This is a genomic window from Acidobacteriota bacterium, assembly GCA_038040445.1.
GTDB lineage: Bacteria > Acidobacteriota > Blastocatellia > UBA7656 > UBA7656 > Onstottus_A > Onstottus_A frigus.
This window is the reverse complement of sequence record JBBPIG010000003.1, coordinates 115343-230685: the sequence shown is the minus strand read 5'-3', so window position 1 is coordinate 230685 and position 115343 is coordinate 115343. Positions and strand designations below refer to the sequence as shown.

Sequence of the window (115343 nt, the reverse complement as noted above, 5' to 3'; positions counted from 1 at the left end):
TGATGCTCACATCATAGTTTCAATATCCGCTCGTAGTCCTCGGGCAAGTCGCAGTCTTCCAGCACCCCGCGGTCAGAAGCTTCGACGCGCGCGATCTCGCGCGGATGCGCGCCAACCACCTGGCGAAGACCGCGCGCCGGATCCATTTTAAGAATCTCTTCTTTGAGGCTGATGTCCAGAAGGATCGGGTGACCGTTTTTTCCTTCGTATGCCGGAATCACTATTAGTGTCTGTGCCTTTTCGTAGGTTTCGATGATCCGGTTGATCACACTGGCGTCGATCCAGGGCTGGTCAACGAGCGCGAGCACGAAAGCTCGCGCTGTCAGAGAGACCGCCTCGACACCGCGGATGATTGACGAAGCCATTCCCGACTGATACTCGGGGTTGTGCGCGAATTTCACTCGACGATCACCGATCGCGCGCCGGACTTCGGATTCGCGATGACCGGTCACAACGATCACTTCGCCGACGCGAGATGCCAGAAGGTTGTCCACGCAATGCTCGACGAAGCTCTTATTGCGCAACTCCAGCAACTGTTTGAACTCCCCCATCCGCCGCGACTCACCCGCTGCCAGAAGCACTGCTGAAATCATGTTAAGCTCCCATCGCTTGCCGGACCTGGTTTCAGGGCCAGATTATAAGGGCTTTGAGGCCATCCAGCGAGATACGAACAAGTGAACGCGTCTTGTAAACCTACGATCGCCTGTTTGAAATCTCCGTTGAGCAGCTACGAACGAGTGCCAGTTTGCCGGTGGTTCGTTCTAACTGCTAGACTTCAAACTCAAACAAGCGCAGCAGAAATACCGGCGAGGGATGTGAAACTTTGCCGGCTCGCGCAGCATCCAAGATCGGTAAGAGAAGAGATAGGAGCAAGCTTAGGAGAAAGCCATGTTTACCCGATCGAGAGCAATAACCGCTGCCATCGCCATCATATTTTGCGCGGCAGTCACGGCGAGCGCGCAGCAGGACTTCGGTTTTTCGACATCCGATGGACAGTCCGTCACTCTTTCGAGCATGCGCGGCAACGTTGCCGTGCTCCTGTTTAGCGGCGTACAGGATCCGCAGCGCCGCGAAGGACTCAAGGCGCTCGAGGCGCTGGCCGACCGATTCCAAGGCAAAGAAGTAAAGTTCTTCTGGGTGAGCATCAACCCGGCCACCGAACTGACTAATGATCAGCTCAAGAGTATGGCAGGCGCTTCAGGCTCGGTCCGCGTGTTGCGCGACACGAATCAAGCTGCGTTCAAGCGCTTCAGCGGTAAAATCGCACAGCTTCCTACCATCGTGGTTCTGGACCCTCAGGGTAATCCGTTTGGGCAGCCGCGCGGCGGATTCAATCCGAATTCTGACTTCATCAACGACCTCGCTTCGATAATCGACCGCCTGCTCCAGCGTAAGTAGAACAAACGGGTCACGCCGGTGAACCGCTAACCAACCCCTTGGAGAGAGGTTCGCCGGCTGGCGTGCTCGGCTTCCCTCTGATAAAACTTGGTGTGATGAAAGCGAACAGGCCCGGCCCAGCGGTTCTGTCTTACTTCGAAGCCCATCGCTCGGAGATGCTCGAGTTCAGCCGCTGGCTCGTAGAACAAGAATCAATGTCTCGCGAAGCCAGCGCTACGCGACGGATAGCGGAGAACCTCGGCGAAAGTCTGGCTTCGAAGGGAGCGGCAGTCGAGTTGCTCAATGATCCCGCCTACGGTTCCACGCTCCGCGCGCGGTTCGATTGCGCGCCTGACGCATCGCCAAACGAGAAGCAGCTTCTGATCGTCGGACATCTCGATACCGTGTGGCCCATCGGAACGCTCGCCGCGCGGCCTTTCAGAGTTGAAGAAGACCGCGCATTCGGGCCGGGCATATTCGATATGAAATCCGGAGTTATGCTTGCTGTTTTCGCGATGCGGGCAATCAAAGAGTTGAGCATTGCCACCAGACGATGCGTGACTATGCTGATGACTTGCGATGAAGAAACCGGTAGTCATTTTTCGCGCGACGTGATTGAAGAAGAAGCGCGCCGCACACACGCCGCGCTTGTGCTGGAGCCGCCCATACCGGGCGGGACGATCAAGACCGGACGCAAAGGGGTCGGCGAGTTCGAACTGATTATTCGCGGAAGGCCGGCTCACGCGGGCAACGATCCTCGGGCAGGTATCAGCGCGATAACAGAACTCGCGCATCAAATCCTCGCTATCAACAAGCTGAACGATTACGAGCGGGGCACGACGCTCAACGTAGGCGTGGCGCGCGGCGGCGTCCTTTCAAACGTGATCGCAGCCGAGGCTCACGCTTCCATCGATATGCGATTTCAAACCGTCACAGAGGGTGAACGCATAACCGAAGCGATGTCCCGTCTCCAGCCGGTGATCGACGGCGCTCGCATCGAAGTGCGCGGCGGGATAAATCGTCCGCCGCTTGTTCGGACACCTGAGACAGCGGAGCTGTTCGAACACGCCCGGCGGTTGGCTTCCGAGATTGGCTACGATCTGAAAGAGGGCTCGGTCGGCGGCGGATCGGACGGAAACTTTATCGCAGCGTTGGGCGTGCCGGTGCTGGATGGGCTCGGAGTCGATGGGGCAGGCGCGCACGCCGAGCACGAGCACATAATCATCAGCGACATTCCCCGCCGCGCATCGCTGCTCACTCGGTTGATTGAAACGATTTGAGTGCGCCGAAGTTGAGCGCGTCTACTAGCTACTCTGCTTAAAGCGATGATGGACGGCAACGCAGTAACGAACGGATAAGGGGATGGGATGTGGGAGCCAGACGGCGGCTTTTTTCACAACGCTATCTCTTAAGTGGATGTACTGGCGCCGCATACCCAACCGCTCGCGTCGCGGCAGCAGCAAAATCTTTTGTTAGGTGTACAGAAACAGTTACGGAGGATTATCGGTGCCTGCGGAATAAGTCCTTCGCCGCTTCGCAGATTGCTCGAATCCTCTGTCATATTGTAGTGACTACTCGTTTGTAGAGCGACGCTTCCGCAGTAAATCCTGGCATGTTCATTTTCAAAACCCTCCGTCCCATAATCCAACGGTCGCCTGAGATACCTGCCGCCACAACTGGGCACCGTTGCCTCAGATCATAGCCGCGCGATAAGTGTAGATCCGCTACATGAGCTCTGGCAGCTATTCATGCAGTGGTCAAAAAACGAACCCTTGCCTAACCCCGAGCTCATGCAAACGTGCCAACATGCCCCCGCACAATCTTGACCGGGAAATCCGAAAGGTCCAAACGGGCCAGTCGCTCGCCTCGCTTGCGGGTACAGTGTGGTGCTTAACTCCATAGCTTCGAGAGTTGCGGCAATACCGTAGTGCTTGCTTGTCTTGTTGAGCGAAGCTTCTGCAGTAAATCCAGGTAAATTCATATTACTATTCTCCTTCCATTGTTTGAGTTTGTCTGTCCTCAGGCGACAATTGGTCATCAGGAACCGAGCCCTGAGTCACATCGGCGCGCACAGAGAACTTCCCAATAAGACTGCTCCGGCTTGGTTTCCTTCCCACGTGGTAAGACATACATGTTCCGCCTTCGTGGGTTGGAATTCCTCTATGGGATTACGCCGAATGAGCAACTGCCCCTGCTACGATTATACATTTGGCGGGCTACATCTCGCGCCTCCTGTTGCTCGCTGGAACTATTGTTTGGGTTAACGCTATCTTGATAAAACTCATTAACTATGGCACCTATCTGTGCGCAGATACTCTTGAGTTCGCCGCTTTTGCCTGGTGCGCCGGCCACGATCCTTAGTTGGGGAATGATATTCGTTTCTACCCCAACGAGATTGCTGGCATTCATGCGGTAGTCCGCGCGGGCCTTGTAAAGCGACGCTTCAGCGGTAAATCCAGGTACAGTATTCTTGGTGTTCATCTCACATCTCCTTTTGGTTAGTTAAGTTCATCAGTTATGGTACGGCGACAATTTGGTCACCAGGAACGGGAACTCCTCAGTCGCATCACGCGCACAAAACACTTCTCCGTGGAATCAGTCTCAACGGTCAAAGTAAGGCGACATCTTGGTGACCAGGAACGGAAACTCCTCTGTCACGTCGACTCGCGTGAAGAACTTCTCGACGACATCGGTGTTGCGGTTGGTGAATGAGAAGATCACATCCACAACTTTGCGTGTGACGCTCAGCGGCGAGGGCAGAACATCAACCGCAGTCAACGACGAATCGCGTCCAAAGGCATCGGCCACCGTGTTGTAGACGGCCGGATAGCGGACTACCAGATAATTAAGCGCCCGATGCTCATCTGTAGACCCGGCGTTATCCGCCAGAAGCATGATCCGGTCAAGCAGTTCTGCTGCCGCGGTAGCATACTCCTTGGCCTTTGCTCCCTTGGGCGTCGGCAGCGCTTTGATGAGCGCGTCGCGATCGAAGGAATAGATCTGGTCGAAGGCGACGATCGGCACCATCAATCCATTGCACATGTCCGGCGGGGCGATTGGCCCTCGCATGCCGACGACAAGATCAACGTCGAGAGGGCTCGGGTCAGAGCGCACCGCTTCCAGCAACTGGGCATAGTCGGCAGGATCGCGGGGAACAAGAATGTACGTCTCCATACCCTCGATCGTAAACACCCAACACAGCTGACGCACAATGTAGCGATTCGAGCGGTCAGAAAGAACAGCCTGGGTTGCCGCGCGGTCAGTGAGTCCCTTTGTGTTTGCGCGCCCGGTGGCCTGCGCAAATTCCTTTTCCACGGCGAGGGTCGGAAAACGCATCTCGACTCTGCCAATGGCAAAGACATAGGAAGGGGCGGTCGCTCCATTGCCGTTTGAATCCGCCGCGGCTCCGCAGCTAGCACAGGTCGCGGGACTTACTTGGGATTGGATCCCCCTTTGGGTAACACCATTGGCCGGCAGCGCATTTGCTTGTGCCCCGTTCACGCCATGCGGTTGGTTTGTAGATTGTTCATTCAATTCGGTTTGTTCCATGACCCTTTTCTCCTTTCGGGATAGACCAGGTTCTAGCGCTTGCCGGAGAAAACCATCCAGCGGTTAAGTGCGGCTGCACGACGCGCGCAGCCGCCACAGGGCTTGATTCCAACTGCATAAGTAGCGCGCTCGATGACATCGCCGAGGCCAATGTCTCCATCGGTAATGAATCCCGGCAAGCGCACTCGATGAGGCTGCCGTTCATTCTTAGGTGCTGCGCCGCCGCTCCTTTCCTCTATCTTTTTCATGACACTCGCCTGCGAGCGTAATGGGTTGTCGCGATGATTTGGTATGCCGACCAGGCATCCAGCAGAGGCGGGACAACGGTGGTGCGCCGCGATACGTAGGGTCGTGTCACGGCGATCTTCACCTCCCCCGCGGTCGCTCCTGGAAACTCTGACCACAACAATGCTATGGCGCCAGTCACAAATGGCGCCGCTGCGCTCGTTCCTCCGAAACTGCGTTGTTTACCATCGGCTGCGAGGCTGATGATGCCGTCACCGGGCGCGCTCAGACCCCGTCTCCCGATGGAACTCCCCAGGTTCGAGTAACTGATCGGTCTACCGTGAAGGTCACAAGCAACAACCGGAATGACCCACGGATGGCGCGTGACCGCGGAACTGCCGACGGCTCCCTGATTCCCGGCTGCCGCAACAACGATAACGCCGCGCTTTGCTGCATGATCAAGAGCCTCATCTAGACGGCGCCCACCTTTAGAGGATGGTTGCGCGAGGGCGGCGCTCAAGTTGATGACGCGAGCGCCCGCTTCGATGCAATCAATGATCGCTGTTGCGAGTTCTTCCGGAGTCGCGCTGGGCATCGGTCCGTTTGTTGATTGGATCTCTGCAAAAATGGGTCGCACTAGCAGGGTGCAGCCTGGGCAGATTGCCGGGGCCGCGGCACCCCTCTTCGCGCTCAGGATGCCCGCCACGAATGTTCCATGCATACAGGCGGCGCTGTTAGCTAAAGCGCACGCAGCGTTGAGTTTTCCAGGCAGCGCACGGATGTTTTCACTCGCCAAATCAGGATGGTCCATAGCCACTGGTCCATCAATCAAAGCAACCGTGGTTTCAGCTCGGCCGCTGGTCAATTCCATCACAGCCGAAAGCTTGACGAGATCCAAAGGAGGCATGGCGATTCAGCTCCCAGAGATAACCAGTTGCTGCAAACTCCGTTGTAGATCGCTAATCGAAATGAACCGAGGGGTTTCAAAGCCGCTAGGTGAGTTGGCACCAAAACCTCTCGAAAGAGCACCCCACTAGACAAGGAAGACGAGTGCGATGTTACTGCAAAGCATTTCCTTATTCAAGCGAAAAGCAATCAAGCGAATGTCTGGATTACCTGAAACTCGCGCGGGATGGTAATCCCTGGCAATGGCACAGCAGCGTTTCGGTAGCCCGTCACGATGGTAGGAGTCGATTGGGCTGCCGCGCACGCCGAGCACGAGCACATAATCATCAGCGACATTCCCCGCCGCGCGTCGCTGCTCACTCGGTTGATTGAAACGATCTAGCAGTCACCGGTGTTAATTCGAACAGTAATATTCCGGCCTGCTCATAGACGAGCTTAAACCTGCTTTGAAAGAACGCATCGTGTGGAAGGGTAACTCTTGCGAGATCGTTTCTGACTAGAAAGTAGTCAGCCTTCAGACTTCTCAGTTCATCGTAGAGTCGTTGGCTGTCATCCATGTGGTCCAGGATGCGAGTGTACTTTGCCGGCCCGAAATAGTCGCCCATAAACACTCCATCGGCAAAGTACGCCATGCGCTCATCACGTAGTGCATAGAGCCTATAATCGCGCCCCTTCAGACAGTTGAGCAATTTGTACGCGGGATACGAGGGCAGCTCTCGGGTCAAATAAGCGTCTCGCTGCTGCGCCGAGACGGGCAGCAGGCCCCGCGCGGGTAGCCTCAGCAGCGTCCACCCCCAACCCGGCGCAAACAACAATAGCGCTCCAAGAATCGTTGCGAGCTTATGGCTGGTCCATCGTTGAGAAGACGGCCATCGCAGCAATAAAGAGTCAAAGCTTGCCGCTGTCGCCAGGCTGAGCAACGGCAGGGCAGGCATGAGGTGCCGGGGATCCTGGACGGCAAAAAACCAGTAGAGCGTGAAACCGACTCCGATAGTCAGTAGCCCTCTGGTTCTCTTCCGGGCAATCCCGAAAATGAATAGCAGGTGAGGCGCAAACAAACAGAGCGGAGAAATCAATGCGCCGAAGCTTCTCCAATGAGCCAGAAGATTCCAGGGAAGCAGAATCAGCGGCTTCATGTCTTTTCCAACGCCAAGCCGCGAATATATAGCTCGATGCATCTCTCGAAAATCTTCAGGCTCCCACAGCTCGTACCCAAAGGCACGGCCAAACACATCGTAGAAGAAAGGAAATAAAGGGTTCTTGGTATAGTAGAAATTGCGCACAACCCAGGGCGCAAATATCACAATGGCCAGCACAAGAGGCCGCAGTGACTGCCGAAGATTGCGCCGCTTCCAGCCAGCAAACAAAGCGACCACCGTCAGAACAAGCAGGAAAAACAACCCCGTGTATTTCGTGCCCATGGCAAGCCCGCAGAAAGCTCCTGCCAGAATCAACCAATGCTGCTGCCGTGACTCAAGAAAATTCCATAGAGCATAAACTGTCATCATCACGAACAGCATCAACCCCAGTTCAACATAGGCGACCGTTCCCAACCACATCACGAGAGGGCTCTGGAGCAGTATTGCCCCCGCCCACAATCCGGCGCGCCGCGAAAAGAAACGCCAACCGAAAGCAATCATCGCCGCGACTAGCACCGCCATCATCAAGAATTCAACTAGCTGCGCCAAGACGTCGTCCTGCACCAGCAGCGCGAGCGTGAATAGCATCTCGTTGTTTTGAGGAGAGACCGGAAAACGCAAGTAGGGCGTAAGCACAAGCTGATGGTTTTGAACGTAAATTTTTGCGTAAGCGAGGTGATACATAGTAGCGTCCCAGGCCGTCGGCGGGTAGAGCGGAAGGATCACAAGTGGCAGAAACAGGATAAGCAGGATAAAAAGGACAAGGGCAACAGAAAGCGCTTGCCGTTTGTTCGTTCTATCGACGCCACTCTGAACGTCGCGCAACCGGCTGAGCCAGCCCCACCAGACGCGACGGCAGATCAATAAACCGATCAGGAGCAGACTTATCAGCATCGCGGGATTCAATAATCCGCAGAGGCCAAGAGTGAAGACCACATACGCAAGCACTCCTAAGCCCAGCGCTATGGAAAAGCTCATCTGTTCAAGAGGAGAGTGGTAGCGAACACCGAGCGTCAGCCGACGCCCGAAAACGTACGCGCAAAAGGCAAGCAGAACGACGGCAAAATAGTGTGAGAGCGCAAAGAATAGTTCTCGCATTGCAGCAGCGTCTTCTCAAACGAGCGTTAACCGTGATCGGCGGGGCTGGTTTTTCAACGGCAGTCTTCGAAGCTCATTTCAAAGCGCGCTGCTGCTGGATAGCGGGTTTGCGCCGCAAGACTATCCCGCAAGCCCCATGCGCTGTAGAAGATCCGTGAATCTTTTATCTAACCGAAGATTGTTGAGCACCGGGTCAACCTTGAGATTCATCAACCAGATGTCCCTATCGTCAAATGCTTTCTCCAGCCATTTGAACGCCTTATCCTTCTCGCCAAGTCCCGCATAGATGGCCGCAATGGTGTATGGGGAAACGTAACGTTGCTTCTGCTGATCCAACTCCGCCAATATCCGCCGCGCTTCCGGCTTTCTGCCTGACACGGCATAAGCGTGTCCCAGCAGCGAGATCATCAGCGGACTGCCGGACAACTTCACGCCTTGCTCAAACTGAGCGATAGCTTGCGCGTTCATACCCTTTTGCTCGTAAGCCAGTCCAAGGTATCGCCGCGCCGGGAAAAAATTCGGATCAACATCGAGCAATCTCTTGCAATGCCCGATTGCCTCGTCGTAGCGGCCCGCGAGATAAAGAATCCAACCCAGATGCGAGTTGCTGATGAATGAGAGCGGCTCGAGTTCCTCCGCCCGCCTGGCCTCAGCGATCGCTTCATCAAAACGCCCCATCGCGACCAGGTACGAGCTGTACCATTGATGAGCCGGCGCGTAAGTAGGTTTGGACTTGATCGCAAGCTGGAACTCTGCTTCGGCATCCGCACCCGCCCAGTCCCAGCGGTGTTTGATGAAAGCAAGCGAAGTGCGAGCCTCTGCAAGCGTGCCATCGATACTCAATGCTCTTGTCGCTGCTTCTTTTGCTTTAGGGAATGCTTCTTTAGGCTGGTTGATCCCGTACACCACCAGCATGTTGTAGCAGTCCGCGAGCCCCGCATAGGCAGGCGCATAATTCTGGTCGACCTCGATCGCTTTTCGGAAGTATTCAATGCCTTGCAGCAGACCGTCTTCAGTTCGCTTGTTCCAATAATTGCGGCCTTTCAAATAAAGGCTGAATGCCTCCAGTTGTTTCTGCTCTTCGACGCTGAGCTTGAGTCGGAGATTTTCGAAGATGTCCCGCGAAATGTCTTCCTGCACGAGAAGGATGTCTGACACCCTGCGGTCATAATGCTGGCCCCACATCTGCGACACATTCGCAACGTCAATCAAGTCCACCTGGATGCTTAACGTGTCTCCGCGCCGATGGACTCTGCCGGTGAGCACCGCGCGAACGTTCAGCTCACGGGCGATCTTTCGAGGATCAGTTTCACGGCCCCGGTAATTGAGCACAACACTGCGCGGCACGACTCGCAGCTTGGGCAGTTGCGAGAGATTGTTTATGAGACTCTCAGTGATTTCGTCGCTGAAGTATTCAGCATCGGTATCGGCAGCTTCGTTGACGAAGGGTAGAACCGCTATTGATTCTATTATGCTGCTGGCGCCGTCGACCGCCTTGCCGCCTCGCGTGGAGTAGACGATTCCGGCCGCGGCCGCGGCCAGCGCCAGCAGGGACACCAGCGCAAGCGCACGGTGACGCTTTAGGCTGCCGATCACATTCTGAACGGCCGCGTTACGGGACACGCTGGCAGTCCCGGTTTCAGAGGTCACCACCGCTTCAGCTTCGACAACTGCCATACCCGCGCTTGCCATGTCGCGAGAATCAAATTCGCTGTCCCGTGACTGGCGGACAGGCGAAACAAATCTGTAGCCTCGCCGCGCGACCGTTTCGATGTATTGATGCCCGTTTTGGCCTTCGCCCAGGGCCTTCCTCAAAAGCGATATGTTCTGGGTGAGATTTCCTTCCTCCACGAAGCTATCAGGCCACACCTTCTTCATGAGGCCGTCCTTTGAAATCACCTGGCCGCTGCTTTCAACGAGCGCGAGCAGTATGTCGAAGACCTTTGGCGTGAGCGGGACGATCTCCTGGTCGCGGAGCAGAACCCGGTCGCCGGTCCTGATTCGGAAGCGGCCAAACTCATAGAAGTATTGCGAATGCTCGCCCATAGACGGCTTTGAGAAACATCTTTGAGAAAGAATTGAGCCCGTTCTGAGGACTTACCAGCCGCTTCGACAGTATCGTCTGCCTCGATCGAAGTGGCGAATCAGATTCAACGGTCTCGGCCGCGCCCATTCTAGCTCAGGGCGTCATGGCTCGCAAAAGAAAAGCCGTTCCAGCGGGGTGTCGGAATGAACAATCTTTACTTCGCCTGCACAGACTGCAAGACCTACGTTGACGCCGGGTACCGATGGGCCTCCTGGTGGCTGGAAGAGCCGGGCATCGTGAAACGAGGCAAGCTCGCCTCGGTGGAGGCGGTGCTTTCAGCAAGAGAGTACTGGACTCCGGGCAAAACAGATGGCGCACAGTGGCTCTACAGCGAAGTGCTCCCATCGGTTCGTCGTTTCCTGGAGGAGCACCGATGTCATCCAATCGTCTTTGGCGACACCGGCGATTTTCTCTCGCCTGACAGCAATGGCCTTCTCGACTGGATGCAGGTTGGCTTCTTGCCGCTGCTTTTGCCGCGATACTTCGTCGAGCGGCTTGGATTCCAAACTTGGGACCAGGTTTCCAACTTCATAGCACGTCAAGACAGCACGCCCTGGTGGTGGATGCTGGAGTGGGATGATCTGCACACCAAAGCGAGGAAGAAATTTCAGGAATTGGTAGAATCAGGAACCGGCTGCAAGAAGCCTCTCCACTGCAAGCCGGCTTCCCACTGAAATGGAGTTCTCCCGTCGACTCTCCAGGGAGATTTGATTATGACGAAGACACGCCTGGGGTCACTTGCGATTCTGGCTCTGCTTGCGACGCTCGTAAGCAGCTTGCAAGCTGGCAGATCATTCTCGGCGCAGGCCAATGAGGATCAAAATGGATCTGCAATTCCACAGCAATCGGCTCCAGACCCACGAACTGCAATCTGGGAGTATCGAATCCTCAAATCGTAGTACTTCTAAAGCGAGCGAGGAAATGAGTGCACGCCGCTGGGAGTTACATAGCCGCCGCTATTTGGTTGCGCTCTCTCGGTAAGAGAAGAAGTTCGCAACCTGTTCTGCGATTCGCCCGATCGCGTCTTCCATATTTGGTCCAATGCCGTTGTGACGAGCCGTGAACACCGAGATCACAATGTGCCGATTAGGGCTTTCCAGCATCCCGACGTCGTTGCCGATGTAAGGCATGAAGTCTCCCGTCTTGTGAGGCACGCGAAACCCTGCCACATACTTTGGCAGGCGAGAGCTGTAAACTTGACCGCGCATGATTTGAAGCATCTGCTCACTTGCCTGCTTGCTCACGGCCTCGCCCTTGTAGATCTTCTCGAGCAGCTTGCCCATGTCGCGAGAAGACGACAGCCCGAATGGCGTCTTGCCTTCTGTGTGAAACTTCCACCTGTCCGGCTCAGCGGCGATGGCCTTGAACCAGACGTCTGTCGGACCGGTGGCTTTGATTGTGTTCAGCCCGTAGCTCTGCATAAGCTTGTTCACGGGCTCGACGCCGCCCACTTTTTCAAACAGCATATCCGTAGCCGTGTTATCACTGACGATGATCATCAACGTGATCAAATCCTTGATGGTCAGGCTGGCGCCGGCATCGAGCGAGCGTATGACACCGGTACCCGGGCGCTTCTCTGTTTCTTTGAGCGTCATCCGGTCGGTTAGCGCGAACTTCCCGGCTTCAATCTGACGGAAGACTTCGGCCATCAACGGGATCTTGATGACGCTCATCGTATCCATCGTTTCGTCGGCGTTGATTGCGATCTCTTCGCCGGTCTCGATGCACTTGATATAGATTCCCCACTTCGCATTCACCGAGCGCGTGATCCGTTCGATGTTCGCTTGCAAGCGGGCCAAGGGCGTGACCAGCTGAGGTTGTTGAAACGCGAGGTTCGAGTGGCCGGAAAGAAGGGCCGCGATCACGGCGCCAATGAAACGGGCAGGTATTTTGGACATAGCAAAGCGTCTCCTATGAAAGAGTTCGTAGTACGGCCTTTAGGCGGAAGTTTGTACCTAGGTCACAAGTCCGGTCATTGTGCTACAGACTTCCGCCTAAAGGCCGTACTACGAACTTTCAAACTGAGTCTCCGGAGTCCGCGGCGACCGTTGAACGCGCAGCAGCTCCTCGTAGACTTCGACAACGCGTTGTCGAGTGTTCTCAAATGTTCCGGAGCTGTCTATCGTGTAGTCGGCGTAGCGCAGCTTTTCCTCCGACGACATCTGCGCAGCGACCCTGCGCTCGGCGTCCTCGCGAGTGATCTGATTTCGCTGCATCAAACGCTCGATCTGGGTCTCGCGGGCGCAGTGGATGACGATCAGCTTGTCGAAGCGCTTGTAGCCGCCCGACTCGATCATCAGCGCTGCGTCGATAATGGCGATGCCCTCCGGGTTTTTCGCTTCGGCTTCTTGCAGCAACCGGTTCTGTTCTTCGATCACCCGCGGGTGAACTATTTCATTTAGCCGTAGCCGGCGCGCTTCGTCCGCGAACACTACCGCCCCTAGCTTTTGGCGATCGATCGAGCCGCCCGGAGCAAGAATGCCTTCTCCGAACTCGAGCGCGATGTCTTCGTAAGCTGGACGGCCAGGGTCCATAACCGAGTGAGCTACTTTGTCGGCGTCAAACGTCACGCAGCCAAGCTCGGCCAGCACCGAAACCACGTGGGTCTTGCCGACGGCAATGCTGCCTGTGAGTCCAACTTTGAGCATAAAACACTATCTTCAGGGGACTGAACAACGTTGAAAATTGAAAAGTCCAAATTGCATTCAATCTTCCATTTTCAATTTTTCAATGTCCTTCTGCGTCGGGGCGATTGCACTCAGCCGCACGACAGTCGTTCAAGTCCGTTCTACACATTATTCAGAATCGACAGAGCCGTCCCGCTGAAAATCTTCTCCTTCTCGTATTCTGGAATCGCCAGGTCTTGAATCGAGCTGACCGAACGTTCGATAGAGCCCAGCAGGTGCGGATAGTCGCTGCCCATAACCATATGATTCACGCCAACCATGTCACGCACCATTCGCAAGTTGTATGAGCTGAACGTCACCGTGTCGTAATAGAGTCTCTTGAGATACGTGCTCGGCAGTTGATCGATCTTCACTCGGCATTCGGCAAAGTCGCGGTAGCCGCTGTCGAGTCGCTCCATCAAAAAAGGTATCGCGCCTCCGAGATGACCGACGATCCAACGTATGTTCGGCAGCTCGCGAAGCATTCCATCAAAACACATGCGGGCCACTGCAAGCGTAGTGTCGAGCGGGAAGCCGACCAGAGGCCCCAGCACGTATTCGGTGTACAACTCCGGGTTCGCCGGAAGCATAGGGTGCAAGAAAATGCACAGGTTCATCCGATTCGCTTCCTCGAAGAACGGCCGGTAGCTGGGAGAAGTCAGCGCGCGTCCTTTGATGTTGCTGAGAAGCACGACGCCGTTCAGCTTCAACTGATCGATCGCGCGGTGAAGCTCCTCGAGCGCGTGATCCGGGGCATCCATGGGAATCGAGGCAAATCCCTTGAATCGATCGGGGTGTTCTGCGATGAGTTCCGCGTAAGCGTCGTTGAGGATTCTGGCTACCTCAGGTTGGCGGCTCTTGTCGGCGAAGAAGATGTTTGGGGTAGACAGCGAAATGACTTCCACGTCTATGCCGACCCGGTCCATGTCTTCAATTCGTTTAGCGGGGTCGCTCATAGGCGGGGTGACTCCGAAGAATCGAGCGCCTCGATGGGTGATGATTGTTCGCCCGGTCGGGTCCTTGGCGAACGAGAACTCAGAAGGAATATCTCGAAGCATCTGAAAAAAGATTTCGGGGTAATAGTGCGTGTGCAGGTCGAGTTTCATGGTTACTCCGAGTTGATTGGTGAACGTTCAGAAGTGGACGAGTCAGTAGCCTACCACGAGGGGGATTGCTGCCAAAACCGCCCGACTAACCTTAGCGCTCTTTGCGAGTCTTTGCGTCCTTGCGCGAAAGAGTTGTCGATCAGTTAATGACCTTACGAATTGGACAAAGACCGAGCGGAAGCTCCTTTAACTCGGTACTTTCTTGACTGGGCCCCATCGCTTTGTATAGGCTCCGTCGCGAGTTCTCGGGATTTCAAATGCCATCTCTCTGAAATCTGAGAATCTGAGAATCTGAAATTCGCAAATTCAAACTACCGCAAGAAACGGAGACTCAACGTGACTTGTGATCTGGCGTCGAAGGCGAAGCCGCGCATCGTCGAACGCTCTGCTCGCCTCGCCGCGCGTATTGTATTGTTGGCTTGCTTTCCAGCCTTATATCCGAGCAGCGCCGCGCTAGTCCTTCCACCAGTCAAATCACGCGTGATCGTTGGAGCCCTCGTCGTCGACGGCAGTGGCCGCAAGGCGTTTCCCGCCAACGTGCGAATCGTTGGAAACCGAATCGCAACGGTTGGCAGGTTTGTCACCAGATCAGACGAAGAAGTTATCCACGCGCCCGGAATGGTAATCGCCCCCGGATTCATCGACGTTCACAACCACTCTGAAAACGCGCTCTCATCCGAGCCCACCCTCGTGAGCCAGGTCTCGCAAGGTATCACCACTCTCGCTGTAGGGCCCGACGGCAGCTCACCGTGGCCCATCGCCGATTTTCTGGCCAGGCGCGAGTCTGCACCCTCCGCTGTAAACGTGATCGCGTTTGTCGGCCACGCAACCGTTCGCCAGCGCGTGATGGGCAAGGACTATAACCGCGCGGCTACCGAAAAAGAGATCGCTGATATGGCCAAGCTCGTCGAGCAAGGCATGCGCGAAGGCGCGGTCGGGCTTTCAACCGGGCTCGAGTATGACGTCGGCCATCCGAGCACTACCGAAGAGGTGATCGAGCTGGCTCGAGTGGCCGTGCGGTACGGCGGAATCTACATGAGCCACGTGCGCGATGAAGCCGACGACGTAATGACCGCGTTCAAGGAAGCCATTCGCATCGGCCGCGAAGCGCACATTCCGGTTCAGATTTCTCATATCAAGCTTGGAACGGTCGGCGTGTGGGGGCAAGCAGCGCAGGCCGTCGAACTGATCTACGCGGCGCGGCACAGCGGGGTTGATATCACGGCGGACTGCTATCCTTACGATGCGTGGCAATCAACCATCACCGTGCTAGTACCGAGCCGGCGTCACGAGGACCCTGTCGCGGTAAAGAAAGGTCTGGACGACGTCGGCGGCGCCGGGAATGTGTTGGTCACAAGCTGCCCCGCACATCGCGAGTATGAAGGAAAAACGCTTGAAGAAATTTCGCGCGAGCGCAAGGTATCGTCGGTTGACGCCTACATTCAAATAGTCAAAGACGGCGGCGCCGGCGTCGTATGCCGCTCGATGAAAGACTCGGATATTAAGATTTTCTACCGCCAGCCCTGGGTGATGGTCGCAAGCGACGGTCAGGCGGGCGGGCGGCATCCACGAGGCTCCGGCACCTTCCCGCGAGTGCTGGGGCGCTTCGTGCGCGAGCGGGTGTGGCTCACGCTTGAAGACGCGGTGCGCAAGATGACCTCGGCCCCGGCATCGCGCTTAGGCTTGTACGATCGCGGACTGATTCGCCAGGGGATGAAGGCCGATCTGGTCATCTTCGATCCCAAGCGAGTCATCGATCGTTCCACCTTCAAAGAGCCGCAGCTTTTGTCGGAAGGCATCGAGCGAGTGTTTGTGAACGGCGAGCCGGTGTTTGAAAACGGCAAGACCACTGGACGACTGCCTGGCGTCGTGATACGTAAAGGCAGTTCGTAGTCCCCGGAGCTTTCCGTCTTTGCGTCTTTGCGCCTTTGCGTTAAGTTCGGTTCGCGCAAAGCCGCCGAGTCGCAAAGACCGCAAAGAACACCATCGGAGGATCAAAGCAATGAGGCGGACATTTATCGTCGCGATCATTCTTCTGTTGGCCGTCCCATTTTTAGCGCAGGCCTTTCAGGAAGAGGCCCAGCCTTCGCAGCGCCTAGACCCGAAAATTCAAAGGATCGTCTCGGAGATTTCCGCAGACCGGATCGCCGAGATCGAGAAGAAGCTCGAAAGCTTCGAAACGCGCAACACCTTCTCGGATCCGACCCAGCCCAATCGTGGAATCGGCGCGGCCCGGCAGTGGATCTTCGAGCAATTCAAGAGCTACAGCCCGCGATTGCAAGTAAGCTTCGACACGCACACGATCCCGAAAGCCGGGCGAGTCTGGAAAGAGATTGAGCTGAGAAACGTCGTCGCGGTATTGCCGGGCAAGACGCAACAGGCGTCGGGCCGCTGGATCATGATCACCGGGCACTACGACTCGTTGAACCTGAGAGTGCCGCCGGAGCTGCGAAACGATCAGACCAAGGCGGTCGAGATGATTGCTCCTGGCGTGACCGACGACGGCAGCGGCACGGCTTGCGCGATGGAATGCGCGCGCGTGATGAGCCAATACGAATTCGATGCAACTCTGGTCTTCGTCGCTTTCGCGGGCGAGGAGCAAGGCCTCCTCGGTGCGAGAGCGATGGCTAAGCGGCTCAAGGCGAGCTCCCAGACTATTCAAGCGGTCTTGAACAACGACATCATCGGCAGCGAGGTGAGTGGCAACGGGGTGATCGACAACCGCCGCGTGCTGGTGTTTTCAGAAGACCCGAACGATTCGCCTTCTCGGCAGATCGCGCGGTTCGCCAAGCGAATCGGCGAGCGCTACCTTCCCGAGATGACCGTTGATTTGATCTTTCGCTACGATCGCTTCGGTCGAGGTGGCGATCACACGGCTTTCAACCAGGAAGGCTTTGCTGGAGTGCGTTTCACCACGCCGAACGAACACTTTGCGAACCAGCACTCACTCACCGACACGTTTGCCAACACATCGCCGACATATGCCGCGAAGGTGACGCGAATCAACGCGGCGACGGCGGCAGCTATGGCGCTCGCGCCGCGATCTCCGGTGGTGTCTCGGCCGGCACCGGCGGCTTCGGCGACAACAGGGACGGTAGCCACGTCCCCGGCAGCTACGGCTACGCCTCCGGCCTTAGCACCTACTGCTACACCTCCGACCTCAGCCGCCGCGGCCGACCCCGATGAAGCCGCAACGCCTCGCGCTCGTCCGGCTGGCCCAGGCCTGAGCCGAGGCGGGGGATACGACGCGGTGCTGAGATGGGATCATTCCGACGCCGAACCCGATCTTGCAGGCTTCATCGTTGTTGTGCGATCTACGACGGCGCCGGATTGGGAGCGGGAGATCTGGGCGGGCAATGTAAAAGAGTTCACGTTGAAGAACACTTCGATCGACCAGCTTGTGTTCGGGGTAAAGTCAGTTGATAAGGAAGGCCACGAGAGCCCGGTGTCAGCTTACGTGCTTGCCCCGCGCGCCCGTTGAGGGCCGCGAGCGCGCTGAGCGCCACAGGAGGACCCGCATACCAGGCGGCACGTTGATACCGATACTAAAGGTGATAGCCTCAAGAATCACCCCTCAGTTGTGTTAATCAACAAGCGGTGGCGCCTGGCGTACATGCGAATCCACTGGTCGAGAGCCACACCATCCTTCAAGTATAAACGAAGGACGTTATTGTGATCCCGTTTTTCGCGATAAACACCCGCGCTGAACCTGCCCGATGTAACGAAGAGTAGAGCGGGGAATTCCCTGTTTGCCCAAAGTGCCGCCCTTAATTCTGATATGGGGACTACTGGCATGTGTTTCGCTTCTATGGCTAGAACACTTGGCTCACCGGGGAAGAGCTCCCCTTTAGCGATAATATCCCGACCTCCATCCCAGGATCGCTTGGTTATTTCGACCTCAAGGCCAGAATCGTAAAGAAGTTCCGCGACAAGCTCTTCGAGCGTTCTCCAATGTAACTCTGGGAGAGAAAGCTGTTCGTTAGCGATAGAAGTCAGAATACCCTGAATGGTATTTTGCAGTTGAATATCAGGGTAATTGGAGATTGGAGTACGTAGCGCGGGCATATAGATTGCCATGTTTTCACGGCCTGTTTGCTTTGCTATTTCTGAAACCCACCCCTTTCGAAATCGCGATAGCCATTCTTCTGTTTCGTACTGCTCCTCTTGTATAGGTTCTTGTTCAGGGGGGAGAATTCTGTCCAATACAAATTCACAATGATGCCAAGAGCCATTTGGGGTTCTAAATTGCGGAGCTAACAAAAGCAGGGTATATACATCACTTAGAACAGATTTCTCTTTGGCCGTAAGTCTTCCTTGTAATGCACCTTCATTCACGTTGTCGTCAATTATCCCGCGCGTATCATCTGATACCATCGAGTCATGCAGTTTCTCAGGGTTAAACCGCATCTGGTCGAACCCTAACGGTAAAATCCACTCGGGATGAGACCAATAAAATACCTGAGAGATTTGTGCCACGATCCACAGCCGATGAACAGGGTCTAACGTGCCAAAGTTGTCCGGCATGAAATTGTTGAGCAGATCCACTATCAACTTAGTTGCCTCATTGAGGCCGTGCCCGGGAGGAAATCGCGTCGCAAAGTCCCCAACTAATGCGGCGGCTATTTTGAGTTCCTCCCAATACTCCTCCTCCGAGGCATCGCCTAAGAGTAATTGATCTAGTAACTGGGAATTTGGAGTGAATGTATCTTTCACAACGTACCTTGGCTTTATCGGCTGCCATCGGAATAAGTCGCCAAGTTATTGCTCAACCGATTCAACCTTCGGACCCGCGGATGACGAATTGAAAAAAAAGCGATGCGGGAAGAGCGCTTCTATGCTACTCCAAATCAAATTGGTAATCAAATTGACAATCAGCGCGGTAACGACCAATTGGCGTCTTGCGACTCCTGTGTAGTACTCGCTTCGCGCGCTCGGCCGCGTGCGTTAGTGCGTCAAAGGTTTCTCTTCCAGAACTCCAGCATAGTGCGGTACAGGTGGATAGTGGCGTCGCGGTCACCGATGTCATGCTTGCGCATCGGGTAGATCATCAAATCGAACAGCTTCCCCGCCTTGATGAGCGCGTCGATAAACGCTTGAGTGTTCTGCGGGTGCACGTTGTCATCGTATGTGCCATGCACGAGCAATAGCCGCCCGTGCAACTCGCCGGCGCGCTTGACCAGCGAGGTCCGCGCGTATCCATCGGGATTCTCTGCAGGCGTTTTCAGGAACGCCTCGGCCCACTTGGTGAGCAAGCCGGCGTGCGCTCGTCAGCCTTTCGCGCATCGCACACGCGACCGCGGGAGATTGTATGAAAACCCCAACCGGGAGGTTGGGATCATTCACTCCAGCCTACAAGCAGACACCCGACGCGCCTCCCGCAATCCCCCAACCGGGAGGTTGGGGATCTTTCACTCTAGCCTGCTCTGAGATTCTTCACCCACTGCCGAGAAACGCCTTCACCATCGCCGTAGTCACTTTGCCGCATGTCCCGGCATAAGCCGATGATTGCCATACACTATCGATCTCGGCGTGCATTAGCGCTCTTTTGTGGTGTTTTTCCATCCAGTGTTGGCTGTTGTTCATCAACGAAAGCGCGCATTCTTCTATGCTCGTCTTTGGCGCAAGCCTGACCAGTAGATGCACGTGATCCGGAAGCACGCTTGCCTCATCCAAGGCAAAGCCTCGTTTGCCTGCGACCTTCAGCCAGTAGTCCACCAGCTCACCCCCAAGCGTCGACCCAAAAACGCTGCGGCGATAGCGCGTAGCGAAGACCAGGTGGTAGCTCAGATCAAACACCGCATGCGCGGCCCGGAGCGCAGCCGGCTGATCGCTGCGATAACGAAAGACGGGCGGACTCACCCGTCCGCTATAGCCGTGATGCTCCCCCTGATGAGCCAAGTATTGCTTCACCGCCTGAATGCGCACGCGTCCGACGCTGCGAGCCAGGTAACCGGTAGCCACAACGGCGGCTCAAGATCGAATTCCGAACAGAATTCGCGCGAGACGTTTGACTTGAGCTTGTTAATTACAACCGAGATCGACTGATCCGGCTTGAGGCTGAGAAGGCAACGGAGGTGCTCCGGGTAGACCTTGTGTTGTAAGAGATGATAGTCGTGGTTGCCGCAGACCTCCGCCAACAGGCGGGAGAGCGAGGCCTGCCGGTTGGCTTCGCCGAACTCCTCGCGGCGCCAGCGCGTGCGAAAGCAGATGTAGTAGTGGAGTTGGTAAGCCCATTGGAGTTCTGTGAACGGTTCCAGCAACACCGAGCAAAGATAGCTGCGTGAAGTATGCGAAGCAAGTGTAGGCGGGAGTGACGACCCCGCAGTCTTTCCAGAAGGCAGGAGTGAAAGATCCCCAACCTGGAAGTTGGGGGATTGCGGGAGACGCGCCGGCTGCCGTGCTTGTAGGCGAGAGTGAAAGCACCCCAACCTTCCGGTTGGGGGTACCCCAACCTTCCGGTTGGGGGATTGCGGGAGACAGGCCGGCTGCCGTGCTGTAGGCAGGAGTGAAAGATCCCCAACCTTCCGGTTGGGGGATTGCGAGAGACAGGCCGGCTGCCATGCTTGTAGGCGGGAGTGAAAAATCCCCAACCTTCCGGTTGGGGGATTGCAGGAAGCCCCTTGCCCGTTTCCAGTAGGCCGACGTGAAAGGACCCCAACCTTCCGGTTGGGGGATTCTCTCGTGCCGGTTACGGTAACCATCCCGCCACTACGTGGTTGTATCAACCGCAACAGAGGCTGCTCTGTTGACCGACTAAGGCGTCGTCACCAGCGGCAGTTCAATGAAACTCGCCTGGCCAGGAGCGTGGTAAACCCGCTGCACCGCCTTCTTGTAATCCCCGGGTTTCGCCCAAAAGATGTTCGGCACGAAGGTCTGCGGATTGCGATCGTACAGAGGGAACCAGCTCGACTGGATCTGCACCATCATACGGTGGCCCTTCAGAAAGACATGGTTCGCCGTCGGCAGTGCGAACCGGTATAGCAGCGGTTGATTCGACGCGATGGGCTTGGCCGTCTCGAAACTCTCGCGATAGCGGCCTCGGAAAATATCGGCTGAGACCATCAACTGATACCCTCCCATGTTCGGCTGACCGGCCACCTCGTCGGGATAGAGATCGATCACCTTGACCACCCAGTCGGAATCCGTGCCGCTGGTGGAGGCTAGCAGATTCACAATCGGCTCTCCGCTGATCTTCACAGGCGCTGTCAATACATCGGAGACGAATGCGACGACATCCGGCCGGCCCGAAGCCTCACGCTGATCATCCACAAGCCACCGCGACCATGACGTATTGTCGATGGGACGTGCTCGGTAGGGGACGGGCTTGGCGGGATCAGAAACGTACTCTTCGTAAACCGCGCCTCCCGATGGGGGCGCATTGAAACTCAGTTTGAGCCCGGCGTTGAAATACAGAGGAGTCGCTCGAACAGTGCACCCGCTCGCGCAGCCGGCGGGCCAGGCAGGCAAGCGCCGCCACGTGTTCGTTCCGGTTTCAAAAGTCACGACGGGCGCGATGTCCGCCCCGTTGGCTTTGTCCGCGCCGTCTTTTAGATACCTATCCAGGAACGGCCGCAGAATCTCTCGACGAAAATAGAGCGCCGTGTCGCTGTCGAATTTGATCGCACCGAGCGAGCTGCCGTCCTTGATCTGCTGGCCGTGGTGCCAAGGGCCCATCACCAGGAATACCTTGTCATTGTTAGTGTCCTTTGGCTTGATCGCTTTGTAGACGGCCATGTCGCCGTAGATGTCCTCCTGGTCCCAGAGGCTGTGCACCAGCATCACCGGCACTTTCAGCGGTTGGGCTGCGAGGATCTTGTCCACCGCCTGGTCGCGCCAGTATGCATCGTAGCTCGGATGCTCGAGAATCTTTCGCCAGAAGCCGACTTGTTCGAGCCCGCGCCGGCGGCCAAGCTCGCCTGCCGAGCCGGCCTGCATGAACATGTCATAGTCATCGAAATGACTCGTCCACCACTTGATCACATTCGCACGGGTCGCCTGCTGGTCGTAGATGTAGCTCATTCCGGCCTGTCGGAACGCACCGTTGTGAAACCAGTCATCGCCGATCCACCCATCAACCATGGGGTTCATCGGCACGGAAACCTTGAGCGCAGGGTGTGGATTGACTAGCGCCATCAAGGGCAGGAATCCGTCGTAGGAGATGCCCAAGATGCCGACCCTGCCGTTGCTCTCAGGCGTATTTTTGACCAGCCACTCGATGGTGTCGTAGGTATCGGTGGCGTGATCGACCGGCGTCGGATTTTGCGGACCCTGCAGAGGGCGATTCATCACATAGTCGCCCTCCGACCCGTACTTGCCACGTATGTCCTGAACCACCCGGATGTAGCCGCCCTCGACGATCACATCGGTGGCATTATCGTAGCCGAAGAGAATCGAGCCGAGGTGAGCGCTCTGGGCGTGGCTCGTGAGTTCCGTGGCGTTGTAGGGCGTGCGCGTCAGAAGTATCGGCGCGCGATTGGCGTCCTTCGGCACGAGGACGACGGTGTGCAGCTTTACGCCGTCGCGCATGGGGATCATCACATCTCGCCTGATGTGATCGAAGCCGTCGTTGGTGGGTACGATTTTGTCCGGCGTTTCGCTAGGCAGAGCGGGATACTGTTTCTTCTGATCGGCCGTTTGAGTTTGGGGTCCTTCTTCCTTCGTTTGATCGGATTTCTTTTGATCGGAGCTTGAGGTTTGAGAGAAGGCTGTGCCAATCCCCAAGAAACAACACGCGACGAAGACAACAACGATTATTCGATCACGCTTCATATAGTTTCCTCCAAGAGATTCCGGGCCATCTGAGTTTCATAAGCTTGCGCCGTTATTGCATGGCCGGTGAGTGATTGTAGCGCGAACTTGAAAAACTGTGCTAGAACGCGCCGAAGGCGCGCAATTGAATAGCCTGGGGCGGCGCGCGAGGGTTGTATCGTGCGAAACGACGAAGCCCTGAAAGTGCGGCACTGCAGCTATTACCAAAATTCGCTTCCGAGTTGGGCATCAACAAAATCAATAAACTGCTCGATACGAAAAAGGGAGATGTCCGCCAATCGCTTGGCATTATCGGCCTCCAGCGCTTGAAGGATGATCTCGCGCCATTCTTCCGGCAGGTGTTTGATCGCCCACCTGGCAGCGCGTGGCTTCGAGACAATCGTGCCCTTCCTGAACGAATACAGAATCCTGCATAGCGTCAGGACCGCATAAGCACGATACGATGGAACGTTCCTCCATTCGCTCTCGGGCTTCTCGCCTATCTCCTCTCGCAAGTACCCGACTTCGCGTTTCAATGCATGGAATAGAATCTCGGGAGTTATCTCCGGAACGAACAATTCAGGTCGTGGACCGTAGAGGACCACTCCGCTCTTCAGAACATTCATCCAGATAATCGGGTTGCCATCCGAGCCGCTGCGCTTGAGGCGGCCGAATTGATACAGGCATGCTTTGGAATTCAGGGTGAGGATTTCATTCTTGATCAGAAACAGGATTTGCAAGCGCGCCGTCCACGGATTCAACTCAGCGGATCGGGCCAGCCACCCGTCGAGTCTCCTGAACTGCGCGTCGCTCAGGTCCCGTTGCGTAACTACAATGCAGTCGATGTCGCTGCGTTTGGGGTTAAACGCCCGCTGGGTGAGTGAGCCGTAGACGTAGAAGCCGACGAGGTTCCCGCCAAGGAGGACCGGGAGCTGAGCGGCGAGTTCTTGGAGCAGAGCGGATACTCGATTAGGGATATCTGCCATAGGCTGCCTAGCGAATGGAAGCGAGAGTCCGCTTTACACTTGGGTCAGGCTGCGCTGATCTTAGCAGTCCAGGGAAGTGACTTGAGAGGAGCCCCTAGTTTCACGGCCGCCTCCTCAAGAACCTTCCGGGCACGAGGAACGGACCGCATAGCAGTGCACTCCATTCGCCGTGACCATGAGCGCCAGGACTCAAGCGCCATTTCGTGACGACCCGACGCCGTATGGACCTCCTGCGTCGTGACAAGGAGACGCGCTTCAAGTTCTTTGACGGGCGCCCCGACTGCACGGACGACACCGTCTCCCTTGTCGAGACGCTCGAGAAGACTCTTCGCGTCGCCCGAAAGCCCCTGTACTTGCCACTGCTCGCGGGCTTTACCCACAGTGAATACCGCGGGCCACAGGGACTTGTGGACGAAAGTGTCTTTACGGTAAAGGAGCTTCGTGACCAGGACGTCCGGGTGCTCGGCGAGTTCCGACAAGACGGCGAAGATGAGGTGAGCCTTAGGATGACTCCACCACGAGGTCCGAAGAGACTCACCCGTGAGGATGCCGACCACGTTTGGGAGTGCCTTGTCCTGCTTCAGGAGAAGGCCGTTGTGGGCGAGAGCTGCGAGAACAAGATTAACGGGCCGCATGGGATAACATTCAACGTCCGCCGCCTAGCGAAATGTTCATGAGTTAAAGTACCAAAAGACACAACGCCCAAGCGGCGCTCTTCGTTAGGCGTATCGATGGTAACGCCGTTCTACCCTATCGCAATGAGACTCCCCGAAGTTCGAAAGTAAAGCACACCCTGCGAAATCGCGGGCGTTGCCAGACATGGCTCGCCCAGATCATTCCTCGCCAGCACCTCCAGTACAGGCCCGGCTTTGACGACGTGAACGACACCCTGTTCATCCGGGCAATAGATCTTGCCATCGGCCGCGACCAATGAGGCCGAGCAGGAAGAATCCGGGCCCAGCCGCTCCTCGTACATCTTGCTGCCACTCTTGAAATCAAAGCAGCGCAGCACGCCGTTGTGATTGGCGAGGTAAATATAACCGCCGTATACAACAGGCGTGGAAATGTAGGAGCCGCCATTCGGAACGCTCCAAACAATCGAATCATTGCTGGTGGCGCCTTCCGCTAGCGAAATGTCGCCCTGCGCCGAGGGGCGAATCGCAAACAATGGCGCTTTCCCACCGTGCGCATTGGACACGACAATCAGTCCGTCCGCGACGAACGGAGTAGGAATTGGAATATCGCCGCCCCCACGCAACCGCCAGAGTTCCTTGCCGGTCTCAAGATCGTAGGAAACAACGTACGGCCATCCGTTGGTGACAACCTGCGTCCGTGCGCCATCATTGAAAATCAATGGCGATCCCCAGCTCCCTTCAGAAGCGCCTTTGCGTGATGTTCTCCACAACTCTTTCCCATTGGAGAGATGGAACGCCGCCACGAACGGGTTCTTAGGATCATCGCAAAGCAGAACAATGCGATCCCGGTATAACGCCGGCGAGCTGCTATAACCCCACCCAATGCCGTGCCAACTGTTGTTGATGACGCCCAGGTCTTTGGTCCAAAGCACCTTGCCGTCGAGATCGAAGCAATACAGCCCTTCTGAGCCGAAGAAAGCCACCAACCTTTGACCGTCCGTTATGAGCGTGGTATTCGCGTGCGTTGATTTCTCGTGTCTCTCCGTCGCGGGCTTGCTGGTCCGAACGATTCGTTCCCAACGTTTCTTTCCGGATTTCTTATCAAAGCAGAGGATCATCCAGTTCTGTTCATCGTTGTCCTGCGCGGGTTTGACATCGCCGTAGTAGCCGATGCGCAGCGGCGCTTTGCCTGAGATTCGAACGGCAGTGCCGACGTAAATCCGGCCGCCCCAGATGATCGGGCTGGAATGTGCCAGGCCTGGAATCTCAGCGCGCCATAATACGCCGGAAATCTTGCCGGCGGTCGCATCTGCATTCCACGCAGCCCGCGTTGGATAGCCGTCCGCTATGCCCTGCGCGCCCGCGCCACGAAACCCCGGCCAGTTCTGTTCGGATTTGGAATTGGAAGCGAACGTTACAGCGGGCAGAGCCATTAACGAACTCGCCAGAAATGAACGTCGTGATAATTCCATTGAGTTGCCTCGGAGCTTTTCATTCATAAGATTCACCTTACGACGAGGGATTTGAGCATACGACCGTTGCATGGTCAACTCCGGTTCATCACCAGATCAATGAGTCAATCGCCGCGAACCGTGAACTCCAGGCCGCCCTCGAAGGGCAACGTCATCGTGCGCAGGCGGTTCACCGGATCGTTGATGAACTCAAAATAGTCGCGATACGCGTCGGGGAATTGGGAAGTGTTGTCGCAAATGACGACAGCGCCCTCCCGCAAGAACGGCGCGACTAGTTCAAGCGCCGGCCGAGCCATCGGCGTCCAGATGTCGACCAGCATGAAATCAATCGGCGAGCCGACGCCCACTAGCGTCTCGCGCAAATCGCCTTCGCGCAAATCGATGAGATCGGACAAGCCGGCTTCGGCGAAATTGGCGCGGGCTGCCTTGGCTTTCTCCGGTTCATATTCCGTGCCGATCACGATGCCTTCTCCGGGATCCGCGCGCAGATTGTCGCGGGTATTGTCTCTCACTGCGGCTGCGAGAAACAGAGTCGAAACCCCGAACGAGGTTCCCGCTTCGACGACACGCCTGGCGCGCAGGGCACGGCAAATGTGATAGCAGAACTCAGCCTTATCGCGATCAAGCGCGACGAGCTTGTCGCTAAGGAACTGATTCGCTAGCGCGTCGAACGAGCTCCAATCGAAGGAGGGCTCCGCGGCGCGGGCGGAGAAATAAGATCCAAGCGCTTCGTTTTGGCTAGCGCTTTGGGCGTAGAGCCGATCGAGCATCGCGTCGATTCGCGAACCCAGAACCAGGTGTTTGTTCACAATTTCAGTTTTACACACGAGCTGCCAAACGCGAAGACGGCTTTCGGTGCGCGTCTGATTTACGTCGTCGTCAGAATTCTTTCAAGGAACTCGCGGTTGGCAGCGGCGTAGCCTGTGGTCTCCTCCGCGGTCCTGCCCACCTTACTGCATTCCACCATCACCGGCCCGTTGAAGCCCGCGGACTTCAGCTTCTTGAAGACGGCAGCAAAGTCAACTTTGCCTGCGCCGAACTGGATCATCACATCCCCCTTGAGCTCGCCGCAGTCCTTCGCGCAGAAGCCGGTGATGTGTTGCGCAAGCGGGTCGATCTCAGCTACCGGGTCTTTGCCGGTGTAGTAGATGATGTTCCCGGCGTCATACCAGATTGAGAAGTTGCGGTGATTGACTTCCCTGATGACCCTCAGTATTTCATCTGACGCCCCGCTGATGCCGCCGTGCGGCTTCATCGCCAGCCGAATGGTTTTGTCTTGAGCGTAGGCTGCCGCGTCGCTCATGACTTTTGCGTAATGCGCAAACTCTTCGGGCTTGTCCGCGCCGAACGACAACACGTACTTGAGCGAGAGGAAGCGGGCGTTATCAATCTGCTTGCGGACTTCGCGGATGGAATCTTCGAGCGGTATGTCGTGACGCGATCGCAACGCACCCATGTTTGAGGTGAGCCCACTCGCCCCAATTCGCTTCTTCAGTCCTTCGAGGTATTCCGCGGTCGCGTCTACGCCAATGAACGGCTCTTCTTTTGTGCGGGTGAGCAGGCCCATCGTTTTGAAGCCTGCCGCTTTGATCTCTTTGAGCGTTTGATCGAAAGGCCATTTTGTCCACGGGCGGTTGAAACACCCGATTGGCCATTTGACGCCTTTGGCTAGAGCATCGTTAGAACGAAGAATGGTGGTTGCAGTGCTTAAGACAAGGGCTTGCTGGATGAATTCTCTTCGGTTCATATGATTGTCAAACCCAGAGGGTACACTCAATCGGCGTCGGCGCCGGCTGCCTTAGGCTCTAGCGATTTCAGGGTTAGCTGGTGAGCTTCGCATCGGAGGAGCGATATCGAACTGCCGCCCTGGTGCGGGCCTTTGAAGCTTCTACTTCGCGATCGCGAGGCGGAGCGTTCGTAATCAGAGAGTCGAGCAGGTTACGTGCAGCTTTCTCGACCTGTTCCGCGGCGCGCGTGAAAGCGAGTTCGTTTGCTTTGGAGGGTCTTGTGAAGCCGCTCAACTTTCGGACGAATTGGAGGGAAGACGCGCGGATCTCTTCGTCAGTAGCAGGCGGTTTGAAGTTGTGCAGAGTCTTGATATTTCGACACATAGTGAATCTTCCTCGCCACCTAACGCAGCTTGCCAGCGGCGCGCACCGAATCTGAGAGGCAGCGACCAGACTGTCTCGGGCGTTGCGGGCAGGCGGCGCCAGTCGAACAGGGGCCGCCTGCTCACTGATGGGTCACTTGGCAAACAGCATTTGACAAATCTCGTCCAGAGACATCGTCACTGACTGGTCCGACTGTCCCGAAAACGCAACTGCGTTGCCGGTCTTATTGGGCGTGATCTTGTAGACATAGCGCGCGCCCTTCTTTTCCACGGTATTCACAACCGTCCCCTTCGGGTCATACATGACCATGCCGAAGCTGACGCGGTTATCGATGTAACTCAGTGGCCAAAGCGTGAAGGCGCCGACGCCGAGCGCCGGGCAAGCCGGCGCAGCTTGGAGGGTGTTTGGTCCGGCAAGAGCGGTCACCTTCATTCCATCCGGGATCTTCCCGTTTGGTGCTTTCTTCGCAATTACGGTAAACATGTCCATTGAACAAGCCATCTTCTTTCTCCTTTCGGACTGAACTGGATTTTTGGGGATGAAGATAACGGTTTCGGTTTCAAAAAGCCATTACTTTTTTGTAGTGACTTAGGCTTCGCTATCCACCGCCTCACCAAAGCCGAGCACGTGACCATCCCGATCGCGAATAGCGAATTCCTTCATCCGATACGATTCTTGAATAAGAGGACCGTAGACGATGTCCGCGCCTTCCGCCTTAAGCTCCGTGTGCAAAGCCTCTGAATCGCTGACCCAGAAGAACGCGTCCCATGTCCCTCCCTGTTTTTCGATTGGCACAATGAGTTCAGGGTCTGCCACTCTGCGCAGCATGATGGCGAAGCCATCGCGACTGCAAATGGCAAACTGGAGAGGAGCTCCCGCCGAGTATTCACATCGAAAGCCTAATACCTGTTCATAGAAGGCCATCGATTCCTCCACGTTTGCTACAGGAAAGTACGGCGCGTGGCGGAGCAGTTGCCCGGTTTGATTTGAAGACATACACACCTCCGCAAACATAATGTTGAAGAGTAGCTGGTACCCAGACTACCCAAAGGTTCGACGAGAACCGCCGCGGCTTGCCGCAGCTTCGCGAAGCCATGCCGCTGAAGCGCTTTGCGTTCATCCTTCGGATTGCTGAAGGTGGAACTCACAAAGATGCGAAACGTTTTGCCGGCTTGCGTCATTTCTGCCCTCTAGTCACTCCTGCCCTTCGCTGCCCGAATAGCTTTGTGCCAAGTCGATGAGGAGCCGAGATGCTCGGTCACTCAGAAGGGGATTGAATCGTCGTCGGCCAGGAAGTCAGCATCAACCGGAATTGATTCATCATCGAACAGGAAGTCAAGATCAGCCGGGATTGAATCGTCATCGAATAGGAAATCAGGCTCAGTTGGGATTGCTTCCGATAACCGCGATGCTGACTCCGACGGCGCAGGCGAAGGGTTGTGTACCTTTGAAGGTTTGCGGGCGCCGATCTTCCTCTGCTGCTTCTCGTAGAGGTCCCGAACCCAGTACTTGACTGGAGCCTTCCACTGCTGACTCTTGCTGGGTATGTTCTTGATCAGCTTGCGCGGATTCAGCCCGAGTTCCTTGGCTTTCCTGATGTCATCTTGATTGAGCTGGCATCGGCGCTTCGCCTCTACCCAAGCTTGGTCTCGCTTTATCTTGTTTGCCATACGTAAGTCTGAATCTAAGGCTGAATCTGGTGACTTGTACCGGGCATTTCGCTAGCCATCAAATAGGCAAGAAATCCGTGCAAATCCGTCGAATCCGTTTCATCGGTGGTCTATGCGTTGGGAGGAATCGCTTTCGTGGTACAGCATAGACCACCGATGACACTGATCCGACAGATTTGCGCGGATATCAAATCTTCACTGTCGGCGTGCCGGTTATACGTCACTAGCGAAACCCAAAGCCCGACCTAGCGGTTGGCTCCGGGTTTCTGCGCGGGCATCGGCGACTCGGAGTTCAGAAACTTCAGTAGAGCCTTGTAAAACAAATCCGGGGCCTCGAAGTGCGGGACGTGGCCGATGTTCGGAATCAACACAAGCTCGCCGCCAGGAATCGTGTCGGCAATGTGCTTCGCTCGTTCGGGAAAATTCGCGCCGTCTTTGTCGCCGCCCAGCACGAGAGTCTTCACTTTGATATGAGCCCAATCGTAAACGACGGGGTCCACGTACACCATCTGCTGGACCAGCGTTCGAACCATCGCGAATCTCGGCCAGTCGCCGCTGAGCGTCCACGCGTAATGAATGCGCACGTATTTTTCATACTCCGGCTTCCATCCTGTCACGAAGTAGCGGGCGATGCCCTGGTACGCCTGCTGATAGGTCAAGCCCAGCGTTTGCTTGTACGCCTCCTCCGTGCTTCGCCACGGCCGATCCCAACGCGGGTCCGTCAATCCGATCGGGTTGTAGATCACAGCACGCTCAGTCATGTCCGGATACGACGCAGCGAATCGCGCTGTCAACATCCCGCCCATCGAGTGCCCTACAATCGCCGCCTTTGAAATGCCAAGATGCTGAAGCAGCTTGCGGGTGTTCAACGCCATGTCATGAAAGTTATAGGGGATGATGGGCTTCGAGGACCGCCCGAAGCCGATCTGGTCGGGCACGACTACGCGGAAGCCCTGCTTGCGGAGGACGCCAATCGTCCCGGTCCAGTACTCGCCGAAGAAATTCATCCCGTGGAAAAGGACCACAGTCCGTCCGTTCGGCTGACCTTCGGGTGCAACGTCCATGTAAGCCATCCGCACGTCTTGCCCGTACATCGTCATCGGCAGGTACGCGACCGTGTGTGGGTACGGCACGTCATCGAGCGTGATGCTCCCCGGCTTGACGTCCTTGGGAGTCGGAGGCGCTTGAGCTGCGGCTCTCTCCTGTGCCTGGGCCGGCGCGGCCAGCAGCGCTACTGAAGACAAAAAGAGGCACGCGACGACCCACCGGACAACCCACCGCAGGGGCCGGCGAGATTGTCTCGTTTGATTCGATCGGATCTCGTCTACGACCAGAGTTACCGAAGCCACCTCGTTTAACATATCGCTTACCTCCTATGAATCGACGGGCGCAGCCGCCGGCTGTGCCGGAGGCGATCAATCAATCTCTCGTACCGGTGTGGCCTGTTCGGATCTTCTCTCTCCATCCTCTTTACAGGTCTCACGTCATTGACGTTAGTAGTACGGGCTTTAGCTGGGGTTCAGAGTTCAAGCTTCAACTCGCTTCCAGGGCCTTACCCGATCGAATCACGCAAGCTGAAGCTTGAACTCTGAACCCCGCCTGAAGGCCGTACTACAAACTCAGTTGGAGTTTGCCTTAGGCTTTGTTGCTTCGATTCGAATCTGCTTGAGCAACTCGGCCTTTGGATCGAGTTCTGTCTTGCCGGCCGGAAAGCTGTTGAAACTTAGCATGTAGCTCAGGATATCGGTGATCTGCTGCCGGCTCAGCTTGCCCAGATTGTTTGGCGGCATCGTGACGCGAACTCTCTCCGTCAAGTCACCTACACTCAGCCCATCCCAGTTCGCGAGAAAAGCCGAGCCGGTGAGCGGGGCCGCTTCATCGTTGCCCGCCAGATCAGGCCCGTGGCAGGACGAACAGTGTTGAGCGTAGAGCGCTTCGCCGCGGGTCGCTTGCTCTTTTGTGAACACGCCGTCCCACACCGAACGCGACCCCTTGTCCGGTTGTTGCGCGCTAAGCTGGAGGTTTAGTGCTGCAATCGCAGCCAGCGAGGTGATTACAAGAACCGCGATTTTGACCTTGATCTTGATCTTCATCTGTTTTGCAAGGTGTCCGACAAACTTCCAGTTTGTCGATGGCTTCTCTCAATAAGCGCTCGATAAACTAAAGTCTGTCGGACATGTGTCGGTCACTCGGTAGCCGGCAGCGCGAACGCGATGTACTCGCCCGAATAAGCACCGCCGCTAACGGCGACGACGATGTACTGTTTGCCGTTCACCCTGTAGGTCATAGGCGATCCGCTCTGCTGCGCCGGGAGGTAAACCGCGCCAACCTGCTTGCCGGTCGCCTTGTCATAAGCGCGGAGCATCGCGCCCCGGGGATGGTCCGGCGTTGTGGTGACCTGAGGGTCACCCATGATAACCAGCGTCTTGGTGACCACTAACCCGACCGCTCCGCTCTGACCGGTCTTGGGGATATTCATTCCCTTTAGCAACGCGTGATTGCGGACCACATCGGGCGTGTCGCCGTGCGGGACCTGCCATACGAGCTCACCTCGGTCCAGATTGATGGCCGAGAGTATCCCATAAGGCGGTTTCACAATTGACAGACCCTGAACCTGTAAGCCGCCTCCGCCACCTCCCGCCGGAGGCGTTGCGGCAGGCGCGGCTGGCGTCGCTGCTGGGGCTGCCGGAGCAGGGCGGCGTCTGGGCTCCTGCGGGAAATCAGCGGCGCTGCCGAAACCGGGTCCCTCGGCGATCCGGAAAGGCTGACCAGCCCTACCCGACACGTACTTAAGGTCCGACGGGAACGATGCCGGAGGCTCGACGAGTCCGAGTGGGGCAACAGCGGCATTTGACGCCGGCAAATATGCGGTGTGTGTTTCTGGATCGTATCCCGCGCCCGGCCAGTTCGTTCCTCCATTGAGCGTTCCGATAGTAAGCCCCGCCAGCGGGCCCCCGACCTTGCTGACCACCGGGGGATTGAACATCGGGCCGTTTTTGAACTGCTCGAGATTCTTAATCGCCTGCGCCTTCAGCTCTGGCGTGAAGTCGATCAAGTCGTCTTGAGTCACGGCCTGTCGAGCGTAGGCCGGCGGCCTGGTCGGGAACGGCTGAGTCGGCGAATACCACTCACCCGGAACATCGCCCTCCGGTACCGGCCTTTCCTCGATTGGCCAGACAGGCTTACCGGTCACGCGGTCGAAGACGTAAAGGAAAGCCTCCTTGCTCGGCAACGCGACGGCCTTGATCGTTTGGCCGTTTACGTTGATGTCGGCAAGAAGCGGCGCCGACGAAAGGTCGTAGTCCCAAATCGGGTGATGCACTATCTGGAAGTGCCATTTCCTTTTACCGGTCTTGAGATCGACGCAAACCAGGCTCTCACCAAACAGGTTGTTGCCCGGCCGGTGCCCGCCGTAGAAGTCCGACGTCGGCGACTCGACGGGCAGGTACACAAGCCCCAGTTCCTCATCGACACTGATCTGGGTCCAGACGCCGGTGTTGCCGTTCGTCGCCCACGAGTTGTCGTGCCACGTGTCGTTGCCAAACTCACCAGGCCTGGGGATTGTGTTGAACGTCCAGAGCACCTTGCCCGTTCGCACGTCGAATGCTCGCACCAGCCCCTTGGCGTTGTTGTGAGTCTTAACCGTCATGCTCTCCTTGTGAGCGGCGCCGACGATGACGACGTCCTTTACCACGGCTGGCGTCGAGTGCAGGCCGATGTCGCCGGTCTCCAAGTCGATCTGCTGACCGCTGCCGTGCACTACACCTGCCTTCAGGTCGACGACGCCATCTTTGCCAAAGCTGGATATTCGGGCGCCCGTCCTGGCATCCAGCGAGACGAGTCGATAGCCGGTAGTCACGTAGATGATGCGCTCGTCACCCTTACCGTCGCTCCAGTAAGACAGCCCGCGGCCCGACAACTGCCGGGGCGCGTGGATGGGGCGCTTCCCTTCGAACTCGGAGTGCACCCAAACGAGCTCGCCGGTGTCCGCCTTGAGCGCGACGACCGCCCTTCGCGTACCGGCTGTCGCGTAAAGCATGCCGTTGACCATGAGCGGCGTGCCTTCGAGCTTGTACTCGGGCCGCGTGCCCAGATTGTCGGTCTTGAAGCGCCACGCGACTTCGAGCTTGTTGAAGTTGTCGGCGTTGATCTGATCAAGCGGCGAATACCTGGCGCCAGTAAGATCACCAGTGTAGTGCGGCCATTCGCCGTTCTTGGTTGAACGGACTGCCGTCCCGTTCGCGGCTGACTTGACCGGAGTCCCTTTCCTGGTTGAAGGCGCCTTTATGCTGCTCTTGGCCGCAGACTGGCCAAGCACTCCCATCGGCGCCCAGACTAGTCCAAGAACAAACAGCAACACTGCAACAGATCGACATACTCTTCGTGACATCGTCCACCTCCGTTTTGTTAGGACAGCAGCGGCATTAACCGGTTCAGCCAAACTGTCAACAGGCCAGAGCCTCGAGTGACTAGCGCATCAACAAAAACAATTGCGAATCAACCGCGCATCTCTTCACCTCGTGAGCCGAAAAGCCGTACAATTGGCGTCGGCTAAACATCACCAACCGGAGTTCAAGATGCAAGAAGCGTCCATTATCAACTCAAGCGAGGCAGCCCTGTGGGGACGCCTTTTCGATCCGACCAGCGTGCTTTCTACAGACTTGGCTCGTTACATCCTAACCCTAACGTTCCCGCAGCCGGACATTGACCGTATGAACGAATTAGCCACGAAGGCCCGCGCGGGCACCCTGACTCTTGAAGAGCACATCGAGCTGGATAACTACGAGCGCGTAGGTCATGTGTTATCCCTCATGAAGTCGAAAGCGCGCAAGGCTCTCAAAAAGGTCCGCAGTGCCAACTGAGCATTGCAATGAACATGGTCACGCGCCTGCTTCCTTCGCTTCTTTCTTAGCCTTCTTGATTCCGCCCGCCGGGAACAACTCCTTGAACGCCGTCATGAACCTGGCCATCTCGGGATCGGTCCCCACCGACACGCGCAGCCAGTTGTTCATCGGCGGAAACTTTCGTCCAACGAGCACCTTGCGCTTCTTGAAGTCTTCGGCGACCGCGGTGACATCCTTCCCCACGTCGATCATAAAGAAGTTCGTCTCCGACGGGATCACCTCGTAGCCCCAACCGCGCAGATCCTTGATCGTCTTCTCGCGAAGCTCGATCGTCATGTGCTTGATCTTCTTCTCGTAAGCCGTGTCCTTTAGCGCGGCAACGCCGCCGTACTTCACCACGGCGCTGATGCTGCCTCCGCCGAACGTGCGCATTCTTTCGATCAGCTCTTTCGGCGCGAGCCCGTAACCGAGACGCATCCCGGCGAGCGCGGCGATCTTCGAGAACGTGCGGGTAACGATCACCGGACGCCCTTCCAGAACGTAAGGCACCGACGTCGCGTAGTCCGAAGTCGCTACGAAATGATGGTAGGCTTCGTCGATCAGCACCGGAACATCGCCGGGAATGCTGTCGAGCAGCAGCTTGATTTCATGTTTGGGAATGATGTTGCCGGTCGGGTTGTTCGGGTTGCAGATGTACACAAAGCCGACGTCGCGATAGTTCATCTTCGTCGCGCGAATCACGCCCGGCACGTCCATCCGGTAGTCCTTCAGCAGCGGAACTTTGATCGTATCGGCCTTGATGTTGGTTACGAAGCGATACACCGAATCGTAGCTCGGGTCTACGCCGACAACCCTCTTGTGATCGAGCGTGAAGGCTTCGCCGATGATCTTGAGGATTTCGCCCGATCCTGCGCCGAGTATCACGTTCTCCTTTTTCAGTCCGTGGTGCTTGGCGATGGCCTCAACGATGCCGCCGTCGGGATACTGATAACGGTTGGCGTACTTGAACGCATCCTTCATGGCTTTCACTACTTCGTCAGAAGGTCCCCAGCAATTCTCGTTGCTGGCGAGCTTCGCCATTTCGTCGTAGTTTTCTTCGGGATGTTCTTCTCCCGGCTCACCCTGTCGAGCCTGTCTCCCTTGCGCGAACAAATCGAGCGAAGGAGCCAACCCGGCAAGACCCAGGGCGGTTGCCATAGTGCCGATGAATGTCCGGCGTGTCGCTGAATTCTGAATCATGTGCGCCTCCTTTGGTTGAAACCGGCAAGAACCATCAATTTGCCATTTTCGATTTTCTATTCGTCATTTTTATCGTTCCCTCGCAGCGTCTATCGGAGCGCGGTCGAGAAAATGGCAAATGACAAATGGAAAATGGAAAATCAAATGTGGTTTCCCCTCCTGACTACTTTGCGCCTCCCCCCGGCCACACCGTTCCCTGGTCCATCTTCGTCACCGGCGCTAGCCCCTTGTAAACGAACTTCTGCAAGCGCCTTCCCTCGTAGGTTTCTGTGGTGTAGATGTTCCCCTTCGAATCGGTTGCGATGCTGTGTACTCCGTAGAACTGGCCGGGCTGGCGACCGCCGTCGCCGAAGCTCGTCAAGACTTCAAGGGTATCGCGCTGGACGATGTACACCTTCTGGTTGCGGCCATCGGCGACGTAGATGTATTTCTGCTGAGGATCCTTCGAGAACGCTATGTCCCACACCGACCCGTCAGCCAGCGACCTCTTCGCGATGAACTGTTCCTTCACGAACGTCCCGTCCGGCTTGAACACCTGAATCCGGTTGTTCGGGCGGTCGCACACGTATAAGAACCCATCGTTAGAGAGCTCGGCACAATGCACCGGATTGCGGAACTGCTGAGCAGGCGGCGCGTCCGGATCGAAGCGGCCGAGGTTCTTATCGTCAGGTTTGTTGCCGTACGCGCCCCAATAGCGCTTGAACTTTCCGGTGTCCGCATCGATCACCGCCACGCGTTTGTTGAGGTAGCCATCGGAGATGTAGGCTTCGTTGGCCTTGGGATCGACAAAGATCTTGGCAACTCTCCCGAAGTTCTCGGTGTTGTTGCTGCCGGCGGTTTTGCCTGCGTGACCGTACTGCGCCAGGAACTTGCCGTCCTGCGTGAACTTCAGGATGTGAGCGTCGTTAGTGCCGTTGCCGCCGATCCAGACATTCCCCTTGTGGTCGATGGTGATTCCGTGATTCGACTCCGGCCATTCGTAACCCTGTCCCGCGCCACCCCAGTGCCCTATCAAATTGCCGGCCCGATCGAACTCGAGAACGGGCGGCGCCTTGGAGCAGCACGCGCCGGTCTTCTGGTCCGCGGCGGCTTCGTTGGCGGAGACAGTGTCGGGCCGATGAACGATCCACACGTGGTCCTGGGCGTCGACCGCTATGCCGATCGACATACCGATGTACCAGTGGTTGGGCAGAGGCTTCGGCCAGAGCGGGTCTACTTCGAACCTGGGCGCCATCACCACGGACCCTTCAGCGACTGTCGTTTTGTCCAGCAGGCTCTGACCGATGAACAGCGCGACCAGAAGCACCACCAAGATCGCCCCGATATAGAAATTACGTTTCGAATCTCTCATCGATTTCTCTCCTCTTTACCAAAGGAAAGCCTTTTCCTATTTTCCATTTTCTATTTTCTAGTTGTCATTTGTCATTGCGGAAATGCCGTAGTCAATCTCTCGCGGTATTAAATGACAAATTGCAAATGACCAATCACAAATAAAAAATCTCTTGATCTACCGACTCGCAGCCATGCCCTTGTAAACAAACTTCTGCACGCGCTTCCCTTCGTAGGTCTCGCCGGTGTAGACGTTGCCCTTCGAATCCACGGCGATGCAGCCGACGCCATAGAACTGGCCCGGCTGGCGCCCTCCGTCGCCGAAGCTCGTCACAACATCAAGCGTATCGCGGCGCAGCACAAACACTTTCTTGTCGTGACCATCGGCGACGTAGACGAACCGTTGTTGCGGATCGCTGGAAAACGCGATGTCCCACACCGACCCGTCCCCGAGAGTGCTCTTAGATACGAACGCTTCCTTGACGAACTTGCCGTCCTTTTGAAACACCTGGATCCGGTCATTCTGGCGGTCGCAGACGTACACCAGGCCGTCCTTCGATATCGCGGCGCAGCTCACGGTGCGAAACTGTTTCGCCGGGGGTGCATTCGGATCGTACGGGCCGAGACTGCCGTCTTCCGGCTTCTCGCCATAAGCGCCCCAGTGCCGTTTATAGGCGCCGGTGTCGGCGTCAAACACCGCGACGCGGTGATTGCCGATTCCATCGGCGACATAGACTTCATTCGTTGCGGCATCGACGCGGAGGCCAGCAGGCCGGTTCAGCCCGGTCGTGCTGTCGCTGCCTTCGACTTTGCCTGCGTGTCCGATCTGCAACAGGAATTTGCCCGTTCGCGAGAACTTGAGTACGTGAGCGTCTTGAGGTTTGGGCGCCGCAGGTCTCGCGCCCGCAGCCCCGGCAGGTCTCGCCGCGCCCTCAGGCTGGCCGGCCGCTGCGATCCAAACGTTCCCCTTATGATCGACGGTGATCCCGCCAGTGGACTGCGGCCAGTCGAACCCCTGAGCCGGGCCGCCCCAATGACTGATGAGTTTCCCAGCCTGATCGAATTCGAGAACTTGCGGAGCAGGGACGCAGCATCCGGTAGGTGGGTTTAGTATCGCGCCCTTTTCGTTGTTGCCGAGTGAATCCGCACCTCGATGCGTGATCCAGATATGATCCTGAGAATCAACCGCAACTCCGGTAACCGAACCGAGGACCCAGTGGTTAGGCAGCGGCTTGGGCCAGAGCGGGTCCACCACGAACCCTGGCGCCTGGGCGCGTTTTTCTTGAGCGGCCACCGTTTCCTGGATCACGAACTGACCGGCTTCGAGCCCGACGAGGAGCGCGGCAAAGATCACACCAACATAAAGCCCATGCCTTCGCTTCATACTGTTCATCTCTTCCTCGCTTTTTCGGATGCAAGCTGCGTCGTGACGGGCGGCGCCGAGTTCTCGCGTTCCACTGATCCTGAGAACCAGCGCTCAGGATTTTGCCGGAGACCTTCGGTGCGCGCCAGTATACCTTCGTTCCGGGTTCGACTCAAGTTTGTCTGAGGCCAGATGGTGGTGTGTCATGGGTATGCGCAAGGTATCCGCAAGACTTTGACGCGCACCCTGCTAACGAGGCGGATTGTTCAGTGAATCTCCGACCTCGAGTGCCGCGATGTTGACTCGGTCGCGCAAGTAGAGAGTTGTGCCAATGAGTGTCGGCACGGTCCACGATGTCGCGGTGGCCACTGGTGCTCTCGCGAGAATCTTCAGACCCTCTGCCGACATCGTTACCAGCCCAAGATTCCCGTCCTCATCCAGCAGGATCACCTTTCCATCGGCGGCGACAAAACTGACCTTCGCAAAGCTCCGATCCTGCCACGCGACTTGCCCGGTGCGGGCATTGATGGCCGTCAGAAACGAAGGCCCGAAATCACCGCTGCTTCCAAAGAAGAAGTCGCCGATCCGCAGCACGTTTCCGAAGTGCACGCGCATTTTGTTGCTGAACCAGAGCTCCTTCGCCTCCGTGCGGCCGGCCGACCTTGCGAGTTGGATGACCCTGGAGCCCCCGTCGTATGCGCACGAAACAAACAGGAGCCGATCGTCGGGGCACCAAACCGGGCTGCTGATGTTGACGCCGCTTCTGGTCGGAAAGAGATATTCCCAAATCGGCTTCCCGGTGTTCGGATCGTAAGCATGCACGCCGTCACCGGAAGTGATGACGAGCTGTTCTTCCCCTTCGAGCGTGATGATCAGCGGCGAGGCCGGGACTATGTCGGAGAAGTTACCGGCCCGCCAGACGATTCGGCCGTCGTCCTGACGAAACGCCATTACGCCGTGCTCGCGGGCGCCAACCGCAGCTATGACCATGTCCTTGTAGGCTATCGGGCTCGTGGAATATCCCGGTTTTACGGCCCAGCGCATCTGGTTCGGCAGCGCGTTGTACTCCTTGACGAAGTTATGCGACCACAGAAGCTTGCCGGTGAGCTTGTCGAGCGCGAAGAACTGCTTGTCGGTCGAAGCGGCAAACAACCGATTGCCGGCGATCAGAGGCGTCGAGTGTGGACCGGCGCCCCGGCTGAAGTTCATGGTGTCCAGCGACGCTGGGTACCGGTACTCCCAGATTGTTTTTCCCGACGCGGCATCGAGAGCGATCACGACCTCCTCGGATTTCCAGGTGTTTCGGATACCGGTTGTTGGCCGGTACATCGTGTACAGCCGCCCGCCTTCGCCCCCTTCACCCCCTTCACCCCCTTCACCCCCTTCACCAATGATGCTCGAGTGGCCTTCGCCAAGCGGCCGGCGCCAAAGCCGCTTTGGACCCTCGGGTGGCCAGGTGTTAGCGAGCCCTTTGGTATCGCTTGTGAAGTTGTGCCGCGCTCCGCCCCAACCAAGCCAGCTTGGTGGATGCGGCGAGGGCTTACTGGTCTTCTGCGTCACCGGAACGCCGGACAGCAAGCCAGACAACAGCAGTACCACCACCGCCGCGCTTAGTGCATGCATAGAGTCTCCTCATTCAACAGCGTGAAGGATGATCGGCCTCCCTGCTTTTGCCAGATTCCCGGAAAGAGCGCAAGGATGATTGTCCGACAAACTTCAGTTTGTCGCACAACAGCAAGCTGCGGCTGAGTTATAATCGCCCGCACAGGAGGTTTCGGATGACTTCGCAAAAGGGGCTGCGTGTTTTGATGTTGATGTTTGCATTGGGTTTGGTTGGTGTCGCGGCATTATCGTCTTGCAGTCAGTCGCGGTCACACCAGAAGGTCGTGCTGGACATCCCGGCGCGAACAATGTGGGTTGACACCGGTCTGGATGTAACGAACAAAACCATCCAGATCAAGTATGAGTCGGGAACATGGAGCGACGATGGCGCGGAGTCACACTTCTGTGATGGCGAAGGGTTCATACCGGAGGGCAAGGACTTTCGAGATGTAATACCAAAACTGTTGGTTACGAATGCTCCCCTTGGAGCGTTGGTCGGGCGGACTAACGGCGAGCCGTTCTTTGTCGGCAATACGTATGAAGACCGTCCGGGAGAAGGCCGTCTGTATCTCAGCATCAACGAGAAGCCCGGTTCCTTTGATGACAATGCCGGCTCGGTGCGAATCGTCGTGAGCGTTTTGGATTAGGAAGCAAGTCACAACAGCCGTGATAATTAACATTCTTCCGCTTAGCTTGTCACGCGCCGCGCTTCCAATTAGTATGCGCTGGCGAAAAGACGCACAACGCGCCGCGTGATTGGCGCCTTCATCGAAAGACGCGGGTGAGCGCTTCTCGGCGATACCCAGAGTTTCCAAATCGGCTTTGAAGCTCCGTCAAATCGCCAGGAGATGAGATCGCGATGAGCAGCGGTCGCAGAATCATTAGACTCCCCGTGATCGCCCTGCTTGTGGCGGCGATGACCGTCGCCCTTTCATATCGCACTTCGGCTCACGACATCCCGAATGACGTAACTGTTCACGCGTTTCTCAAGCCCGAAGGGCAGCGGCTCAGCCTGCTGGTTCGTGTGCCGCTCCGGGCTTGTCGCGATATCGCTTTTCCTACACGCGAGCCCGGTTATCTCGACCTCGCGCAAGCCGACGCCTCGCTTCGCGACGCGGCTACGCTGTGGATATCTGACAACGTCGAGTTGCACGAAGGCGATACCCGTCTTGGTGATCCGCGCATTGTCGCCGCGCGTGTGTCGCTTGAGTCCGAGAGGTTCTTCGAATCCTACGACGAGGCACTGGCACACGTAACGAGCCCGCGCCTGCCCATCGAAACGGAACTCTACTGGAACCAGGGGCTGCTCGACGTGTTGTTCGAGTACCCGATTCAATCCGATCGAGCAAACTTTTCAATTCGCCCGGCGCTCGCGGGGTTGGGTATTCGCGTAGTTACGGTCCTCAGGTTTCTGCCGCCGGGTGGCGCCGTCCGCGCGTTCGAGTTCGAGGGCGATCCGGGCCTGGTCAGGCTTGATCCGCGGTGGCATCAGGCCGCGCTGCGATTCGTCGAAGCAGGGTTCTTGCACATCCTCGACGGAACCGACCATCTTCTGTTCCTGTTTTGCCTTGTGATTCCATTCCGGCGCTTCCGTCCGCTCCTCATGGTCATCACCGCGTTCACCGTGGCCCACTCGATTACGCTGATCGCGTCCGCCTACAACCTCGGGCCGGACGCGCTGTGGTTTCCGCCGCTCATCGAAACGCTGATCGCCGTTTCAATCATCTATATGGCGCTTGAGAACATCGTCGGGAGCAAGGTGCAGCGCCGGTGGATGATCGCTCTCGGGTTTGGTCTGGTTCACGGGTTCGGCTTCTCGTTCGCGCTGAGGCAGATGCTACAGTTCTCGGGATCTCACCTGCTGACTTCGTTGCTGTCGTTCAACGTCGGCGTCGAGCTCGGACAACTTCTGGTGCTCGCGCTACTGATCCCGGCACTAGAGCTTCTGTTCCGATTCGTTGTCGCTGAACGCATCGGGACGATCATCCTGTCGGCGCTCGTAGCCCACACTGGCTGGCATTGGATGATCGAGCGTGGCGAGCGGTTGAGGCAGTTCGCGTGGCCGGCTATGAACGCAGCTCTGCTTGCTACCGCCATGCGGTGGCTGATAGTGATTCTGATTTTTGCGGGCTTCATATGGCTAATCGGACTACTCAAGCGCCGGAAGGCCCGGATCGCTGAACCCAGGATCGGCGAGCCCGAAGGTTCGGATATGGCAAACGACCCCGAGTTGGTGATACAGTCCACCGCCAAACCGAAGTCGCACTAATCCGAAGTGGGGAAGAGGGAGTCATTAATCATTTATCATTTTCCATTTTTGATTTGTCATTTCATCGCGGCCGCACAAGATTCGAGCAATAGCCAATGAAAAATAGAAAATGACAAATGGAAAATGAAGATTAGAATCTAGAAAACCATGTGTTCTCTTAGGGAGGAACTGCCATGTCGCATTCAGGTCGAGTGAGATTCACACTTGCAGTAGTCATCGTCGCATCGCTCGCAATGTCCGCCGGGAGTGCATATACCCAGAGCAACGCGCAACCCGTCAATGACCTGCCCAATCCGTATCAAACCATCGAAGGCTGGGCGAAGATGCCCGAAGGCAGGACGTGGGGAGCGACGAGCGCCGTAGAGATCGACCCCGACGGCAAGTCGGTATGGGTCGCCGAGAGATGTGGCGCGAACAGCTGCGCCGGGTCGAACCTGCCGGTGGTTCTCAAGTTCGACGAGACGGGCAAACTTGTGAAGAGCTTCGGCGTGGGAATGTTCGTCTTCCCCCACGGCATCCACGTCGACAAACAGGGAAACGTATGGGTGACCGACGGCATTCCGCCGGGCGCTGCCAACCAGCAAGCGGCAGCGGGCAAGGGGCACATCGTCGTCAAGTTCAGTCCAGAGGGCAAGGTCTTGCTGACGCTTGGAAAACTCGGAATTGCCGGGGACGCTCCGGACACTTTCAATCAGCCCTCCGATGTTATCACCGCTCCCAAAGGCGACATTTTCGTTGCGGACGGGCACGGCGGAAACACGAACGCGCGCATCGTGAAGTTCGACAAGAACGGAAAGTTCATCAAGACTTGGGGCAAGAAAGGAACCGCGCCCGGCGAGTTCGACACTCCTCACAGTCTTGCAATGGATTCACGTGGCCGGCTCTTTGTTGCTGATCGAAATAACAACCGCATTCAGATCTTCGATCAGGATGGAAAGTTCCTCGATGAGTGGAAGCAATTCAGCAGGCTGAGCGGGATTTATATCCGCAATGACATCCTATATGCCGCCGACTCGGAGTCGAACAAAAACCGACACGCTGGGTGGAAGCGCGGCATCAGGATTGGGAGCGCCAAGGACGGCAGAGTGACGGCGTTCATTCCCGACCCTGAGCCGAACCCGGATGGAGCCGGTACGAGTGCAGCCGAAGGCGTCGCGACGGATGCAAAAGGCAACATCTACGGCGCGGAAGTGGGCCCGCGCGCGTTGAAGAGATACGTCAAGAAGTAACGCTCTTCCCACTCAGGAGGACACCGTGAGACGCTGGCTATTCGTCCTTTTCCTCGTGCTGACACCAACCGCAGTGTTTGCTCAAACACCCGTGCCTGAAATCAAGGTCGATTCGAACGTCGACTTCCTCAAGCTGCCGCCGGATCTGCACTTCGGGGAGGTGTCCGGCGTCGCGGTCAACTCGAAAGGCCACGTGTTCGTCTTCTCACGCGGCACTACGACGGGCCCGGCTTATGGAGCGACGGCAGCTCAGTTGTTAGAGTTCGCGCCGAACGGGAAATTCATCCGGGAAGTCGGCAAGAACCTCTACGCGTGGTCATACGCGCACACCGTGCGGATCGACAAAGACGACAACATCTGGGCTGTGGATAAGGGCTCGGACATGATCGTCAAGTTCAACCCGGCGGGCCGAGTGGTGATGGTCTTCGGGCGCAAGAAGGAAGCATCCGATGAAGCCGTGCCGTGGACGCGCGTCACTCCGCCGCGGCCCGCGGTGGACGGTCAGTTCCGGCAGCCGACCGACGTCACCTGGGACACCGAGGGCAACATCTTTATCAGCGACGGGTACATCAACTCTCGGGTAGCCAAGTTCGACAAAAACGGCGCCTGGGTGAAGCAATGGGGCGATCGCGGAAACAAGCCGGGCGAATTCAACACGCCGCACAGCATCGCTTCGGACGCCAAGGGGAACATCTACGTCGCGGATCGCGGGAACCGGCGCATTCAGGTGTTCGATCCCAACGGAACATTCATTCGCGCGATGACGATCGATGTGCCGTTCGATCCGGCGACACGTCCGGCACAGGGCAACATGCCTTCACCGGAAGGGGCGGCGGCGCAGAACGGTGCGCCCTGGGCGATCTGCATAACGCCCGGGCCTAATCAGGTACTGTACTCGTCAGACGCATATCCTGGCAGATTGTATAAGCTCACGCTGGAGGGCAAAGTCCTCGGCGTCGTGGGTAAGTCGGGGAAGCAGCCTAAGCAGTTCGGATGGATTCACGAGATCGCGTGCCCGTCCGAGAACGAGGTCTACGTTGCGGAGCTGTTGAACTGGCGAATCCAGAAGCTAACGTTGCGTCTGGAGCCGCGGCAGACGTCCAGTCGGTGAAGTCCCTTCCTCAGCTACGCATGCACCGAGAGTACTCAGCTAGCAAGCGTGCAGATTAACTAGAATCCGAACGGCACTCGCCCGGCGCATAGCTTGGCAGGCAGGTTCCTGCGTTGACCCGCGCAGAACAGCTCGCGCATAATGCTCGTTGTGCGTGGCAGGTTGCCACACGGAGGAGATTTCAAAATGGCAACAGTTGACCCTAAGAAACCGTCGACAAGTGAGAAGGATAGAATGCACTTCCGCTTGGACCCGAAGATCAAGGCGCGCGTCGTCCGAGCTGCCGCGATTACCGGCCAGGGGCTGACCGACTTTGCCGTATCGACTCTCAGCGAGAAGGCAGACCAAATCTTGGAGCGCCATGACGCCATAGTGCTCACGAGCGAGGATTACAATTTCTTCCTGAGGGCACTGGCCGATGACAAGCAGCCATCGAAGCGCTCGCGCACCTCTGCCGAGCGATACCGCACGGGTCGTCGCAAAGGTGTGAGATACCACGTTGATAATTGAGCCCATTTCCCAATACGAGTGGTGAAGCAGGAAGAAATCCCCGAGGACAAGCCAAAGACTAAGCGAACAATTCCCGTAGTCCTCCTTGGACAGCTCGGGGTCGATGAAGCTTTTCACGGACATGGGCTTGGCGAGTTGTTATTGATGGATGCCCAAGCAAGAATTCACGAGATCTCAAGCCGTACCGGAGTTCGGGCCATGATGCTGGATGCTAGAACCGAGAGCTTGGCCCGATGGTATGAAAGGTATGACTTCGTTCGGTTTCCCGGACAGTTGCGCATGTTCAAGAGCATCGCTGCGATACGTCAGCTCGACTTACGAACAAGAGCGTGATAATCAATGAAAAGACCAGAAACTGTTAGACTTCCTAGCCTCTTGGTGCTACATTGGGCGTTAGGTCAACAAGGCTCAGACACCCAAGGAGGAGTCTGGTATGAAATCCACGTGGAAGCTCGTAGCCGTCGCGGCGTTTGCACTCGCTGCAGCCATCGCGATTCCTGCTGCCGCTGATTCAAACGAGGGTGCGGTTCCCGCGAAACCGACCTTCACCAAGGACATCCTTCCGATCCTCCAGAAGTCATGTCAGGAATGTCATCGGGCCGGAACCATGGCGCCGATGTCGCTCCTGACCTACGAGGACGCCCGGCCGTGGGCTCGCTCGATCAAGGAGAAGGTCGTCACTCGGTACATGCCGCCGTGGCATATCGACCGCACCGTCGGCGAGTACGATCCCGATCCTTCGCTGAGCGACGCGCAGATCGCCACCATCGCCAAGTGGGTGGACAGCGGCGCGCCGAAAGGCGATCCGAAGGATGCGCCTCCGCCGCGCGTGTTCCCGGCTGCTAACACGTGGGTGTTCGGCGAAGAACCGGACCTGGTGGTGACAAGTTCGGGATTCAACGTTCCGGCATTTGCCGCGGATCAGTACCCCAAGGTGGATGTTCCAACGGGGCTCACCGAGGACCGCTACGTCAAATGGATCCAGGTGATCCCAGAGGACCCGAAGGTCCTTCACCATGTCCTCATCTATGCAATTCAGAGCGAACCCGCCACCGGCGTTGTGCTCGGCGAAGCGCGACGGGGCCCGGGCACTGGCGGGCGGCCGAACAACAGTTCTCTCCTCACAGAGTATGCGAGGGGTAACGACGGAGACATCTTCACCAACGGCACTGCGAAGATGTTGAAGGCAGGGGGGAAGCTCCGCTTTAGCTTCCACTATCACCCCAACGGCGAGAAGGACGTCAACGAACACGCGAAGATCGGATTCAAGTTCTTTCCGAAGGGCTACACCCCGAAGTACTTGATCTCGACAAAAGGCATCTCATCCCCATCGACGTTGGCGATACCGCCAGGGGAAGCTAACGCTCGAAGTGATGCTTACTTTCGGCTAGAGGAACCCGCGAGGCTCGTCAGCTTCCAGCCGCATATGCACTATCGCGGAAAGCGGATGACGCTCGAGGCGATTCTTCCGACGGGCGAGGTGCAGTTGCTGACCGATGTCGCGCACTTCGTGTGGACCTGGCAGATCACCTATCCCTACAAGACCCCCCCGACGCTTGCCAAGGGCACCGTCCTCCACATGACGGCGTATCACGACAACTCGCCCGGCAACAAAGAGAATCCTGATCCGACGGCCTTCATCGGTTGGGGCGACCGGACGGTTGATGAGATGAATATCGGCTGGCTTGACTTCTACTACATCACCGATCAGGAATTCGCGGAACTACAAAAGCAGAAGGGCGGCAAGGCGAGAGAAACAGCTACGGCGAGCGGAAACCCGCAGTAACAGGGTACCGCGTGGGCGGCGAACACTATTAAGAGGAGAGGTCCTTTGCGAGGGTCTCTCCTCTTCGTGTTTTTCAGTATTCCATTTTCCATTTTTAATTTATCATTGCTCCGGGTGGTTCCGAGATCAATGACCAACAACAAATCGAAAATGGAAAATGTCCGTTATCCACTTTTCGGAGCGTTTGTCCGGCGTTACTTCTTCTCGCCCGCGGGACTAACCGTCACTTTGATCTTCACGCTGTTGGAGTGCTCCGTGTCCGTGGCGGACAGCTCCAACTCGTAAGCCCCCGCCTCGCTGAAACGTACGCGCGTGACCGGCCGGCTCGAGTCGGAAAACGTAACCGTACCGGGTCCACTGATCTTCCTCCACGAGACCGTCAGCTTGCTCTCTCTCGGCAGCCCATCGTCTTCAACGCTGCCGCTCAGCGAGACCTCCTGATCCAGGGGAGTGGCGAAGGACGTGGCCGCCAACGTGTCGGCGCCGGCATTGACGTCCGCGCGCGGATTGATCACCTGAATAGCCGGCGCGCGGTTGACGCAGACGCCCTTCGGCGCCTTTGCCAGGTCGAGACCACTCGTGGCCCGCTTCTCGCTGGCCAGCTCAAGTTCATAAAGTGGATCAAGCGTCTTTGCGGTCGTGGTGAAAGCCTTTCCGGCGAAACGCACGGCCCACTGGAGTTTGCCATCGAAATCGGCCGAGACCACGATGCTGCAAGCGAATCGATGCCGGCCTTTTAGAAACAGCAGCGGCTGGTTTCGATCGGCCGGACCGGGTAGGAAACTGTTGCCTTCGCCGGGCTGGATTCTCACGTCGACATGATTCATGTTGAAGTATCCGAACGATAAGGTGTAGGTGCCGTCTTTGTTCTTCACGTAGCCGTCGTACTGAAGGTAGATCGGCTGAGAAGCTTGAGCCGCCGCGTTCGGCGCGAATGAGCCGGCCACCATCAAGACCGCCGCGTACAGTGAGATTGTTCGTGACATTGTTCGTGACATGGCCGGTAGATTAGCACCATCAGGAAAGGATGGCGACAAGAAAATCCTCTACACGAGAAATCCCGGCCACGATTTTTCCCCATATGACGGTCAACTGTCGGGAGTCGGATAAACAGGCCTTATGTGATTCGTAGACAGGACCGAGCGTGGGCAGGCGAGCACGGCAATCATCTCACAATGGATTTGAGGGGTGTTGTACTCTCTCCGTTGAGGAGTAAATCGGGAGACTCAATACGACTCGGATGTATCCGGCGGTTCGGCTGGAACCAGTTCAATTCTTCGAGCCCACTTCTTGGCTCCCCTTTGCGTGTACTTGACCGTCGCAGAAGTGCCGGAGGTTATTGAACCGGGTTGGATAGCGTGGCCCGACTCTAGAATCGCGGTTCTTTCGTCGAAGGCGAGCATCATCTCTTCATAGTCGTTTACCAAAGTCAAAGTCCCGGCGCTGGGATCAACCGCCTGGATTTGTCCTTCTACGGTTTTCGTCTCTTCTACCAGGTGAGGCGCGGACTGACTCTGCCGCGATGGACGCATAGTGCTGCCGAGCCGAAGCCTGTAAACGAGAAAGCTCGACAAAGCAAAGACGATGAGAATAACGGTCAGGATTCGCGCCAGTTGATTCACGACCTTACTCCAGCGTGGTTTTCTGTCCGCTGACCGGCGTCCCGTTGCGTGTCGGACTCAGCGACAATACCCGTTCCATTCCATCTTCACCTCCGACGGGTCGAGAGGGATCAGAAAGACGTGAGCGGGTCAGCAACGGCGCCAACCCGCTACGCAAGTAATGAGCGTGCTCTTACGAGACTACTTCTTCTTGTTAGCGTTCTTGGTCATGCTGCCGCCCGAGGTTGAGGTCGCCGGCTTTTTGTGGTGGCGCTTCTTGTGATGCTTCTTGGCGGGAGTCTTCCTCATCGTTCCCGTGCTAGTTGCCGCCGCCGCCGGCTTTGGGGCCGGTTTGTTTTTGTTCTGAGCCGCCAACGCGGATGTCCCGGCAAGAGCTAATGCTAAAGCAAAACTGATAAGGATCCTTTTCATCAATTGTCCTCCGTAGATTTTTCTTGCCGCGGACCGATACACCTAAGGTTACGCTATTGTCGTCGGGCAAGTCGTCATTGCTCAGGTGCAAGGCGCGTTCCTGCCCTCTTGCTTGGAGGCTCTTCGGTTAAGTCCAAGTTCAAGTCGCTTTGATATGCGAGTCGTCAGAGTTTGAGAGCAGCACAGAAAGGGTTTTGCTGTGGCCGTTTTGCCGGCGACAAACAAAAGAGCCTCAAAGTAGCACAGACTCTAGTCTGTAATTGTGTCGCTCTATGCGCACCACCAATACAAACTAGGTGTATGCTACTCTCCGCTAAGCCAGTCACACAGACTAAAGTCTGCGCTACTCCGCGCTTTCCTTCAGGTTGATTCCGAACCGCTCGGCCATTCGATACAGAGTGCGGCGGTCTATGCCCAGCACCTCCGCCGCGCGAGTCCGGCTTCCGCCAACGTTCTGCAGCACGTGAATGATGTAACGTCGCTCGAGTTCATCAAGTGAAGGCAGGTCGCTGAACATCGCCTGAGTCTTGTTCTCGGGCGGCAGCGTTCGAGCTTGCTTCCGAACCTTCGCTGGCAAGTCCTCAGGCGTTATCACGTTTCCGCGAGCGTAAAGCGCGGCGTGTGCGATCGTGTTCTCGAGCTCTCGCACGTTGCCCGGCCATTCGTACTGATTCAGCACGGCAAGAGCTTCTTCCGAAATGGTGGTTGCTCGCGCGCCCGCTTCTCGCGCTTGTCTGAGGGCGTTCGCCGCCAACAGCGGCAAGTCTTCAGTCCGTTCACGCAACGGAGGCACGCACAGTGCGACGACACTCAAGCGATAGTAAAGGTCTTCTCTGAATCGGCCTTCTTTGACCTCGCGCTCGAGATCGCGGTTCGTGGCAGCCAGCACGCGCACGTCAACGCGAACCGGACGGGCACTTCCCACTCTGCGCATCTCGCCTTCCTGCAGGACCCGTAGCAACTTTACTTGCACGGACAGACTCGTCTCGCCGATCTCGTCCAAAAAAATGGTTCCGTTGTTTGCTTCTTCGAACAGCCCGCGTTTATCGGAAGTCGCGCCGGTGAAACTGCCTTTGACGTGCCCGAACAACTCAGACTCGAGCAGCGTCTCGGTGATAGCTCCGCAGTTGACCGCTACGAACGCGCTGTGGGCTCTCGGACTGTTACGGTGCATCGCGCGCGCTACCAGTTCCTTTCCCGTCCCGGATTCGCCGCTTATCAACACCGTCGAGCGCGAGGGCGCCACGAGCGCAATCTCTTTGTATAGCTCGATCATCTTGTGACTGTGACCGACCAGACCGGAAGCCTCGCTGTGCTCTTTGAGCAACACGGCCGCGGGCGCGCCCGCGTCTCGACCCTTGAGCGCACGGCGGGCGGTCGCGATAACTTCATTCACGTTGAACGGTTTGCTTACGTAGTCGAACGCGCCCTCGCGGACCGCTTCGACGGCCGTTTCGAGCGTCCCGAAACCGCTGATCAAGATGACTTCGGAATCTGAGGAGATCGCTTTGAACTCCTTGAGCAAAGCTATGCCGGAGGTGCGGGCGCCAAGGTTGATGTCGCTGACGATCAAGTCGAAGTGACTCTGCTCGACTGCGTCTCGAGCCCCTTCCGCACTCTGGCTCGAGGCGACCTCCCAACCTTCTTCAGCGAAAATCTCGGTGAGGAAGTTGCACGTCTCGAGATCATCGTCTATCACAAGGATCCGTTTCATTTATCCACCACTGCGGAGTCTTTCACCGTAAGCGTCACTAATTCGAGGTCTTCACCGCTCGATGACCCGTTCCCGTCCGAGGCCTCGGCGGCTTCGCCGGGCACGCGGAGTTTCGCCGCATCAAGCGGCAGCCTGATTCGAACCGTCGTCTCTCGACCGGGATCGCTTTCGACTTCGACTTCTCCGTTGTGCTCGGAGATTATCTGCTTTACGATCGTCAGCCCGAGACCGGTGCCCCGCCCGCGTTTGGTTGAAAACAGAGGGTCGAAGATCAGATCGATCTGATCCTCGGCGATTCCTTCGCCGCTATCAGCCAACACGATTGCCACCGAATCGCCATCGAGGCAGGTTGACACTCGCAGCTTTCCACCAAGCGGCATCGCATCGAGACTGTTGTTGATCAAATTGAGAAAGACCTGTTGCAACTGATCCGCATCGGCCTGGATCGGAGGAAGGCGCTCGCCAATCTCAGTCTGAAGCTCGACGTTGCGCGCCACCAACGTCGGCTGCGTTGCATCGAGTATTTGAGCCAGCAGTGAGTTGATGTCTGCAGGCTCGAGCCGGGGGACGGGTCTGCGTGTCGAATCAAGCATGGAACGGACTATGGTTGTAATCCTGTCGATCTGACCGGCGATAATATCGAGCCGCTGCATCACCCGTTCGTCGCGCGCGCGCGCGCGAAGCAACTGAACGTGACCCGATATCAGATTGAGCGGGGTGCCGACTTCGTGAGCAAACTGTGCGGCGAGTTGACCTGCCGCGGCGAGTCGTTCGAGTTGAGTCAACTGCCGCTGCATTTCGAACAATCGAAGGTTTGCTTCCTCAAGCTGCTCCTTGCGCTCGGCAATCTCCCCGGTGGCTTCGTGAACCCGGTCCTCGAGCCGGCGCTGCTCCAGGTTGAGCTGTTGAGTCATCTGCCGAATGCGGCCGAGCATTCGATTGAACCGCGAAGTCAGCAGCCCGATTTCATCAGGCGCGGTCGACTCAACCTCGGCTTCCAGATCGCCTGCCTCGGCCTTGGACATCGCCAGCAGCAGACTGTCGATCGGCTTGTAGACCATGTGCTTAAAAAGGAAGTAGGTCATCAACGTAATCGAGATAATCGCGAGCAGCATCAACGGCCACATCAAACGGCGAAGCTCCGCGGCCGAGCTGCGGCTCTCGTCGAAGGTAAGCAACACGTTAACGGTCCCAAAATGTGTCGGGCCGCCTGCGTCGAGCACATTGACCCCGGCGGTGGCGGTGATCAATTTGTTGGTGCCTTCTTGCCGGACCGAAACAACCTTGGATGTGTTGATTTGCTGCGAAGCGGCTTTCTCTTCATCGGCCGGCAGAGAACCGGCGTCGACTGGGATTCTGATGCGTTCTTCCCACCGGCCAGAGGCGACTCTTTGAAACACTCTCACTTCGGTTAGCTGCGGATTGGTCTTGGCGATCGTATCTTCGATTTCCTCTTGAACATCGGACCAGTCTGGAATGGTTGTTGTTGCTTCGGCTTCTTCCTGAAACTGCGCGCTCTTCTTGCGGCGTTCGATCCGAATCTTCTGGCGCTTTATGTGATGCTCGACCGTGTCCGCCAAGCGCGTGGCCAGCAGTTGAGCCTGGTCCCTCTCCTGCCGATCGCTCACTTTGGTTATCGCAAGATCAGAAAGAATGGCGATGACTGCAAAAACGATTACGAGCACGCCCGACGTGACGAGAGTGGTCCTGGTGTGCAATTTGAGCGGAGGGAGCTTGAGCGATCGCTTCGATTGCATGAGTGCCTACTCACTCGCGGGAGAGCTACGAAACGAGATTATAGTGCAAGTCAGCGGGTTAACAAGATGAAAGGGTCAGCTCAGCTCAGCTCCAGCTCAGCTCAACGATCTCTACAGGTGGAATGGCGGGTTACTAGGAGTTCAATGCCACGATCGGCGCGGCACGCGCCGGACGCAGAAACTCAGAGAGACGGGGAGCTATTCATAGGAGAACGACTTCGGAAGGCTCAGGTGCATCGCTGCATTAATATATCACCAATCCTCCTCATGATCTGCTTGATCTAGACTCTGATTGCCCTGTCAATTACTAGCCGTTCGTCGTATCTCAATCCGGTAGGCTCGAATGACCGAGAGTGTAATACCAATCGCCTTTACTTGTTAAACCAATGATCTGACACCTCAGTGCACTTAACATAATGACTTTCAGCAGCTTACGGACGCTACCGTGGAAACGTTGGGACACTAGGGAAGCGCCTTGATTAGTCGAAAGCCACAGTGCCTCATGATTTCTCGCTTCTGCGCCTGACTACCATTTCAACGGGAACCTCGCTTCTCCTCAACCACTGAAAACGAAATGCTCGAAGGGCCAAGAACCGATTTGCCGTTTGCAATGCGATCCGCCAAAACTCGGAAAGCCAATCCTTGGACTTTCGAAATCGCCTCGTCCCGCGTACTGCCGTGGAACTGCACGTCGAATGCGGGTATGTCGGCCAACCAGGTTCCGTCCTTCTCGCAGCTTAGCTTGATAGTGAATTTGTGATTAACCGGGCGGCCTGCATACTTGCCACGCTGTAGCTTGAGCTTGCTGAAGTCATACTCATCAAGCAAATCAACATCCCTCTCGATCATGCTCACTCCACCGTCACCGACTTCGCCAGATTGCGAGGCTGGTCGACGTCGCAGCCTCGGCGAACACCGATGTGGTAGGCAAGCAACTGGAGCGGAACAACCGAGAGTATCGGAGAAATCAAATCGCTCGCTCGTGGTATCTCGATCACGTGATCGGCTATCTCGCCGGGCTCGGTGTCGCCCTCGGTCACCACTGCGATCACCACGCCGTCGCGCGCCTTCACCTCTACCATGTTTGAAAGCGTCTTTTCGTAGCGCAGCTTCGAGGCCTCATTCGTTTCATCCCGAGTACAGATCACCACCACCGGCAGCTCTTCGTCTATCAGCGCGTTCGGGCCGTGTTTCATCTCGCCCGCGGGATAGCCTTCCGCATGAATGTAGGAAATCTCCTTGAGCTTCAGAGCGCCTTCGAGCGCGATGGGATAGTTGATGCCGCGGCCGAGATAAAGAAAATCCTGCGCGCGATGAAACTCGCGAGCAAGCTTCTCTACCTGATCGTCGCAGCCAAGCAACGTCTCCATTTTCACCGGCAGCCCGTTGAGTGCGTGCACATGCGCAAGCGATTCTTCGCCGGTCAGCACCCCGCGCTGCTGTCCGAGATGAAGCGCCAGCAGGTACAGCACGGTCATCTGGCTGGTGAAAGCTTTGGTCGAAGCAACGCCGATCTCGGGGCCGGCGTGGGTCAGGACCGTGCCGTGCGACTCGCGCATCAGCATCGATCCCCGCACGTTGCAGATCGAAAGTACCTTGGCGCCCTTCTCCTTCGACTCGCGCACCGCGGCAAGCGTATCCGCGGTCTCGCCCGATTGAGAGATTGCAATCATCAAAGTCTTGTCATCGATGATCGGATCGCGATACCGGAACTCAGACGCGTAGTCGACTTCCACCGGAATCCGCGCCAGCTCCTCGAGCATATACTTTCCTGCCATCGCCGCGTGCAAGCTCGTGCCGCAAGCAATCGCTTTGATCGACGTGAACTGGCGGAACTCGGCTTCGCTGATCTCCATCTCGTCCAGATAAACGCGACCCGTCGTCTGAGAGACCCGGCCGATTATCGTGTCGCGAACGGCGCGGGGTTGCTCGTAAATCTCTTTCAACATGTAGTGCTTGAATCCACCCTTCTCCGCTGCGATCGGGTCCCAGGTAATTCGCTGCACGTCGGGGGAAACTGGACTATTCTCAAAATCGGTAACCGACACGCCGTCCCGCGTGAGCACGGCTATTTCACCGTCGCCGAGATAGAACACATCGCGCGTGTGATACAGCAGCGGCGGAACGTCGGACGCCACGAAATACTCATTCTGACCAAGTCCGATTACGATCGGCGGCCCCTGCCGCACCGCTACGATCTTCTCGGGCTCGTCCGACGACATGATCGCCAGCGCGTAGATGCCGCGCAGATCGGCAACCGCTCGTCGAACGCTTGCCTCGAGCGTCGGTTGGCCTTCGTTAAGATACTTCTCAATCAAATGGGCGATCACTTCAGTATCGGTCTCGGTGACAAACGTGTGGTCCTCGGACTGGAGCTTGCGCTTGAGCGGAAGAAAGTTCTCTATGATGCCGTTATGGACAACAACCACTCGTCCCGAACAATCACGATGAGGATGGGCGTTCTCTTCGGTGGGCCGCCCGTGGGTGGCCCATCGCGTATGGCCTATTCCGTAAGTGCCGTCGAGCGGCTTCAATCGAATGGCTTCTTCGAGGTTGCGCAGTTTGCCTTCGGCGCGGCGAATCGTCAGGCGCCCCTTCTCGTCCACCACCGCGATGCCTGCCGAATCGTAGCCGCGATATTCGAGCTTCTTGAGTCCGTCGAGAATTACTCCGACGACTTGCTTATCACCGACGTAACCTACTATTCCGCACATCTGCTTCTTCCTTCCTTTTTTTCCCAGTCCTGAAGATGCGCTTACTTGAGCTTCTTCTTGACGACCGCGGGAACTCCGACCGCAAGCGAATCAGGCGGCACATCCCTGGTCACGACGCTGCCCGCGCCGGTGACCGAACCGCGCCCGATACGGACCGGGGCTACGAGCATCGTATCGCTTCCGATCTTCACATCGTCTTCGATGATCGTCTCGTTCTTGCGCACTCCGTCGTAGTTGCAGGTCACTGTGCCTGCGCCTATGTTGACGCGCTCGCCGAGCGTCGCATCGCCAAGATAGGTCAAGTGCGAGGCCTTAGAGCCTCGCCCGATCTTGGACTTCTTCACTTCAACGAAATTGCCAATACCTGCCTTTTCTCCGATCTCAGCTCCGGCTCGGAGGCGGGAGAACGGACCCACCGTCGCGCCCTCTCGGATCATGCTGTCCTCAATAACGCACGAGTTGCGAACCATGACGTTGTCGGCGATCTCGACATTCTTCATACGAGTCCAAGACTGAATCGTACAGCCCGAGCCGACGCGACTCGCGCCCTCAATGATTACCTGCGGATGGATCACCGAATCCAGGCCAACCTCGACGTCTTGATGAATGTAGGTCGTCGCGGGATCGACAATCGTTACGCCCGCCAGCATCAGCTCGCGGAGCTTTCGATCGCGAAGCTTGCGCTCCAGATCCGCAAGCTCGATTCGCGTGTTTACGCCAAGCACTTCTTCGGCGTTCGAGTGACACAGCAGCCCGGCCCTTTTTCCCTGGGCCTGAATTATTTTCGGCACATCGGTAAGATAGTACTCGCCCTGCGCGTTATCAGTCGTCAGGTGATCGAGGGCGGCAAGCAGCGCGGCTACCTCGAAGCAATAGATGCTTACTCCGACTTCGCGAATGGCAAGTTCTTCCGCCGAGCCATCTTTCTGCTCGACGCATCGAAGCAAGCGGCCGTCCTTATCTCGAATGATCCGGCCGTATCCGGTGGGATCATCCAGGATCACTGTCAGCAACGTCACGTCGTTCTTCTGACCATGATGAATGTCGACCACATGCTTCAGCGTGTCAGCTTGGATCAAAGGTGCGTCGCCTGGAATGATCACCAGCGTCGAGTTGTGACCAGCAAGTTGATCTCGCGCCGCCATTACCGCGTGGCCGGTGCCCCGCTGCTCGGCCTGTAGAACAAATCTCAACTCGGGCTGAGCATCAAATATCAGATCCGGCTGCGCCGCGCCGGCCGCCGTCAACCGCGCAGCTTCATCGCGCACGGCGCTCTCCACTTCCTCTGCTTGATGACCGACTACCGTGAAAATGGCTTCCGGACTTAGTTCGAAGGCCGCGCGCGCCACGTGCGAGACTAATGGCCGGCCAGCTAGCTCGTGCAATACCTTTGCTCGCCGCGACTTCATTCGGGTTCCTAGTCCAGCCGCCAATATCATCACGTCCGTCATAGATCCTCACTCAGTTAAACCGCGAGAAAGGCGGTGCTCATGTCGAGCAACCGGGTCTGTCTTCCGTCAAATGGCCGCCACTTTCATCGGCCCTTCAGGAAGGCGTTGGAAAGAGCCGACCGGACTTGATTCTACTCTCACGCTGAGGTTGGGGCGAGAGGTTTGTGTAGAGGAGGCAGCGCTGGAGGGCTGAAATCTCTGGGGTTCGTAGTCCCGCCTTCAGGCGGAAGTTCGTAGCGAGTTGGTCGTCGGATACAAACTTCCGCCTGAAGGCGGGACTACGAACTTAGGCAGTTATCCGAAGGGCAGACGTTTCGAGAAGCGTCCGGTCATCGCGCTGCGAGCGTTTCAGTTTGATGAATCTCCAGTAGCAGGCGCGCGAGCTTATCCGGGTCGTGGCGGACGAGGCCGTCTTCGTGGAGCACGTCGCGACACATGAGCTGAAAGCTATGAGTGCGTTCCGGGGTTTCAATGAAGCCTTGATGAAGCTCGTGCTCGAAGCAGCCTTGCGTCAATGAGTCGAACCCAACTTGCGCCGCACCATCGGCGAGATACTTCGCGCGAACCTCCTCGCTGATTGAGGTTGTGTTTACAAGCACGCAATCGACTTCGAGGTTCGGGCTGTATTCAAAAAGAGCTCTAAGGTGGTCTTTAACGTCGAAGCCTTCGGTTTCCCCGGGTTGTGTCATTATGTTGCAAACGTAGATTTTCAGGGCGGCTGAGTCGCGCATGGCGTCCACGATCCCATCGACGAGGAGGTTTGGAATGATAGAAGTGTACAGTGAGCCGGGACCGATAGTAATGATGTCGGCGTGCTTGATCGCGTCGAGTGTTTCGGGAAGCGGCCGGCAGACCTCGCTCGACAACCGCAGCCGCTTTATGCGCGAGCGCGACTCAACGATGTTCGTCTCGCCCTGAATCACGCGGCCATCCTCGAGTTCGGCTACCAGTGCGACATCCTGAACTGTGGAAGGAAATATCCTGCCCTTTATCGCCAGCACTTCGCTGCTAACCTTGATGGCTTCGAGAAAATCTCCAGTGATACCGGCGAGCGCTGCCAGGAAAAGATTGCCGAAGCTGTGCCCCGATAGATCGCCCTCTGACGTGAAGCGGTACTGGAAGAGTCTTGTCAACAAGTTTTCGTCTTCTGCAAGCGCGGCTATGCAGTTGCGAATGTCTCCCGGCGGAAGTATCTGAAATTCTTCTCGGAGTCTGCCCGAGCTACCGCCATCATCCGTGACCGTCACGACCGCTGTTAACGTTTCGATCCAGTAGGCGGCAGGCGCTGCATTGTGCAGGGCTTCCTTTCCTACGTACGCCTTCAGCCCGGAAAGAAGCGTCGAGAGTCCCGTACCGCCTCCCACGGACACAATCTTCAACCCTAAGTCTTCTTGCACCATCATAGAAACTACTTCGACGACTACTTGTCGATTTACTCATCGACGAGGTCGAAGCCGAACCCTGTTAGTTGTTGGAAGTCTTCATTGCCGCGGAGGCTGGCAAAGTCAAAGTCTCGGCGAGCGTGCGAGCGATGGACCGGACGAATGCCTATGGCGCGACGCAACGCGTCAAGAGCCTTGGAAGTGTTGTTCAGGCGGGCATAAGCAGCGGCGAGAGAATAGTAGATATGGTCCGCGCGAGGTTCGACTTTCAGCGCTTTCTCGAACAACTCGATCGCTTCGGTAGTGTTGCCCTTGTTCAGCTCGAACACCCCCTGGTTGTATAGCGCGTCCGGATTGCGCGGCACCGCAGGCGTGCGCGCGAGACGTTGTTCGCAAATCGCCAGATAAGTGCGGACGCGAGAAACAATCTCAGCCTGATCATTGAACTTCGAGAGCAGGCTCACGAACGTTGACTTCGCCGTAGCGAAGTCCTGTCGATTAAACAATCGCAATGCTTGCTCAAACGCGCGAACGGCTGCCAGAGTGCTCGGTGACGGGGGCTTCTTGGGCGGAGCAGGGAGCGGCTTCGGAACTAGCGCTCTTCGCCTCGCCGCCAGCATTTTCCGTGTCATCCTTGGCACGGGTTTTCTGGCCACACGCAACTTAATCGCTGTCTTCCGGCGCGAAGAACTCTTGGTGCGCGAAGAACTTTTAGTGATAGACACCTTCCTTCGCTTCGCTGGAGCAACCGTTATCTTTTTCTTCTTCGGCACAACTTTCTTGGCTGCACGGCCGCTGCTGAGTTTCTTAGCCGCAGTTGCTTGCTTACTCTTCTTGGTCTGCGGAAGTTTCTTCCCGATTGCTGCTTTCTTTGACTTTGGGGCGGCGGTGATTCTGCCGGGGCGCTTGGGTTTTCTCGAGGGAGCCTTCTTCCCTTTCGTCGCGCGGATTTTTCGAGACTCAGATGAGCGCTTCTTAGTCGCTTTAGTGATCAGGCCGCTCATCAGTTTCCTCGGAGTTGAGAATGATCCAGCTCCACCTTTAAATCCTGCACATACGCTAGTTTATGGCTGTTTTATATCAACAATTTGCCGGCAAGTCAAGAAAATACCTTGGCGTCCTTTGAAGACCCGCATGCCTGTTTTCCCCCGAGCTGAGTAGGGGTCTCTCCTGGAGCGGGGCGTAAGTGCCGAAATGCACGGACTTAGTGCAGAGGTACGAGACGCGTCGTCGTCAACAACGTCACCAATGCGCGGAAGCTCCACGATTTCAGCACTTAAGGACGAACACCCGATCTTTCTTGCAAGTCTCGTAGGTGTAACTGTATAATTTGCCGCGTTTAACCAAACTCGCTACCTGAAGAAATTTGGGCCGCAACTAATGAACAAAAACGAGCAGGCTGCGGGCGACCGGTCGACATCACGCTATGTGCCGTTGCGCGGAAAGACGGTCCTGGTGACCAGGCCTCGCGGGCAGTCCGAAGACATCGCCGCGCGCCTTGAGGCGCTTGGAGCAACCGTAATCCTATGCCCTACCATTGAGGTTGTTCCCCCCAGCAGTTGGGTTGCGCTCGACGCTTCAATTCAGGAAATCAAAGAATACGATTGGATCATCTTCACCAGCGCGAACGGCGTTCGGTTCTTCTTTCGCCGCTTAGGCGAAATTCGAAGCGACGGCGCCCAGGCGCTAGCCGGACTCGTCGTGTGCGCTATAGGTCCGGCGACCGCGCTCGCATTGGAGCGGGCGGGAGCCATCGCGCAGGTCACGGCCTCCGACTCCAAGGCAGAAGGCGCCCTGATGGCAATCATCGATTACCTTGGAGGAGATGAGAATGTCAGGGGTTTGAGATTCTTGATCCCGCGGGCGCGCGTAGCGAGGGACTTTCTGCCGGCTGGCCTGCGCAGGCTGGGCGCTCGCGTAGACGCTGTGGAGACATATCAAACGGTCAAGCCGGATGTCGAGCCGGGAAGCGTCCTCCGCATCTTCAAAGAAAACTCGATTGACGTGGTTACCTTCACCAGCTCGTCTGCACTATCGAATTTCGCTGCGCTCGTTGGATTGACTGATCTCTCCGATCTGTTAGCAAACATGCTCGTCGCGTGCATCGGACCGGTTACCGCCGAGACCGCGGCGAGCCACGGTCTTAAGAGAGTCATTCAACCGGACCTGTACAATACAGATGCGCTCGTAGCTTCGATAGTAAAATCAATCGGGCAAGAGTAAGAGGCGCAACGCGATTTCTGATTCCTCAGGTTGCAATAATCTCCTCGGGCCACGTTCGCTAAACGGGTTCGCTTCGGTGTAGCGATGGAAAAAACGCGCAGAATGATTCATCGTAGTTCGATGTCTTGTGCATCGCTTCTTTTACTAGCCGTTGCCGGTCAGGCATTCGCGACTGTCGCTGACCCGGGACCACCGCAAGGTAAGCAAAAGTCTTCCGAGGAACAAGCCGTTCGGCTCAACGCGACTCTGGTGCAAGTCCCGGCCGTAGTCACAGACCGCAGCGGGAAGTTCGTTAGCGACCTGCATCAAGGTGATTTCGTGGTTTCCGAGGATGGAAAGCGGCAGGACATTTCCTTCTTCGCGGCTGTCAAGCAACCCTTCAGCGCCGTTCTGGTGTTGGACACGTCGAACAGCGCGCAGGACAGACTGAGGGCGATTCAGGGCGCGGCAGTCAACTTTACCAGCCAGCTCAGGCCTGGTGACCGCATGATGGTTATCTCTTTCGATCACGAGGTTCGAGCGCTGACCGACTTCACCGAGGATCAGGCTGAACTGGAGCATGCGATCAGAGGTACAGAATCAGGTTTCGGCAAGCTGTTCTATGAAGCCATCGCGCGCGCCCTCGATCAGTTGAAAGACGTCGAAGGCCGCCGTGCGGTCATTGTATTCAGCGACGGCGTTGATATGCGCAGCATCGAAGCGACCGCCGAAGGCACTACCCGGACCGCTGAAGAGATCGGCGCGGTGATTTATGCTTTGCACTTCGACTCAAGATGGTGGATCGAAGCGAATGCACGCCGGCAAGAGATCGAACACCCGAAACGTAAGACGCCATTCGATGTGGACGGGCGGATACCGCTCCCTCCCGACTTTGGCGGACCCGATCCTACGCCGACCGGTCTACCAAAGCCTAACGCTCCCCGAATCGAAATCGGCCAACCGCGAAGGCCGCCGGTTGTCTACGACCCGAATGGCCCAGGCAGCGGAACTCAGCGTACACCCAGTACGGAGCCTCCGGACCAGATCACTTCGACGCTCGACAAGCTCTATGGCGAGGCCGATTCTTATCTGCAAACGATCACAACGCGCACCGCAGGCAGACTCTATCTCGCGGACACCTTCAACGATACGCGGGCCGCTTTCACCGCCATCGCGGAAGAGCTGCGCAACCAGTACTTGATCGGCTACTACTCGACGAGCAGTAAACGGGATGGCAAATATCACAAGATCAAACTCGAGTTAGCGCGCAAAGGTGTTGACGTGCGCGCGCGTCCCGGCTACCGGGTCACTGATCAAGCCCCACGCTGATGTTCTCTTCGCTTCCGTGACGTTATCAAACGACTCGTACACTAATTCGTGTATGACCTTCAATAATATTTGGCCGACCAGGTCAACCCCGCGCCCCGCGTAGAAGCTAATCTCTCCTTGCCCTGAATGACTTGGACCCAACCCGTAACATTTCAGCCGGCTTAGGCACGGTGGTTGCCCAGGAATCGGCCGCCCAAGCCAGTGGAACACGAAGTCTTTGATCGAGGAAGAATCATGAAGCGCACTCTCTGCTCGAGCCTCACACCATTCCTACTCATTGCGATCCTGTTCATTTCGTGCACCGCGTTCGCGCAGACGACCAACTCACTCGAGGATGAATCAGCGGATGTAGATGACTCGGCGCCGGTTGCTCGAGTAGCGCGATTGAGTTTCGTAGAGGGCGACGTTTCGTTCCTTCGCGCCGGAGTGACCGAATGGGCGCCCGCTGTCGAAAACCTGCCTTTGCTGGCCGGCGATCAACTGTACGCGGGGCGTGGAGCGCGTGCCGAAGTTCAACTCGGGCGAGGCAACTACATCAGGCTTTCGGAAAGCACTGAGCTGACGATCGCCGAGCTGTCGGATACCTCAGCGCGGTTCGAAATCACCGAAGGAACCGCCATCATTCGTATAGAGCGTCTCGCTACAGCCTTCCGCCGCTTCGAGATCGACACACCCAGTACTGCGGTCGTGGTTCAGCAAGACGGGCTCTATAGAATCGAAGTCCGCGGCGAAAAGGACACGACGCTGATCGTTCGCCGCGGTGAAGCCGAGGTGTCGACCGACGAAGGAAGCTTCAAAGTGCGCGAAGGTCACAGGCTGATGGTTGATGCATCGAGCGGCGGCAGACTCGAACTCGCCGTGGACACAACCCAGGATGACTGGGATCAGTGGAGCCACGACCGTGACACGACGATTGCTCGTACGAGCGCTGACCTTGCGCCCGACTACGTTACCAACTACGAGACGAACTATAACGACTTTTATGGAGTGAGCGACCTCTCCAGCTATGGAACGTGGACGAACTATTCCTCTTACGGTCAATGTTGGATACCGCGAGTCGGCTCCAATTGGGCGCCGTATCGTTCGGGCCAATGGCTCTGGATACCGGCTGCAGGTTGGACGTGGCTGTCAAGCGAGCCATGGGGTTGGGCTCCGTATCACTACGGTCGATGGTCATACTTGTCCGGACTTGGATGGGCTTGGATACCGGGCTTCGGCTCGGCCTATCGCGGATACGGTTCCAGAGACTTCCATTGGCGTCCCGCGCTTGTTTTCTTCTTCAATAGTCCGACTCCACGTGGCAACTACGTTGGATGGTACCCGCTCGCGCCTGGGGAGCGCTGGCGCAGACATGATCATCGGCGAGGAGATGACCAGGCACGGCTGCCATACCCGGGTCCGCGAGACGGCGGGCGAAGACCGGGCGACGGCAGACTCGGCATTAGGCTTCCGCGCCAACACCCCGGCATGACAATTCTTCCCGCCGAGGGATTCACCAGAGGAGATCGCTCAGTGCGTCCGGGGGCGCCCGGGCGTGAGCTTTCAGACTGGATCAACAAAGGCGCGCGCGCCGGGTTGCCTCAGATCACGCCAACTCCCGTGGCGGTAGCGCCTGCCCTCGACGAAAACGATCGCCGCCGGTCTCGTCGCATCGCTGTGCCTTCTAGCGAGATCATCCGGCGCTCAGTCGTCACCCGCAATCAAAATGCGGATTCGCCGGCGCGACTTGGCGACGCGCGCGAGCGCCGCCTCATCTCGCCGCGTAACCCTGGTGTAATCACGCAAGGCCCGGCATTGATTGAGCGGGGCTCAGAGCGAAGAGCGGATCGAAAGCCAAGACCGCCGGCGACAGTTGCCGGCTCGCAACCCGGCTTCGATTCCGTTGGCGAGCGAAAGCCGAAGATGCGGATCCAGCTTCCGGCTCCGTCGGAGAAAGTGAACGACGACCGCTCGGCGCATCCCCGCAAGCGAGCCAATGAAGGGGACTCTGCCGGGGAACGGCCCGCCCAGACCTCCCAAGGAAGCGCGGAGGGGACCGCACGAGAGAGGCGGCGCACGCGACCTGAGCCTCCAGCGACGGCTGCGCCCAAAGAAAGCGCTCCATCGGGAGGGCAAAGCGATAACGAAACCCGCTCGCGTGAGAGAAGACACCCAACTAGCGAGCCGAAACCGAATGAGGACACGCGACAGCGAACTCGCGCGGAAGAACCTGCCAGATCTCGCGACAATGGCGCATCTACTCCGCGAACAGAGCCGCCGCGAGAGCGACCTAATGCCGAGAACCGCGACCAGGCGCGGCAAGAACGTCATCAAGAAAAGCAGGAACGCCAACAGCAGCAGGAGCAGCGCAGAAAACCCTGAAGAACTGAAGTGAGACTCCGTGATGCGTGACAACTTCTCGCGAGACGGATAACTGATCACGCATCACACTTTTTTTCGGTGGCACGGACTGGGCGGATGAAAAAGCGAACTCAGTAAAAGACACCCCATCTGCTTCATCCTCCTTCGCTCCTTCCTCCGCCTGGTCGGCGCCATCGGACGAAACCAGAACCAGTACCGGCCGTAGCTGTTGGCTTTACTCGGTGCCAAACGACCCATCAATTTCTAATCGCTTTGGAAGGAGGCACCTATGAACCCTCACCGAATAGCCGTACTCTCGCTGTCGATCATTTCAACTTTGAGTGTGTTGTTGAGCGTGGCCGCGCAGTCGCCAAACAACACGCCCTCTCGCGGCAAGAACGGGAGCACCCAGGAACGCAAGCTCGAAGACACCAAACGTGAAGGCGCTCAACAGCAGAAGCCCGCCAGCTTGCCACTACAAAACACCGGCAGCATTCAACAGACGATGGGTGACTCGCCTGGCGGAGCCGGCGAGAACATCAGGCTGGCCGTAGACCTGGTCGTCCTCGATGCACAAGTAATCCAGCAGAAGACCGGCCGTGTAGTCGGCAGTCTCACGAAGGAAGACTTTGTGCTCGCGGAAGACGGAGTCAGACAGCAGGTAACTCAATTCAGTCAGGACACGCTCCCGCTCTCGGTGATTCTGCTAATCGACCGCGGCGGATGCCTTGATCCTTTCAGCGAAAAGGTGCGCCACGCGACTCTGGCGGCGCTCGAGAGGCTCAGGCCGCAGGACGAAGTAGCCCTGATGTCTTTTGCCAATACCACCGAGTTGGTTACCGGTTTCGGCCGCGGGAAAGACAGGGTCCTCGCAGGTCTGGATCACTTGCCTCCTCACGACGAGAACGCCGGCCATTGCTTCAACCGCGCTTTCTATGAGTCAGCGGATTACATGCGCAGGGCGGGAAATCCAGATGGCCGCCGGGTGATAATAATGATCACCGGCATCACGACTTACTTCGACTGCGCTGGGCCGTCCGCGGACGATGCGCGCATGGCGGTGCTTGAGTCAGGGAGCGTGGTGTGCGGGATCATACCCAAGACCGCAGGCCAACGAATGGAGAACGGAATCATGATCGCAGCGGCCGGCATCGGAGGCTTGTTCAAAGCGAAAAGCTCCAACCTCAAGCAACTTGCCGAGGAGACCGGCGGCGAAGTCCTGACCGACAAACCGGATAACCTGGATCGCGTCTTCAACAGTCTGATCGATCATCTCCGCACGCGGTACACGCTCGGCTTTGTGTCTACAAACAGGAAACGCGACGGGAGCTTTCGCAGGCTAAAGCTCGAGCTCGCTCGTCCCGTTCAAAAGAGCGATGACAGACTGGTCATCAAGACCAAGCGCGGATACATCGCCGCAAAGGAGCCGGGACAAAGCCAGAAAACACCCCGTACGAAATAGGTCTACTCAACACACGAAGCACGCCCCTAAACAAGGAGCGTCAGCTTCCAAGCCGGCGTCGTCGTTAGCGTGGCCGTATGAAGAGGTGGTCTCTTTTTGCCAGAGCGCGGCTGTCAAATCAGGTTGTAACGCCTGGCTACGCGGTGGGTCGAGCAACTCAAACAGCTTATCCATTGTTTGTTCCGCGACCGCTTCCTTGACACTCCTTTGACCCGCCGATAGAGTCGCTCGCTATGAGCGACCCGCTCGACGTCGCCAGAAACATATTCATTAACGACGAAAGCGAGCTGCGTTCCGGTTGGCGCGTACTCGCTTTCTTCCTTGTCTTCATTCTCGCGGCTTCACTGCTGACGGGCCTGGCCAAAGCTTTCGCGATGCTCTTCCCGTCACTCGACTCCTTACTCGTCGAGCCTTCCGATTCCGGCCATCTCAGCCGCCCCGAATTGTCTTATCTCGCCGGCAGCAATTTCGGGAACCTTGCCGCAGCGGTGATCGCATCGGCAGTCTGCGCGCGAACGTTGGAGCGCCGCAGCCTCGGGTCAGTGGGGTTCAGGCTTCATCGAGGCTGGCGCCCGGACTTCGGATTAGGTTCGTTGATGGGAGCGGCCTCGCTGGCAATTGCGGTTGGAATCGCAGCAGCAACCGGCGCTTTCAGCTTCGGAGTGCACACGCGGGATGGAGCACAAATCGCACGCGGTTTCATAATCGTGTTTCTGTTTTTTCTCAGTTCGGGCGCGACCGAAGAGCTGATTTTTCGCGGGTTCCCGTTTCAAGCTTTGGTACACAATCTGGGCGGGGGAACAGCGGTCGCTATGACGTCCGTTATTTTTGGGCTGGTACACATCTGGAATCCAAGCGCCACCGCCCTCTCGACTATCAACACGATTCTTGCAGGACTCTGGCTCGGGTTAGCTTACTTGATGACGCGAAGCCTCTGGCTTGCGACTGCGCTTCACTACTCGTGGAATTTTGCGATGGCGTTTATCTTCGGCCTGCCGGTAAGCGGTTTAACAACGCTCAATGAACTCGCATGGCTACGGGGCAGCATCGGAACGCCCTTGTGGGTATCAGGCGGCAGCTACGGACCCGAAGGTGGCGTGGCGGCAACTGTGGCGTTGATCTTATCCACGCTGGCGATCTGGAAGAGCGGGCTGTTTACCCCTTCCGAGGAAATGATATCCGCGATCAAACATGGCAAACGCGAGCCAGCTTTCGCAAGCATTACTCCCGAGGAACAACCGCCATCCGATCTGCAGCCTTCTGAGGGGGAATCGAATCCCAGCCCCAGCTAGTTTGGTGGTGAAAGAACGAGGCCCACCTGCCGGCTATGCGTAGCCGCAGGTGGGCCTTCACACTGTTTCATCAACTGCGCGTTCTTAGGCGTTCTTCTCGGCAATGTCGCCGATAATAGGGAGCTTCCACATCTGTCCCTGATATGCTTTGATCATGCAGATGATATAAAGGGCCAGGAGAGCGACGCCGACAACCAAGCGGACAAGCAGCAAGAGGCCAAATCCGCCGGCTTCCACTACTCCGCTAGTAGTGACCGCCATACCGGTTCCCAGAATCTGAAAAATAATCCCGACGACGAATCCTAACCCGAAAAGCAGCAGGCCCTGTATCGCGTGAAAGCGCACAAAGCGACTCTCCTTCGGCTCCGTGGCCAGCCAGAGAATACAGAAGATCAGGTCAGCCAGACACAAGCAGGGCAGCATATAGCAAAGCAAACCGGCTACGTTGTAGTCCAGGTTCATCACTTTCGTCTTGCCCGTGGGCGCGCTCGGCGGTGGATAGCCTCCGCCCTGATAACCTTGAGGACCACCCGGTGGATAGCCATTCGGCGGCTGATTGCTCATTCGTTCATCCCCCTTTTTTCAACGGTGATTTGAGATCAGGAGCCCGTCTCGACGCGCAATATTACTAAAGACCATCACGAGTCACAAGCACAACCTATCGAGCGCTCTCCGGTCACTTGTCGATTTTCTCCGGGTCGCGCACCTCGACGTTTTCTTTCGACACCTCGATCATCGACCCACCCGCTTGCTCGATGTAGTACACGTCCCCACGCCTCGAGGTATGGCCTTCGCCCCTGATGATGCCGATGTAGTATTTCGTCCCTTTGTCGAAGGCAAGCTTCCCCGCCATCGGGCTTTTCTTTTCTTTCTTATCGAAGTAGCGGTCGAACATCGTCCCGCCGTACTGGAAGTAAGTAAACGTGTTCACCGCAACAAGTCCGGCGACAAGCGCCAACGCTGTCCCGACGATCAGCGTTCTAATCCGCCGCCAGGAAAACAACCGCTCGTCGCCGTCGTCATCTTCTTTTCGATTGAACATTGGCGATTGGCCGCCCTGGAAACGCAGGCGTTCAGAGTTCAAGCTTCAGCTTGCTTCCAGGGCTTTACCCGATCGAATCACGCAAGCTGAAGCTTGAACTCTGAACCCCGCCTGCGCTCCCAGGGCAGCTAGAGTTTGAAATGACTGAGCAAGAGCGTGGCCATCCCGAGGTAGAAGAAAAACGTAATCACGTCGGTGAATGTCACCACGAACATCGACGAAGCGAGCGCGGGATCGACTCTGAAGCGCTTGAGCAACACGGGAACCAGGGTGCCCGTCACTCCGGCTACGACGAGACTCAATACCATCGTAACTCCGAGAATGCCGCCAAGCTTCAACCCGAACCACATCGAGCCAAGCCTGGCGCCAAACCAGATCGTGACTATGACACACACTCCGGCGCCTATTATCGAACCGTTGATCAGCCCAACGAGCGTCTCTTTGATCACCACCCGGCCGCTGGTTTCCCATCCGACTTCGCCCAGCCCGATTCCTCGAACCACCACGGTCATTGTCTGCGTCGCGGCGTTGCTGCCCATCGTCGCGACAACCGGAATCAGAACCGCGAGCCATATCGAGCTCTCGATCGTCTTCACGTAATATTGCACAATCGCGACAGCTATCAGCGCCGCGCCGAGCGACAGCATCAGCCACGGCAACCTCCGTCGCGCCGAATTAATTGGCGACCCCAGCGCGCGGTCATCGGCTTCAACCCCGGCGAGCGCATAGATGTCTTCGGTAGCCTCTTCGCGCATCACGTCGAGCACGTCGTCGACAGTTATGATTCCGACGAGCTTGTTCTCTTCGTCGACCACCGGCACGGCCAGAAGATTGTAGGTTGCGACTATACGGGCAACTTCTTCCTGGTCGGTGTCGGTCGTCACCTTAATCGCGTCGCCGATCATGATCTTGCGCAGCGGCGTCGACGGCGGATTCAATAACAACTGGCGCAAGCTGACTACCCCGAGCAAATGATTGCGAGAATCGACGACGTAAAGATAAAACGCCATCTCGAACTCTTCCGAGCGGCGCTGAAGCTCGGTGATGGCTTCCTCGACGGTTACATACTCGTCGAGCGCGAAATACTCGGGCGTCATAATTCGCCCGGCGGTTTCATCAGCAAATCCCAGCAGCTCGTTGACGACGGTCGAGTGTTCGAGCTTCATCGCGTCGAGAAACTCCTCGCGTAACTCCTCGGGAAGCTCCGAGACTATGAGCGTGGCGTCGTCGGAAGGCAGCTCTTGAAGCAGGCGAGAAACGTCTTCCCTGTTGAGCGTCGTCAGCAGTGCGACCGAGCGGCTGGTTTCCATTTCGGCCAGCGCTTCCGCGGCTTTGCTCAGGTCGTGCCGCACGAAGGCTTCGAACACTATTTCGCTGTCGCGTTGTGGGAGTTGACTGAGGATTTGAGCGATATCAACGGGGCGCAGCTTGGTAAGCAGGTTGGCGGCATTCGACATAGCGCCGCGCCGGGCAAGACGACCGACAGAGTCCAGCATGAGATTTAGCCGCTGCGCCTGCATCCGAATCGTCTCCGCTGCGTAACATAAGATTTGAAGAGTTGCTGTCCATTACCGCTGCTGATTGAACCCAAAGCTTTTATAGCACAGCGAGCAGTCGCGGCAAAAGAAAAAAGGCACGCAAAAGTGGCGCAAGGAACCACCGTTGGTTAGAATCCTCGACCCGCTGCCCGGCGACGGTTAGCGACGCCGCGCATCACGATTCAGAACATGGCCTATCTTACTTCTGCATTCTTTGCGCGCGATACGATCGAAGTCGCGCGTGATCTGATCGGAACGCTGCTGGTCGTTGGACCATGCGAAGGCCGCATAGTCGAGACCGAAGCCTACACCACCGACGCCGCGTCGCATTCGGTGATGCGGCCGAAACAGTCGGTGGTGATGCAGAAGACGTTCGGGCACGTATACGTGTACTTCATCTATGGGATGTACTATTGCTTGAACTTTACGACCAACCGCGAGGGCGCCGGCGCGGTGCTCATACGCGCGGTCGAGCCGGCCCGGGGAATCGAACTTATGGAGGAGCGCCGCGGCACAAGCGACATCAGAAAGCTCGCCAGCGGACCGGGCCGCTTGTGCCAGGCATTCGGTATTGACTTGAGCTTCAATGCTGAGCGCATAGGAAGACGAATTAAGCTCAAGCCCGGTAAGACAACGCCGGAAATTGCCAGCAGCAAGCGCATTGGTATCTCACGAGCGATGCACCTCGAGTGGAGATTCTATGAGCAAGGGAGCCCGTTCGTTAGCCGGTGAAGTTGTGACCACTATCGCTGGTTGCTAGAATTCGCTCCGAGAGTACGAAAGACATTCGAATGAAAAATGATCTATTGATCCGAGCAGCGCGTGGCGAACCAATCGAAAGAACTCCGGTGTGGATGATGCGCCAAGCAGGGCGCTACCTTCCTGAGTATCGAGCCGTGCGGGCCAACACCGACTTCCTGACGCTGTGCAAGACTCCGGAACTGGCGGTCGAAGTTTCACTACAGCCGTATCGCATACTCGGCGTCGACGCGGTGATCATGTTCAGCGATATCCTGATCCCGGTCGAAGCGATGGGCCAGGAAGTCAGACTCACTGAGCAGAAGGGGCCCGAGCTTCCAGATCCAATTCGCTCGCGACAACAGATCGATCGGCTGGTTGTTCCAGACCCAATTGAGAAGACCGGCTTCGTTATGGAGATCATCCATACGCTTCGCCGGGAACTGGACGGCGCGGTTCCGCTTATCGGTTTTGCCGGCGCGCCGTGGACGCTCGCTGCTTACATGATCGAAGGCGGCGGCTCGAAAAACTACGCCCAGGTGAAACGCATGATGTTCGCCGACCCGGTGACGCTTCATGCCTTGCTCGACAAGATAGCGGACACGATCATCCTGTATCTCAACGCGCAGATCGAAGCCGGCGCGCAAGTTATTCAATTGTTCGACTCGTGGGCCGGAGAACTTTCGCCGAGGGACTACGCGGCATTTGCGCTCCCATACGAGAAGAAGATATTCGAGTCGCTGAACCGCAAGGATGTGCCGGTGATTATGTACATCAACGGCAGCGGAACTTTTCTTGAGCAGATGGCCACGTGCGGCGCCGACGTAATCAGCGTGGACTGGCGCGTGAATCTGGAAGACGCGCGCGCTCGAGTTGGTCCGAAGTTCGCTCTTCAAGGGAATCTCGACCCGTGCGTGCTGCTCTCAACACCCGAGATCATAACTGAGAAGGCTCGCGAGCTTATTCGGGCGGGCGGCGGCCACCGTCACATTTTGAATTTGGGTCATGGTATTCTTCCGATGACGCCGGTAGAAAATGCGCGAGCATTTGTCGATGCAGCAAAGAGCCCAGAGTGATGCTGCGCGACGCAGTTAGCAAAGGAGAGTACATGACGAAAGGTAACACCACAGCCGACGAAGTCAGCGATGTCGAAGAAGGACGGACGCCTGAACAATCCAGAGCCCGAGCCAGGCTGCAAAGGCTGATTCAACAGAGAGGGACAACACCCATCACTCTCGAACAACTTCATGCGATGGGTGATCTCTGGCCGGAAGACGAAAGCGTAGATGAGTTCATTGCGGCGGTTCGCGAGTGGCGTCGCGATGGAACACGGAGGTTGCCTTGAACGATAGCGTTCTTGACATCCTTTTTGACGTCGTTGTCGTCGATACTGACGTAATGTCTTATGTGTTCAAGAATGACACGCGTGCCACCCTCTACGAACCTCACCTAGCGGGCAAGAGTTTGATCATCTCATTTGTCACTTTTGGGGAATTGCAACGGTGGGCGATAAGAAGCAAATGGGGCTCTTCAAAGCGGCAAAAACTTGAGGACTATTTGAGCCCCGTCTTAGTGTTCCACTCTGACGATGACCTATGTATTCAATGGGCCAGGATAACTGAGGAGGGTAGACGCAGAGGGCGCCAGATCCAGCCTGGAGATGGCTGGATTGCAGCGACCGCTCTCTTGCACAATGTTCCGCTAATCACACACAATCGGTTGGATTTCGACAACGTCACTGGACTGAAGGTCATCTCCGAAGCGAGTAGCTAGTTCTCCTCGGAACCAGACAACCAACTAGACGCTCTCCCAATCATGACTGGTCCTAGATCAACCAACTCGCGTATCGGAGTCCTGCTCTTCAACCTCGGCGGGCCGGAGACGCTCGACGATGTGCGGCCATTTCTATTCAACATCTTCTCTGACCCAGACATCATTCGTCTTCCGTGGCGCGCGCTGCAAAAGCCGCTCGCCTGGCTGATCTCGACGCAGCGTCACAAGAAATCGCGAGGCTATTACGAGCAGATCGGCGGAGGCTCGCCGCTTCGCCGCATCACCGAAGAGCAGGCCCGCGCGCTCGAGCGTGCCCTGGCAAGCCGCAACATCAACGCTCGAGCCTACGTCGGCATGCGATACTGGAATCCGTTCATCGAAGAAGCGCTCGATCAAATCCGGCGCGATCAAGTCGATCATCTCGTAGTCCTGCCGCTCTATCCGCAATTCTCGGTTTCGACGACTGGCTCGAGCCTGAATCGCATGCACGCAATCGCCGAAGAGACAGGCCATCGCTTGCCGAGAACCTCCGTGGTCTGTAGCTGGGAGGCCGATGCGAATTACATCGAAGCCATGGCTGCCGCCGCGCGCGAAGAACTGGCCCGCTTCCCCGATCAAGACCCATCGCAAACGCACATACTCTTCAGCGCGCACAGCGTGCCGGTAAGCTACATCGACGATGGAGACCCCTACCTGGATCAGACCAAAAGGACGGTTGAGCTTGTGATGGAAAAGCTCGGAGTGCATCGTCCACACACGCTCTCATTTCAGAGCAAAGTCGGCCCGGTCGAATGGCTCACGCCCGCGACCAATGAAACGATTCCAAAACTTGCCCGCGACGCCGTGTCGCAGCTAATGCTTGTGCCGGTTAGTTTCGTGTCCGAACACAGCGAAACACTTTATGAGATGGACATCCTCTATCGCGACCTCGCCGCCCAGGCCGGCATCGCTCAATACCGGCGCGTGCCCACGATGAATTGCAGGGCGGACTTTATTGAAGCTTTGGCCACACTCGTCGAACGCGCGCTCCCCTCTCGCACTGAAGGCACATCGCGCTCGAACTGCATTCACTCTTCGGTTGCGGCCAACGCGGCGGCAGCGTCCTGCGCTTGCGATCGAGCGAAGGCGTAGGCCTCATGCAAAACCGTCGCGCAGTAGTCGTAATCGGAGCCGGCATATCAGGGTTGCTCTGCGCCTATCGGCTTAAGACGCTTGGTGTCGACGTCTCGTTGATTGAGAAATCCGATCGCGTCGGCGGCGTCATTCAAAGCGAGAGTATCGAGGGCTTTCTAGTCGAGCGTGGTCCCAACAGCTCGCAAGGCACCGAGGAATTGCTGACTCTGGTGGAAGAGTTGGGAATCAGCTGTGAGTTGGTTGAAGGCGATCCGAAGGCGCCGGCTTATGTTCTCTTCGATGGCCGGCTGCACTCCGTGCCGTCGGGTCCCGGCGCATTCATCAAGAGCGGTCTGCTGAGCCTGCGTGGCAAGCTGCGAATATTCAAAGAGCCTCTCGTGCCCGCCCGTCGTTCCGACTCAGAAGAGAGCGTCGCGTCGTTTGCGCGGCGGCGAATCGGCAATGAGGCGGCCGACCGTCTGGTTGCCCCGTTCGTCTCGGGCATCTACGCCGGCGATGCTGAACAGCTCAGCGTTCAAGCAGCTTTCCCGCGACTGGCAAACCTTGAATCCAGTTACGGCGGCCTGTTTCGTGGCATGTTCGCCAACGCACGAGAAGCGCGACGTGCGAAGAAGGCCGCCAGCGCGGTGCTCGAAAAAGCCGCCCCGGCACGCAAGCGGCTATGCTCGTTTCGAAATGGAATGGCGGTCCTCCCGAAGACGCTCGCGTCAAAGCTCGGTGAAGACTTGCTGACCGAATGTGAGGAATTGCGGATTTCACGTTGCGGCTCGCGGAATGAAGCTCAGTCGCAATCGTCCGGGTTCACCGTTGAGTTCGAGCGGGCAGGTGACCGGCACCAGCTCACGTGCGAGCGGATCGTCATCGCGGCGCCGGCCAACGCCGCGGCGAAACTGGTTCGTGCCATCTCAGATCAGTTGAGCGGCCTGCTCGAAGAAGTAACTTACCCGCCGCTTGCGATCGTCAGCCTCGCTTACGACGCGTCAACGATCTCCACGCCGCTCGACGGCTTTGGCTTTCTAGTTCCGCCAGGCGAGCGAATGAACATCCTGGGTTGTGTTTGGAACTCGAGTCTTTTCGAAGGCCGCGCTCCCGCAGGCAAGGCTCTGGTAACTGTTTTTATCGGCGGCGCGCGCAACCCTGAGATCGCGCAGCTCGGGGATGCCGAGCTGGTTTCAACCGCGCACGGCGAGCTTCGGAAAGTACTTGGCATCTCCGGCGACCCGCGCGTCGTCGCGCTCACTCGATACGAGCGCTCAATACCACAATATAACCTTGGACACTTCGCGCGCGTGCAGCAAATCGAAACCCTGCTTGGCGAGCTGCCCGGGCTGCGGCTCATCGGCAACTACTTGCACGGGGTTTCGACCGGCGATTGCATCAAGGAAGCGGACCACGTGGCGAGAGATCTCGGCGAGTCGCTTTCTTCGGCGCCGCGAGGCTGACTCGTGCTTAATCTTATGAGATTCCGGAGGCTTGCCGGCAGGAGGATGACATATGAAGTTCGCAAGACTGCTGTACGTGGTTGCAGGCATCTATGGTTTGGTCCTTCTCGTCCCGCAATACTTCACTGAGGCGAAGACCGGACGAGATTTTCCACCCGCGATAACGCACCCGGAGTTCTACTACGGGTTCCTTGGAGTTGCAATTTCGTGGCAGATTGCGTTTCTGGTGGTGTCCCGAGATCCGGTGCGATTTCGCGCGATTATGATTCCGTCAATACTGGAGAAGTTCACGTTTGGGATCGCGGTGCTGTTGCTTTTCATTCAACAGCGAACTTCGTCTTTGACGCTTACGTTTGGCACTATCGACTTGATCTTCGGTGCGCTCTTTTGTGTCGCTTATGTAAGACTGGAAAGATGATGATGAGCCTGGACGGCCGTCTCTCCTTAGCACCACTATTTTGGTGGCTGCGCCGAGCGCTGATTATCTGAAGTCGCTAATCAACACGACGTCGCTGGTGATGCTGCCGCGCGCGACGGCAAGTTGTTTGCCATCGGGTGACCAGTTCCAGGAAAAGATCAAATCAGACTTGAAGTCAGTCAACGGGACAGGTTTGCCCGGCCCGCTGGCAGGCCGTTAGACGCCAAGGATATGCTCCGGCCAAATAAGATTGCCTGCCACATACTCTTTCAAGTACAGTCACACGTCGCATCGAAGCGAGGACTTGAATCCATCATTCCAACGGGAGATCGCCTATGTCAGAGCAAAATGTAAGTATCGTACGCGGTTTGTACGAAGGTTTCGGGAGCGGAGACATTAACACAGTCATAGCGGCGCTGGATCCAAACATTGAGTGGCTTGAGGCGGAGAACTTCATCTACGCCGACGGCAATCCCTATATTGGCCAGAGTGCCGTGCTTGAAGGTGTGTTCATGAGGATAGGAGCCGAATGGGATGACTTCACGGTATCTCCGAACGAGATCCTCGACGCAGGAAAGACAGTTATCGGCCATGGCTATTACAGTGGCACCTACAAGAAGAATCAGAAGCCTGTGCGGGCACAGTTCGCACACCTATTCACGGTTCGCGACGGCAAGGTAGTTAGGTTTCAACAGTACACAGATACAGCGCAGTTCTTGCGAGTCGTTGGCAGCTAGGCACGAACAGGTTGCAGCAGGCCGTCGGGAAAGGCTTAAACCGGCCGCGTGAAGCGCATTTCACAATCGTCCCTTCGGTTCCTGCTCGCGCGCCCGCTGATTAGAGAGAGCCACACACAAACACTAGGACAATTGATGACCAAAATCGTGATAACCGGGCTTGTCGTGATCCATCTGGCCGCGTCGCTTTGGCACGGGGGCGCTCACACCCAGCTCGCCGTCACACTTTCGCCCGAGAAGAATATCTTCGTTTATGTCGTGATCCTCATCGCGCCAATCGTGGCCGCCTTTCTCGTATGGACGCGCTACCTCTCAGCAGGCTTGTGGGTGTTCTTTCTGTCCATGCTTGGTTCCCTTCTCTTCGGTGCGTATCACCACTACGTGCTGGTATCGCCCGACAACATTGGGCATCTCCCTGTTGGCAGCCCGGAGTCTCACGCCCGCTTCATCACAAGCGCCGCGGTAATCGCTTTGCTCGAGCTGGCATCAGCACTCTATGGCGCGTTCTGTTTGGGCTCGCACATATCACGACCTCGCGCTTGATATTTCTGCAAGCGGACCCGCAACCCTCAAAGTAGCTGCGTAACCCGCCGATAAACCCGCCGCTGCGCCCGCAGCTCAATGAGCAGGGCGCCAGTGCCTGGCCTGAAAGTGCCTGGCCTGAATCATAAACGAGCAGAGATTTGCAGTATCTAGTTGGCCCTTCGTTGCTATATGCTTTTCATCAGGTAGGAGAACACTATGGAGTATGCATTTCGTTTAGAGGGCGGGCGCCGATTTAAGCTGGAGGATGTTGATCCGGGAGATGACGCGGGGGTAAAGCGCGCGGAGGGTGAGGAGAAGACCGCTCATCTCATCGAAGAGTTGATCGAACTACAGGAACTTCTTTACGCGGCGCGGCTGCAAAGCGTGCTGGTGATCCTGCAAGGGCGCGATACCAGCGGCAAAGACGGTACGATCCGCCACGTGGCCGGTCCGTTGGACTCGCAGAGCTGCGCGGTAGCCGCTTTCAAAGTTCCGACCGAAGAGGAACTCGCCCACGATTTCCTATGGCGGGTACACGCGCAGACGCCGGCTGCAGGATACATCAAAATCTTCAACCGCTCTCACTATGAGGATGTGCTGGTTGTGCGCGTTCATGAACTCGCGCCAGAGAAGGTGTGGCGACAACGCTACGAGCACATCAACGCTTTCGAGCGATTGCTGGCGGATTCGTCTACCCTCGTCCTCAAGTTCTACCTCCACATCAGCAAAGATGAGCAAGAGCAGCGACTGCTCGAACGGGAGAAAAACCCGATCAAATCCTGGAAGCTCTCGGTCGGCGATTGGAAGGAGCGAGAGTACTGGGACGATTACACTGCTGCCTATGAAGAAGCGCTCAACCGCTGCAGCACCAAAGATGCGCCCTGGTTTATTGTGCCTGCGGACAAAAAATGGTTCCGCAACCTTGCGGTTGCGCAAACTTTGCGGGACGCGCTGATGCCTTTCAGGGAATCGTGGCTGGAAAAGCTCGAAGAAGTAGGACGAGAAAAGAGGAAGGAGATTGAAGAGTATCGGCGGAGCCGCAACAACTCCGCGTAGCCATCTAATGGACACCCACCAGCGCACTTTTACAGCAAACGAAGGTGAGTGAAGAGAGCTTCCAACAGACGAAGCGCTAGCCGCGACAAGAGGGCGGAGAATAACTATGACCGGCACATTGAAGGTAAGGCGAACCGCGACAGTCATCATTTTGCTTCTTCTCGGCTTGTTGCTTTGGTTATCGCTTACGCACTTCAGGCCATCTGAAATATTTGGGTTTAGGGAAGATGATCAAAATAAAGTGGTCAGTAGTGTTTACGATTCGCCGGTTCACCTTGCCAACCTCGAAAACAGATCTGTCCTCGAGAGTAGTGGGATCGGCTCTTCCAAACTCAACACGGGCGTTTGCTGGACTCACAATGATAGCGGAGATGGACCGTTTCTATATGCCTTTGATCAACAGGGAAAAAATCGCGGAGTCTGGCGAGTTGCCGGCGCGTCTGCGGTCGACTGGGAAGACATGGCCATGGGTCCGGGCCCGATTCAAGGCCAGTCCTACATCTACGCCGGTGACATCGGAGACAATTCTAAAGACAGGGATGAGATCCTGGTTTACCGCGTCGCCGAGCCTTCGATTGCGCCCAGCGACTCGTCTTCGACGACTAAGAGCCCGCGCAACACAGACGCGGCGGATGTGATCCGGCTAAGGTATCCTGATGGCAAGCACAATGCGGAAACGTTGTTGGTCCATCCGTCAACAGGCGACCTTTACATCATCACCAAACTAAGAGGCGCGGCCGCAGGCGTGTATAAGCTGAAGGCGCCGTTTCCAAATTCAGGGCCGTCCACGCTGGTCCGGATTGGAGAGGTGCAATTCCCGAATTCGCTGATAGGACTCATTACCGGCGGAGATATTTCTCCTGATGGTAAGAGGGTTATTCTCTGCGATTATCTTGGCGGTTTCGAACTTGTTCTACCGGCCACGCGAGGCCTTGCTTTCGATGAGATTTGGAAACAGCCGCTGATGCCGGTCAATGTAGGAGCTCGCCAACAGGGCGAAGCAATTTGTTACCGTGCGGACGGGCTGGCTTTGCTCGCGACGAGCGAAGGGCTCCCGTGTCCGCTTATTGAGACTGCTCGAAGCAACCGCGAGTGATGACGGGATGTTATGAGCGTAAGTAGCACGCCCGGCTTCCACCCTTACCTGCTTGTTTGTCAAGAACCGTGCGACTAGACTAAGGTGTGCGCTTCGAGTGGGACGATGAAAAGAACAAATCCAACATCCGTAAGCATGGCTTCGATTTCGCTGATGCGTGGGAGATCTTCGAAGCGCCGTTGCTTGCCGGTCTTGATGAACGAGAGGATTATGGCGAGGACCGTTGGATTGGAATCGGGTCGCTTAAGGGACAGATTGTCGTAATCGTGTTTGCTGAACTCGATGCAGAAACGATAAGGGTGATTTCGTTGCGAAAGGCGATGAAGCATGAACGCATCAAATATGAACAAGCCATCAGAGACGGACTGGGAACGAATTGAAAAGCTGACGGATGAGGAGATAGACACTTCCGATATTCCGCCGTTGGACGACACGTTCTTTGCGAAAGCAAGCCTGCGAATGCCGCGACCGCAGGTGCCGGTCACATTGCATGTGAATGCCGAAAGGCCAGGGTTAGATATTTATGCTTCCGCTGAAGCATCCGACATTGAGCGATCAGCCATTGCAGAGTCGTTCGGTCAAGGCTTTGAAGTTTCCCTGCACAATGGTGAATATCGGTTTTCAGAAGGCGTCCTGCCGCTTGTAGTAACTATTTCTCTCGCGATTGCCTCGAACCCCGTCGCCGTAAACATCGCCTCGAATGCGCTTTGGGACCTCTTGAAAGCAGGCGTTCTCAAACTCCGAAGCCAGCCCAAATCTAAGATCAACCGGGAGACAGTAATAAAGATCTGGTCTCAAGAACGAGAGTTCATAATAGCCAAAGACTCTTTCTTCGCTCGTGAAAAACAGCAACAGAGAGAATACCATTCGATTGATGAATTGTTCGACGACCTGAAAAGACACTAGACTCCTGATCGTGTCTAACAAGACGCCCTTTCTGTTCGATTCAAAAATGCTGTCTGCCAGCGTCAATCGCAGGGACCCCGAAGCTCAAGTGTATCGAGTATCGAGTAGCTGTCAGGAACCGACCCCGAGGGATCGGCGTGTCAACCGAACACTCTTCGGCCGGCGATAAACGCCGCAGAAACATGCCCGCTAAGCTTCCATCCAACGAACGGTGTGTTGCGGCTCTTTGACTTGAATCGCCGCGGGTCCACCGTCCATTCGCAGTCGGGGTCGAAGACGGTTATGTCTGCAAGCGAACCCACAGCAAGCGAGCCGCCCGGAAGCGAGAACGCTCGCGCTGGGCCGATAGTCAGCATCTCGATTATGCGCGGGAGAGGGATTGCGCCTGAATGATAGAGAACCGTAAGCGCGACGCCTAACGCAGTCTCGAGTCCGACGACCCCTGAAGGCGCGCGGTCGTATTCCAACATCTTTTCATCCAGGTGATGAGGCGCGTGGTCTGTCGCAATCGCGTCAATCGTCCCGTCGCGCACGGCTTCAATCAGCGCGGCGCGGTCTTCTTCCGAGCGAAGCGGAGGGCTCATCTTGGTGTTCGTGTCGAAGCCTACGACCGCCGCGTCGGTGAGGGCCAGATGATGAGGGGTGACCTCGCAGGTCACCGCCAGGCCCTCTAGTTTGGCTCGACGGACAAAATCGACGGACCCTGCCGTAGAAATGTGCGCGATATGAACTCGCGCGCCGGTCAGCCCGGCAAGCATCATGTCGCGAGCGACGTGGCTCTCTTCAGCAGCGCGGCTCATTCCTTTGAGTCCCAACAGGGTCGAGTAGCGGCCCTCGTTCATCACGCCTCCGGCCGCAAGGTGCAAGTCCTGACAGTGATCCACAACCACGAGCCCGTGGTCGCGCGCGTACTCCATCGCGTGGCGCATCACCTGCGAGTCCATCACCGGACGGCCGTCGTCGGACACCGCAACCGCGCCGGCTTCCTTCATCTCGGCCATCTCCGCGAGCTCTTCGCCTTTTGACTCGCGGGTGATGGCGCCGACCGGGTAGACTCGCGCAAGCGCGGCTTCGCGAGCCTTGTCGATGATGAAGCGCGTGACCGAAGCATTGTCGTTCACCGGCTTCGTGTTGGGCATCGCACAAATCGAGGTGAAGCCGCCCGCTACTGCCGCCGCCGCTCCAGAAGCGATCATCTCTTTGTATTCCTCTCCCGGCTCGCGAAGGTGAACGTGCAAGTCGATGAATCCGGGCGCGACGATCAAACCGCTCGCGTCGAAGACCTCGCCGCCATCATCGTGTAAGGAGTCTCCGATGGACTTGACCCGGCCGTCTTCGATCAGCAAATCGGCGATCCTGTCGAGTTGCTGCGAAGGATCGATGATCCGTCCGCCTTTGATTAACAGCCTCACTGACCCTCCCCGTGGAGTAGCGCACGCTGCCAGCTTGCGACACGTTTAGATTGAACCATCGTTGGCTCCTTCCATACGAATTCGCAAGCTGGCAGCTTGCGCTACGTTCCCTCCGTGCCGATGAGCAGGAACAGAATCGCCATTCGAACCGCTACGCCGTTGGTCACTTGATCGAGTATCAACGACCGCGCACTGTCCACCACTTCAGAGCTGATTTCGATTCCGCGATTGACCGGCCCCGGGTGCATCACGATGCAATCGCCGGCGGCAAGCTCCAACCGTCGAAGCGTCAACCCGTACTGAATCGAATATTCCTTGAGCGAAGGAAAGAACGCGTCAGTCATTCGCTCGCGCTGAATGCGCAGCATCATCACGACATCGCTTCCGGCAATCGCTTCGTCGACGTGATCGCAGACGGTCAGCGAGCCTTCGGAGTTTTCGATCAGCCTGTCGTAGCCGATCGGGATCAACGTACGCGGACCCGCGATGCGCACGTGCGCGCCGAGCTTGGTCAGCAAGTGAACGTTCGAGCGAGCCACCCGGCTGTGGGTGATGTCGCCGACGATTGCGACTTGAAGCCCTTGAATCCGGCCTTTGTGTTCGCGAATCGTGAAGGCGTCGAGCAGAGCTTGAGTCGGGTGCTCGTGCGCGCCGTCGCCTCCGTTGATTATCGAAGCGCTGACCATTCTCGAAAGCTGATGAGGCACCCCAGGCGAGGGATGACGTATCACGATCGCGTCGGGCGCCATCGCTTGAAGGTTCTGAGCCGTATCGATCAGCGATTCGCCCTTGCTGATCGATGAAGTCGAAGCGGAGATGTTGACCGTGTCTGCCGAAAGGCGCTTCGCGGCAATCTCGAACGAAGTGCGGGTGCGAGTGGAGGCTTCGAAGAAGAGGTTGATGATGGTTTTGCCCCGAAGGGCCGGGACTTTTTTGATCGCGCGAGCGGAGACTTCTTTGAACGACTCACCCGTGTCGAGGATTGTGTTGATCTCCTCGACTGAAAGTTCCCTGATGCCTAGAAGGTCTTTCCTGGTGAACGCCATCTCTTGCGTGATACGTGATGCGTGATGCGTGACGGATCACGAATCACGCATCACGCATCACTGCTTACTCGTTCTCAACAACAATAACCTGCTCGTCTTCGTCGTAGTCCTGAAGCATCACCTTGACGATCTCGTTGTCCGCCGTTTGCACGTTCTTGCCAACGTAGTCGGCCTGTATGGGCAGCTCGCGGTGGCCACGATCGATCAGCACCGCCAGCTCGACTCTTCGCGGGCGGCCGAAATCGACAAGCTCGTCCAAGGCCGCGCGCACGGTTCGACCCGTGTACAGCACGTCGTCCACAAGCACGATCGTGCTATCGGTCACGTCAGCCGGGATGTCGGTTTTGTTCACGACCGGGCGAGGCCCAACGGTCGAGAGGTCGTCGCGATAAAGCGTAATGTCGAGTTGTCCAGTCGGAGGACGTTGGCCTTCGAGCTGCTCGATCTTGTCGGCGATTCTTTCGGCGAGCGGGACGCCGCGCCGTCGAATACCCACCAGAAGCAGGTCCTTAGTCCCGCGATTGTGCTCGACTATTTGCGAGGCGAGCCGCGACAGAGCGCGACTTATTCCCGCAGCATCCATTATGTGAGTCTTAAGCTTGAGGTCCATTCGCGGTCTCGTCAGATTGCGAGTCGCGGTGAATATAGCACGGCAGAAAGTGACGCTCAAGGTGACCCGCTTTTGAAGGGTCGCGTCAGATTTTCGCGCATCACCTCTGACAGAGACTGTGAAACTCCGGAATACCACCCACGGCAGTGGGTGGATCGTTCAAGCCCAGCCTACATAGAGAGCCGCCCGCCCCCTTTGTTTTTGTTATCTCTCTCTCCCCTCGCCGCGAGGGGAGAGGAGGGGAAAAACGGGAATCCGGGTGCGCCCCTTTGTAGGCTGGGCTTGAACAATCCAACCACTGCCGTGGGTGGGATTCCCGGAGTCTTCAGCTCCCCCGCATCCTTAACGAGATCAACCTCGCTTCTGCTTGATCGAGAACACCTGCCCGGCGATGGTGATAGTACCCCTGCGCACCGGACCAATGTTTGCCTCCACCGAATAGGTCACTGCGCCGGCGCCAATGCCGGCGCCAGATACCACAGTGATCCAACTGTCGTTGCTCACCGCGCCCCACACGCAACCCGCGCTTGCTCCCACTTCCACCGTACCGTTTCCACCCCTTGACGGAATAGTCTTCGACACCGGAGCAATCGAGTAACTGCATGTTCCCGGCACGGTTCCCGCTTGAAACACCGCAAAGGTTCTTCGCGCGATGATGACGGCGCCGATGCGCGCGTCCGGTCCCGAATTCTGCGCGACGCTGTAGCTGACCGCCCCGCTCCCGGTGCCGCTCGATCCCGAGTCGATGACTATCCACGAATCGTTGCTGGCCGCGGTCCAGGAAGTGGCACCCACCGCATTCACGTTGATGGTCCCCGTTCCGCCGCCGGCGGAAAATGCGTTGTTAGCCGGCACCATCGTCGTCAGCGCGAGATCGACCGCGGCTTTTACGTTGAGCCTCCCATGTCCCCAGGTGTTGTTGGGCACTCCGGCGCTGCCGCATGCATTGGACGAAACAGGCGTTGCGGTGTCGTTCAAGTAGCCTTGCAACTCCGTCACATTGTCACGCAAATCGGGCCGCGCCGACAGCAACAACGCCACCGCCCCGGCGACGTGCGGACCGGACATAGAAGTGCCGCTCAGGGAAGCGTAAGCCGTCGTGCTCGTCCGCGTGCTGGAACGAATCCCAACGCCGGGCGCGGTGATGTCGGGTTTGAGCCGGTTGCTGCCATCTATAGTGATCGGCCCTTGCCCGCTGAACCCCGCGATCAATCCGGTAGTATGGTCGAAAGCTCCCACACTGTAAGCTGCCTCGTAGAGCGAAGGTGGGTTCACGATAGTCGAGCAGTTTGATGAGTAATTGCCTGCCGAGACTACCGTCACTATGCCGGCAGCCCGTTGCGCCTCGACTGCCGCTTGCAGCGTCAACGCGGAACAGCCCTCCGACGGCGGACACACCCAGGAGTTGATAGTGACGTCCGGCGCCTTCGAAGGCTCGCCGTTTGATGAAGTGCCGTTCACCGGATAAGGGGCGAGAAAGAACTCGAAGCATTCCATGTAGGTGGCAGGCGAGCCAGTGCCCTGATCCATATTGCGGCAGCCAATCCATTTCGCTCCCGGCGCCATGCCGATTTGGTTCGCCCCTCCATCATCGCCTATCGCGGTGCCTACCGTATGACTGCCGTGCCCGTTGTCGTCGCACGGCACGATAGAACTAGGTCCGCAAGCGCCGCCGCCGGAATGAATGCTGTCGTGCCAGTTGAAATCGTGCTTGGCTTTCGAGCCTTTAGTTCCACGGTAGTGGCTTTTGAGCGCCGCGTGGTCAAAGCGAATCCCGGTGTCGGCGCCGCCGATGACTGCGTTCTGTCCGGTGAAGCCCAGCGCCCACACATCAAGCGCTCCCGTATTTGTGATATTGCCCTCCGCCGCGGTGATGTGGACTTGTGATTCGATCTCGACTCCGGGCTGCGGAAGATTCTGAATTTGCGGGTTGCCCTCGATGCGCCCTACCTCAGGGCGCGCTGCAAGCTCCATAGCGACGCTACGGTCACCCGTAACCAGAATCGCGTTGACGATGTAGAACGAGCGATGTTCGATCCCGCGCGAGACAAGCCATTCGACAATCGGTCCCTGAGTCTCCCGCGCCTTTTTCCTAAGGGTCTGATAGACGTAATCACCCTTCGCGCTCTTGGTGTTGAGCGAAGCGGCGCCGCTTAGGTCAGCCTGGTCGGCGAGCACTACGAAGAACTCCGCTTGCCTGGACAGGCTGGTCTGTTCAAGCACCCACGGAGCGACTTTCGTTAGCGCCGAGCTCTGCGTTGTTTGAGATGGCGTAATGCTCGAGTGCACCGACGCGACGGTGGTAACGACGAACAGCAGGATTGTCAGCAGGCGAATCTTCATAACCTAGTGCTTTGAGAATCATCGATTCTTCGTGCACGCTACTGAAGCGGCCGCCATAACGGATCACACACCCTATACAGCAGCTTAACAGTCGCGTCAATGATCCGGTCCGTCGCATCTTTCTCGAATTGGATATCGAGTCAGCACGGACTCCCTCAGCGGGAGAGACTCTTGTGAAAACCCCAACTTCAGCCGGTTCAGCGTTCGGAGTTCCGAGTTCGGAAACCGGAAATTGAAACCCGGAACCCGGAACTCGGAACCCAGAACGTCGGGCGCGTCGGAGCTCAACGCGAGCCAATCAGAATTTATTAGACGGGGATTTGATCACACCATACCCGCGCCCGGTCATCACTTCTTTTCCGTGCTGGTTTCGGCAGACCCAGTTGAATGACATGCGAGTGTATTGATCGGACTGTTCCAGGCCTCCTACGGTCACCTCGCAGCGAACCGTGTCTCCGGCAAAAACAGGTCGAAGGAACTCAAACGTCAATTCTCGCGCAATGAAGTTCAAGTCTCCGCCGATCTTTGTCGGAAGCGTGGCGGTCAACAGACCCTGTACCATCAACCGCCCTTGCTGATCGGGCACAACGTGGTGCTCGCCCTCGTCACCCGAGAGTCGGCCGAACAATCGAATATCCTCTTCGTTGAAGGTCCGCTCCCAGGAAAACACCTCTCCATCCTTCATCCGGCACCCCGCACAAATTCACCGAAAGATGATATCCGCGACATTGCTCAAGTCGATTTCCTGGCTCGAGCCATCCTTCATCTTAATGACCAGTGTGCGATAACCCGCCGGTGTGCCCCTGGTCTCTGTAGCACCGGCTCCGGGCGAATCGAAGGCGACATCTCCGCTGATTCGCACTTGAAAGGTGCTCTTTGGTCCACCCTGGGCGCGGCCGACTCGTAGCATGACCGGTTGGCGCTTTGTGAGCCGCGCGGTGCAAGCCTTTTGCTCGGTCACGCCGTTTACCGCGGTCACCTGCGCCAGCGGACACAGCGGGGTCACGCCATTGCCGGAGAACAACTGGACGTTAGCCTGTGCGTAACAGGGGGAGCACGCTTCCACGAAAAGCGCCGCCGAGACCTCGCCCGGCCCCGCCTGAAAAATGTAGTAGTTGTTTTCGGCTTTTTCCAACGTGCCTCGGATCGAGTTTGTGGTGAGTGGAGTTGGTTGGCCGACGTCCTTAGATTGTGCGCGAGCTGAACTAGCAAGACACAAGATCGCCGCCAGCGCGGCGATTGTTCCCGCGAGTGCGCGAGTGTTTCTAAGTAACAGTTTGAACATCATAGTTCCTCCAGTTGTCTCTATTTCGCAACGACACCGGCGATAAACAGCAACAGGGTATTTCGTTCGACGCACAGCATCAAACACCGTTCTCGCATCCGACCCAAGCCTTGAAGACTGCCCGCTTTCTGGTAGCCCCTGGTGCGCGGACGATAGCATTCGGTGGTCGAGGAGACTATATTCTTGAGGGTCGTGAGCGTCCAGGATATTGAGGAATGAATCGCAGGCTCGGCCTCAGCACCCATGAAAACCAGAAACAACTCAAGCCATCTTTCGGGAGGGATTCGTATGCTAAAGGCCTCGAAGTCGCTCCTTGTTCTGCTTGCGCTCTCGGTTGCACCAGTGGCCCAGGTGAGGCTATCAAACAGCTCATGGCAGGATCAACACAGAGCGCAGATTTGCTAAGAGTCTGTTAATTTGACTCACCTGCGTCTGGGCAATAAGGGTTTCATCGACACGAATCCAATCATGACCTTCGCTGATTCAATCTAAGCAGCACCGGAGAAATACTAGAGCATGGCTATCGAGTCTGCGGTTGGCGACAACTTTTTTAATATCAAGGTCAGCGAGATCGCCAATTGGGCGCGTAAGAACTCGCTGTGGCCCCTGCCGTTCGGCACCGCTTGTTGCGCTATCGAGGCCCAATGAGACTGACGGCTGTGACCGGCTACCCGCACCTCCTCTGAAAGCTCAACGCTTTGTCGCTTTCGCGGCAGGGCCCACCAACTCTGCCAACGGCATAGCTTCCACCCGCTTGCCGAGCGGATAGCGGCGCTCGCCCGGATACACCACCAAGAGTTGATCCAGCTTGAGGTCTTCCAGAGCTATTCGCATGGAGGGCGTGAGCCTGGGCGCGTCCGCACGCTTGCATTCGATGCCGATTCGCCGCCCGCCCTTGAAGAGCAAAAGGTCAATCTCAGCGCCGCTGTGCGTGGCCCAGTAGTACGCGTCGTCGGGGCGCAATGCCTTGAGCACTTCCTCGACCGCGTAGCCCTCCCACGAAGCGCCCACCTTGGGGTGATGTTCGAGGTCACGCTGATTGGCGACGCCCAGCAGTGCGTGAAGCAGGCCGCTGTCTCGCACATAGACCTTGGGCGCCTTTACCTGTCGCTTTCCGAGGTTCTCGAACCACGGCGGCAGTTGCCGCACCATTAACACACCGGTCATCAGATCAAGGTAGCGGCGCACGGTCGATTCGTTGACGGCGAGCGCGCGGGCCAGTTCGGCGGCGTTCCAAATCTGGCCATGGTAGTGGGCGACCATGTTCCAGAAGCGCCGGAGAGCAATCGCCGGGATCTGAATGCCGAGCTGGGGCAGGTCGCGCTCGAGAAATGTTTGGAGGAACTGGCGCCGCCACGCAAGCGAGTCGGCCTCCGTGCGCGCTGTAAAAGAAAGCGGGAACCCGCCGCGAAGCCAGTGTCGTCTTTCGTTGGCGGCGCCGAGATCGGCAAGCCGGAAGCCCTCGAGCTGAACGGTCTCCACTCGGCCAGCCAGAGTTTCAGAAGATTGCCGGAGCAGATCGGGCGAAGCGCTTCCAAGGATCAGGAAGCGCGCGCGCAGCGGCCGGCGATCGGCCAAAACTCGTAGCAAGGGAAATAGGTCAGGCCGGCGTTGGACTTCATCGATGACGACCAGCCCTTTGAGTGGACGCAATGCGGTAGCCGGCTCATCAAGACGGGCCAGGCTCTGGGGATCTTCGAGGTCGAAGTAGTTCAGGGAGTCCGGCCGCACCAGCAGTCTGGCCAGCGTGGTTTTGCCGCACTGGCGAGGGCCCAGCAGAGCGACGACGCGGCTGCGCTTCAGCGCGGTTCGGACCAACTGGACGTCCCTCTTTCGGTCTATCATGTTCCACAGATTACACCCTGAATATCGGGCAGGCAATGCCGGAATTTCAGGGTCGAGAATTCCTCGCCTCGTTGTTCGTAGTACCGCCTTTAGGCGGAAGTTTCGAAGCCACTGACTTCCGCATAAATGCGGGACTACGAACTCAGAAAGCCATCAGTTTGACTCGCCTGTGTCTCGAAGATAAGATTTCAAATCGAGATTGGACAACCACGATGACCATCCCTAACTCAATCCGACCTGAGACAAGAACAGCACTGGAGAAAAAGTAGAGCATGGCTATCGAGTCTGCGGTTGGCGACAACTTTTTTACTACCACGGTCAGCGAGATCGCCAACTGGGCGCGGAAGAACTCGCTGTGGCCCCTGCCTTTCGGGACCGCCTGTTGCGCTATCGAGTACATGTCAGTCGTGTCGGCGCACTATGACGTCGCCAGGTTTGGCGCTGAAGTTGTCCGCTTTTCGCCGCGTCAGTCGGATCTGTTGATGGTCATGGGAACGATCACCGACAAGATGGGGCCGGTGCTCAAGCGGATCTACGAGCAGATGCCTGATCCGAAGTGGGTGCTTTGCATGGGCGCGTGCGCGACCTCGGGTGGCTTCTATCGCGCTTATCACGTGATGCAGGGCATCGACGAAATCATCCCCGTAGACGTTTACATTCCCGGCTGTCCGCCAACGCCTGAAGCGGTGTTGCAAGCAGTCTTGATGATCCGTCAGCTCATCGAGAAAGAAAACATCGTCGGCGCCGACGCGCGCCGCGAACTGCGCGAGCGGATGCTGAAAGAGATCACCGAGACTTCGCCTAAGCCGATGTTAATCGCCGAAGAGCAAGCGCGCGCGGCAGTGCGGCTCGTGCAGATCACCCGCGAGCCGGCCGCGCCGCAGAACCCCATCGCCGCGTTGGTCCAGGGACGTTTCGCGGATCAGGTGCTGGACGTGAATGATTTTCGCGGCGATCTGGCGATCACGGTGAGACCGGACAAGGTCGCCGAGATCTGCCGCACACTCAAGGAAGACCCCACTACGAAATTTGATCTGCTGAGCACGATCACTGGTCTCGACTATCTGGGCTATCCCGATAAAAAGCGAGAGGAGCGGTTCAACGTCGTCTATCACATGTACTCGATCGACCACGGACACCGGGTGCGGTTGAAGGTGCCGCTCCCGGAATCGGCTCCGGAAGTTGATTCCGTGTCATCGGTATGGAAGACGGCGAACTGGCATGAACGCGAGACGTTCGACATGTTCGGGATCCGCTTCCGCAATCATCCCGACCTGCGCCGCATCCTGTGTCACGAAGAGTTCATCGGCCACCCGCTTCGCAAGGATCACGAGCCGGGCGCACGCACGCCGCTGTCGCGCGACTACAAGCTGCCGATCGAGTACAAGACGGAGTGGCAAGGACACGAGACCGACCGGTTGAGTCCGCAGCCTACGATCATCAACATAGGCCCGTCGCATCCGGCTACGCACGGCGCGCTGAGGATCGTTGCCCGGCTGGACGGCGAAAAAGTAATCGAGTCGGATTGCGAGATAGGCTATCTGCATCGCTGCTTCGAGAAGATGGCCGAGACCCATCAGTGGAACGGGGTGATCCCTTACACCGATCGGTTGAATTACTGCTCGTCGTTCTTGAACAACGTCGGTTATGCATGCACGGTTGAAAAGCTGCTCGGCATAGAGGTGCCGAAGCGCGTCCAGTACATTCGCGTGCTGCTTGGCGAGCTGTCCCGGATAATGGACCACATGATCTGTTTGGGGGCGGCGCTGGTTGACCTCGGCGCGATCACCAACTTCTGGTACTCATTCGAGCCGCGCGAAGAAATTTACGATTTGCTCGAGATGACCGCCGGCCAGCGGATGATGGTGAGCTACGTGCGAGTGGGCGGACTCTCGGCAGACCTTCCCAAAGATTTTGTCCCGCGTTGCCGCGAGGTGCTTGCGCGATTGCCGAAGTACATCGACGATCTGCAAAAGCTCAACACGAACAACGTGATCTTCAAACAACGGACGGTCGGCGTGTCGGAGATCTCGGGCAAAGATGCGGCTGATTGGGGCATGACCGGCCCGATGCTGCGCGCGGCTGGCGTGCCCTATGACATTCGCCAGAATCACCCGTATTCGAGCTACGACGATTTCGACTTCGAAGTGCCGATAGGAAATCGCGGCGATGTGTACGACAGATACCTGGTTCGCATGGAAGAGATGCGCCAGAGCGTTCGCATCGTCGAGCAAGTGCTCGAGAATTTGCCGGAGGGTCCTTATCAAGTTGACGATCGCAGGATCACGCTGCCGCCGAAGCAGGGCGTGTATGAGAACATCGAAGACCTAATGAACCATTTCAAGCTGGTGATGCACGGGATCCAAGCGCCGCCCGGTGAAGTGTACGGCTACAGCGAGGGCGCTAACGGCGAGCTTGGTTTCTACATAGTGAGCGACGGTTCGTTGCGCCCTTGGCGTTGTCACGCGCGCGGGCCGTGCTTTCCGATATTCTCGGCGTATCCGAAGCTGATAGAAGGCGGACTGCTTGCGGATGCAATTGCGACGCTGAGCAGCTTGAACATAATCGCGGGAGAGCTTGATCGATGAGTGTCTTTGCGTCCTTTGCGAGTCTTTGCTGTCTTTGCGCGAAACGTGGCGAAGTGGGAAGAGCCGCTTTGAACGAAGATGTCGGATAAATAAGGTGTAGCGTTTTAGAGTCAGCAAAAGCGCCGCCGATGACAAGCTCAGGGAAGGTGAAGGTAAAGGGCGGCGCAGTCCAAATAAGGTGAAGGTAGAGGGCGGCGCGGTCCAAATAGGTGGGATTGATGATCGAATTCAGCGAAGAGGCAAAGCGCCGCTATCAGACGATATTGAGCCACTATCCCGAGAAGCGCGCCGCATTGCTTCCAGTGCTGACGCTTGCCCAACGTGAGTTCGGTTGGATCTCGCCCGAGGTCGCCGAATACGTCGGTGGGTTGATGGGTTATCCGCCCTCGGACGTGTTGAGCGTCGCGACCTTCTACACGATGCTTCACAAGAAACCTGCGGGCAAGCATCACATCGACATCTGCAAAAACCTGAGCTGCTGGTTGATGGGCGTCAATCCGTGCATCGACGAGATCAAGCGGCAACTGGGAGTTGAGAAAAGAGAAGTCACAAGTGATGAAAAGTTCAGTTGGGATTTGACTGAGTGTCTGGGCTCTTGCGGGACGGCGCCGGCGATGCAAGTGGGAGATCGATACTACGAGAACCTGACGCCTGCAAAGATCGCGGAGATAATTGAGAAACTGCGCAATGACTAGGATGAGAAGACGGAAGGCAGGCAGGATGCCTGCGCTCCCAGGATCCCAAGATCGATGACTAAGATATTACTCACCAACATAGACAAGCCGGATCAGGCGAGCATCACGAAGTATCGCGAGCGCGGCGGCTACAAGGCGCTCGAGAAAGCGCTGGCGATGGACCCGGCGACCGTGATTGACGAAGTGAAGGCGAGTGGGCTTCGCGGGCGCGGAGGCGCCGGCTTTCCAACCGGTATCAAGTGGGGCTTCGTGCCGCGCACTGCCAAGCCGACTTACCTGCTCTGCAACGCCGACGAGAGCGAGCCGGGCACGTTTAAGGACCGCATCTTGATGGAGCGTGATCCGCATTTGATGATCGAAGGAATGGCGATCGCCTGCTACGCGCTGAACAGCCATTTGTCGTACATCTACATTCGAGGCGAGTACGAGTTCGTCGCGAACATCGTACAGAAAGCGCTCGATGAAGCGTACGAAGCGAAGATACTCGGGCCTTCGCTATTGGGGAAGGACTACGGGCTCGATATATTCATACACCTTGGGCAAGGCGCTTACATCTGCGGTGAAGAAACTTCGCTGATCGAATCGCTGGAGGGCAATCGCGGGTATCCGCGCATCAAGCCGCCGTTTCCGGCCACTCACGGATTCCTTGCTTCACCGACTGTGGTGAACAACGTTGAGACGTTGGCAGCGCTGCCTTGGATCATTCAGAACGGCGCGGCGGCGCACGCAGCGATCGGGACCGAGAAGAGTAAAGGCACAAAGCTCTTTTCGGTTTCGGGTCACGTCAACAAGCCGGGTGTTTACGAAGTCGACATGGGGTATCCGCTGCTGGACTTCATCAACAACGAAGCGGGCGGCATACCAAACGGCCGCAAGTTGAAGGCCGTCATACCCGGAGGCTCATCCGTTCCGGTGATGACCGCCGCCGAGTGCGAAGGCGCGCTGCTGGATTACGAGTCGTTGCTAAAGGCAGGCTCGATGCTTGGTTCAGGCGGGATGATCGTGCTGGACGAGACTACCAGCATGCCCGAGACATTGTCGGTGATCGCGGACTTCTACGCGCACGAATCGTGCGGCCAGTGTACGCCTTGCCGGGAAGGAACCGGCTGGGCAGCTAAGATTCTGAAGAACATCGTTGCGGGCAAAGGCCGGCGATCCGACGTAGATTTGCTTTTGAAGATCGCCGATCGAATGGAAGGCAAGACGATTTGTCCGCTGGCGGACGCGGACGTGATGCCGATCAGAAGTTTCGTAACCAAGTTCAGAAGCGAGTTCGAAGCGTTGTGTTCGAGCTGAGAGCGCTTAAACACAAAGGCACAAAGACACTAAGAATGGAGGGTCCGACAGGGACAGTCGCTATCAGCTCTTTTCCTTTGTGACTTCGTGCCTTTGTGTTTGAACGGAAAAAAGAAGCGATGCCGAAATTCACTCTAAACGGACGAGAGGTCGAAGCCAGAAACGGGCAGACCATCATTCAAGCTGCCGAAGATCACGGCATAGAGATACCGCACTATTGCTACCACCCCGACTTGTCCATCGACGGCAACTGCCGCATGTGTCTGGTTGACGTGGAGAAAATGCCCAAGCTCACGCCGGCCTGCACAACGATGGTGAATGAAGGGATGGTCGTGCATTCGGACAACGAGCGAGTCAAAGAAGCTGTGCGCGGCGTGCTCGAGTTCTTGCTGATCAATCATCCGGTCGATTGCCCGGTCTGCGATCAAGCGGGCGAGTGCCGTTTGCAGGACTACTACATGGTTTACGGGCTGCACACCAGCGAGATCCCGCTCGCGATGAAGGTGCGCAAGCGCAAAGTGATCGACCTGGGGCCGATGGTCGTGCTCGATCAAGAACGATGCGTGCTGTGCTCGCGTTGCATTCGCTTCTTCGAGGAGGTGACCGAGACGGGCGAGATGCAATTCTTCGGGCGCGGCGATCACGTTGCCATCGGGACGTTTGAGGACGCGCCGCTGGACAATCCGTACTCGGGCAACGTTGTCGACATCTGTCCGGTCGGCGCGTTGACATCTCGCGACTTCAGGTTTAAGTGCCGCGTGTGGTTCCTGCACGCCACGGACTCGGTGTGCGGCGGATGCTCGACCGGTTGCACTGTGCGGATCGACCACCGAGACGGAGCGATCTTCCGGTTGATACCCAGGCGCAATCCCAAGGTGAATCGAAGCTGGCTGTGCGACGAGGGGCGGCTGAGCTTTCACGAGCTGAATAACGCCAGGCGCATTCACCGGCCGCTGATGAAGGGGCGCGACGGGGTGCAAGCGCCCGTTACCTGGGAAGAAGCCGCGCGGTCGATTGATTCGCGCTTGAAGGAGATCCGCGACGCCAGCGGCGCGGGTTCGCTTCTCGGTTTCGCCTCGCCCTCGACTACAAACGAAGCGCTGTTCCTGTTAAAGAAATATCTCGGCGATCAGTTGGGCGCGACTCAGTTTGATTTCCGCGTTGACTCCGAAGACAAGAATCTGGCGGAGGAGGAGGACCAGATACTGCGTCACTTCGATAAGCATCCGAACTCGATGGGCGCGATCAAGCTGGGGCTTATGAGCGAGGAACTCGGCGGGATCGAGGGCGCGATCAAGGCTGCACGCGAGCGCCGAATAAAGGCGGCGGTGGTGGTGTACTTCAAACCGCTGGTGCGGCGGCCCAACGACGAGGAAGTCGAAGGGCGGATTTTCGAGCTGATCGACGAGCTCGAGTACTCCGTAGTGCTGGCGGCTCACGAAGCAGATTGGCAGGCAGCAGCAAGCGTTGTGTTGCCGGTCGCTGCGTGGTCTGAAGAGGATGGGACTTACACGAACTTCGAGGGACGGGTTCAGCTCGCAGGCAAGGCAATCGAGCCCGGGGGAGACACGCTGGCGGTTTGGGAAGTGTTCGCGATGCTGCTTCAGGCGAGCGGCGCCGAGTCGCTGTGGATGTCGGCAGAAGATGTGTTTGCGACGATGACCGAAAGCGTCGCGGCGTATCGCGGTATCACGTTGGATCAAACACGCCTGCCGGGGGTGGTTGTAGGGTAGACTTTAGTCTGCCCCGGAGATATACAGAGTAAGGTCTTTGCTACCCATGAAGCGATCAGCCAAAGTCATCAACGTCAGGGAGCGCGCGGAGGCGGAGTCGTCATTCGCCAAAGACATGCTCGGCCCGCTGTTCGGGATGGGCCTCACCATGAACCGGATGATCGACAATCTGACGGGGAAGGTCAATGCGACGATCCGCTATCCGGAAGAGCGCCGCGCCTACTCGGACCGGTTTCGTGGCGCGCATATCCTGACCGCGCGCGAGGACGGCTCGCCGCGCTGCGTCGCCTGCTACATGTGCGCGACTGCGTGCCCGGCCGATTGCATCTACATCGAGGCGGCTGAGCATCCCGATCCGCTGATCGAAAAGTATCCCGCAAGGTTTGATATCGACATGCTGCGTTGCGTGTTCTGCGGTTTCTGCGTTGACGCGTGTCCCGAAGAAGCTATCATCATGAGCCGCGAAACGGAGATATGCGCTTACACGCGCGAAGAAACAATGTGGGACATCAAGCGGTTGATGAGCCGGCCCGAGCTTCCGGAATTCGGGTTGGGATACCGGCCAAATGAGAAGCTGGTCGATAGCACGATCAAGTTCACCCCCATAGTGAAAGAGAAGAAGAAGCTGGCGGGCCGTGTGACGCTGAAAGAAGACGTCGAGATGATTCCTCATGTCACGTTCGACCCAACCAAGGATTGAGCGAGACTCGCTCGGCGAGCGTGAACTGCCGGGCGATGTCTACTACGGGATTCAGACCGCGCGCGCGATCGAGAACTTTCCTATCTCCGGGTGGAAGCCCTACCCTTCGCTGGTCACCGCAACCGTGCAGATAAAGAAGGCCGCCGCGCGGGTGAACGCGGCGCTTGGCTCGCTGGACGCGCGGCTAGCAAACGCAATCGAGGCGGCCGCCGATGAAGTGCTCGCCGGAAGGTTGCGCGATCAGTTCGTGGTCGATCCTTTCCAGGCTGGCGCGGGGACCTCGCACAACATGAACGCGAACGAGGTGCTGGCCAATCGCGCGATTGAGCTGCTCGGGGGAGAACGGGGTGACTACTCCATCGTTCACCCTAACGATCACGTGAACATGGCCCAGTCGACCAACGACGTGTTCCCTACGGCGATGCGGCTTGCCGCCCTGGAGTCAGTGGACAAGTTGATAAGCACTCTCGACGTTCTAGCGGCGTCGCTGCGAACCAAGTCGAGCGAATTCGACGACATCGTCAAATCCGGGCGCACCCATTTTCAAGATGCAGTGCCGATCAGGTTGGGACAGGAGTTCGGGGCTTACGCGACTGCGATTCAGAAAAACGCGGATCGAATCGCTCGAGCGGCAGATGAGTTGAAGGAGATCGGCTTGGGTGCCACGGCCGCCGGGACCGGTTTGAACGCGCCGCCGGGCTACCGCACGCGCGTGGTTGAGGAATTGAGTCGAGTCACGAATCAAAAGCTTCGAGCAACCGGCGATTACTTCGAGGCGATGCAGAGCATGTCACCGTTCGTCGGGTTGTCGGGTGCGCTCAGAACGCTTGCGACAGACGTGCTCAGAATCTCCAATGATTTGCGGCTTCTAAGTTCGGGTCCGAACACCGGTTTGGCGGAAATCAATCTGCCGGCTGTTCAGCCCGGCTCGTCGATCATGCCCGGCAAGGTCAATCCGGTGATCGCAGAGATGACCGGCATGGTGTGCTTTCAAGTGATGGGAAACGATCTGGTTGTCGCGACGGCTGCGCAAGCGGGCCAACTGGAGCTCAACGTGATGATGCCCGTGATAGCGTTCAATCTTTTGATGTCGCTGACGATCTTGACCAACGCGTTGAGGGTCCTGAAAGATCGGTGTGTTGAAGGCATCACAGCAAACGAGGAGCGCTGCGGCTGGTACGTTGAACACAGCGTCTCACTGGTGACCGCGCTCAGTCCGCGAATCGGCTATGCTCGCGCGGCCGAGATCGCAAAGCTCGCGATCAGCAAGGGCAAGACTATTCGAGAAACCATCAAGGAAGAGGGCTTGCTCACCGACGAAGAGCTGGCTGAGGTTATGGACACTCGTGCGATGACTGAGTATGAGGAGGGTCAGTAGTCGGTGGATGACGGATGACGGACGACGGACGACCGGCGACTGACGACCGGACACTGACCTTTGATTATCGTCAGTCGCCGGTCGCCCGTCATCCGTCGTCCGTCCGCTGACTAACCCTTCCTTGACTCTTTAAACTAAATCGGCGAAATTTGTACAGGCAAACGGTCAAATCATTTATTAATACCTGAAAAGGAGGCTTACGTTTCAATGACGTACGTTATCGCTGAACCCTGCATAGGGACCAAGGACACCGCCTGCGTCGACGTCTGTCCTGTAGACTGCATACACCCGCGAAAAGACGAGCCCGACTTTGAGAACGTTGAGTTGTTGTACATCCACCCCGACGAGTGCATCGACTGCGGCGCGTGCGAGCCGGCATGCCCGGTACAGGCAATCTTCACCGAAGACGATCTCCCTGAGCAATGGAAGAACTTCACTCAGATGAACGCCGACTACTTCAAGCAATGACCGCGCGGAGCAAGAAGTTTGGCATACGTGATATGTGAGCCCTGCGTCGGCGCAAAGGAACTCGCCTGCGTCGATGTATGTCCCGTTGACTGCATTCAGGGCGGCCCCGATCAGCAACAGATGTACATAGACCCGGCCACATGCATCGACTGTAACGCATGCGTGCCCGCGTGTCCGGTGTCTGCGATCTTCGCTGAAGCCGGCGTGCCAGCTAAGTGGCGGCGCTTCATTCAGAAGAACGCGGTGTTTTTCCGATAGCCGGCGCTAGTCCCATGCCAACGGCAGTTTCTGGCAGGATAGGAATCACCAAAAAGACAAAGAATGAGCCGCCGTTGATTCGTTCAAACGGCGGCTCATCTTTGTGTCTCTTTATCAAATCTTCGGCGTCAGTAGCGGAAATTCTTCATGTTATGAAGCAGCATCTTTTTGCCTTCCTGGAATCTGACCTCAATCTTGTTCGGTGGAAGCGCCGCCTCAACAGCGCCCAGCCCGAACTTTGGATGATTGATGACGTCACCGGCTGAAAAGATGTTATTCATGTCGTAAGACTTTACCGGGCGCTTCGGATCGATGTTAAAAGTGTTTGCTTCCTTGGCCCGCCTGGAGCCCACTTTTCTTTTGGCAGGCGCGGCCGCGCCAGGTGTTCCCCCTTCCGGGGCGGCGGCAGGTTTCACCTTGTAGTTGTGCGTGCTGCCGCACATCGAGCAAGTAACCCTGCGGACGATTTCCCCGTCCATCGCAGCGACGATGTGAGTTCGTTCATCTTTGCATTTGCCGCAGTGCGCATTCAGTTCTTGTCCGACTCGAGGCTTTCTGTACAGCATTGCTTGACTATAACATTCGGATTATCCAACTTCCAGTTTCGCCGAAGAACCGACGAGAAAAAGGCGTTTGATGGGAGAGACCGTGCCAAAGTCGGGACGAAACCATCGGGCTGAGCTTGCCAATGAGAGAGAGCTAGATCAACTCGCGGAGCTTGCGCGCGGCGCGGTAATGAATACCGTTCGCTTCGCTTGGAAGTTCGCCCGGGCGAAACAGCCCGTCGACCCATCTCAAATACTCGCCGACTGCGCGTTTGCCCTTAATTGTCTTCTGTATGCCTCCCCGAGCCTGTCTCGTGCTGATGTGATAGACGAAGCCATCCGCGCCCAGGTAGACCCCGTTTTCCCACAAGCCCTTTTTCAGTTCCTGGCCTTCGCACTCCAGCACGGACCCCTCGATCGCAATTTGAACCGCTTCTTTGTGGCTCGGACCCTTGCTCGACATAGCTTCATTTCTACCTAAGTCGCCGCTCCAGCGCAACGCCGATCGGCCCTATGATGATGACGTGATGACTTGATACTTCGGCGCGCTCAAGCTCATGCTTGAACATCGCCGATGATCAACATTCTCTCAATAAGGTGCAGCCTTGCTTTCGCTCCGTATCTCGCGGCAAGTGTCGCGGAGTTCCTGAAAGAAGGCGCTGTAACATCGCGGGTTGTGCGCCAGGGCGGCAGCGGGTTAATAGTCAGGTCTGATGACAACGTGGTGCTGAGGCATCAGAATCGGCAAGCGTATTTCGGGCGGGAAGAGGCCGCACACTACTTAGCCACCGTCCAGTTCAGAAGCGAGTTCTATGATGTTGCGAGGATGCAAGACGAAGTTGTGCTGGCAAACGTGGGCGATGAGCTGTTGTTGTCGCACCCCCAATCCGAGCTGTGGTTGGACAGTCCGGCGGTTTCCGTTTTTGTAGATGTGTTCAGCTCAGAATCGAGACCAGAGGCTGAGGTGAGCCGGTCGGGCCTTCGCGAATGGCTGACTGTTTCCACCGGCGGCGGGCGCTTGTTGATAAGCGATCAGCGGACCGGGCGATGGGTATTGCTCGGCCGCGACCACATTGGTGAGCTTGAACGCAGGCTCGAAGCGCTTCGCGTTGCGCCGGCAGCGCTGAGTCGACCGGCGCCTCCCACAATCTCGCTGAAGGGACTGACGGTGCACCTTCAGTCGGCGTTCAAGCTGGCCGCGACGCTCGAGCATCTCGCGAACACCGGCAGCTTCGAACCCTTCGAAGAGATCACACCAATCTATTCGTTGACGGCTTCGCGCTCGGTGGAAGGAATAGAACTAAGGGATTCAGATAAGCGCGTCGCGTTGACACCGCGGGAAGCGCGTAAATGGGCGGACATAATCTCGGGTGAGCTTGACCGCTTGAACGCGCGGCAAATTGCGCGGGGCGGGATACGCACCGTCTTCGCCGGCGCCGAAGCCGGGCGATGGATCTTGCAGTGGGGCGACGAAGTCTTTGTTCCCAGCGTTCTGCTGTCTCACCTTCCCTCATCTCGTGGCTCGGTCGGCATCGGGGCGGCGGGACCAATCGTCAAACGGCTCGACGAGTTTCTTCTGTTGCTGGATCCTGAGACCGGCGCTTGTGTCGCGCTGACTGAGTCAGAATCAAGGTATCTGGATGACTCGGACGAGTTTGTGGGCGGGTCGGGGCACAGCGGAGCTTCTTAGATGAGCGCCTTGTCTTCGGCCCCGACGTTGTCCAGAAGGTGGCCCAGCTTCTCTTTCTTGGTCTTCATGTAGCCCAGCGACTTCTCGTGCGGTTCAACTTCAATAGAAACGCGTTCGACTATCTCGATCCCTGCTTGCTGCACCGCCGCGATCTTCTCCGGGTTGTTAGACATCAGCCGGATGCGCCGCAGACCCAGTTGCTTGAGAATATCCACGCAACATTCATACTGGCGAAGATCGGCCTCGAACCCCAGCGACAGGTTCGCTTCCACCGTGTCCTGGCCGGCATCCTGAAGCTCGTAAGCACGAATCTTGTTCGTGATACCAATGCCACGGCCTTCCTGTTGTTGATAGATGATCACGCCTCGCCCTTCTTCTTGAATGAGCTTCATCGCGTGATCAAGCTGTCGACCGCAGTCGCACTTCAGGGAGTGAAACACGTCACCAGTCAAGCACTGTGAGTGAATGCGAACGAGAGCAGGTGTGTTTTCATCCAGCTCTCCTTTGACGAGCACGGGAAACTCTTCGTTAGTGGCGAGGCTCTTGAAGCCGATGATTCGAAACAGTCCGAATTCGGTTGGCAGATTTGCTTCGGCGAGACGCTCAACACCGCTGCATCGTCTGTTTGAATCGCCGTTGGTTTTCGTCATAGTCGAACCCGATCAATGATTAACTTGGTAAAAGTGTAGTTAGCGGTCTTGTTAGCGTCAAGCGAAGAGAAAGGAGCAAAGCGCTTCGCCCTTCGCCCTTCGCCCTTCGCCCTTTGCTCTTTGCTCTTTGCTCTTTGCCCGGTCGTTGATATATTCATTCATCAAAGGTGATTAGCTGTGAATGATGCCGAGCGCACAATAAAGCTCGACCTCCGCGAAGTCGCTCTAGCGGGGAACACCAAGCGGCCAGTCCTGGTCGTATTGCAGGGCAACTCAATCGGAGTAACGATCAATCTGGAAAAGGAGCGCACCGTCGTAGGTCGCGGCTCAAAGGCCGACCTGGTGCTCAGAGACGAAATCGCCTCGCGCCTGCACGCCGAGATAATACGCCTTTGCCTGGAGGGAAACTGCCTCGAGTACTACGTCAACGATCTGGACTCCACCAACGGGACCTTTCTGAATGGCGCAAAGATTACGTCGCAACAGCTACTTCAGGACGGCGACAAGATAAAAATCGGCGACCACATGATGAAGTACGCGATGCTCGACGAGTTTGAGGCCGAGTTTCAGGAGAAGCTTCATCAGATGACCCAGCGCGACGAGCTTACGGGTCTGCGCTCGCGCCGGAGTCTGTTCGCCGAGCTTGATCACAAGATCACCGAAGCGGCCCGCAGCGCGGCGCCTTCTCAGATCAGCGTTCTGATGATGGACATCGACTTCTTCAAGCGAGTCAACGACGGGCGCGGGCATCTTGTGGGAAGCCACACCATTCGCGATGTCGGCCACATCATTCGCGATGTTGCCGGCAGCGCGGACCTGGCGGCACGTTACGGCGGCGAGGAGTACATGGCTTACGTGGTGGGTTCGCGCGAACGCGCGTTTGAAGTAGCTGAAGGAATCAGAAAGACCGTCGAAGCCCATCCGTTCCCGGCATCCACCAGCGATCTCGCTCAGACAATGCACATCACGATCAGCCTGGGGGTGGCTACATTCCCAGATGACGGCGCGGGGGCGCTGGAGATCGTACAGAAGGCAGATCAGTCTCTCTTCAGAGCCAAGCTCAGCGGGCGCAATCGAACCTGTGTCTTCGATCCTGAGGTAGACCGGCCGGATTCCTTTCATCCTACGGTCGATGCTTCGGCAATCATCTACGGTCCCGCAGATGCCCAGTGATGCGCAGTGATGCTCACCCTACGGGAAGCTTTGACTTGATCGTTTCCAGGAAGCTCGCCAGATCGATGGGTTTCTCGACGAAGCCGTCGGCTCCGGCATCAAGCGCCTCGTCGATCACCCGCTTTCCGTAAGCGCTCATCACTATGATCGGCGTGCGGCTGATGTCGGCCGACCGGCGAATCCGTTTTATCATTTCGATCCCATCCATGCGCGGCATCTGGATGTCGGTAACGATCAGGTCCGGGGGCGCGCTCGAGGCGGCGTTATAACCTACCATCCCATCGATCGCATGCTCCACTTCGTATCCCTCGGTCTTCAGCAAACGGCAGAGCAAGAATGAAGTGTCGTGATGATCTTCGACAACTAGTACCTTTTTCACAGTGATCCCCTTGTTCCAGTATCAACGAACGGCTGCTGCGGGCTAGGCGCCGAGCAAGGCCAGCCGCAGCCCTGCTTCCTTTTCCGTATTCACCAACGCGACTATCACGTCCCCGTCTTCGAGCACGGTTTCCCCGCGGGGGACTACCATTGTGTTGCCGCGCAAAATAGCGATGAGGTTGGTTTCTTGGGGCAACTCGATCTCCCGCACCATGCGGCCGCTAGCCGGAGAGGTCGCGTCCAGCGGGTATTCGAGTATCTGAAAAGCGCCCGACTGGAGACTAAGCAAAGTCTTTATGCGAACGGTCGGAAGCTCGCGTTCAATGACCTGTTGGATGATTGCGGTCGAGCTGACCGTGGAATCTACGCCGAGCCGCGCCATGACCTCTTCGTTCTTTGGATTCGAGGCTCGGGCGATCGTCTTTTGAATTCCGAATACTTTCTTGGCCACCTCGCAAGCGATCAGGTTGTCCTGATCGCTGCCGGTAGCCGCCACAAACACCCGCGCACGGGCTGCGTCCGCGCCCTCGAGCACGTCGTGCGTCGAGCTGTCGCCGACGTATATCTGGCAGTCGAGCTTGGCTGATAACGCAACAGCGCGAACCGGATCTCTTTCGATAAGGGCCACCTCGTGCCCGCTCTCGTAGAGCTCGCGCGCGAGATTCACTCCGACCTTACCGCCGCCGGAGATCAGGATGTATCGCGAATCATCCGTCGGTTCGGTGCGCCGCCGCGGTTGAGCTACAGCGACTTCGGGCGGCATTCGCTCCGGCGCAGGTTGACCCGCCGCGATATCCACCTGCTCGACGATCATAGTCACAGCAAGAAGGGTGGGGCAGACGACGATCAACTGGGGATCTTCCTGAGTGGCTTCTGCGTGGCTTGGTTCGTACACGCGAGCGATTGCGCGGGGGATGTGAAAATGGGTGCGCGCGACCTGCGCAGCCATCAGGTTCACGTTATCATCGAAGGTCACCGCAAGCAGGAGGTCGGCTTCGCCTATGCCGGCTTCGCGCTGGACGTCCACGTCGATGCCGTTACCTTGAACAAGTTCGACGCCTTCCAGTTGCGAAGCGCGGCCGAGACGGCTGGCTTCCTTGTCTACGACGGTGATCTCGTGCCCTCGCTCGAGAAGCGCTGCAACTGTTCTTGACCCAACTCTCCCGTATCCGATAACGACGATCTTCATGCCTTCCTTTAGACTAACGCCCAGCCGAACCGCTGACAAGCGCAAGGAGATCAGCGCGCGGCTCCTGACAGGACTGAATCACGTTCACACCGGCGCTCACTTCTGACTCAGCCGGGTCAGCGATGACTTTATTCGAGCGATGGTCTTCTCACCCAGGCCGGGAACAGACGCCAGCCCCCCTCCCTCGGCTAACGATTTCAATTGATCGAGACTGTTCACGCCAAGATCCCGGTAAAGCAACTGCGCGGTTTTCAGTCCGATGCCGGAGACTCTCCGCAAGTCGAGCACAGTCGCGGGAATATCTTTGGTTAGTTCTTCAAAATATGAAGACTTCCCTGTTTGAATGATCTCCAGTATCTGCGCACTGATTGTCTTGCCGATGCCTGGAATCTTCTGAAGCTCGCCGGCGCCGCCTCGCGAGACAATGTCAGTCACCGGGGTTGCCATCGAACCGATTGTTTCGGCTGCCATCTGATAGGAGCGGTATTTGAACGGGTTTTCGTTTTTGAACTCGAGCATGTCGGCGATCTGCTGGAGGACCCGGGCCACTTCAGCGTTGTCGGCCGCGGGATTTCCTTCTTGAGTTTGTGAATCGCTCACGCGAGTAAGGTATCTCCGCTTGCGAGGCAAGGTCAATCCATCCGCAGCTTCACTAACCCGCGAAGCGGGTGGCGGCATAAAGCCACGGGTGAGTCCGCGAACCCGTGGAACGGCAGAACGGAACCACCTGAACCCGCGAAGCGGGTGGCGCCGGGCACCGCTAACAAGATTTATGCCGCCACCCACCAGAACTCCAACTTGATTCATCGGAGTGTTACTCGCGGCCAAACCCGCGCATAACTCAGGCTCGTGGTCGGGAAGGTGGGCTTGCCCCCGCTGTCTATAAGCAGAGCACTGGCTCATCGGGGGCAAGCCCACCTTCCCGACCACGAGCCCTGAGCAACGAGCGATGAATGCAAAGCGCTCAGCTTGACAACCTCAGGCTGCCGGTTCGGCGAGCGCCGCGGGAGCAGCGCGCAGCTCACGAACAGGTGACAGCACCAGCCAGAGCGCCGACAACACAGTGCCGAACGCGCCCAGAAACAGCGTCATTCGCACCCCAATCATCTCGCCCAATAGCCCACCCAGCAGCGAGCCCGCAAGCGTTCCGCCCAACCCAAGAAAATGCGCGCTGGCATTCACACGCCCAAGCAACCGCTCCGGCGTGATCGCCTGGCGCAGGCTGACCTGGTTGATCTGGTAGATGGTCGCTGCGCCATCCCCTCCGATCTGCTGGATGAGCAGCAACACTGCCGCAGTGAGCGTCGCGCCCTGTGCCAGCGGGATGAAGAACATCGCGGTACCCATCACTAGCAATCCCACGATCATCGCCGGGCCGATCCCAAACCGCCGGGTCGCCGAGGCGGTCACCATCGCGCCGATGAGCGAGCTGATTCCGCCCACCGCCCAGATCGTGCCGAGGACGCCCGGCGCAAACCCGAGATCGCGCGCCATGTACAAGACCACCAGCGTGCCGTACATCCCACCGAAGAACTCCTGTGTGAGCATGCATGCTGCTGTAGCGCGTAGAAGCGGATGGCTCCAGACTGCATGCAAACCCTCTGCGATCTCGCGGCGCATGTTCGGCTGTGCGTCGCTGACCGCCGCCTGCTCCGGGACACGAATCAGCGAGACACAGACCGCTGAGGCGAGGAACGAGATTGCGTCGATCAGGATCGTAATCGGGGCCGTGAAAATCTGAACGAGCCAGCCAGCCAGGCCGAACCCGCTGACCTCGGCGACAGAGGCGCTAGCCGAGAGCTTGCTGTTGCCCTCGATCAGATCTTTCCGGCCTATCAGCGAGGGTAGATAAGACTGGTACGCGACATCGAAGAAGATCGTCAGGATGCTGACCAGGAAAGTAATGATGTAGAGTTGCTCGATTCGCAGATGGCCAAGGACCGCCGCCAGCGGAATTGTGGCCAGCAGCGCGGCTCGCCCAATGTCGGCAACGATCAGGATCGGCCTTCGCCGCAGCCGGTCCACCCAGGCGCCCGCGATCAAACCGGTCAGGAACCCCGGCGCAAGGCGGGCGGCCGAAAGGAGCCCGAGCTGGAACGGCGTAGCGTGAAGGACGAGAATCGCAGTGAACCCCATCGCCGTACTGCCGATCAGCGAGCCGAAGACGGACAGCGTTTGGCCAGTCCACAGCCGCATGAAAGCGCCGTGGCGCCAGAGACCCGTGAACCGTCGTCGCTGCACCTCGTGATCCATAGAATAGTCGATCGGAAGCCGGCAGCGGCCACCCGCCGGCTTGCGTGGCGTGTGCTGACAGCACGTCGTCTTCCTACTTCGCCGACGGTAAGCGCCCGGTAGTATACAGCACTCGGCTCCTATCAGAAGAGCATGGAGTTCAGGCTTCAGCCTGGTCTTGGCTCGGTCAATCAGAACAGACGCAGGCTAAAGCCTGAACTCCATGCTCTTCTGACTAAACTCGCCCCTCCAGGCAATGGTCCGCTGTTCGTGCGCGTGATTGCTTGACCGTTAGACCGTGCATTTCGGCAAGAGTCAATCTCACCAATCCTCTTAAACCCTGTGCTATGATTTACGCAGAAGAAATGAGAACGCAACACGCAGACAGCTCGAAGCGGTGGCCTGCAATCATAGCCCTGATAGTCTTAGCAGCAATACTAGCCGGCCTGAGTGCGCCTACATGCGCCGCGGCGCAGAAAGCTGGCAGTTCCGCTGCGGCAGTCCGCAAGACGCGAGCCGTCGAACTCCTCAGCCTTGACCAATTGAAGGAACGCTTTCGGAACGACGCGGGCAAGGTGCGGTTGATTGCTCTTGTCTCTCCCACCTGACCGATGTGTCGTTGGGGGTTCTCCAACATAGTGAAGACCCTAAAGAAGGTGACCGAGGATCGAGTCAGAGCTTACGTCGTCTGGCTTCCCATCTTTGGTGGTGACTTCCGCGGCGAAGCGCGAAAGCTCTCGAATAGCTTTCGAGACAGGCGAGTCTCTTACTTCCTCGACGCGGAATCTCAAACCGGCGAACTCTGGGAGCGGGTTCTCAGGACTGAGAGAAGCATCGCTTGGGATGTGTATCTTTTGTACGGGACTGCTGCAACGTGGGAGGAGGAGCCGCCGGCGCCCGAATTCTGGATGCATCAACTCGACGGCGTGACAAAAGCACCGCGGTTAGACGAAGCAACGTTCACAGCGAAACTGAAAGCGATGCTTGCCCAGATGAAGACATCCAAATAATCAGAACTTCAGCTTCACGTCAAAGATGTCTGGGCGAGAATAGTGTCCCGTCACATCTAGTGCAAGACTCTCTTCTGCCACGCGTGACAAATCAAGATCGGCCGTCAGGATCACCTCTTCGTCAAACACCGGACCCGCAAGCAATGAACCGTCCGGCGCAATGATCGCACTGCCGCCGTTGAGCACGAATGAATCGGGACGCTGCTTTAGCGATTCGATTGGCTCAAGCTCCGCAGGAAGCTCGCTTGCTCTCATTACCGCGCCGCAGGCGATCACGAAGCATCTGCCTTCAAACGCGTAGTGCCGGCTTGCGACAAGGTTCATCTCTTTCACCTGCGGCCAGGCGGCAATGTGAATGTCTTCGCCCGACGAGTGCAGCACCTGACGCGCAAGCGGCATCCAGTGCTCCCAGCAGATCAATCCGCCGACCCGGCCGGCGCCGGTTGCGACGGCTCGCAGGCCTGAACCGTCGCCCTGGCCCCAGATCATCCGCTCGGTGTAGGTAGGCATGATCTTGCGATGCGTGTTGAGCAACGCACCGTCTTCGCCAAAGGTCAGCATGGTGTTGTAAAGCGTGCCGCGGCCGGCGCCTTCTACGACTCGCTCGTGAACGCTGATGTTGAGAACAACTTGATGCTCGCGCGCCGCTGCGGCGAGCGCTTCGGTGACCGGCCCCGGCACGACCACGCTGTTCTCCATCAATCGAGCAAAGACTTTCTTCGCCGGCTCGTGGTCCCACAGCGCGACATCGCGGCAGCAATCGAGCCAGGCGGGATAGCCCGGCAGCCACGTCTCGGGAAAGACGATCAACTTCGCGCCTGATGAAGCGGCTTCCGCAATAAGCGAGATAGCTTTTTCGACCGAGCGCGCCAGATCCATATAGACCGGAGCTGCTTGAACTGCTGCCACTTTGACGATCAACTTTTGTGGTTCCTGGTTCAGAGTTCCGGGTTCCGGGTTCCGGACGTTGCGTTGACTCTAGCCTGTGCCGGTCGTTAGATTCAAAAGACACAGACTGAAGTCTCTTCCACCTACGCCTTTTCGAGCGCGGCGAATTTGGCCACGAATTTCTTTTGCCCGTAGCCGGGAAACCTCACTGTGAGCTTCGCATCATCGCCCGCGCCTTCTGAGCGAAGCACGACACCGGTCCCGTACTTCGCATGCCGAACGTGTGCGCCAACCCGAAACTGCCCTCCCGAGCTTGCAGCGCCTGAGTCGCCGCTCGCCCCTCTGCTCTTTGGCTCGGCGGCTTCCCTGCTCTGCTCGGCCCCGCCGGCAGACTGCGTGCGACGCTTGAAGAACTCGCGCACACCATCCACCGAATTGTAAGTCTTGCCCGAGTAGTTCGAAGTTTTCTTCACCGTGCGCGACGGCTCGCCCCGGAGCGCGGCCGCGGCTGCGCGATTGTCCCGCGTCTCGGGACGCTCCGCAAACCCCAGCCACGACGGGCCCGGCGAGAGGTTCTGCAGCAACTCGAGCGGCAACTCGTTCAAGAACCGCGAGGGTTCAGTTATCGATTCCTCGCCGAATATGCGGCGCTGCATGGCATGGGTTATGTAGAGATATTTCTGCGCGCGTGTGATCGCGACGTAGCAGAGCCTTCGCTCCTCTTCCAGGTCTTCTTCGCTGGACGCCGCGCGCGAGTGAGGAAAAAGGCCTTCCTCGGCGCCGACGATGAAAACGAGCGGAAACTCGAGCCCCTTCGCCGAGTGCATGGTCATTAACGTGACTCTGGAATCGGCCCGGTACTGATCGGTGTCAGCCACCAGCGCGGCGTGGTCGATGAAGTCCTGCAGCGATTCGTCCTGCTCTTCAGCCTCGACCGCCGCCGTCACAAGCTCCTCGATGTTCAGCAGTCGTCCTTCGGCCTCAACCGTCTTCTCCTCTTCCAGAGAGCGCACGTAACCGGTGTCCAGCGTCGCGGCTTTCACTATCTCTGAAAGCGGTTGACCTTCACCGGCGCGATCGCTCAGCCCTTTGATAATGCCGATGAAGTTTTCGAGCGAGGCAGTTGCGCGGGGGCCAAGAGCACGATTCTCGACGGCGAGAACAATCGTATCCCACAGCGAACCGCCAAGCTCGCGTTGCTTGTTTTGCAGGATGTCGATCGTGGTCTTGCCGATCCCGCGAGGCGGTGAGTTGATGACTCGCGCCAGGGCCACGTCGTCTTGAGGGTTCATCCCAAGCTTCAGATACGCAATTATGTCTTTCACTTCAGCGCGATCGTAAAACGAGAAACCTCCAACAATGTTGTAAGCGATGCCACGCCTTCTGAGCGCTTCTTCGAACAACCGCGACTGGGCGTTGGTGCGATATAACACGACCGATCGCAAGTCGTGAGATTGGCGCTGATGATCAACGACTCTGTCGGCGACAAAAGCGGCCTCGCCCTCGGCGTCGTAGGACTGGTAGTACCGAATCTTTTCGCCCTGACCGAGTTCGGGCGTGGCGTAGAGCGTCTTGGGCAGCCGCTGCCGATTGCACTCGATTATCTTGTTGGCGGCCTCGAGGATTGTCTGCGTCGAGCGATAGTTCTGTTCGAGCTTGATCGACTTGGTGCCGGCGAAGTCGTGCTGGAACCCGAGGATGATATTGAAGTCGGAGCCTCTGAAGGAGTAAATGCTCTGATCGATATCGCCGACCACGCACAGGCTTCGTTCCTTCCAAAGGTCCTCTGCCAGAACTGCGTCGGCCTTGGAGGAGCCAACCGTAATCAGGCGAGCCAACTCGTACTGAATCCCGTTGGTATCTTGAAACTCGTCGATCATCACGTGACGGAATCGATCGTGATAGTACTTCCGCACATCGGGCACGCGGCGAAGCAACTCGACGGCCCTTATCAGGAGATCGTCAAAATCGAGCGCATTCGCTTTCTTTAGCCGCTCTTCATAAAGCATGAAGATTCGGGCGATCTTTTCGGTGCGATCGGTAGCGTATTCGCCCTGATTGGCATGATTGGCATAGCCGGCCGGCGACTTCCCGCGGTTTTTCGCCCCGCTTATTGCGCTGAGCGCCTGCCGCGCATTCAAAGACTTGTCGTCGATATCCAGGTCCTTCATGATCGCCCGAACTACCCGCACCTGATCGTCTTGATCGTAGATGGTGAAGCTCCGCGAGTAGCCCTCGTTCAACGCCTGGATATTGCGCCGCAGTATCCGAACGCAAAGGGAATGGAAAGTCGAGATCAGCGGCGAGGAAGTGCGCAGACCGGGATCGAGCGCGGCTTCAACGCGCGACTTCATTTCTCCGGCAGCTTTGTTGGTGAACGTGACGGCGAGTATTTGCCAGGGCGGGACTGCCGCCTGCTCGATCAAATAAGCGATACGGCTGGTGATTACGCGAGTCTTGCCCGAGCCAGCGCCTGCCAGAACCAGCAGCGGACCTTCGACTATTTGCACCGCTTCTTGCTGCTGGGCATTGAGTTCCTTCATAGCTGTGAGTCGAAAGAATTGAAAACTGAAAAATGACAATTGCAAATTAAGAGACGATGTTAAGACGGCGTTTTCAATTTCCCATTTTCATTTTTCAATTTTCAATTTTCAATTCTTGCCTTACTTGATCAGCAACTGTATCGCCTTGAACTGCGGTGAATCGGCCGTCCGCATCATCTCAAACAGCGCCATCTCGAGCGTTGACTGGATCGCTCCCGCCTGCGTCAACCGCGCCAGCGCCACCTCTTTGTTTTCGCGTATGCGAGACGTGACACAATCGACGAGCACATAAACCTCGAAGCCCTTTGCGAGCAAATCGAGCGAGGTCTGCAAGACGCAGATGTGTGCTTCAATGCCGCAGACCAGCACTTGCTTGATGTTCTTGTTCGTGAGCTGCGAGAGGAAATCTTCTGAGCCGCAGGAGCTAAAGCAAGACTTCTCGATCGGGGTCAACTCTGCCGGCAGCCGGGCAATGATCTCTTCGGCGGTGTGCTTGAGACCCTTCGGATATTGCTCGGTCACGATCACAGGAACTTCCAACAGCCGGGCGCCCTCGACCGCCGTTGCAATACGCGAGGCGACGACGCCGAAGTCCGAAATCACCGGCCGAAAAGCTTCCTGCATGTCGATGACTGCCAGGGCGGCGGACTCACGGGAAAGCCGGCTGATGTTATTCATGGCGTGTCCTTGACAGGTTTCACCGCGTGGAGAGCTCTGTTGAGAGTCTTCCGATGCGGGCTCATTCAATATAACAGCGCGATCATGAGAGGGACAACTAGTGAAGGACTGGTATCCGCGCAAATCGGTCCAATCAGTTTCATCCGTGGTCTATGAGTTCGCAAGAAGCGAATTGACAGCGACGCATAGACCACGGATGAGACTGATTCGGCGGATTCTCGCGGATATCTTCGTTGACTCTTGAACCCTGAGTCATTTGCTTCCGTGCGACGCCAGCGCCAGCCACGCGGCGGTGGCCGCCGCCTTCTCATCGGCGCGCCATGGGCTGCCGGCTGCGCGACCCATCTCACCCAGGCTCCCTTTGAGTTTTTCGATTGGAAGTTGCAATTCGGACGCTGCGATTTCATCAAGGCTTCGTTGATCGAACGTTCGGCTCCGCACTTTGTTTGCCGCGGCTGCAACCTCAAGTGCCTCGCGGAACAAAACTCCTTCAGCGGCGTGCGCTCTAATGTGAGTACTTCCGATCTTTCCGAGATTTCGATTCCCTGCTCCCACTATTCCGATCCCTGTTACCGCATAACCTTCGGCTTGCGCATCGTCAATCAGGCGCCTCAGGGCCTTCGATGTAATGGTCTCGATTCTCTTCGCCGACTTGCGAACGGCAACCGTAGCCCGCTCCCACGGGAGATCTATGACTTCGTGGTAAGGCGCGGAGGTTGCGGGCATCTCAGGATCTGAGAGAACCAGTTCCAGGCGTCTAACCACTCTCGGTGAATCTGCTGGTCCTGCCAAGACGACTGCGATAGCTCTCGCCGTTTTCGCGCGGAGGCCTATGCTTACTGCCTCGCCATTACTCTTCGCCATTTCATCACCTCACGAAATCGGACAACACGAAGTCTAGTGAGGCCACTTTCTATGCTTCGGTGTTAGCCTCTTAGCTAGCCGCTCTCGAAGCAAGCGACTAATCTTGCTTTCGGGACTCTTCCTGCCGCGGCGGCCGATACTGTTGAAGCCGCTCAGTCGTGTGCTCGCTAACGCTTGGCACCGAACCGGGAAGCCATTGGTTGGGCAAAGGCTCAGGCAGGCTGCGCGGAGTCGCCTTGTCAATTCCCGCTTTCAAACCCTTCAAACGGCTGCTCCGCTCTGAAAGCAATCTAAACGGAGTTGAAAACAAAAGAATATAGAACCTGACTGTAAAAACATTCCATATCAAAAGCGACAGAAAGAGGTCGACGAAGGACGTCAGGGCGCCTTTACCAAGAAGCTTCCAGGAATTGCTCACACTTCGGTCGGTGGCATTGGCTGGCGCATCCTTGAAAACGTGTTCCGCGTATCGCGCGATGAATTGATCGAGACCGCTGTCTATTCTGGTGAAGAAGTCTGTCCCGGTCCCGAATAGCACCTGGGAAACCGCCTCGAGATTGGTCCCGCACGAGGCGCAGAACTTGCGCTCGCTCAAGTTGTCTCTTCCGCACGTAGGGCAGAACATCTCTGAACCTCAGCCTTCGGTCGACACCCCGATAGTACGCGCGTCACAATGCCTAATCAAATTCATTCGCATAGGGCAGGTTTCAAGCTGCTACAACCGTGACCACGACGTTCCTCTCGCGAGGGCCGTTGCACTCAACCAGCAACACTCGCTGCCAGGCGCCGAGTTGGAGCTTTCCACCATCAATCGGAACAGTGATGCCAGCTCCAACAATCGAGCTGATCATATATCGAGAACCTGCTTGTCTCGCCGCGTCCTGATGGTCAGTATCGTTGCCGGCATAGCATCTTCATCAATCAAGATAGGTCTTGATTGAAATCTGAGAAGTCAACGTCTTGTGTACAGGACACCGCTCGGCTATCTCGATCAATCGCGCCTTCTGCTCTTCGTTGAGCTGACCCGTGAGCGAGATGTATCGCTCGATTAGCTCGATCTTTCCCTGGTTGGTCGCGCAGTCGTCGCAGTCCTCGGCATGACTACGAGAGTGCTTCAAGCTGACCTCAACCTTTTCGAGAGGCCACTCTTTTCGCCTGGCGTAGAGCTGCAGAGTCATAGCCGTACACGCTCCGAGCGCCGCGAGCAACAGCGAATAAGGATCCGGTCCGGCAGCGCTGCCGCCCGCTTCGCGCGGTTCGTCGGCTACGAACGTGTGAGTACCGGCGGTGATCTGTTGCTTTAGATGACCAATCGAAGAAACGATGACGTCAGCCATGAGTGAGTTCCTTTCTATTTTCTATTTTCCATTTTCCATTTATCATTTGTTATTGAAGAGAATCAGGCAATGGCAAATATCAAATGGAAAATGGAAAATCAGCCTGAACTTCATGCACTCATTCATCCGTATTCTTAGTGTCCTTCGTGGATGCCTTTCGATCTCGCTTTGAAGGTTCGTAGTACTTACGCCCTTTCAAGCCTTCCGGCAGGCAGTCCATGTTCTCAGCCTTGCCCGACTCGAAGTCGTGCGCATACTGATAACCTTCGCCGTAACCGAACCGCTTCATCAAACCGGTCGTCGCGTTTCGCAGGTGCAGTGGCACCGGTTCGCGCTCGGTCTCAACGGCGTCCTTAGACGCCGCCATATAAGTCGCGAGCACCGAGTTCGACTTGGGAGCAGTTGCCAGGTAGAGAGTGGCTTGCGTCAGGGCCAGCTTCGCTTCCGGGAATCCGACAAAGTGAGTCGCCTGCATGGCCGCGACCGCTTCGACCAGCGCCATCGGATCGGCCAGCCCAATGTCCTCCGAGGCATGGACGACCAGCCGCCGGGCGATGTATAGCGGGTCCTCGCCGCCTTCGATCATTCGCGCGAGCCAGTAGACCGCGGCATCTGGGTCTGAGTTGCGGATCGATTTGATCAACGCCGAGATCAGATTGAAGTGTTCTTCGCCGGCTTTGTCGTATCGGATCGACGCGCGCTGCATCGCTTCGCGAAGCACTTCTTCAGTGATGACCCTCGCGCCAATTGAATCCGTTTCCGCAATCGAGAGGGCGAGCTCGAGCGAATTGAGCGCGACCCGCGCATCGCCGGATGCATAGACGGCGATCGCCCGAAGAATATCCTCCGTAACATCAACCCGATCGCCGCCAAATCCGTTCTCCGGATCAGCAAGCGCTCCTTTCAGTATCGTAACAACCTCATCGGTCGTTAGCGGATCGAGCACGAATACCTTTGATCTCGAGAGCAACGCCGAGTTGACCTCAAAGGATGGATTCTCGGTCGTCGCTCCGATCAGGATTATCGTGCCGCTTTCAACGTAGTGAAGAAAAGCGTCTTGCTGGGCCTTGTTGAACCGATGTATCTCATCGATGAATACCACGGTGCGTTTGCCAAGCCGCCGGCGGTACTCGTCGGCTTCAGCCATGACCTCGCGCACCTCGCGTATTCCGGCCGAGACTGCGCTGAACGCAACAAAGCGTGCCGCGGTTTGATCGGCGATGATGCGAGCAAGGGTTGTCTTGCCCGTGCCCGGCGGACCCCAAAAGATGAGCGACTGCAGTCGGTCTTCTTCGATCATCTTGCGTAGCGCCCGGCCCGGCCCAACGATCTTTTGCTGGCCAACGAAACGATCGAGATTCCGCGGCCGCATTCTATCCGCCAGAGGCCGGTGACCCGTTTCATTTGTTTCCGACGCGATCGCTTGATCGTCCGATTCTTCAAACAAGCTGGCAGGCTGCTCGTCTTTGATCAACGCCTTCCTCAGTCTCGGCATAAGCGACTCCTGAGTAGAATACTAAGGGGCCGGACAGCGCCGCCGCAACGGGATTGGGTGATGTCCTGATCTTGTGTTGATTGGAACTTGACCACCGATATCGCTGATAACGACCGTTTCGCCGGACACACTCTGCATCTGAGCAACAATTACCTTTTCGCCATTGGCAGAATGATCCACACTAAGACGAACTAAAGGAGGCTGAATCGTGACAAGCTCGGAGCAACTAGAGAATCCGTTTTGGGGCACGCAGGAAGAGACGGACCATCGCGGGGAAACGCTTCGTTGACAGGCGTTCGAACACTTTGCTAGCTTTCAGTCTTGCGCGGTTAGCAACGGCGGCCTCTGTATACAGCACTATTATGTTTGGAAACCTGTTCGGCGTGAAAAGCACTCGATACCTGTTGTTCGTCTTGATTTCGATCGTGGCTCTGCTCGGGTCGGCGTGCGCGTTATTCGTGCGCCGGGTGAACGTTAACGAACTGCTGCCGGTCAAAGAGCAGCTATCTACCGACCAACTCATAGACCGGATCAACGCCTACAGCCAGATTCAGACGTTCTCGGCGCAAGCCGATGTTACCGTCCGGAACTATTTCACCGGCGAGGGAGCGAAAGCCGACGAGTTCCCGTCTGCAACCGGACTCATTCGATTCAAGCGACCCGAAGACACCAGGATGAACGTGACTTTTTTGAGCAAAAAGGTTGCCGAGATGGTGAGCGACGGGCATAGGTTCAAACTGGCCATGTACCGCCCACAAGACAAGCGGCGATTCGTATACGGCAGCAACTTGAGCGACATAGAGCGGTTGAATGCAGGGGAAATCAGTCGCACCAACGACCCTCAGCTTACCAAGGCAGGTGGGTTGGTAAACATGCGGCCGCAGCACATCACCGATTCGTTTTTGATCAAGCCCATCGCCGAGAGCGACCGGCCCAACGCGTTTCGCGAGGAGGTCCGCCAGGTAGAGGCCGACACTCGCCCGGGAAAGAAGAATCGCCTGGTCGAGAGAAGCTACTACGTCGTGTACGTGATGGAACGCGACGAAAAAGGCCAGCTCAAGTTGCGCCGCAAGTTCTGGTTCGACCGCAGCCAGGCCGGCACTCCGCTCGCTCGCCAGCAGACTTTTGAGAATGGCGTTGGCAGGCTTGCCAGCGACGTTACCTATTCGAACTGGTTCACCGCACCCAACAGCAATTCGGTGTGGCCCGCACGCGTGATCATTGACCGGCGCAACGACGGCTATCGCCTCGATCTGATGCTGGTCGCCGAAACGGTGGAGGTGAATGCCGAGCTGCCTATCACAACGTTCGATCTCGAGAACACCGAGAAGCTGGAAGAGATAAATCTGGATGCGCCTCGCAAGGCAACGACCGAACCACCACGCAAGCCCAACGTTCCCATGCCCGCGAACAAGTAATGGACAGCCTCATCGCAGCAAACATAAGCCAGCGTCCCCTGCGCACGGCAATCAGCATTATCGGAGTTGCGCTTGGAGTCCTGTTGGTCACTCTGTTTGTAGGGCTCGCCCGAGGCATGATGCGCGATGCCGCGCGACGCCAATCCGGTGTTGATGCCGAGGTCCGCTTTTTACCGGGCGGCAACATCGCGCTCGCCGGCAACCCGCTGATGCTGCCGGAGCGGTACTCCGATACGATTCTTCACGGGTTTCAACCTACGGCAGACGATCCGGACATCGAACCCAAGCCGCCGATTGCAGGCGTCGCGGCAACCTCGCCCGTAGGCGAGTACGTCCAGGGAAGCGTTGCGGGAATCGGATTCGAGATGGTGGACGGCTTGGACTACGCCAGCTTCATCACGACCACGCAACTGACTCTTTCCAAGGGCCGAGGACTAGGGGACGGACGCACGCCCGGCA

Annotated in this window: 109 protein-coding genes and 1 pseudogene (1 of these 110 cut by a window edge); 46 read left to right on the top strand and 64 right to left on the bottom strand. The window is 57.2% G+C overall.

Annotation, left to right across the window (positions count from 1 at the left end):
* Positions 1 to 11: 11 nt before the first annotated feature.
* Complete coding sequence (locus tag AABO57_04795) at positions 12 to 593, bottom strand: nucleotidyltransferase family protein (GenBank protein MEK6285039.1); 582 nt, start codon at positions 591 to 593, stop codon at positions 12 to 14.
* Between the two features lie 295 nt (positions 594 to 888).
* Between AABO57_04795 and AABO57_04790 the strand changes: the two genes are divergently transcribed.
* Together AABO57_04790 and AABO57_04785 are read left to right on the top strand one after the other, a co-directional pair.
* Positions 889 to 1398, top strand: coding sequence for a redoxin domain-containing protein (locus tag AABO57_04790; protein MEK6285038.1), 510 nt, complete (start codon positions 889 to 891; stop codon positions 1396 to 1398).
* A gap of 95 nt (positions 1399 to 1493) precedes the next feature.
* Entirely contained in the window at positions 1494 to 2657 is a 1164-nt protein-coding gene (locus AABO57_04785; protein MEK6285037.1) for a M20 family metallopeptidase, read from the top strand.
* An 880-nt stretch (positions 2658 to 3537) separates the two neighbouring features.
* Here the strand turns inward: AABO57_04785 and AABO57_04780 are convergent.
* The 6 genes from AABO57_04780 to AABO57_04755 all read right to left on the bottom strand — a co-directional run bounded on the left by AABO57_04780 (position 3538) and on the right by AABO57_04755 (position 10340).
* Positions 3538 to 3858: a hypothetical protein gene (locus AABO57_04780; protein ID MEK6285036.1), complete on the bottom strand. Its 321-nt coding sequence runs from the start codon at positions 3856 to 3858 to the stop codon at positions 3538 to 3540.
* 120 nt (positions 3859 to 3978) lie between these two features.
* Positions 3979 to 4926: a hypothetical protein gene (locus AABO57_04775; protein ID MEK6285035.1), complete on the bottom strand. Its 948-nt coding sequence runs from the start codon at positions 4924 to 4926 to the stop codon at positions 3979 to 3981.
* A 32-nt stretch (positions 4927 to 4958) separates the two neighbouring features.
* Positions 4959 to 5174 carry a hypothetical protein gene (locus tag AABO57_04770; GenBank protein MEK6285034.1) on the bottom strand — a complete coding sequence of 72 codons (216 nt, stop codon included), beginning with the start codon at positions 5172 to 5174 and terminating at the stop codon, positions 4959 to 4961.
* Positions 5171 to 6058, bottom strand: a complete 888-nt coding sequence (locus tag AABO57_04765) for a S8 family serine peptidase (protein ID MEK6285033.1) — start codon at positions 6056 to 6058, stop codon at positions 5171 to 5173. Before AABO57_04765 ends, AABO57_04770 begins: the two co-directional genes overlap by 4 nt.
* Positions 6059 to 6413: 355 nt before the next feature.
* Positions 6414 to 8294, bottom strand: a complete 1881-nt coding sequence (locus tag AABO57_04760; protein ID MEK6285032.1) for a glycosyltransferase family 39 protein — start codon at positions 8292 to 8294, stop codon at positions 6414 to 6416.
* 120 nt (positions 8295 to 8414) lie between these two features.
* On the bottom strand, positions 8415 to 10340 hold the full coding sequence (locus tag AABO57_04755; GenBank protein MEK6285031.1) for a winged helix-turn-helix domain-containing protein: 1926 nt from the start codon (positions 10338 to 10340) through the stop codon (positions 8415 to 8417).
* Positions 10341 to 10523: 183 nt separating this feature from the next.
* On the opposite strand from AABO57_04755, the gene AABO57_04750 reads away from it, so the two are divergent.
* Both AABO57_04750 and AABO57_04745 read left to right on the top strand, forming a co-directional pair.
* Positions 10524 to 11054: a hypothetical protein gene (locus tag AABO57_04750; GenBank protein ID MEK6285030.1), complete on the top strand. Its 531-nt coding sequence runs from the start codon at positions 10524 to 10526 to the stop codon at positions 11052 to 11054.
* A 39-nt stretch (positions 11055 to 11093) separates the two neighbouring features.
* On the top strand, positions 11094 to 11279 hold the full coding sequence (locus tag AABO57_04745; protein MEK6285029.1) for a hypothetical protein: 186 nt from the start codon (positions 11094 to 11096) through the stop codon (positions 11277 to 11279).
* 57 nt (positions 11280 to 11336) lie between these two features.
* On the opposite strand, the gene AABO57_04740 is transcribed toward AABO57_04745, so the two are convergent.
* The 3 genes from AABO57_04740 to AABO57_04730 all read right to left on the bottom strand — a co-directional run bounded on the left by AABO57_04740 (position 11337) and on the right by AABO57_04730 (position 14152).
* Positions 11337 to 12278, bottom strand: coding sequence for a serine hydrolase (locus AABO57_04740; protein ID MEK6285028.1), 942 nt, complete (start codon positions 12276 to 12278; stop codon positions 11337 to 11339).
* A 108-nt stretch (positions 12279 to 12386) separates the two neighbouring features.
* The gene (gene coaE, locus AABO57_04735; GenBank protein MEK6285027.1) at positions 12387 to 13028 is read right to left on the bottom strand and encodes a dephospho-CoA kinase; all 642 of its coding nucleotides are present in this window, start codon (positions 13026 to 13028) and stop codon (positions 12387 to 12389) included.
* 140 nt (positions 13029 to 13168) lie between these two features.
* The gene (locus tag AABO57_04730; GenBank protein MEK6285026.1) at positions 13169 to 14152 is read right to left on the bottom strand and encodes an amidohydrolase family protein; all 984 of its coding nucleotides are present in this window, start codon (positions 14150 to 14152) and stop codon (positions 13169 to 13171) included.
* 336 nt (positions 14153 to 14488) lie between these two features.
* On the opposite strand from AABO57_04730, the gene AABO57_04725 reads away from it, so the two are divergent.
* Both AABO57_04725 and AABO57_04720 read left to right on the top strand, forming a co-directional pair.
* Positions 14489 to 16045 carry a D-aminoacylase gene (locus AABO57_04725; protein ID MEK6285025.1) on the top strand — a complete coding sequence of 519 codons (1557 nt, stop codon included), beginning with the start codon at positions 14489 to 14491 and terminating at the stop codon, positions 16043 to 16045.
* Between the two features lie 109 nt (positions 16046 to 16154).
* Positions 16155 to 17633 carry a M20/M25/M40 family metallo-hydrolase gene (locus AABO57_04720; GenBank protein ID MEK6285024.1) on the top strand — a complete coding sequence of 493 codons (1479 nt, stop codon included), beginning with the start codon at positions 16155 to 16157 and terminating at the stop codon, positions 17631 to 17633.
* Between the two features lie 86 nt (positions 17634 to 17719).
* Here AABO57_04720 and AABO57_04715 read toward each other — a convergent pair whose 3' ends face one another.
* The 5 genes from AABO57_04715 to AABO57_04695 all read right to left on the bottom strand — a co-directional run bounded on the left by AABO57_04715 (position 17720) and on the right by AABO57_04695 (position 23886).
* Positions 17720 to 18865 carry a restriction endonuclease gene (locus tag AABO57_04715; GenBank protein ID MEK6285023.1) on the bottom strand — a complete coding sequence of 382 codons (1146 nt, stop codon included), beginning with the start codon at positions 18863 to 18865 and terminating at the stop codon, positions 17720 to 17722.
* A 239-nt stretch (positions 18866 to 19104) separates the two neighbouring features.
* The gene (locus AABO57_04710) at positions 19105 to 19404 is read right to left on the bottom strand and encodes a prolyl oligopeptidase family serine peptidase (protein ID MEK6285022.1); all 300 of its coding nucleotides are present in this window, start codon (positions 19402 to 19404) and stop codon (positions 19105 to 19107) included.
* Between the two features lie 181 nt (positions 19405 to 19585).
* Complete coding sequence (gene tnpA / locus AABO57_04705) at positions 19586 to 20113, bottom strand: IS200/IS605 family transposase (GenBank protein ID MEK6285021.1); 528 nt, start codon at positions 20111 to 20113, stop codon at positions 19586 to 19588.
* 792 nt (positions 20114 to 20905) lie between these two features.
* The gene (locus tag AABO57_04700; GenBank protein ID MEK6285020.1) at positions 20906 to 22921 is read right to left on the bottom strand and encodes a CocE/NonD family hydrolase; all 2016 of its coding nucleotides are present in this window, start codon (positions 22919 to 22921) and stop codon (positions 20906 to 20908) included.
* A gap of 200 nt (positions 22922 to 23121) precedes the next feature.
* Positions 23122 to 23886, bottom strand: coding sequence for an aminoglycoside adenylyltransferase domain-containing protein (locus AABO57_04695; protein MEK6285019.1), 765 nt, complete (start codon positions 23884 to 23886; stop codon positions 23122 to 23124).
* A gap of 221 nt (positions 23887 to 24107) precedes the next feature.
* Between AABO57_04695 and AABO57_04690 the strand changes: the two genes are divergently transcribed.
* Positions 24108 to 24563, top strand: a complete 456-nt coding sequence (locus AABO57_04690) for a hypothetical protein (GenBank protein MEK6285018.1) — start codon at positions 24108 to 24110, stop codon at positions 24561 to 24563.
* Between the two features lie 68 nt (positions 24564 to 24631).
* Here the strand turns inward: AABO57_04690 and AABO57_04685 are convergent, their stop codons facing one another.
* The 10 genes from AABO57_04685 to AABO57_04640 all read right to left on the bottom strand — a co-directional run bounded on the left by AABO57_04685 (position 24632) and on the right by AABO57_04640 (position 34164).
* The gene (locus AABO57_04685) at positions 24632 to 25993 is read right to left on the bottom strand and encodes a PQQ-binding-like beta-propeller repeat protein (protein ID MEK6285017.1); all 1362 of its coding nucleotides are present in this window, start codon (positions 25991 to 25993) and stop codon (positions 24632 to 24634) included.
* A 104-nt stretch (positions 25994 to 26097) separates the two neighbouring features.
* On the bottom strand, positions 26098 to 26802 hold the full coding sequence (locus tag AABO57_04680; protein MEK6285016.1) for a class I SAM-dependent methyltransferase: 705 nt from the start codon (positions 26800 to 26802) through the stop codon (positions 26098 to 26100).
* A 59-nt stretch (positions 26803 to 26861) separates the two neighbouring features.
* Positions 26862 to 27740, bottom strand: coding sequence for a sugar phosphate isomerase/epimerase (locus AABO57_04675; GenBank protein MEK6285015.1), 879 nt, complete (start codon positions 27738 to 27740; stop codon positions 26862 to 26864).
* A 73-nt stretch (positions 27741 to 27813) separates the two neighbouring features.
* The gene (locus AABO57_04670) at positions 27814 to 28104 is read right to left on the bottom strand and encodes a DUF2277 domain-containing protein (GenBank protein ID MEK6285014.1); all 291 of its coding nucleotides are present in this window, start codon (positions 28102 to 28104) and stop codon (positions 27814 to 27816) included.
* 132 nt (positions 28105 to 28236) lie between these two features.
* Positions 28237 to 28605 carry a hypothetical protein gene (locus AABO57_04665; GenBank protein MEK6285013.1) on the bottom strand — a complete coding sequence of 123 codons (369 nt, stop codon included), beginning with the start codon at positions 28603 to 28605 and terminating at the stop codon, positions 28237 to 28239.
* Between the two features lie 87 nt (positions 28606 to 28692).
* The gene (locus AABO57_04660) at positions 28693 to 29100 is read right to left on the bottom strand and encodes a VOC family protein (protein ID MEK6285012.1); all 408 of its coding nucleotides are present in this window, start codon (positions 29098 to 29100) and stop codon (positions 28693 to 28695) included.
* A 266-nt stretch (positions 29101 to 29366) separates the two neighbouring features.
* Positions 29367 to 29774 (bottom strand): hypothetical protein, encoded by a 408-nt coding sequence (locus tag AABO57_04655; protein ID MEK6285011.1) that lies wholly within the window; start codon positions 29772 to 29774, stop codon positions 29367 to 29369.
* Positions 29775 to 30019: 245 nt separating this feature from the next.
* Complete coding sequence (locus AABO57_04650) at positions 30020 to 31135, bottom strand: alpha/beta hydrolase (GenBank protein ID MEK6285010.1); 1116 nt, start codon at positions 31133 to 31135, stop codon at positions 30020 to 30022.
* 258 nt (positions 31136 to 31393) lie between these two features.
* Positions 31394 to 31867, bottom strand: coding sequence for a cytochrome c (locus AABO57_04645; GenBank protein ID MEK6285009.1), 474 nt, complete (start codon positions 31865 to 31867; stop codon positions 31394 to 31396).
* Positions 31868 to 31959: 92 nt separating this feature from the next.
* Positions 31960 to 34164, bottom strand: coding sequence for a pyrroloquinoline quinone-dependent dehydrogenase (locus tag AABO57_04640; GenBank protein MEK6285008.1), 2205 nt, complete (start codon positions 34162 to 34164; stop codon positions 31960 to 31962).
* Between the two features lie 187 nt (positions 34165 to 34351).
* On the opposite strand from AABO57_04640, the gene AABO57_04635 reads away from it, so the two are divergent.
* Complete coding sequence (locus tag AABO57_04635) at positions 34352 to 34636, top strand: hypothetical protein (protein ID MEK6285007.1); 285 nt, start codon at positions 34352 to 34354, stop codon at positions 34634 to 34636.
* 18 nt (positions 34637 to 34654) lie between these two features.
* On the opposite strand, the gene AABO57_04630 is transcribed toward AABO57_04635, so the two are convergent.
* The 4 genes from AABO57_04630 to AABO57_04615 all read right to left on the bottom strand — a co-directional run bounded on the left by AABO57_04630 (position 34655) and on the right by AABO57_04615 (position 40172).
* On the bottom strand, positions 34655 to 35857 hold the full coding sequence (locus AABO57_04630) for an aminotransferase class I/II-fold pyridoxal phosphate-dependent enzyme (GenBank protein ID MEK6285006.1): 1203 nt from the start codon (positions 35855 to 35857) through the stop codon (positions 34655 to 34657).
* 163 nt (positions 35858 to 36020) lie between these two features.
* The gene (locus tag AABO57_04625) at positions 36021 to 37208 is read right to left on the bottom strand and encodes a hypothetical protein (protein MEK6285005.1); all 1188 of its coding nucleotides are present in this window, start codon (positions 37206 to 37208) and stop codon (positions 36021 to 36023) included.
* 156 nt (positions 37209 to 37364) lie between these two features.
* Positions 37365 to 38570, bottom strand: coding sequence for a hypothetical protein (locus tag AABO57_04620; protein MEK6285004.1), 1206 nt, complete (start codon positions 38568 to 38570; stop codon positions 37365 to 37367).
* Between the two features lie 228 nt (positions 38571 to 38798).
* Positions 38799 to 40172: a PQQ-binding-like beta-propeller repeat protein gene (locus AABO57_04615; protein MEK6285003.1), complete on the bottom strand. Its 1374-nt coding sequence runs from the start codon at positions 40170 to 40172 to the stop codon at positions 38799 to 38801.
* A 155-nt stretch (positions 40173 to 40327) separates the two neighbouring features.
* On the opposite strand from AABO57_04615, the gene AABO57_04610 reads away from it, so the two are divergent.
* From AABO57_04610 to AABO57_04585, 6 genes are all read left to right on the top strand, one after another.
* The gene (locus AABO57_04610) at positions 40328 to 40798 is read left to right on the top strand and encodes a hypothetical protein (GenBank protein ID MEK6285002.1); all 471 of its coding nucleotides are present in this window, start codon (positions 40328 to 40330) and stop codon (positions 40796 to 40798) included.
* Between the two features lie 212 nt (positions 40799 to 41010).
* Complete coding sequence (locus AABO57_04605; GenBank protein MEK6285001.1) at positions 41011 to 42420, top strand: HupE/UreJ family protein; 1410 nt, start codon at positions 41011 to 41013, stop codon at positions 42418 to 42420.
* 173 nt (positions 42421 to 42593) lie between these two features.
* A complete protein-coding gene (locus AABO57_04600) occupies positions 42594 to 43649 on the top strand; it encodes a peptidyl-alpha-hydroxyglycine alpha-amidating lyase family protein (GenBank protein ID MEK6285000.1) in 1056 nt (351 codons plus the stop codon).
* 25 nt (positions 43650 to 43674) lie between these two features.
* Positions 43675 to 44760, top strand: a complete 1086-nt coding sequence (locus AABO57_04595; GenBank protein MEK6284999.1) for a peptidyl-alpha-hydroxyglycine alpha-amidating lyase family protein — start codon at positions 43675 to 43677, stop codon at positions 44758 to 44760.
* Between the two features lie 186 nt (positions 44761 to 44946).
* Positions 44947 to 45270 (top strand): DUF1778 domain-containing protein, encoded by a 324-nt coding sequence (locus AABO57_04590; protein MEK6284998.1) that lies wholly within the window; start codon positions 44947 to 44949, stop codon positions 45268 to 45270.
* Positions 45271 to 45703: 433 nt separating this feature from the next.
* Entirely contained in the window at positions 45704 to 47056 is a 1353-nt protein-coding gene (locus AABO57_04585; protein ID MEK6284997.1) for a hypothetical protein, read from the top strand.
* A 194-nt stretch (positions 47057 to 47250) separates the two neighbouring features.
* Here AABO57_04585 and AABO57_04580 read toward each other — a convergent pair whose 3' ends face one another.
* The 10 genes from AABO57_04580 to AABO57_04535 all read right to left on the bottom strand — a co-directional run bounded on the left by AABO57_04580 (position 47251) and on the right by AABO57_04535 (position 58739).
* The gene (locus AABO57_04580) at positions 47251 to 48042 is read right to left on the bottom strand and encodes a hypothetical protein (protein MEK6284996.1); all 792 of its coding nucleotides are present in this window, start codon (positions 48040 to 48042) and stop codon (positions 47251 to 47253) included.
* 240 nt (positions 48043 to 48282) lie between these two features.
* Positions 48283 to 48678, bottom strand: a complete 396-nt coding sequence (locus AABO57_04575) for a hypothetical protein (protein MEK6284995.1) — start codon at positions 48676 to 48678, stop codon at positions 48283 to 48285.
* Positions 48679 to 48858: 180 nt separating this feature from the next.
* Positions 48859 to 49089, bottom strand: a complete 231-nt coding sequence (locus tag AABO57_04570; GenBank protein ID MEK6284994.1) for a hypothetical protein — start codon at positions 49087 to 49089, stop codon at positions 48859 to 48861.
* A 343-nt stretch (positions 49090 to 49432) separates the two neighbouring features.
* Positions 49433 to 50803, bottom strand: coding sequence for a sigma-54 dependent transcriptional regulator (locus AABO57_04565; GenBank protein ID MEK6284993.1), 1371 nt, complete (start codon positions 50801 to 50803; stop codon positions 49433 to 49435).
* Positions 50800 to 52560 (bottom strand): ATP-binding protein, encoded by a 1761-nt coding sequence (locus AABO57_04560; GenBank protein ID MEK6284992.1) that lies wholly within the window; start codon positions 52558 to 52560, stop codon positions 50800 to 50802. Before AABO57_04560 ends, AABO57_04565 begins: the two co-directional genes overlap by 4 nt.
* A 534-nt stretch (positions 52561 to 53094) precedes the next feature.
* Positions 53095 to 53409: a hypothetical protein gene (locus AABO57_04555; protein MEK6284991.1), complete on the bottom strand. Its 315-nt coding sequence runs from the start codon at positions 53407 to 53409 to the stop codon at positions 53095 to 53097.
* Positions 53410 to 53411: 2 nt separating this feature from the next.
* Positions 53412 to 55274, bottom strand: coding sequence for a glutamine--fructose-6-phosphate transaminase (isomerizing) (gene glmS, locus AABO57_04550; protein MEK6284990.1), 1863 nt, complete (start codon positions 55272 to 55274; stop codon positions 53412 to 53414).
* A gap of 41 nt (positions 55275 to 55315) precedes the next feature.
* Positions 55316 to 56725, bottom strand: a complete 1410-nt coding sequence (gene glmU / locus AABO57_04545; GenBank protein MEK6284989.1) for a bifunctional UDP-N-acetylglucosamine diphosphorylase/glucosamine-1-phosphate N-acetyltransferase GlmU — start codon at positions 56723 to 56725, stop codon at positions 55316 to 55318.
* 329 nt (positions 56726 to 57054) lie between these two features.
* Positions 57055 to 58128, bottom strand: coding sequence for a gluconeogenesis factor YvcK family protein (locus AABO57_04540; GenBank protein MEK6284988.1), 1074 nt, complete (start codon positions 58126 to 58128; stop codon positions 57055 to 57057).
* Positions 58129 to 58157: 29 nt separating this feature from the next.
* Positions 58158 to 58739: a tetratricopeptide repeat protein gene (locus tag AABO57_04535; GenBank protein MEK6284987.1), complete on the bottom strand. Its 582-nt coding sequence runs from the start codon at positions 58737 to 58739 to the stop codon at positions 58158 to 58160.
* Between the two features lie 64 nt (positions 58740 to 58803).
* Between AABO57_04535 and AABO57_04530 the strand changes: the two genes are divergently transcribed.
* The 6 genes from AABO57_04530 (at position 58804) to AABO57_04505 (ending at position 66732) form a co-directional block, all read left to right on the top strand.
* On the top strand, positions 58804 to 59268 hold the full coding sequence (locus tag AABO57_04530) for a hypothetical protein (protein MEK6284986.1): 465 nt from the start codon (positions 58804 to 58806) through the stop codon (positions 59266 to 59268).
* Between the two features lie 219 nt (positions 59269 to 59487).
* Positions 59488 to 60330 carry a uroporphyrinogen-III synthase gene (locus AABO57_04525; GenBank protein ID MEK6284985.1) on the top strand — a complete coding sequence of 281 codons (843 nt, stop codon included), beginning with the start codon at positions 59488 to 59490 and terminating at the stop codon, positions 60328 to 60330.
* 102 nt (positions 60331 to 60432) lie between these two features.
* Entirely contained in the window at positions 60433 to 61638 is a 1206-nt protein-coding gene (locus AABO57_04520) for a VWA domain-containing protein (protein ID MEK6284984.1), read from the top strand.
* Between the two features lie 234 nt (positions 61639 to 61872).
* Positions 61873 to 63999: a DUF6600 domain-containing protein gene (locus AABO57_04515; protein MEK6284983.1), complete on the top strand. Its 2127-nt coding sequence runs from the start codon at positions 61873 to 61875 to the stop codon at positions 63997 to 63999.
* A 268-nt stretch (positions 64000 to 64267) separates the two neighbouring features.
* Entirely contained in the window at positions 64268 to 65440 is a 1173-nt protein-coding gene (locus AABO57_04510; protein ID MEK6284982.1) for a VWA domain-containing protein, read from the top strand.
* A gap of 233 nt (positions 65441 to 65673) precedes the next feature.
* Positions 65674 to 66732: a CPBP family intramembrane glutamic endopeptidase gene (locus AABO57_04505; GenBank protein MEK6284981.1), complete on the top strand. Its 1059-nt coding sequence runs from the start codon at positions 65674 to 65676 to the stop codon at positions 66730 to 66732.
* Between the two features lie 84 nt (positions 66733 to 66816).
* Here AABO57_04505 and AABO57_04500 read toward each other — a convergent pair whose 3' ends face one another.
* The 3 genes from AABO57_04500 to mgtE all read right to left on the bottom strand — a co-directional run bounded on the left by AABO57_04500 (position 66817) and on the right by mgtE (position 69294).
* Complete coding sequence (locus tag AABO57_04500; protein MEK6284980.1) at positions 66817 to 67296, bottom strand: hypothetical protein; 480 nt, start codon at positions 67294 to 67296, stop codon at positions 66817 to 66819.
* A 112-nt stretch (positions 67297 to 67408) separates the two neighbouring features.
* On the bottom strand, positions 67409 to 67774 hold the full coding sequence (locus tag AABO57_04495) for a hypothetical protein (protein ID MEK6284979.1): 366 nt from the start codon (positions 67772 to 67774) through the stop codon (positions 67409 to 67411).
* Between the two features lie 128 nt (positions 67775 to 67902).
* Positions 67903 to 69294 (bottom strand): magnesium transporter, encoded by a 1392-nt coding sequence (gene mgtE / locus AABO57_04490; protein ID MEK6284978.1) that lies wholly within the window; start codon positions 69292 to 69294, stop codon positions 67903 to 67905.
* A gap of 207 nt (positions 69295 to 69501) precedes the next feature.
* On the opposite strand from mgtE, the gene AABO57_04485 reads away from it, so the two are divergent.
* The 12 genes from AABO57_04485 (at position 69502) to AABO57_04430 (ending at position 79137) form a co-directional block, all read left to right on the top strand.
* A complete protein-coding gene (locus AABO57_04485; GenBank protein MEK6284977.1) occupies positions 69502 to 70044 on the top strand; it encodes a DNA-3-methyladenine glycosylase in 543 nt (180 codons plus the stop codon).
* Between the two features lie 59 nt (positions 70045 to 70103).
* Entirely contained in the window at positions 70104 to 71126 is a 1023-nt protein-coding gene (gene hemE / locus AABO57_04480) for a uroporphyrinogen decarboxylase (GenBank protein MEK6284976.1), read from the top strand.
* Between the two features lie 32 nt (positions 71127 to 71158).
* Complete coding sequence (locus AABO57_04475; protein MEK6284975.1) at positions 71159 to 71395, top strand: hypothetical protein; 237 nt, start codon at positions 71159 to 71161, stop codon at positions 71393 to 71395.
* 470 nt (positions 71396 to 71865) lie between these two features.
* Positions 71866 to 72954: a ferrochelatase gene (gene hemH, locus AABO57_04470; protein MEK6284974.1), complete on the top strand. Its 1089-nt coding sequence runs from the start codon at positions 71866 to 71868 to the stop codon at positions 72952 to 72954.
* Positions 72955 to 72959: 5 nt separating this feature from the next.
* Positions 72960 to 74399 (top strand): protoporphyrinogen oxidase, encoded by a 1440-nt coding sequence (gene hemG, locus AABO57_04465; GenBank protein MEK6284973.1) that lies wholly within the window; start codon positions 72960 to 72962, stop codon positions 74397 to 74399.
* A gap of 52 nt (positions 74400 to 74451) precedes the next feature.
* Positions 74452 to 74817: a hypothetical protein gene (locus tag AABO57_04460; protein MEK6284972.1), complete on the top strand. Its 366-nt coding sequence runs from the start codon at positions 74452 to 74454 to the stop codon at positions 74815 to 74817.
* A gap of 335 nt (positions 74818 to 75152) precedes the next feature.
* Positions 75153 to 75554: a nuclear transport factor 2 family protein gene (locus tag AABO57_04455; protein MEK6284971.1), complete on the top strand. Its 402-nt coding sequence runs from the start codon at positions 75153 to 75155 to the stop codon at positions 75552 to 75554.
* A gap of 135 nt (positions 75555 to 75689) precedes the next feature.
* A complete protein-coding gene (locus AABO57_04450; protein ID MEK6284970.1) occupies positions 75690 to 76097 on the top strand; it encodes a hypothetical protein in 408 nt (135 codons plus the stop codon).
* Between the two features lie 198 nt (positions 76098 to 76295).
* Positions 76296 to 77135: a PPK2 family polyphosphate kinase gene (locus AABO57_04445; protein MEK6284969.1), complete on the top strand. Its 840-nt coding sequence runs from the start codon at positions 76296 to 76298 to the stop codon at positions 77133 to 77135.
* A gap of 106 nt (positions 77136 to 77241) precedes the next feature.
* Positions 77242 to 78231: a hypothetical protein gene (locus AABO57_04440; GenBank protein MEK6284968.1), complete on the top strand. Its 990-nt coding sequence runs from the start codon at positions 77242 to 77244 to the stop codon at positions 78229 to 78231.
* Positions 78232 to 78317: 86 nt separating this feature from the next.
* A complete protein-coding gene (locus tag AABO57_04435) occupies positions 78318 to 78611 on the top strand; it encodes a BrnT family toxin (protein ID MEK6284967.1) in 294 nt (97 codons plus the stop codon).
* The gene (locus tag AABO57_04430; GenBank protein ID MEK6284966.1) at positions 78559 to 79137 is read left to right on the top strand and encodes a hypothetical protein; all 579 of its coding nucleotides are present in this window, start codon (positions 78559 to 78561) and stop codon (positions 79135 to 79137) included. The genes AABO57_04435 and AABO57_04430 overlap by 53 nt, the downstream gene beginning before the upstream one ends.
* Positions 79138 to 79277: 140 nt before the next feature.
* Here the strand turns inward: AABO57_04430 and AABO57_04425 are convergent, their stop codons facing one another.
* The 6 genes from AABO57_04425 to AABO57_04400 all read right to left on the bottom strand — a co-directional run bounded on the left by AABO57_04425 (position 79278) and on the right by AABO57_04400 (position 85836).
* Positions 79278 to 80549 carry a dihydroorotase gene (locus AABO57_04425; protein MEK6284965.1) on the bottom strand — a complete coding sequence of 424 codons (1272 nt, stop codon included), beginning with the start codon at positions 80547 to 80549 and terminating at the stop codon, positions 79278 to 79280.
* A gap of 101 nt (positions 80550 to 80650) precedes the next feature.
* The gene (locus tag AABO57_04420; GenBank protein ID MEK6284964.1) at positions 80651 to 81595 is read right to left on the bottom strand and encodes an aspartate carbamoyltransferase catalytic subunit; all 945 of its coding nucleotides are present in this window, start codon (positions 81593 to 81595) and stop codon (positions 80651 to 80653) included.
* A 64-nt stretch (positions 81596 to 81659) separates the two neighbouring features.
* Entirely contained in the window at positions 81660 to 82205 is a 546-nt protein-coding gene (pyrR, locus tag AABO57_04415; GenBank protein ID MEK6284963.1) for a bifunctional pyr operon transcriptional regulator/uracil phosphoribosyltransferase PyrR, read from the bottom strand.
* A 351-nt stretch (positions 82206 to 82556) separates the two neighbouring features.
* Positions 82557 to 84548: a S8 family serine peptidase gene (locus AABO57_04410; protein MEK6284962.1), complete on the bottom strand. Its 1992-nt coding sequence runs from the start codon at positions 84546 to 84548 to the stop codon at positions 82557 to 82559.
* 298 nt (positions 84549 to 84846) lie between these two features.
* The gene (locus AABO57_04405) at positions 84847 to 85233 is read right to left on the bottom strand and encodes a hotdog domain-containing protein (protein ID MEK6284961.1); all 387 of its coding nucleotides are present in this window, start codon (positions 85231 to 85233) and stop codon (positions 84847 to 84849) included.
* 18 nt (positions 85234 to 85251) lie between these two features.
* A complete protein-coding gene (locus AABO57_04400; GenBank protein MEK6284960.1) occupies positions 85252 to 85836 on the bottom strand; it encodes a hypothetical protein in 585 nt (194 codons plus the stop codon).
* 513 nt (positions 85837 to 86349) lie between these two features.
* Here AABO57_04400 and AABO57_04395 point away from each other — a divergent pair.
* Positions 86350 to 86481: a hypothetical protein gene (locus tag AABO57_04395; protein MEK6284959.1), complete on the top strand. Its 132-nt coding sequence runs from the start codon at positions 86350 to 86352 to the stop codon at positions 86479 to 86481.
* Positions 86482 to 86523: 42 nt separating this feature from the next.
* Here the strand turns inward: AABO57_04395 and AABO57_04390 are convergent, their stop codons facing one another.
* Positions 86524 to 87678, bottom strand: coding sequence for an ATP-binding protein (locus AABO57_04390; GenBank protein ID MEK6284958.1), 1155 nt, complete (start codon positions 87676 to 87678; stop codon positions 86524 to 86526).
* Between the two features lie 272 nt (positions 87679 to 87950).
* On the opposite strand from AABO57_04390, the gene nuoD reads away from it, so the two are divergent.
* The 8 genes from nuoD (at position 87951) to AABO57_04350 (ending at position 96794) form a co-directional block, all read left to right on the top strand.
* Positions 87951 to 90266, top strand: coding sequence for an NADH dehydrogenase (quinone) subunit D (gene nuoD / locus AABO57_04385; GenBank protein MEK6284957.1), 2316 nt, complete (start codon positions 87951 to 87953; stop codon positions 90264 to 90266).
* Between the two features lie 218 nt (positions 90267 to 90484).
* A complete protein-coding gene (locus AABO57_04380; GenBank protein ID MEK6284956.1) occupies positions 90485 to 90961 on the top strand; it encodes an NAD(P)H-dependent oxidoreductase subunit E in 477 nt (158 codons plus the stop codon).
* Positions 90962 to 91015: 54 nt separating this feature from the next.
* The gene (gene nuoF / locus AABO57_04375) at positions 91016 to 92257 is read left to right on the top strand and encodes an NADH-quinone oxidoreductase subunit NuoF (protein ID MEK6284955.1); all 1242 of its coding nucleotides are present in this window, start codon (positions 91016 to 91018) and stop codon (positions 92255 to 92257) included.
* Positions 92258 to 92376: 119 nt separating this feature from the next.
* Positions 92377 to 93990 carry a 2Fe-2S iron-sulfur cluster-binding protein gene (locus tag AABO57_04370; GenBank protein MEK6284954.1) on the top strand — a complete coding sequence of 538 codons (1614 nt, stop codon included), beginning with the start codon at positions 92377 to 92379 and terminating at the stop codon, positions 93988 to 93990.
* Between the two features lie 46 nt (positions 93991 to 94036).
* Positions 94037 to 94690, top strand: coding sequence for an NADH-quinone oxidoreductase subunit I (locus AABO57_04365; protein ID MEK6284953.1), 654 nt, complete (start codon positions 94037 to 94039; stop codon positions 94688 to 94690).
* Positions 94662 to 96068: an aspartate ammonia-lyase gene (locus AABO57_04360; GenBank protein MEK6284952.1), complete on the top strand. Its 1407-nt coding sequence runs from the start codon at positions 94662 to 94664 to the stop codon at positions 96066 to 96068. Before AABO57_04365 ends, AABO57_04360 begins: the two co-directional genes overlap by 29 nt.
* Before the next feature lie 207 nt (positions 96069 to 96275).
* The gene (locus AABO57_04355) at positions 96276 to 96536 is read left to right on the top strand and encodes a ferredoxin family protein (protein ID MEK6284951.1); all 261 of its coding nucleotides are present in this window, start codon (positions 96276 to 96278) and stop codon (positions 96534 to 96536) included.
* Positions 96537 to 96554: 18 nt separating this feature from the next.
* Entirely contained in the window at positions 96555 to 96794 is a 240-nt protein-coding gene (locus tag AABO57_04350; protein MEK6284950.1) for a ferredoxin family protein, read from the top strand.
* 128 nt (positions 96795 to 96922) lie between these two features.
* On the opposite strand, the gene AABO57_04345 is transcribed toward AABO57_04350, so the two are convergent.
* Positions 96923 to 97360: a hypothetical protein gene (locus AABO57_04345; GenBank protein MEK6284949.1), complete on the bottom strand. Its 438-nt coding sequence runs from the start codon at positions 97358 to 97360 to the stop codon at positions 96923 to 96925.
* Positions 97361 to 97493: 133 nt separating this feature from the next.
* Entirely contained in the window at positions 97494 to 97802 is a 309-nt protein-coding gene (locus tag AABO57_04340; protein ID MEK6284948.1) for a hypothetical protein, read from the bottom strand.
* 111 nt (positions 97803 to 97913) lie between these two features.
* Here AABO57_04340 and AABO57_04335 point away from each other — a divergent pair, with 111 nt between their 5' ends.
* A complete protein-coding gene (locus AABO57_04335; protein ID MEK6284947.1) occupies positions 97914 to 99029 on the top strand; it encodes a hypothetical protein in 1116 nt (371 codons plus the stop codon).
* On the opposite strand, the gene ribA is transcribed toward AABO57_04335, so the two are convergent.
* A complete protein-coding gene (gene ribA / locus AABO57_04330; GenBank protein MEK6284946.1) occupies positions 99026 to 99679 on the bottom strand; it encodes a GTP cyclohydrolase II in 654 nt (217 codons plus the stop codon). The genes AABO57_04335 and ribA overlap by 4 nt on opposite strands.
* Positions 99680 to 99856: 177 nt before the next feature.
* Between ribA and AABO57_04325 the strand changes: the two genes are divergently transcribed.
* The gene (locus tag AABO57_04325; protein ID MEK6284945.1) at positions 99857 to 100852 is read left to right on the top strand and encodes a GGDEF domain-containing protein; all 996 of its coding nucleotides are present in this window, start codon (positions 99857 to 99859) and stop codon (positions 100850 to 100852) included.
* A gap of 13 nt (positions 100853 to 100865) precedes the next feature.
* Here AABO57_04325 and AABO57_04320 read toward each other — a convergent pair whose 3' ends face one another.
* The 4 genes from AABO57_04320 to AABO57_04305 all read right to left on the bottom strand — a co-directional run bounded on the left by AABO57_04320 (position 100866) and on the right by AABO57_04305 (position 104672).
* The gene (locus AABO57_04320; protein ID MEK6284944.1) at positions 100866 to 101231 is read right to left on the bottom strand and encodes a response regulator; all 366 of its coding nucleotides are present in this window, start codon (positions 101229 to 101231) and stop codon (positions 100866 to 100868) included.
* Positions 101232 to 101273: 42 nt separating this feature from the next.
* Positions 101274 to 102419, bottom strand: a complete 1146-nt coding sequence (locus AABO57_04315; protein ID MEK6284943.1) for an NAD-binding protein — start codon at positions 102417 to 102419, stop codon at positions 101274 to 101276.
* Positions 102420 to 102515: 96 nt separating this feature from the next.
* A complete protein-coding gene (locus tag AABO57_04310; protein ID MEK6284942.1) occupies positions 102516 to 103019 on the bottom strand; it encodes a helix-hairpin-helix domain-containing protein in 504 nt (167 codons plus the stop codon).
* A gap of 378 nt (positions 103020 to 103397) precedes the next feature.
* Positions 103398 to 104672 (bottom strand): MFS transporter, encoded by a 1275-nt coding sequence (locus tag AABO57_04305; protein ID MEK6284941.1) that lies wholly within the window; start codon positions 104670 to 104672, stop codon positions 103398 to 103400.
* Between the two features lie 617 nt (positions 104673 to 105289).
* Here AABO57_04305 and AABO57_04300 point away from each other — a divergent pair.
* Positions 105290 to 105661 carry a hypothetical protein gene (locus tag AABO57_04300; GenBank protein MEK6284940.1) on the top strand — a complete coding sequence of 124 codons (372 nt, stop codon included), beginning with the start codon at positions 105290 to 105292 and terminating at the stop codon, positions 105659 to 105661.
* Here AABO57_04300 and AABO57_04295 read toward each other — a convergent pair whose 3' ends face one another.
* The 8 genes and pseudogenes from AABO57_04295 to AABO57_04260 form a co-directional block, all read right to left on the bottom strand.
* Entirely contained in the window at positions 105662 to 106582 is a 921-nt protein-coding gene (locus AABO57_04295; protein ID MEK6284939.1) for a carbon-nitrogen hydrolase family protein, read from the bottom strand.
* 110 nt (positions 106583 to 106692) lie between these two features.
* Positions 106693 to 109092: a UvrD-helicase domain-containing protein gene (locus AABO57_04290; GenBank protein MEK6284938.1), complete on the bottom strand. Its 2400-nt coding sequence runs from the start codon at positions 109090 to 109092 to the stop codon at positions 106693 to 106695.
* A gap of 120 nt (positions 109093 to 109212) precedes the next feature.
* Positions 109213 to 109770: a hydrolase gene (locus AABO57_04285; GenBank protein ID MEK6284937.1), complete on the bottom strand. Its 558-nt coding sequence runs from the start codon at positions 109768 to 109770 to the stop codon at positions 109213 to 109215.
* A 252-nt stretch (positions 109771 to 110022) separates the two neighbouring features.
* Positions 110023 to 110634, bottom strand: a complete 612-nt coding sequence (locus tag AABO57_04280; GenBank protein MEK6284936.1) for a hypothetical protein — start codon at positions 110632 to 110634, stop codon at positions 110023 to 110025.
* 97 nt (positions 110635 to 110731) lie between these two features.
* Positions 110732 to 111259: a zinc ribbon domain-containing protein gene (locus AABO57_04275; protein MEK6284935.1), complete on the bottom strand. Its 528-nt coding sequence runs from the start codon at positions 111257 to 111259 to the stop codon at positions 110732 to 110734.
* 82 nt (positions 111260 to 111341) lie between these two features.
* Positions 111342 to 111512: pseudogene (locus tag AABO57_04270) on the bottom strand (YjbQ family protein).
* Between the two features lie 39 nt (positions 111513 to 111551).
* Complete coding sequence (locus tag AABO57_04265) at positions 111552 to 111971, bottom strand: OsmC family protein (protein ID MEK6284934.1); 420 nt, start codon at positions 111969 to 111971, stop codon at positions 111552 to 111554.
* A 118-nt stretch (positions 111972 to 112089) separates the two neighbouring features.
* On the bottom strand, positions 112090 to 113343 hold the full coding sequence (locus tag AABO57_04260) for a replication-associated recombination protein A (GenBank protein ID MEK6284933.1): 1254 nt from the start codon (positions 113341 to 113343) through the stop codon (positions 112090 to 112092).
* A gap of 506 nt (positions 113344 to 113849) precedes the next feature.
* Here AABO57_04260 and AABO57_04255 point away from each other — a divergent pair.
* Both AABO57_04255 and AABO57_04250 read left to right on the top strand, forming a co-directional pair.
* Positions 113850 to 114884 carry a hypothetical protein gene (locus AABO57_04255; GenBank protein ID MEK6284932.1) on the top strand — a complete coding sequence of 345 codons (1035 nt, stop codon included), beginning with the start codon at positions 113850 to 113852 and terminating at the stop codon, positions 114882 to 114884.
* A protein-coding gene (locus tag AABO57_04250) for an ABC transporter permease (GenBank protein MEK6284931.1) crosses the window boundary here: on the top strand, positions 114884 to 115343 show its beginning. 719 nt of this gene lie beyond the right edge of the window; 460 of the gene's 1179 nt are visible here — the first part of the coding sequence; its start codon is at positions 114884 to 114886; the stop codon falls past the right edge of the window. The genes AABO57_04255 and AABO57_04250 overlap by 1 nt, the downstream gene beginning before the upstream one ends.

Coding starts and splice junctions, on each gene's coding strand:
- AABO57_04795 (MEK6285039.1), bottom strand. CDS start 593: ATGATTTCAGCAGTGCTTCTGGCAGCGGGTGAGTCGCGGCGGATGGGG.
- AABO57_04790 (MEK6285038.1), top strand. CDS start 889: ATGTTTACCCGATCGAGAGCAATAACCGCTGCCATCGCCATCATATTT.
- AABO57_04785 (MEK6285037.1), top strand. CDS start 1,494: ATGAAAGCGAACAGGCCCGGCCCAGCGGTTCTGTCTTACTTCGAAGCC.
- AABO57_04780 (MEK6285036.1), bottom strand. CDS start 3,858: ATGAACACCAAGAATACTGTACCTGGATTTACCGCTGAAGCGTCGCTT.
- AABO57_04775 (MEK6285035.1), bottom strand. CDS start 4,926: ATGGAACAAACCGAATTGAATGAACAATCTACAAACCAACCGCATGGC.
- AABO57_04770 (MEK6285034.1), bottom strand. CDS start 5,174: ATGAAAAAGATAGAGGAAAGGAGCGGCGGCGCAGCACCTAAGAATGAA.
- AABO57_04765 (MEK6285033.1), bottom strand. CDS start 6,058: ATGCCTCCTTTGGATCTCGTCAAGCTTTCGGCTGTGATGGAATTGACC.
- AABO57_04760 (MEK6285032.1), bottom strand. CDS start 8,294: ATGCGAGAACTATTCTTTGCGCTCTCACACTATTTTGCCGTCGTTCTG.
- AABO57_04755 (MEK6285031.1), bottom strand. CDS start 10,340: ATGGGCGAGCATTCGCAATACTTCTATGAGTTTGGCCGCTTCCGAATC.
- AABO57_04750 (MEK6285030.1), top strand. CDS start 10,524: ATGAACAATCTTTACTTCGCCTGCACAGACTGCAAGACCTACGTTGAC.
- AABO57_04745 (MEK6285029.1), top strand. CDS start 11,094: ATGACGAAGACACGCCTGGGGTCACTTGCGATTCTGGCTCTGCTTGCG.
- AABO57_04740 (MEK6285028.1), bottom strand. CDS start 12,278: ATGTCCAAAATACCTGCCCGTTTCATTGGCGCCGTGATCGCGGCCCTT.
- coaE (MEK6285027.1), bottom strand. CDS start 13,028: ATGCTCAAAGTTGGACTCACAGGCAGCATTGCCGTCGGCAAGACCCAC.
- AABO57_04730 (MEK6285026.1), bottom strand. CDS start 14,152: ATGAAACTCGACCTGCACACGCACTATTACCCCGAAATCTTTTTTCAG.
- AABO57_04720 (MEK6285024.1), top strand. CDS start 16,155: ATGAGGCGGACATTTATCGTCGCGATCATTCTTCTGTTGGCCGTCCCA.
- AABO57_04700 (MEK6285020.1), bottom strand. CDS start 22,921: ATGAAGCGTGATCGAATAATCGTTGTTGTCTTCGTCGCGTGTTGTTTC.
- AABO57_04695 (MEK6285019.1), bottom strand. CDS start 23,886: ATGGCAGATATCCCTAATCGAGTATCCGCTCTGCTCCAAGAACTCGCC.
- AABO57_04690 (MEK6285018.1), top strand. CDS start 24,108: ATGGACCTCCTGCGTCGTGACAAGGAGACGCGCTTCAAGTTCTTTGAC.
- AABO57_04685 (MEK6285017.1), bottom strand. CDS start 25,993: ATGGAATTATCACGACGTTCATTTCTGGCGAGTTCGTTAATGGCTCTG.
- AABO57_04675 (MEK6285015.1), bottom strand. CDS start 27,740: ATGAACCGAAGAGAATTCATCCAGCAAGCCCTTGTCTTAAGCACTGCA.
- AABO57_04670 (MEK6285014.1), bottom strand. CDS start 28,104: ATGTGTCGAAATATCAAGACTCTGCACAACTTCAAACCGCCTGCTACT.
- AABO57_04665 (MEK6285013.1), bottom strand. CDS start 28,605: ATGGCTTGTTCAATGGACATGTTTACCGTAATTGCGAAGAAAGCACCA.
- AABO57_04660 (MEK6285012.1), bottom strand. CDS start 29,100: ATGTCTTCAAATCAAACCGGGCAACTGCTCCGCCACGCGCCGTACTTT.
- AABO57_04655 (MEK6285011.1), bottom strand. CDS start 29,774: ATGGCAAACAAGATAAAGCGAGACCAAGCTTGGGTAGAGGCGAAGCGC.
- AABO57_04650 (MEK6285010.1), bottom strand. CDS start 31,135: ATGTTAAACGAGGTGGCTTCGGTAACTCTGGTCGTAGACGAGATCCGA.
- AABO57_04645 (MEK6285009.1), bottom strand. CDS start 31,867: ATGAAGATCAAGATCAAGGTCAAAATCGCGGTTCTTGTAATCACCTCG.
- AABO57_04640 (MEK6285008.1), bottom strand. CDS start 34,164: ATGTCACGAAGAGTATGTCGATCTGTTGCAGTGTTGCTGTTTGTTCTT.
- AABO57_04635 (MEK6285007.1), top strand. CDS start 34,352: ATGCAAGAAGCGTCCATTATCAACTCAAGCGAGGCAGCCCTGTGGGGA.
- AABO57_04630 (MEK6285006.1), bottom strand. CDS start 35,857: ATGATTCAGAATTCAGCGACACGCCGGACATTCATCGGCACTATGGCA.
- AABO57_04625 (MEK6285005.1), bottom strand. CDS start 37,208: ATGAGAGATTCGAAACGTAATTTCTATATCGGGGCGATCTTGGTGGTG.
- AABO57_04620 (MEK6285004.1), bottom strand. CDS start 38,570: ATGAAGCGAAGGCATGGGCTTTATGTTGGTGTGATCTTTGCCGCGCTC.
- AABO57_04615 (MEK6285003.1), bottom strand. CDS start 40,172: ATGCATGCACTAAGCGCGGCGGTGGTGGTACTGCTGTTGTCTGGCTTG.
- AABO57_04610 (MEK6285002.1), top strand. CDS start 40,328: ATGACTTCGCAAAAGGGGCTGCGTGTTTTGATGTTGATGTTTGCATTG.
- AABO57_04605 (MEK6285001.1), top strand. CDS start 41,011: ATGAGCAGCGGTCGCAGAATCATTAGACTCCCCGTGATCGCCCTGCTT.
- AABO57_04600 (MEK6285000.1), top strand. CDS start 42,594: ATGTCGCATTCAGGTCGAGTGAGATTCACACTTGCAGTAGTCATCGTC.
- AABO57_04590 (MEK6284998.1), top strand. CDS start 44,947: ATGGCAACAGTTGACCCTAAGAAACCGTCGACAAGTGAGAAGGATAGA.
- AABO57_04585 (MEK6284997.1), top strand. CDS start 45,704: ATGAAATCCACGTGGAAGCTCGTAGCCGTCGCGGCGTTTGCACTCGCT.
- AABO57_04580 (MEK6284996.1), bottom strand. CDS start 48,042: ATGTCACGAACAATCTCACTGTACGCGGCGGTCTTGATGGTGGCCGGC.
- AABO57_04570 (MEK6284994.1), bottom strand. CDS start 49,089: ATGAAAAGGATCCTTATCAGTTTTGCTTTAGCATTAGCTCTTGCCGGG.
- AABO57_04565 (MEK6284993.1), bottom strand. CDS start 50,803: ATGAAACGGATCCTTGTGATAGACGATGATCTCGAGACGTGCAACTTC.
- AABO57_04560 (MEK6284992.1), bottom strand. CDS start 52,560: ATGCAATCGAAGCGATCGCTCAAGCTCCCTCCGCTCAAATTGCACACC.
- AABO57_04555 (MEK6284991.1), bottom strand. CDS start 53,409: ATGATCGAGAGGGATGTTGATTTGCTTGATGAGTATGACTTCAGCAAG.
- glmS (MEK6284990.1), bottom strand. CDS start 55,274: ATGTGCGGAATAGTAGGTTACGTCGGTGATAAGCAAGTCGTCGGAGTA.
- glmU (MEK6284989.1), bottom strand. CDS start 56,725: ATGACGGACGTGATGATATTGGCGGCTGGACTAGGAACCCGAATGAAG.
- AABO57_04540 (MEK6284988.1), bottom strand. CDS start 58,128: ATGATGGTGCAAGAAGACTTAGGGTTGAAGATTGTGTCCGTGGGAGGC.
- AABO57_04535 (MEK6284987.1), bottom strand. CDS start 58,739: ATGACACGGAAAATGCTGGCGGCGAGGCGAAGAGCGCTAGTTCCGAAG.
- AABO57_04525 (MEK6284985.1), top strand. CDS start 59,488: ATGAACAAAAACGAGCAGGCTGCGGGCGACCGGTCGACATCACGCTAT.
- AABO57_04520 (MEK6284984.1), top strand. CDS start 60,433: ATGATTCATCGTAGTTCGATGTCTTGTGCATCGCTTCTTTTACTAGCC.
- AABO57_04515 (MEK6284983.1), top strand. CDS start 61,873: ATGAAGCGCACTCTCTGCTCGAGCCTCACACCATTCCTACTCATTGCG.
- AABO57_04510 (MEK6284982.1), top strand. CDS start 64,268: ATGAACCCTCACCGAATAGCCGTACTCTCGCTGTCGATCATTTCAACT.
- AABO57_04505 (MEK6284981.1), top strand. CDS start 65,674: ATGAGCGACCCGCTCGACGTCGCCAGAAACATATTCATTAACGACGAA.
- AABO57_04500 (MEK6284980.1), bottom strand. CDS start 67,296: ATGAGCAATCAGCCGCCGAATGGCTATCCACCGGGTGGTCCTCAAGGT.
- AABO57_04495 (MEK6284979.1), bottom strand. CDS start 67,774: ATGTTCAATCGAAAAGAAGATGACGACGGCGACGAGCGGTTGTTTTCC.
- mgtE (MEK6284978.1), bottom strand. CDS start 69,294: ATGCAGGCGCAGCGGCTAAATCTCATGCTGGACTCTGTCGGTCGTCTT.
- AABO57_04485 (MEK6284977.1), top strand. CDS start 69,502: ATGGCCTATCTTACTTCTGCATTCTTTGCGCGCGATACGATCGAAGTC.
- hemE (MEK6284976.1), top strand. CDS start 70,104: ATGAAAAATGATCTATTGATCCGAGCAGCGCGTGGCGAACCAATCGAA.
- AABO57_04475 (MEK6284975.1), top strand. CDS start 71,159: ATGACGAAAGGTAACACCACAGCCGACGAAGTCAGCGATGTCGAAGAA.
- hemH (MEK6284974.1), top strand. CDS start 71,866: ATGACTGGTCCTAGATCAACCAACTCGCGTATCGGAGTCCTGCTCTTC.
- hemG (MEK6284973.1), top strand. CDS start 72,960: ATGCAAAACCGTCGCGCAGTAGTCGTAATCGGAGCCGGCATATCAGGG.
- AABO57_04460 (MEK6284972.1), top strand. CDS start 74,452: ATGAAGTTCGCAAGACTGCTGTACGTGGTTGCAGGCATCTATGGTTTG.
- AABO57_04455 (MEK6284971.1), top strand. CDS start 75,153: ATGTCAGAGCAAAATGTAAGTATCGTACGCGGTTTGTACGAAGGTTTC.
- AABO57_04450 (MEK6284970.1), top strand. CDS start 75,690: ATGACCAAAATCGTGATAACCGGGCTTGTCGTGATCCATCTGGCCGCG.
- AABO57_04445 (MEK6284969.1), top strand. CDS start 76,296: ATGGAGTATGCATTTCGTTTAGAGGGCGGGCGCCGATTTAAGCTGGAG.
- AABO57_04440 (MEK6284968.1), top strand. CDS start 77,242: ATGACCGGCACATTGAAGGTAAGGCGAACCGCGACAGTCATCATTTTG.
- AABO57_04430 (MEK6284966.1), top strand. CDS start 78,559: ATGAACGCATCAAATATGAACAAGCCATCAGAGACGGACTGGGAACGA.
- AABO57_04420 (MEK6284964.1), bottom strand. CDS start 81,595: ATGGCGTTCACCAGGAAAGACCTTCTAGGCATCAGGGAACTTTCAGTC.
- pyrR (MEK6284963.1), bottom strand. CDS start 82,205: ATGGACCTCAAGCTTAAGACTCACATAATGGATGCTGCGGGAATAAGT.
- AABO57_04410 (MEK6284962.1), bottom strand. CDS start 84,548: ATGAAGATTCGCCTGCTGACAATCCTGCTGTTCGTCGTTACCACCGTC.
- AABO57_04405 (MEK6284961.1), bottom strand. CDS start 85,233: ATGAAGGATGGAGAGGTGTTTTCCTGGGAGCGGACCTTCAACGAAGAG.
- AABO57_04400 (MEK6284960.1), bottom strand. CDS start 85,836: ATGATGTTCAAACTGTTACTTAGAAACACTCGCGCACTCGCGGGAACA.
- AABO57_04395 (MEK6284959.1), top strand. CDS start 86,350: ATGGCTATCGAGTCTGCGGTTGGCGACAACTTTTTTAATATCAAGGTC.
- AABO57_04390 (MEK6284958.1), bottom strand. CDS start 87,678: ATGATAGACCGAAAGAGGGACGTCCAGTTGGTCCGAACCGCGCTGAAG.
- nuoD (MEK6284957.1), top strand. CDS start 87,951: ATGGCTATCGAGTCTGCGGTTGGCGACAACTTTTTTACTACCACGGTC.
- AABO57_04380 (MEK6284956.1), top strand. CDS start 90,485: ATGATCGAATTCAGCGAAGAGGCAAAGCGCCGCTATCAGACGATATTG.
- nuoF (MEK6284955.1), top strand. CDS start 91,016: ATGACTAAGATATTACTCACCAACATAGACAAGCCGGATCAGGCGAGC.
- AABO57_04370 (MEK6284954.1), top strand. CDS start 92,377: ATGCCGAAATTCACTCTAAACGGACGAGAGGTCGAAGCCAGAAACGGG.
- AABO57_04365 (MEK6284953.1), top strand. CDS start 94,037: ATGAAGCGATCAGCCAAAGTCATCAACGTCAGGGAGCGCGCGGAGGCG.
- AABO57_04360 (MEK6284952.1), top strand. CDS start 94,662: ATGTCACGTTCGACCCAACCAAGGATTGAGCGAGACTCGCTCGGCGAG.
- AABO57_04355 (MEK6284951.1), top strand. CDS start 96,276: ATGACGTACGTTATCGCTGAACCCTGCATAGGGACCAAGGACACCGCC.
- AABO57_04345 (MEK6284949.1), bottom strand. CDS start 97,360: ATGCTGTACAGAAAGCCTCGAGTCGGACAAGAACTGAATGCGCACTGC.
- AABO57_04340 (MEK6284948.1), bottom strand. CDS start 97,802: ATGTCGAGCAAGGGTCCGAGCCACAAAGAAGCGGTTCAAATTGCGATC.
- AABO57_04335 (MEK6284947.1), top strand. CDS start 97,914: ATGATCAACATTCTCTCAATAAGGTGCAGCCTTGCTTTCGCTCCGTAT.
- ribA (MEK6284946.1), bottom strand. CDS start 99,679: ATGACGAAAACCAACGGCGATTCAAACAGACGATGCAGCGGTGTTGAG.
- AABO57_04315 (MEK6284943.1), bottom strand. CDS start 102,419: ATGAAGATCGTCGTTATCGGATACGGGAGAGTTGGGTCAAGAACAGTT.
- AABO57_04305 (MEK6284941.1), bottom strand. CDS start 104,672: ATGGATCACGAGGTGCAGCGACGACGGTTCACGGGTCTCTGGCGCCAC.
- AABO57_04290 (MEK6284938.1), bottom strand. CDS start 109,092: ATGAAGGAACTCAATGCCCAGCAGCAAGAAGCGGTGCAAATAGTCGAA.
- AABO57_04285 (MEK6284937.1), bottom strand. CDS start 109,770: ATGAATAACATCAGCCGGCTTTCCCGTGAGTCCGCCGCCCTGGCAGTC.
- AABO57_04280 (MEK6284936.1), bottom strand. CDS start 110,634: ATGGCGAAGAGTAATGGCGAGGCAGTAAGCATAGGCCTCCGCGCGAAA.
- AABO57_04275 (MEK6284935.1), bottom strand. CDS start 111,259: ATGTTCTGCCCTACGTGCGGAAGAGACAACTTGAGCGAGCGCAAGTTC.
- AABO57_04265 (MEK6284934.1), bottom strand. CDS start 111,971: ATGGCTGACGTCATCGTTTCTTCGATTGGTCATCTAAAGCAACAGATC.
- AABO57_04260 (MEK6284933.1), bottom strand. CDS start 113,343: ATGCGGCCGCGGAATCTCGATCGTTTCGTTGGCCAGCAAAAGATCGTT.